This is a genomic window from Micromonospora sp. NPDC005215, from assembly GCF_040607915.1.
GTDB lineage: Bacteria > Actinomycetota > Actinomycetes > Mycobacteriales > Micromonosporaceae > Micromonospora.
Genome location: NZ_JBEXHQ010000028.1, coordinates 1 through 103,505, shown reverse-complemented (window position 1 = coordinate 103,505; position 103,505 = coordinate 1). Strand labels below are relative to the sequence as shown.

Here is a 103,505-nt window from a genome sequence, read left to right as displayed (position 1 = left end):
TGGGCAGCAGCCACGGCGCGAGCCACCCGCCGTCGTTACCGCCGAGGTCGGTCACTGTGAACTCCGAACCGGCCGGGGTGAAGTGGAACGAACCGCAGTTGTTGACCCCCACCGCGCCCACGTTGCGGGCGTCCACGTTGGCGAACGAGGCGGACCCGGCCGAGCGGGCGCTGACCACCGAGGTGCCGGTGCCGTCGACCCGGATGTCCCGGAACCGCACGTTGGAGATCGAGTAGAGGTCCTTCACCGGCCAGTCGCTGACCAGCATGATCGCGTTGTAGGTGCTGTCGAGGTACGCGTCGCCGGTCACCTCGATGGCCGCGTCGATGCTGCGGTCCAGGGCGAAGAACCAGATGGCGCCCAGCCCGATGTTCCAGTTCAACTCGTACGTGCCGGCGCGGGCGGTGGTGTTGTTGGTGATCCGCAGGTGCCCGGTGAAGGGCTCCGCGCCGAAGCGGGCCCCGACGTGGATGCCGCTGCCCTCGCGGACCGGGTCGGCGACGAGGTTGTGCGAGACGGTGGTGTCCGTCCCGCCGTAGATGGCGATGCCGTTGGCCAGTGTCGGTGACTGCACGGTGTTGTGGTCGAACGTGTTGCGCGCGTTCGCCGTCTTCTCCGACCACATCGCCAGACCGTCGTCGCCGGTGTTGCGGACGAAGTTGTGCGCCACGAGGGAGTCGGTCACGCCGGTGTGGAAGTTGAGCGCGTCGGCGATCTGGTCGACGACGATGTTGTTGGTGACCCGGACGTTGCGCATCGGCCCGTCGAACCACAGGCCGGCCTTGGTGTGACGCAGGTACAGGCCGTCGACTGTGGAGTCGCTCAGCGCCCCACCGATCGCGTTGACCTGGTCGGTGTCGATGCGCTCCCGGACGTCTCCCTCGATGGTGAAGCCGGAGAGGTGGACGTTGCGGCTGCCGCCGTCGGCGGCGTCCCGGCCGTAGAACCCGACGCCGGTGTGTACCGAGCCGTCCGGCGCGGGCGTGGGCAGGGCGACCTCACGGCCCTTGATGACGGTGTACCAGTTGCCGGCGCCCTCGATTGTCACGTCGTCGACGATGATGTGCCGGTTGACCTGGTAGGTGCCCGGCGGGAGGTAGACCTTGAGGTGGGCGCGCCGGGCGAAGGCGATGGCCCGGTCCAGCGCGTCGGCGGAGTCCCGCCGGCCGGTGGGGTCGGCCCCGAAGGCGAGCACGTTCGCCGCGAGCAGCCGGACCCGCGGCGGCGCGACCAGTTCGGAGTCGAGCAGGTCGATGACGGTCCAGGCGGCGGCGCTGCCGGTTGGCGCGGTCAGGCGGATCCGGTCACCGGCCCGGTAGGTGCGCCCGAGCAGCAGTCGCTGCTCGTCGTAGAAGTGGGTGGGCCGGAACGGCGTGCTGATGCTCGGGTACGGCGTGGTGGCCGCCGGCACGCACTGGCACTCGGTGATCCACCAGTCCGGGTGCAGCAGCCCGGCCTGCGGGTCGTTGGTGAACGGGTACTGGTTGTAGAGCCACGAGTACTGCGAGGTCAACGTCATGGTGCGCACGTGCTTGCCGTTGGCGTCGACGCGCAGCGGAGCGGTGATCCCGCCGCCCTGCGGCGCGTCCGGGATGCTGTAGCGCACGTTGATCCCGTTCGCCGCGCTGGGTAGGACGAACTCCACGTACTCACCGGGGGTGAGCCGGACCGCCCGGCGGCCGGAGGCCTCGGCGGGCAGTGTGTAGGCCGACCGGTCGGGGCCGATGATCTCGCCGTTGGTGCGCGCGTTCTCCGCCTCCTGTTCGACGAAGTCGACGTCGGCGCCGCGCCCGGCGACAAGTGCCGGGTCGAGGGCGGCGCGGGTGACCACCGGCCGCGTGCCGGCGGGCGCGGATGGACCGGCGACGGCCACTGTGGGCACGGCGACCAGCACGGCGAGCCCGGCCGCGAGCGCCACGGCGGTGCCGGCAGGTCGGCCGGGGCGTCCCCGGGCCGGCAGGATGCTGCGAATCATCGGTGACCCTCCTGGGTGGGTGGTGGTGGAGGTCCGCCCGGCGCATCCCCCGACGCCCGACATTGATCGTCATGATGCAGCACCGACCATCGCACTGCAAGACCACAATCGAAGAACGAAAATTGACGACCATAAGACTGCAAGAAATGAACGATTGGTGAGTTGAGGTGTCGCGCTCCACCTGCGCCCAGACCGCCCACGGCCGGCGTACCCTGGGCCGCGTGGATCAAGAAGACCGGATCGCCCTGTTCCTCGACTACGAGAACCTCGCGTTGGGGGCGCGCGATCACCGTGGCGGCGCGGACTTCGACTTCCGGCCGATCGCCGACGCGCTCGCCGAACGGGGTCGGGTGGTGGTCCGGCGCGCGTACGCCGACTGGTCCTACTTCGACGAGGACCGCCGGATGCTCACCAGGTCCCACGTCGAGCTGATCGAGATCCCGCAGCGGATGGGCGCGTCCCGCAAGAACGCCGCGGACATCAAGATGGCTGTCGACGCGATCGAGTTGGCGTTCGAGCGTGACTACATCTCCACGTTTGTGATCTGCAGCGGCGACAGCGACTTCACCCCTCTCGTGCACAAGCTTCGCGAGTTGAACAAGCGGGTCATCGGCGTCGGGGTCGAGGGGTCGACGTCGGCGCTGCTCCCGCCGGCGTGCGACGAGTTCCTCTACTACGACCGGCTGGAAGGTGTGGACATCCCGCCCACCCGCAGCCGGCGTGGTCGTCCGACCCGGCAGGCCGGCCCGGACCAGCGCCCGTCCGAGCCGGAGCTTGAGCGGGAACCGGAGCCGGAGGTGGGCCGTCGACCCGCCGGCGAGGAGCCCGGACGGGACGTGGACGCGCTCGCCGTGCTGGTCGCCCAGACGGTGGCCGGGTTGCAGGGCAGCGCCAACGGTGAGGTCACCGCGTCCCGGCTCAAGCGCACCCTGTTGCGCAAGGACCCCACGTTCAGCGAGTCCGACTACGGTTTCCGCACCTTCGGGGAGCTGCTGCGGCACCTCGCCGAGCAGACCGTGATCGAGCTGGCCGAGGGTCCCGCGAAGGGCGACCCCGAGGTCTCGCTGCCCGAGCACGGCGACCGGGAGGTGGCGTTCGGTCTGCTCCGTGGCGTGGTGGCGGAGCTCGGCAGTAGCGGCAACCCGGTGGCGCTGTCCGGGTTGAAGAACCAACTGCGGCGGGCCCGCCCCGACTTCAGCGAGAAGAAGCTCGGATACCGCAGCTTCCTGCAATTCTGCAAGGCCGCGGCCACCAGCGGCGCTGTCGACCTACGGTGGAGCCCCGAAGCTGACGACTACCTGCTGACCACTCAGGGCTGAGCGCCACGTCCGGTGCGCCCGGGTGGCGGTCCCGCCGCCGTTCACGCCCGGTGACATCCAGATCACGGCCGAGGGCGGCTCGCCGCACCCCAGCCCGCAGGCCAGCACGCGTTGGCCGGTCTGCTCAGCGGCAGGTGAGCGCACCCTGATTGGTCGCTCAGACGGGGAGGATCTGCCGTTGCGGGTCTTCCCCGTCATCGCATAGGCCGAAATGCGCCGGAATTACGGCTATCGCCCTGGTATACGCCTACCTGCGCCGTACCCCCGGCGCAAAATTTGCTATACGGTCGGCGAATGAAGGTCGAGGAGCATTGGTGGAACGGAGACACGACTCCGCGCGGGCGCCGGGACGTGTATATCCGTACTGACGGGCAGGGTTGGGAGGTCCGCGCCCAGATCGGTGGGGCGTCGGGTCGTGAGCGGGTGCAGCAGTGCCCAAGCCGGGCCTCGGCGGCCATTCTCGCCGACGCGTGGCGCGGCACGCACCCATCCTGGCGCGAGCTGAAGCAGCGCTGATCCGGCACCGGGCCGGGCCGGCAACGCTCCTGGGCTCCGCCCGGTGCGCTCCCCGGCCGGCCCGGCGCTCGGCTCTTCTCTTCAACGACGCGCAGTTCGCAGCTCACCGCTTCTGAAGCATGATCGAAGCGACGTCTGCCATCAGCGCCAGTGCCCAATCTAGCTGTGGGCAGTCGTTGCGACCTCGACACTCGAAGCAGCCGCCTGCTCGCCGGGGCCTGTCGAGAGCCCGAGTCCAATGCGAATTCAGCACCCGTTCCGCGGCGAACAATTCGGTCGCCGCGGACACGGGCTCATCGATCGGCATCGTCGATCCCCTTTCGCAGACACGATCAGGCCCGCCTAGGGTCGACGTCCGCCGCCCCTAGGCGGGGTGGCACTGGTCTTGAAGACCTGTGGTCAGCGTGATCCGATGGAAGGTGCCGAACGAAGGAACCTTCACATGCCCATACCCACTGGCGGATATCGCGAGGTGGCCGAGGATCTCGCCGCCCGGATCAAGAGCGGGGAGTACGTAGCAGGAGAGCGTCTGCCCACCTACAACGAACTCGCGGACCTCTACGACGTCAGCGTGACCACGGTCCAGAGAGCGATCATCGTTCTCCAGACGCGTGGCCTGGTGGTGGGTCTTCAGGGTCGTGGTCTGTGGGTCGCCGAAGACGTCCGGCTCGACCCATGATCAGGTGATGAGAAGTAGGTGTCACCGGGCTGATTCAGCTACTTTTCATCACTTGATCATGGGTTGGCGGCAGGCTGCGGTGTCTCCGCCCGCAGGTCGGGTACACGAACGTCCGCCGGTCGTGCCCGAGGAGGTCGCCCCATGTCGCAGGGTCCCGACGAGGAGAACCCCAGGCTCGACGAGGATGTTCGCGAGGCCGAGCGTCGACTCGCCAACCTCGACCACACCTCGGACGACGCGCTCACCGACGACGACGCCCGCGTGCCCGACGACGCCCTCTCGGAGCAGAACCCCGACTAATACGGCAGGCAGTGGGAGGCGAGCCGGCGTGCGTCTGCTACGTCTGCGCCCAAGATCCGAGCAACTTCCCGGATGTTGCTGCCTCCGACATGCGGGAGACACCAACAACCCTGATGTTGCGCGGATCTTGGCGGCGACGGGGCGGCGGGGCGACGGGGCGACGGGTGGTCAGACGGTCGGGACCGGCAGCACCACACCCTCAGCCGCCGACAGGTGCGCCAGCTCGATCAACTCGACAGTGGCGACCGAGTCCCGGGGGTCCACCGGCATCGGCGTGCCGTCGCGCAGCGCCGTCGCCACCTGCGCGTAGAAGCTCTGGTACGCGCCCGGCTCGGTCGGCACCGCCCGCAGGTCACCATCCACGCCGAGCATGCCGTACCGCTCCGGCGGGACCTCGCCCCAACCCGGCTGGTCCGGTCGGCCGCCGTCGTGCAGCGCTGCCTCCTGCACGTCGAGGCCGTACGTCGTGTAGCCGGCCCGGTCGCCCAGCACCCGCAGCCGGGGCCCGAGCTGCGCGGTCAGCGCGCCCATCCACAGGTGCGAGCGCACCCCGTTGGCGTGGGTCAACGCCACGAAGGCGTCGTCGTCGACAGCCGCACCCGCGCGGCGGCGGTCCACCTCCGCGTAGACGCGGTCGACCCGGCCGAACAGTTGCACCGCCTGGTCGACCAGGTGGGCGCCGAGGTCGAAGAGCGCCCCGCCGGCCTCCTCGGGACCGGCAAGCTCCCGCCAGCCCAGCTTGATCGTCGGACGGAACCGCTCGAACCGGGACTCGAAGCGCAGCACCCGCCCCAACTCGCCCTGCTCCACCAGCCGGCGGGCGGTCAGGAAGTCGCCGTCCCAGCGCCGGTTCTGGAAGACCGTCAGCGGCACCCCACGCTCGGTCGCCTCGTCGATCAGGGCGCGGCCCTCCGCGGCGGTCGGGGAGAGGGGCTTGTCGACGACGACCGGCAGCCCGGCGGCCAGCGCCGCCCGGGCCATCGGCACGTGCTGCCGGTTCGGCGTCGCCACCACGACCAGGTCCAACGCATCCGGCGTACGCCACAGCTCGTCGGCGTCGTCGACCAGGCGGGCGTCCGGGAAGTGCTGCCGGGCCTGCTCGCGCCGCTGCGGATCGCGTGTCACTATCGCGTCGAGCCGCAGCCCGGGAGTCGCGGCGATCAGCGGTGCGTGGAACACCCGACCCGCCAGCCCATACCCCAGCAGACCGACCCGCAACGCCTCCGCCATGCCGTACCCCCGTCTCGCCGGCCCGCGCTCCTCGGTGGCGGCGGTACCGCTTGTCGAATCTACGCCCCGACCTCGGCCCGGCCCGGGTCAGCCCGCCGGGTCGCTGCGCAGGTAGGTGAGCACCGCGAGCACCCGCCGGTTGGTGTCGTCGCTCGGCGGCAGGTCGAGCTTCAGCAGGATGTTGCCGACGTGCTTACCCACCGCCGCCTCGCTGACGTGCAGTCGCCCGGCGATCGACGCGTTCGACCGGCCCTCGGCCAGCAGCGCCAGCACCTCGCGTTCCCGGGCGGAGAGCGCGGCGAGCGGATCGCGCGGGCGGTGCAGCAGCTGCCGCACCACGTCCGGGTCGATGGCGGTGCCGCCCGCCGTGACCCGGCGCAGCGTGTCGACGAACTCGGTGACCTCAGCCACCCGGTCCTTGAGCAGGTAGCCGACCCGCTGACCGTCGCCGCTGTCCAGCAGCGCCGCCGCGTACCCGGTCTGTACGTACTGGCTGAGCACCACCACCGGCAGGTAGGGTCGCTCGGCGCGTAACGCGACGGCCGCCCGGAGCCCGTCGTCGCGGCGGCCCGGCGGCATCCGGATGTCGGTGAGCACCAGGTCCGGTTCGTGCTCGCGGGCCGCGCCCAGCAACTCGGGCGCGGAGCCGACGGCGGCGCACACAGTGAACTCGAAGCGGGTCAGCAGCGCGACCAGGCCCTCCCGCAGCAGCACCTCGTCCTCCGCGAGGACCACTCGGGTCACCGACGACACGGCAGCTCCACCCGGACCAGGGTAGGCCCGCCGGGCGGGCTGGACAGCAGCAGCCGGCCGTCCACGGCGGCGATCCGGTCGGCGAGTCCGGTCAGGCCGGTGCCCCGGGTGGGGTCGGCACCGCCACGGCCGTCGTCGGCCACCTCGACGACGAGGTCCCCGCCGGCCCGGCTGAGGCGTACCTCGGCGTGGGTCGCCCCGGCGTGCCGGGCGACGTTGCCCAGTGCCTCGGACACCACGAAGTAGGCGGTGGTCTCGACGATCTCCGGCAACTCGCCGTCGAGGTCGGCGTGCACGGTGACCGGAATGGTGGCGGCGTCCGCCAGCTCGCTCGCGGCACCGGCCAGACCGAGGTCGGTGAGGCTCTGCGGACGAATGCCGTGCACCAACTGCCGCAACATCACCATCAGGCCCCGCGCCTGGTCGTGTGCGACCGCGAGGGGCCGGGCGGCCGGGGAGTCCTCGGGTACGTCCAACCGGGCCAGGCCCAGCTGAAGGGTGAGGCTTGTCAGTCGCGGCTGCGCGCCGTCGTGCAGGTCCCGTTCGATCCGGCGCCGTTCCGCCTCGTACGCGCCGACCAGCCGGGTGCGCGACCTGGCGACCTCGCGCAGCGCCGCCGTGTCGACGGGCCAGGCCAGTGCCCACCGGGCCACGGCGGCCTGGGTGGCGGCGAGCAGACCGGCCGCGTAGCAGAAGACCGGCAGCAGCAGCACCGCCACTATCGCGTACGGGATGGCCTCGCCGGTGCTCTCGATCGGGCGCCAGATGACGACCGGCTCGGCGTCCCCGGCCAACCACGGGCTGGTGATCATCCCGACGTCGAGCAGCACCAGCAGCAGGAAGACCCAGTACGCGACCGGCGCGAACCCGCCCAGCCAGAACAGGTACGCCACCTCGCGCCAGGTCGCGGCGCTGCGGTAGCGGGCGACAAGCCCCGGCCACGGTGCGGCGGGCAACGGGCGGTTGTCCACCAGCCCGAGCCGCCACCGCTCGATGACGGCCACCGGGTAGCTCACGATCGGCGCCAATGCCAGCAGGGTGAGGCTGCCGACCGCCAGGAAGAGCACGAGCGCGACGCCCGGCGGCCGGCCGTGCAGCAGCAGCCCGTTGGCGGCGGCCAGCAGCGGTGCGCCGATGACGAGCAGCCCGACGGCGAGCAGGCCCGCGATCGGCACGGTGCTGATCAGGTAGGCCAGCGCCCGCCAGGGCCACGCGGAGATCAGCCAGTCGCGGCGACGCAGCGCCGTGGCCAGCCGAGGAGGGAGTTGCGAGGTCATGCCGCTGACGCTAATCGCGGGCGACCGGCCGCCCCAGCCGTCCAGATCCACTTTCCGAGGTAGGTCCAGCACTACCGGCCGACCGCGTGTGCGGGCTCCGGAAACGGGAAGAACGCGGCGCACGTGACCTGTCCGGGTGGCGGCTGGAGAGATATGGATGCCAGAACCTTCGTGATTGTCGGCGGTACCAGCGGGCTCGGCCTCGCGGTGGCCCAGCTGCTGGTCGACGAGCACCAAGTCGTGGTGTTCGGCAACGTGCCGTCCGAGGTCGACGCGACGGCCGACGAGCTGGGGTGCGACGGCACGGTCTGCGACATCGCCTCCTATGAGCAGGTCCGTGAGGGGTTCGCCGAGGTGGTGGAGCGCTACGGCACGATCGACGGGGTGGCGGCCTGCGCCTCGATGTGGGCGGGAGGTGAGCTGGCGGACCTGTCCGTGGAGCAGGTCCGCCGAGCTGTGGAGATCAACGTGCTGGGTATCACGTACCTGCTGCGCGAGGTGGTGGGGCACCTGCACCGGCAGGGCCACGGGAATGTCGTGTACATCGGCGCGATGGCGCTGGCGGCCCCCCGACCGGGCATCCCCGTCTACCGGGCCACCAAGAGCTACGGCAGCAGCCTCGTCGACTCGCTGGCCGAGGCGCAGCACAGCAACCGGGTCAAGGTGATGCAGCTGCACCCCGGGCCGATGCCGACGCGGTTGCAGGAACGGGTGGGTGCCGAGTTCCTGGACGAGGTGTACGCCATGCCGGAACAGGTCGCCACCGAGGTCGTCCGACTGCTGCTGCTCAAACCCGACGATCTCTACGTGTCCGGTGAGCGCGTGCTGCGCGCGGACGGGCGGTGGTGACGGCGGGAGCCGGACCCGACGACCGTCCGGCGTCGGCCTGGGCGCCGCTTCGGATCGCGGTCTACCGCAACCTGTGGTTGGCCCTGCTCGCCGCCAACATCGGCACCTGGATGCAGACGGTCGGCGCGCAGTGGTTGCTGATCCACCATTCCAACGCGTCCACTCTCGTCGCGCTTGTCCAGACCGCCAGCCTGCTGCCGGTGCTGCTGCTGGCGTTGCCCGCCGGGGTGCTGGCCGACAACTTCGACCGCCGGCACCTGCTGATCGCCGTGCAGCTGTTCCTGGTGGCGGTGGCGGTGGCGCTGACACTGCTCACCCACACCAACCGGATGCCTCCGGCGCTGCTGCTCACCCTCACCTTCGCGTTCGGGGTCGGGCAGGCGCTCACCCTGCCGGCCTGGGCGGCGGTGATACCGGAACTGGTGCCATCCGGCCAGCTACGGTCGGCGTCCGCGCTCGGCTCGATAAGCGTGAACGTGGCACGGGCGGTCGGGCCGGCGGTGGCCGGTGTGCTGATCGCCCGCACCGGCGTCGCCCCGGTCTTCGGCCTCAACGCCGTCGCGTTCGGGATCTTCGCCTACGCGTTGTGGCGCTGGCGACCCGGCAACGCCCGCGCCGTCGAGGTGCCCGAGCGGTTCGCCGCCGCCCTGCGCGCCGGCAGCCGGTACGTCCGTCACTCGCCGACAGTGCGCCGCCTGTTGCGTCGTGCACTTGTCTTCGTGGTCCCGGCCAGCGCGCTGTGGGCGTTGCTGCCGTTGGTGGCTGCCCGGCGGCTGGGGTTGGGCTCCGGCGGGTACGGGCTGCTGCTGGCCGCTCTCGGCGTGGGCGCCATCGCCGGCGGTGTGCTGCTGGCCGTGATCCGCACCCGGCTGTCGGCCAACCAGCTCCTGCTGATCGCCGGAGGGCTGTTCACCGTGGCGTTGACAGTGGTCGGCACCGTGCGGGTGGTGCCCCTGGTGCTCCTCGCCCTGCTGCCCGCCGGGATGGCCTGGGTGACGGTGCTGGCCAACGTCAACGCCGAGATGCAGCTCTTCCTGCCCACCTGGGTACGGGCCCGGGGGCTGGCCGTCTACCAGGTGTGTTTCGCCGGCGGGCAGGCGGTCGGCGCGCTGGTCTGGGGGCTGGTGGCCGACATGGCCGGGCTGGTCCTCGCCTACCTCGCGGCGGCGGCGCTGATGCTTGTCGGCACCGCGACCAGTCGGATCTGGCCGTTACCGGACCTGCGGTCGGTCAACCGTGAGCCGGCGGCCTACTGGCCGCAACTGCACCTGGCGCACGAGCCGGACCCGGGGGTGGGGCCGGTGCTGGTGACGGTGCAGTACACCGTTCGTCCGGAGCGGGTCCGGTCGTTCCTCGCCGCGATGGACCTGGTGCGCGGCGCGCGGCAGCGGACCGGTGCGATGCGTTGGGGCCTGTTCCGGCCGGCCGAGACGACGGACCGGTTCGTCGAGGTGTATCTGGTGCCGTCCTGGGACGAACACCTGCGCCAGCATGGCGGTCGGTTGACCGGCGAGGATCGCGCGGCCGAGGAACGGGCCCGGGAGTTGACCGACGACGAACCGGAGGTGCGGCACCTCGTGCCCGCCGCCGCCGGCCCGACGTTGTCCGACGACCGCGAAAAGCTCTGACCTTGGCCCCGGTGACCCCGCGCACGGGCGGCGTACGGCGTACGGTCGCGTTGTTAGGATGACCGGACCATGGCGAGCGAACGCAAGGCGACCGCGGACCCGGCCCGCAGCCTGGCCATCCTCTGGCGCACCAGGGAACCGACAAGCCGCAGCGCCGGCCCGGGGCTCAGCGTCGACCGGATCGTCCGGACCGCTATCGACATCGCCGACACCGAGGGCCTCGACGCGCTGACCATGCGCCGGGTCGGTGAGGCGTTGGGCGTCGGCACGATGAGCGTCTACACCTACGTGCCGGGCAAGGCCGAACTCGTCGCCGTCATGATCGACACCGCGTACGGGGAGATGCCGCGCCCCACCGTCGAGGGAGACTGGCGGATCCGGCTGGAGCGGGTCGCCCGCGACAATCTCGCGCTCTACCAGCGGCACCGGTGGATGCTGCGGGCCGAGACCACCCGACCCGTGCTCGGCCCCCACCTGGTGGCCAAGTACGACAGCGAGCTGAACACGGTCGCCGACATCGGGCTCACCGACGTCGAGATGGACGCGGTGCTCACGCTCGTCCTCGGGCACGTGAGGAGTTCCGCCCGCGCCGAGTCCGAGGTCGTCGACCTGGAGCGGGAGACCGGCATGACCGACGGTCAGTGGTGGCAGTCGCACGCGCCCTGGCTGGAGACGTTCCTGACGGCCGGGACCTACCCGACCGCCGCCCGGGTCGGCACCGCTGCCGGCCAGGAGCACGGCGCCGCCTTCGGCCCGGAGTACGCCTTCGAGTTCGGCCTGCAACGCGTCCTCGACGGGATCTCGGTGGTGGTCGCCGAACGGGCCACCGCCGGCTAGCGCTGCCGGGACCCGGCCGGACCGGGCACCCCACCCACCGCGTCCCGGGCCAACCGGGCGAGCGCGCGCGCCGACGGGCTGCCCGGCTCGGCGTGGTAGACGACAAGCGACTGGGTCGTGCCGGCGATCGTGAGCTTCTCGTACCGCAACTCCAGCTCGCCCACCCGGGGATGACGGAACACCCGCACCCCGCCACCGGCGCGGGGGACCACGTCGTGCCGGGCCCACAACCGCCGGAACCGTTCACTGCCGGCGGACAACTCCTCGACAAGTTCGAGAAGCCGGGGGTCGTCGACCTCGGCGCCCACCTGCGCGCGCAGGCCGGCCACCGCGTTGGCCGCGACCGCCTCCGACGCGGGGTAGAGCGACGGCACTGCCGGGTCCAGGAAGACCGCGCGCAGCAGGTTCACGCCGACCGCGTAGATCGGCGCCAGCGCGGTCGCCACCGGGTTGGCGAAGAGGACGTCCAGGTGCCGGCCGTGCACCAGGGCGGGGGTCTCCGTCCACGAGCCGACCAACTGTCGGATGCCCACCGGTACGCGTTCCGGCCGCCGCGCCGGGCGGCGGGTCGACGCCTGCTCGCCGAGTCGGCGCAGGTGCGTCGTGGCCGCCGCGTCCAGCCGCAACGCCCGGGCCAGCGCGTCGAGCACCTGCGTCGACGGGTGCCGGTCACGTCCCTGCTCCAGCCGCAGGTAGTAGTCGGCGCTGATGCCGGCCAACAGCGCCAACTCCTCGCGCCGCAGGCCGGGCACCCGCCGACGGCCGTGCGCGGGCAGCCCGACGTCGCCCGGCGTGATCAGCTCGCGCCGGGCACGCAGGTACTCGCCGAGCGGACCGGCAGTGCGCACCAACCCATCGTAGGAGCGGCCATCGGCCGCCCATCCTGGTCCTGCCACTACCAGGAAAACCAGGAACCCGGCTAACCCCGGCCGGTGGGGTGACAGTTTGGGGCGTAAGCGCCACCGAGAGTTGGGACAAGGATGAGCGAGCGAATCACGACCCCGTTCGGTTTCACCTCGACCGCGGACGAGGTCCTCGCCGGAGTCGACCTGACCGGCAAACGGGCCGTCATCACCGGAGGCGCCGCCGGCATCGGCGTCGAGACCGCCCGCTCGCTGGCCGCCGCCGGCGCCGAGGTCGTGCTCGCGGTACGTCGGGTCAGCGCCGGCGAGCAGGCCGCTGCCGACATCGGCGCGGGCCGGGTCAGCGTCCGCGAGCTGGACCTGGCCAACCAGGATTCGGTACGCCGGTTCGTCGCCGGCTGGGACCAGCCGCTGCACATGCTTGTCAACAACGCCGGGATCATGGCGCTGCCCGAGCTGGAGCGGACCGCCGAGGGCTGGGAGATGCAGTTCGCCACCAACTTCATGGGGCACTACTCGTTGACCGTCGGCCTGCACGACGCGCTCGTCGCCGCCGGTGGCGCCCGGGTGGTGTCGGTCAGCTCCAGTGGCAACCTCTTCTCCCCGGTGATCTTCGACGACCTGCACTTCGCGTTCCGGCCGTACGACCCGCTGCTGGCCTACGGGCAGTCCAAGAGCGCCGAGGCCCTGCTCGCCGTCGAGGTGACCCGCCGCTGGTCCGGCGAGGGCATCTACGCCAACGCGCTCAACCCGGGTGCGATCGCCACCGGCCTGCAGAAGCACACCGGCGGGCTGCGTACGCCCAGGGAGCGGCAGAAGACCCCGCAGCAGGGGGCCGCGACCTCGGTGCTGCTCGCCGCGTCCCCGCTGCTCGACGGCGTCGGCGGTCGCTACTTCGAGGACTGCGCCGAGGCACCGGTCGTCACCGAGCGACCCGCCGACTACAGCGGTGTGGCGGCGTACGCGATCGATCCGGGCAACGCGCAGCGACTCTGGGACGTGGCGGCGGACCTGGTCGCGACCGGCGCCCCGACGTCGGGGCGCACGCCATGAGGGCGCGCCGACGGGTGGCGCCGCCCGCCGTGGGAAGCGGCCGGGCCTGGCGGAACCGACCCGAAGCCGGCCGGGCGGGTGGTACGACTGGGGCGGCAGGTGACGTCGGGGAAGGGGGGCGATGGCGAGCGGGCTCCCCGGGCGGCTGCTCCAGCGGCGGGAGAACCCCCGCCGGACGTCGTTCCTGGAGCTCTTCTTCGACCTGGCCTTCATCTTCGCGCTGACCCGGCTGTCCCGGACGCTGCTGAACGACCACAGCGCCAACGGCGCCTTCCAGGTGCTGGTGATGCTGGCGGCGCTGTGGTGGGTGTGGTTTGTGACCGCCTGGTCGGCGGACTGGTTCGACCCGCGTGCCCCGTTGATCGTCGTACTCCTGCTCTGGGTGATGTTCGGCGGCCTGCTGATGGCCGCCGCCGTGCCCACCGCGTTCGACTCGCACGCCGGGTTGTTCGCCGTCGCCTACGTGGCCATCCACCTCGGTCGAGCTGCGCTGCTGATCCCGGCGCTGCGGGGGCACCCGCTGCAACTGCGGAGCCTGCGGGTGGCGATCTGGTTCTCGATCTCCGGCGTGCTGTGGGTGGTCGGGGCGGTAGTCGCCCCGGCCCGGGAGGCGTTCTGGGCGCTCGCCATCGTGCTGGAGTACGCCCTCGCCCGGCTGCGCTGGCCGTTTCCGCGGCTCGGGCGCAGCTCCTGGCCGGACCTTCAGGTGAACGGTGAGCACCTCTCCGAGCGCTACCAGCAGATCTTCATCATCGCGCTGGGCGAGCTGATCCTGGTCTCCGGCGTCGCGTACGGAGACTCCGGCATGGACCGGGAGAGCACAGTGGCCTTCGCCCTGGCGTTCGTGACAGCGGTGGCCCTCGCCCGGCTCTACCTGGTGCCCGCCGGCACGCGACTGGGCGCCAGCATCGTGGCGGCCGGCCCGCCCGGCAGCAAACTGGCGCTCCTGGCCGGCTACCTGCACGTCGTCATGATCGCCGGAGTCCTGGCCACCACCGTCGGCATGGAGCTGACCATCGGCGATCCGGGAGAACGCGATCCGGGCTGGCTGGCCGTGGGCGTCGTCGGCCCGGCGCTGTTCCTGACCGCCCGGATCCTGCTCTCGGCGATGGTCGACACCAGCCTGCCCTGGGCGCGCCTGGTCGGTGTGCCGGCCATCGTCGTGTTCGGGTGGGCGACCCAGAAACTCCCGCAACTGGCCAACAGTGCCGTCGTCGCCGGCGTGTTGCTGCTGATCGTCGTGGTCGACGCGATGCCCGGACTGTGGCGGCAGTCCCGCCCGGCCGGGGGGAGCGATGCGCCCGATCTGCGACGGCACGGGTAACCGCCCCGATGCCGGAGAGGCCACCCAGGCACGGCGACCAACCGCGACGCGACGACGTGGTGGAGTTGCGGGTGCACGGCGTGTCGGGGGCGCAACCCTCGGTCGTGCTGGGCGAGGCGAGGGTGCGGCAGGTCGCGGGCGACGACAGTGGGGGCTTCCACCGCCGCGCCGGGTCCGACGGCACCGACCGGGACGGGCTGACGCTGGAGGCGTACCGCTGGGGTGACCTGCCCTCGGGCACTGTGGCTCGGACGCTCTCCATGGTCTTCCTGCTGCCGTTCATGCTCAGCAACCTGGCGGTGTGGATGCGGCCCGCCGGCCGCGCCGCCGCCGGGGTCACCGTCCTGTGCCGCCTCCTCGCGCTCAACCTCACAGTGGTGTACGTGGTGTCCATCGCCGGGGTCGCCCTCGACCTGCTCGCCTGGCGATGTCTCGGCGCGGCCCGCTGCCGGGCGCCCTTCGACACGCTTGCCGGTTTCGACGGCCGACACGTCGGGCAGCGGCTGGCCGTGCTGGCGCTGCTGCCGATCGCCGCGGTCGCGCTCCTGCGGGTGCTCGGAACCCGCCGGTCCCGTCCGGCCGGCAACCCACTGTGGGCGGTGGAGCCGCTTGTGGAGCGGCTGCGGGCGATCCACGTCGCCGCCGCGCTCGCGGTACTCGATCTCCTGTTGCTGGCGGCCCGTCGCGCCGGCGGCGCGACGCCCGCGACGACGCTGCTTCTGACGCTCAGCGCGGCGATCCTGCTGGCCTGCGTCGGCCTGCTCGCCGCGCCGGGGCTGATCGACAGTGCGGCGACCGTGCGGATGTCGACCTGGACCGCCCGCGCGGCGGGCCTGGTGGCGGCCGGGCTGACTGTGGCGACCCTGGTCGCCGTGGCGACCGACGAGCGGGGCTGGCCGTCGTCGGCCGCGCTCCCGGGCTACGGCGCGATCACGGGCGGGGCGCTGCTCGGCCAGATGGTGCTGCTGGTGCTGCTCTGCGGGCTGGTGCTGTGGCACCCCGGTCGTGCGAACGGTCGGTCCGCGCTGCGGCGAGGACTGGGCGCGACGGTCATCGCGGCCATCGCGGTCGGTCTGTCCGGTGCGCTCTCGGCCGGCCTCGTCTATCAGACGGGCGTTCTGCTCGGCGGCTATCGCGGTGACGGTGAGCCGCCGCTGCCGTACCGCTGGACGATCCTGGCGGCGTTCCTGCACGTGGTCGCGGCGGTGCTGGTGTGCGGCGCGTTGACCGTCCTGTCGCGGCGTCGCCGCCGGCGTGCGGCGGCGGACATCACCGCCAGCGACTTTCCCGCGCCGCCGCCGGAGGCGACCGGGCGGCTGCGGGAGGTCACCAGGGCCGTGGCCCGGGCGCGGTTCACCGAGTGGCTGGGCCTGCTGGCCACCGCGTACGCGGCGCTCGCGGTGATCGGGCTGGCCACGAGTCTGCTCGGGCAGTTCGGGCGCGAACCGGACGAGGTGGCGCGGCAGGTTCTCGGGCTGCCGGTCGGGTTCGTCGGGATGGCACTCACGGGGGGCACCTACGTCGTCGTCGCCGTGGTCCTCGTCCTGCTGTCCGGTGGGGTGTTCGCCTACCGGACGTCATGGTTCCGCCGGCACGTCGGGATCCTGTGGGACCTGGGCACCTTCTGGCCCCGGGCCGCCCACCCGTTCGCGCCCCCGAGCTACGCCGACCGCGCGGTGCCGGAGCTGGCCGACCGGATCACCCAACTGGCCGAGCGGCATGCCGGGGTGGTGCTGTGCGGGCACAGCCACGGCTCGGCGTTGCTGGCCCTCGCGGTGCTGCGGCTGCCTCCGCGAACACGTCAACGGGTCGCGCTGCTCACTTACGGCTCCCCGCTGGACCGGCTCTACGCCCGGCTCTTCCCGGCGTACCTTAACGAGAACGTGCTGCGCGAGGTGGGGGAGCGGGTCGGCTGGCGGTGGCTCAACCTCTGGCGCGACACGGACCCGGTCGGCGGTTGGATCTTCGCCGCGCACCGGCCCGGCGATCCGCCGCCGGACGCCGCCGACCCGGCCGGGCGGGTCGACCGCAGGCTGCGCGACCCTCGGGACCTGCTGCCGTCACCGGGGGAGCGTCGACCGCCACCGCTGCGCGGGCACCGCCCGGACGAGACCGAACCCGAGTTCCGGGCGGCGCTGCGGGAACTCGCCGGCCGACTCCGCCTCCCGGACGGCGGATGAGCCGCCGGCGATACCCGTCACTGTTCCTCGGCCAGCCGCTCGGACTCCGCGACCACCGAGCGGATCCTGCGCAGGGTGGCGTCGGGGGCGTGCACGGCGGCACGCCACCGGTCGAGGGTCCGGGTCAGCACCCGGACGACGAACTGCAACTGGTTGACCTGCTCGCGCAGCAGCGTCAACTCCGACCGTGCGCTCACCGCCTCGCTCTCCAACTCGGTGATCCGCATCTGTAGGGGTTGCACGAGGGTCAGGGCGGCCTCGGTGAGCGTGTCGGCGGCGTCGGCCTTGAACTTGCCCCGCTGGGACACGACGGTGGCGATGGCGGCCAGGCCGGTCGTACCGCCGAGCACGCCGAGCAGACTGAGCAGCATCTGCACCCAGTGCGGCGCCTCGGGTGTCGATACCGACATCACGTGACGCCTCCCACGACCTGTCGGTGAGTCGCGCACTGATGGCCGTAGGCCAGGCAGCGCAGGTCGGCGACGATCTGGGCGACCCGCCAGAAGGACCCCAGTGGCACCGCGCTGATCAACGACGCCGCGACGACGCCCTGCCGGCCCGCCACCGCCACCAGCGCCACCGCGTACATGCCGGTGATGGTGCCGAGCACCAGCACGGACGCGAACTCGATGCCGAGGCCGGTGGAGAGCCGACCGGGCCACAGGATGCCCAGCAGCCCGCCCACGCCGACGGCGATCAGGGCTACCTCCCAGCCGAGCTGGATGGGTTCCGGCATGGCCAGTTGGACCGACGGTGGTCGGACGTCGAGCGTGAGCAGCAGGACCCCACAGATGGGGGTCGTGATCAGCGCGGCCACCTCGAACGGTTGGTGCTTCGCGCGGTTCCGCAGATGCCCCACAGCGACTCCTTGGTCGATGATCGTGCTCACCGGTCCGCCACCGGGGCCGGTGCCGTGGGGTGGATCGCGATCGCGGAGCGGTCCGTGCGGCGAAGCCCGAGGGCGACGGTGCGGGAGAACGATCGATGGGCGACTCGCCGCCGTTGGCTGCCGATATCTGCCTGTCTATCACCGCCGACCGGTTCGCGTCCACCTGTGCGAAGTCGCATTTTCGCAGGTCAGGGGCATATTCGGCGACGTGCGGGACGCCGAGGGCGCGCAGCGGCGGCGCCCGCGCGACCTCGGCGCGCACAGTGTCGGAAGTATTACCGCAGGCGACCGGCGCTCAGCGGCGGCCGATCACCGCCGCAGCAGGGCGCGCAGCGCCCCGACCACCACCGCGGGCGCTTCCTCGGCCATGAAGTGCCCGCAGGTGACCGTCTGGTGGTCGAGGTCGGGGGCCCAGGCCCGCCACACCCCGGCCGCGTCGTAGCCGAGCGCCGCACCCCAGTCCTGCTGGAGCACTGTCACCGGCATCCGCAGCCGGTTGCCCGCCGCGCGGTCGGCGGTGTCGTGGGTGACGTCGATGCCGGCGGACGCCCGGTAGTCGGCGACGATCGAGGCGACCGCGGTGCGGGACGCGCGCAGGTAGGTGGCGCGCACCTCGGCCGGCAGCGCACCCGGGTCGCGGGTCCAGACGTCCAGGAAGTGGCCGAAGAACGCGTCCGGGCTGGCGCCGATCAGCTCCTCGGGCAGGCCCGGCGGCTGCGCCATCAGGTACAGGTGGAAGGCGACAGCGGCGCTGGCGCCGTGCAGCACGTCCCACATGTCCAGGGTGGGCAGCACGTCGAGCAGGGCGAGCCGGCTGATCGCCGCCGGGTGGTCGAGGCCGGCACGGAACGCGACAAGGGCGCCCCGGTCGTGCCCGGCCAGGGCGAAGCGCTCATGACCGAGCGCGCCGGCCAGTGCCACCACGTCGGCGGCCATGGTCCGCTTGGCGTACCCGGTGCCGTCGGCGTCCACCGGCTTGTCGCTGTCGCCGTAGCCGCGCAGGTCGGGGCAGATGACAGTATGGTCGGCGGCCAGGTCGGCCGCGACGTGCCGCCACATGAGGTGGGTCTGCGGGAAGCCGTGCAACAGCACGATCGGCGGCCCGGAGCCGCCCACGGCGGCGGCGAGCGTCACACCGTCGGCGACGGTGACGCGCTGGTAGTCGAATCCGTTGATCCTCGGCTCCACGGGGAACCTTCCTGGTGAGCAGGGCCGGCTCGGGCGGTGACCCGTCGCCGTCGTACGGTGTCGAGCCTGCCCCGAGGTGATCAGCGGACGGTCAGCGTCGGATCAGTGCGGGCCGGCACAGCCGCCTAGATTGGTGCCATGACCAGGCAGCCGACGCCACCGGTGGAGGTGACGTTCGGCGTACTCGGGCCGGTGACCGCCGCCACCGGGGGCGGCCCGGTCCCGCTGCGGGGGCACCGGCAGCGCCTGGTGCTGGCCCGGTTGTTGATCGCCCACGGCCGGGTGGTGCCGGTGGATCGCCTCGTCGACGACCTGTGGGAGGTCCCGCCGGACGGCGCGGTGGGCGCGATCCGGACCTTCGTCGCCGACCTGCGCCGGGCGCTGGAGCCCGACCGGCCGCCCCGGCAGCCACCCCGCCTCCTGGTCACCGAACCCTCGGGGTACGCGCTGCGCACCGCCCCGGACGCGGTGGACGCCGCACGTTTCGAGGCGGCCGTCGGCGAGGCGGGACGACTGCTGACTGCCGAACTGCCCGCACCGGCGCTGGCCGCGCTGGACACGGCGCTCGGGCTCTGGCGCGGACCCGCGTACGCGGACTGCGCGGGCGCGTTCTGGGCCGTCGCGGAGATCAACCGGCTGGACGAGCTGCGGATGCTCGCCGTCGAACGGCGGGCCGAGGCGCTGCTCGCGCTGGGTCGGCCGGACGAGGCCGCCGCCGACCTGCCCGCCCACCTCGCCGGCCATCCGCTGCGGGAGGACGCCTGGCGGCTGCTCGCGTTGGCCCGCTACCGCGCCGGCCGGCAGGGCGAGGCGTTGGCCGCGCTGCGCGACGCCCGCGACGCCGTGGTGTCCGCGCTGGGGGTGGACCCGGGGCCCGAGCTGCGGCGACTGGAGGCCGACATCCTGGCCCAGGCGGCTCACCTCACCCGCACCCCCGCGGTGGCCGTCGCGGCCGGACCCGTTCGAGGTGGCCTGTCGGGATCGGCGCCGGGGCGACCGTTGGTTGGCCGCGATGCGGAGCTGGTCCGGCTCCAGCGGGCCGCCGACGCGACCGCCCAGCGCCGCCGACCCACCCTGGCGCTCCTCAGCGGCGAGCCGGGCGCTGGGAAGAGCGCCCTGGCCGAGACGTTGGCCCGGCGGCTCGCCGCCGAGGGCTGGGCCACGGCGTGGGGACGCAGCCCGGAGTACGAGGGCGCACCGCCGGCCTGGCCGTGGACACAGGTCACCGAGGCGCTGGCCGGGTCGAAGGACGAGGGCGCCGGACCGGACGGGGTCGGCGAGGCCGACGGCTCGGTCGACCCGGCCGGGACGCGGTTCCGCCGCCAGCGTGCCGTGGCGTCGCTGGTCTCGGCGGTCGCCGACCGAGGACCGGTGCTGCTGGTCCTCGACGACCTGCACCGCGCCGACGCTGACACCCTGGACCTGTTGACCGCACTGCTCGTCGGCCCGCAGCCGGCCACCGGGCCGGTGCTGGTCCTCGGCACCTACCGGGCCACCGAGATCAGCCCGGAGTTGACCGCCGTCCTGGCCCGCGTCGCCGGGCTGGAGCCGGTGCGCGAATATCTCGCCGGCCTGTCCGCGTCGGCGACCGGTGAGTTGGCCCGCGCCGTCGTCGGGGCGGACCTGGACCCGGCCACCGTCCAGTTGATCCAGCACCGTAGCGGCGGCAACCCGTTCTTCGTCCGCGAGCTGGCCCAGTTGTACGCGGGCGAGGGCGAGACGGCCCTGGCCACGGTGCCACCCGGGGTGCGCGACGTGATCCGGCACCGGTTGGCGCAGTTGCCCGCGTCGGCCCGTACCGTGCTGCGGCAGGCCGCCGTGCTCGGCCGGGACCTCGACCCGGAGGTGCTCAGCGCGCTGGCCGGTGACCCGACGGCAGCGCTGGACGCCGTGGACCTTTCCCTGCAGGCCGGGTTCCTCAGCGAGCGGGAGGCCGACGGGCGGCTGCGTTTCACCCACATCCTGGTCCGCGACACGCTCTACGCCGACCTGTCCGCGCCGCGCCGCGCCGCCTGGCACGCGGCCGTCGCCGAGGTGCTGCGGCAACGGGAACCCGTCGAGCCTGCCGCGCTCGCGTACCACCTGCTCCGCGCCGGTGGGCCGGTCGCTGCCGGTCGCGCGGCGGCGTACGCCCGCACTGCCGCCGAGCGGGCCGAACGCGACGGTAACCCGCACGAGGCAGCCCGCCTGTGGGGGCAGGCGATCGAGGCGTACGACCGCGCCGGTGGGGTCGCGCACCGCGAGCGGTTGACCGCGCTGCTCGGCCTGGGGCGCGCGCTGGCCGTGACCGGCCGGCTGGCGGAGGCGCGGCGGCAGCGGGCCGAGACGATCGCCGCCGCCGAGTCCGGCGGCGACGCCCTGTTGATCGAGGAGGTGCTGGCGGGCTTCGACGTGCCTGCCATCTGGACGCGCAACGACGACGACCTGCTCTCCGGGTACATCGTCCGCGCCGCCGAACACGCGCTGACCGCTCTCGGCTCGACCGCCTCGGCGCGGCGCAGCCGGCTGCTGAGCACCCTCGCGTTGGAGTTGCGCGGCTCCACCACAGCTCGTGGCCGCCGTGCGGCGGACGAGGCCGAGACGATCGCCCGGACCGTCGGCGACCCAGGGCTGCTGGCCTTCGCGCTCAACGCTCGCTTCATGCACGCCTTCGACCGGGTCGGCCAGGCCGGTGAGCGGGCCCGGATCGGCGCCGAACTGGTCGACCTGGCCGCCCGGCACCAACTGGTGACCTTCGAGGTGCTGGGCCACCTCATCCTGGTCCAGGCCGGCTGCGCGCTGGCCGACCGGCCCGCTGCCGACGCGCACGCCCGCGCCGCCGACCGCCTCGCCGAACGGTACGAACTGCCGTTGGTCGGCGTCTTCACCCGGTGGTACGCCGCGCTGCGGCTGGCGCTGGACGGCGAGTCGGCCGCGGCGGCGGACGCGTACCGGTCGGCCGCCGACCGACTGCCCGCCGACAGCATGCCGGGCCTGACCCGCGGGCTCCTCCCGCTCGCCCTGCTCGGCCTGCGACTGGCCGACGCGGTGAGCGACCCCCCGCAGGCAGGTGACGCCTGGCTGGTCCCCGGGCGGCGACCGATTCCCGGGCCGGACGACGAGGACTGGGCGCGGCTGGACTGGGGCCCGCACGAGCCCTGGGTCCAGCCCCTGCTGCTCGCTGCCGCCGACGACCGCAGGGCCACCCGAGCCGCGCTACGGTCGCTGCCAGACGGGCCGCACGACCTGCTGCGGGAGGTGCGGCTGTGCCTCACCGCTCGGGCGGCGCTGGCCATCGGTGACCGGCCCACAATGGAACGCCTCGCCGCCGCGCTCCGCCCGGCCGCCGCCGAACTGGCTGCCGGCAGCGGAGTGGTCACCGTCGGCCCGGTGGCTGGGCACCTCGCCGACCTGGCCGCCGCTCTGGGCCGCGACGAGGAAGCCGCCGGCCACCGCCGTACCGCCCGCGCCCTTACCGCACGCGTCCGCGCCGACGACCCAACCTCAGCGCTCAGGTTGCACAGCCATGCCTATGGCAACGACCTTCAATAGGTTGCGATGCGCCGTACCGTTAGCAGGCCGAAGCAGCCGCTACCCCGCCTCCATCGCTCACCGGCCGGCCCGCAACTCACCAAGAACCTGTAAGGCCTGCGCCCGGACCTGGACCGGACAGCCCCAGTAGTCGTAGATTCCACCGCGACCGCTGTTCTGGCCACAGATGACGAATACGCCGGTGCCCAACCGACGCTTGAACTCGGTAGCCAGCCAGCCGACGAACCCGCTGTTGTCCATCTCCGGCGGGAAGTGAAACGAGAACACGGCGAAGCGCTCACCGCCTAGCGGGCCAGCTGGCGCCAACCAGGACCACCCGTCTTCGTCGCGCACCGCGGCCAGCACATCGGCCGTCAGGGCTGGTGGCTGAGCAAGCGGCGTTTCAAAGAACGACCACTCGCCGTCGAAGATGACGAGGTCTGCGGCCGCGATGACGTGTCGCAGCCGCCGCTCGGTCTCGTCAGGGGACTCCTGGCTGATACTGACCACGCGATGATCCTGCTTGATGGCGTGCATTAGCGCAGTCACGCCCGACACACCGCCGCCGGCCTACCGGCCCACCGACTCCGCGCCGTGAAGATCATCGCGGACCGCGCGAACCTTGAACGACAAGCTCAGGCCGGTACGCGTCGAGTGACGCGCTCCTTACGCCCGGGGTTGCTGACCGCCACGGGGGCCGGGGCGACGCGCAGCCGGGCTTTGATCACGTACAGCTCACGCTTGGCCGTGGCCATCCCTCGCGCGTCGAGGACGTACCCCGCAACCCACACCCACCCGTTGTAGGGGTCGGCCTCGCCGATGGACGCCACCCGCATCATCAGCGCCCGGTCCCCCGTGAACTGCACCGAGCAGTCCGGGCCAATGAACACGACGTCTCCGGCCTTCACGGCAACCAACCGATGAACCTGCGTCGGAGCACGTCCGGGGGTGCCCAGCTCATGTCCTGTCCGGCAGAGATCAGGCACAGGCTCAGGTAGTAGGCGAGGTGCACCGGATCCTGTTCCCCCAGCAACTCCGCGCGGCGTGTGACACAGGGCCAGGGCCTCTCGCACGTCTCGCACAGCCAGAGCGGCAGGACCGGTGCGTGTTCCGTCATCGGCTTTCGCCCGGCCAGTGACCCCGGTTGATCGGGATCCTGTGTCTGGTCCGGCACGGAAGCTCGTTCCCGCACTTGCAGACGTTGCGCCACCTGACCCACGACCACACCGGCTTGTGCCTGCGGGCAAGGGTCATGGCTACTGCCGCTAGATATTCGTTGAAGCTCACCATCGGCACATCTCCAACCTACGTTACTGGGTACGCTGGGTATACCGACGATACCCCGTGTCGCCTGAAGAATCCCCCTGCGTGTTCTCTGGAATGCAGGGAGGACGACCGATGGCTGAGCCGCTGTATCAACAGATCGCAGACGACATCACGAGACAGATCGAGTCGGGCGTGTTGAAGCCCGGCGACAAGCTGCCCAGCACATCACAACTCTGCGCGCTGTACGAAGTGAGTGAGACAGTCATCCGGTTCGTCATGATCCAACTCAAGGCCCGGGGCTTGGTGTATGGCCAGCCAGGCCGCGGGGTTTATGTCACGGCACGTGGCTAGCGCCGACTACTGAATACACCCGTCAGCTGATCAGGGCGCACGGCGGAGCCATGAGCCGTGCAGGGAAGCTGCCTGTTGGCCAGGTCCGTCCGGGTCGCGTCATCGGTCCAGTCAAGGTGGCACAGCAGCCGTAGACCCAACGGCAGCCGGGACAACCAACGTCCCCGTAGCTCATCTCTTCCAGCTCACGCTTCCTTCCGGTGCCCATCTCCGTGCCACACGACCCGTCCGCCGCGCTCGGGCTCCCCGGCGACTTGCCGGAACGTGCCGAACCGGCAACCGGGGTGCGGTCAGATGTAACCACCGGCGCGCAACGATCGAGGGGGTACGCGTGGAGGTGCTCGTCCTGATCGTGGTGCTGGGCGTCACCGTCCTGGTCGGCACCACCCTCGGCGGTCGGTACCGGGTCGCCCCGCCGGTGCTGCTCATCGCGTTCGGGGTGCTGCTCGGGTTCACGCCGCCGCTGTCCGAGGTGACTCTGGAACCGGACCTGGTGCTGCTGATCTTCCTGCCGGCGATCCTGTACCGGGAGAGCCTCACCATCAGCCTGCGGGAGATCCGGGCCAACCTGCCGGTGATCGGGCTGCTCGCCGTGGTGCTGGTGGTGCTCACCATGGTGGCGGTGTCGTTCACCGCGCAGGCGTTCGGCGTGAATTCCGCCGCCGCCTGGGTGCTCGGCGCGGTCCTCGCGCCGACCGACGCCGCCGCGGTCACCGGGCTCGCCAAAAAGCTGCCCCGCAAGCTCCTCACCACGCTGCACGCGGAGAGCCTGATCAACGACGGGACCGCCCTGGTGGTTTTCGCGGTGGCCGTGGGTCTACTCACGGGGAGCGCGAAGCCGGGCGTGCTGGGCGTGAGTGAGGAGTTCGTCGGCGCCAGCGTCGGCGGCGTACTCTCCGGTCTGCTGGTCGGGGCCGTCGTGGTGCTGATCCGCAAGCGGCTCGACGATCCGCTACGCGAGGGCGCGCTGAGTGTGCTGACACCGTTCGGCGCGTTCCTGCTCGCCGACTCGGTGCACGCCAGCGGCGTGCTGGCGGTGGTGGTCGCCGGGCTGGTGCTGGCCTACGCCGGCCCACGGGTGATCCGCGCCCGGTCCCGGGTGCTGGCGTACGCATTCTGGGACCTGACCACGTTCCTGATCAACGGCGGGCTGTTCGTCCTGCTCGGCACGCAGATTCCCCGGGCGGTGCGGGGCATCACCAGCACCTCCCCGCAACGGGCGCTGGTGATCGTCCTGATGGTCACCCTGGTCGTCGTGTCCACCCGGTTGCTCTTCATCCTCCTCACCGCGCAGTCGGCGCGGCTGCGGCGTCGCCGGATGGTGGACGACGGCGGAAGTCCGTCCGGCTGGCGGGTGGGGACCGTGGGCGGCTGGTCCGGTTTCCGGGGCGCGGTGTCGCTCGCCGCCGCGCTGGCCGTTCCGACGATGACGGTCGCCGGTCGACCGGTGGAGGAACGTGACCTGATCATCTTCGTCACCGCGTTGGTGATCGTGCTGATCATGCTCGTTCAGGGCACCACCCTGCCGCTTGTGGTGCGCTGGGCGGGACTGGTCGGCGACCCCGAACGCGTCGACGAGACCAGGCACGCCCAGCGGCGCGCCACCGAGGTGGGACTGGCCGCCCTACCGCAGGTCGCCGCCGAGGTCGGTGCCCGGGAGGAGGCGGTGCGCCGGTTGCAGGCCGAGTACCAACGACACCTGGCGGACGTCAACGAGATCGGGGGGAACACCGCCGAGGAACGTCGCCTGGAACATCGACTGCGCCTCGGGGTCCTCGCGCACAAGCGGCGGGAGATCACCCGGCTGCGCGACAACCGGGAGATCGACGACCTGGTTCTGCAGGAACTCCAGGCCGCGCTGGACAACGAGGAGATCCGGTTGCTGGGGCGCCAGCCCAACGACTGATCGGCCGCCTCGGCTCAGGTGTGCGCGCACATGGGGCGAGGAACCGGCGTGGCCCGGATGCTCCGCCCGTGGGTCTGTCTAGTCCCACCACGTCACATGGATCACCCATCGCCTGGACGAGTAATTCCTGACCCTGGCTGGGCGGTGGGCGCAGCCGGCGGCCGGCGGCCGGCGGTGACAGTCGGTCACCTCCGTGGGGGCGGATGCGGTAGTGAGCGGTATACCTCAGAGTCATATTTATCCTCTGAGGTATAGCGCTCAACAACACATCGACATGGTGGGCGGCCACAGCAGATGGAAAGCGCCCTTCGCCGTAACCCCAGCCCCAGCCTTGGGTTAGGACTTGCTCGCCTAGCAGCTTCGCAGGACGCGCTCTATGTCCGCACCCGCCTGGACGACCAGGGCGTCGGCGCGAAACTCGTCGGGAAGGTGGTGCCGCTGCCCTTCGTGCGCCAGCAAGGTGGGGCAGCTAGGTGGAAGCACGACAGCATCAGCATGCCTGACGTACTCGACGAGCAGGTCGAGAGTGGCACCGGCGGAGAAATGGCTGATCATGAGACTGTCGATCGTGCCGCCGGCAAGGGCGGCGTAGACGTCTGCTGTGCCGCCGTCATCGGCGCTGATGTGCCAGTAGCTGTGTTGGGGTTCCCGACGGTCGACGCGAGGTTCGAAGACGGCCAGGAACGCCTCACCCGCCATCGGCGCCGCATCGCCCTGCTCGAACCGTTGGACGAACATGTCGTAGCTCATTCGAGGAAGCTAGCGCCTCGGCCAGAACGATCATGTCGAGCATCTGGTGGGACGCAGGTCAGCCGGCGTGCACGTGCGGCCGGCGACACGGGTCGGGTTCCTGGCGGCGCAGGATCTCCCGGGTGACCGAGGCGATCGCGCCCTGCCCGAACGCCAGGTAGCGCAGGAAGTTGCGGGCCGGGCCGCCCTCGCTCCACTCGAAGTAGATGTGCGGCCGCCGCCCCGTCCGGTCGCGGATCTCCAGCAGCAGGACGGCGAGCGCGTTGGGCACCGAGGCACTGGTCAGACTGAGCACCGCGAAGCTGTCGTCGGCCATGGTGCCGCGCACCAGCAGTTCGGTCTCGAAGTCCGACGGGTCGGTGACGTGCACCTCGACGAAGATCACGTCGCTGTCGTCGGGGAAGTCGTTGTCCGCCATGGTCTGCGCCAACTTGGCGCGGTACTCGGCCTCGTCCCGGTGGTCGGGTTCGTGCGCGATGAGGCGGATCCGCCGCCCGGAGCGCTCGTCGATCATTCGGGCCGCGACCGGGTCCAGCTCGACCCGGTTGACCCGCAGCTCGTAGGCCCGCGACACCCGGGACAGCAGCGAGACCACGATGATCCCACCGATGAAACAGGCCGCGATCTTGACGCCGTCGGGGCGTTCCACCACGTTCGCCAGGGTCGTGTAGACGAAGGCCACCGCGATGACTCCGAACGCGATGGTGCGACCGCGCTGACGCCGCCGGACCGCCGCGAGCGTCACCGCCGTCGCCGCCGATGTGATCAACACCAGCACACCGGTGGCGTACGCGCCGCCCTGCGCGTCCACGCTGGCCTTGAAGACGACAGTGATCAGGAAGGCCACCGTGGTGAAGACCAGCACCAGCGGCCGGACGGCCCGCGCCCAGGCCGGTGCCATGCCGTAGCGGGGCAGGTAGCGGGGGACGAGGTTGAGCAGACCGGCCATCGCCGACGCTCCCGCGAACCAGAGGATCCCGATGGTGGACAGGTCGTAGATGGTGCCGAACACCTCCCCGAGGTGCTCGTGCGCCAGGTAGGCCAGCGCCCGGCCGTTCGCCGGCCCGCCCGGCCGGAAGTCCTGCGCCGGGATCAGGATGGTGGTCGTCACGCTGCTGGTGATCAGGAAGACGCTCATGATCACCGCGGCGGTGGTGAGCAGTCGGCGCGTGCCGCGGATTCGGCCCAGCGGTCGAGCCTCCGAGTCCTGCGGGTCGCCCCGTACGCTCGGCATCACGGCCACCCCGGTCTCGAAGCCGGACAGGCCCAACGCCAGTTTCGGGAAGACCAGCAGCGACAGCCCGACCACCAGCCAGGGATCGCCGTGCCCGGTGGTCAGCGCGGTGGTCCAGTCCTCGACCGCGCTCGGGTGCGTCACCACCCGCCACAGCGCGTCGACCACCACCACCGCGTTCAGCGCCAGGTAGGCCGCCACCAGGACGACGGCGATCCCGATGGCCTCGGTGAAACCCTTGAGGAACACCGCGCCCAGCAGCGACACGAGCAGCAGGGTGACCAGCACCTCGTGCCCCTTGAACCCGTCCGGCCAGAACGGGTTCTCGTCGATGTGCGCTGTCGCGTCGGCGGCCGACAGGGTGATGGTGATGATGAAGTCGGTCGCCGCAAAACCGAGCAGCACCAGCACCAGCAACTTGCCCGGCCAGTAGCTCAGCAGGCGTACCAGCATCGCGATGGAACCCTCACCGTGCGGGCTCTCCACCGCCACCCGCCGATAGACCGGCAGCGCGCCCAGCAGCGTCACCAGCACCAGCACCAGCGTCGCCACCGGCGACAGCGCCCCGGCGGCCAGCGCCGCGATGCCCGGTTGGTAGCCCAGAGTGGAGAAGTAGTCGACGCCGGTCAGGCACATCACCTTCCACCACGGATGGTGCCGGTGCTCCGGCGGATGCCCGCCCGGCCCGGGGCGCTGCGAGGCCTGCTCCGAGCCGGCGTCGAGCAGCCACCCCCGCAGCCGGCCGCCGCGCCTGTCGACCTCCATCGGCGCGTCCCCCGTCATTCGCCCATGGTCACCGTGAGTATCCGCCCGCTGGGCCGCGCCCGTCCCCGGGTGCCCGAAACCCACCCGGCGACGGGCGGGTTTCGGGCCGCGGACACGGGGGATGCAGCGCCCCCGGGTCGGCGGGAGCGCAGCCGGGGGCGGACGGCGCCGGGGAGGGGACAGGGCATGGTCGGTGGCCGCCGCTTCCGCCCTGGTGGTGGCTTCGGTCGCCAACTGGACGAGTACGAGACCACGGCTGACGCGCCGCCGTCGACGGTGTCGCCCGAGCCGCCCACCGGCGGCCTGGTGGACAGCGCGGTCTACGTCCGGGGGCACCGCTTCGCCTCGCCGTCCGGGCTCGCCGAGACGTTCCGCTGCCTGCAGGAGCAGGACGGCGCGATGGCCTGGATCGGGTTGTACCGGCCCGACATCGAGCAGATCACCTCGCTGGCCCGGGAGTTCCGACTGCACGACCTGGCGGTCGAGGACGCGATCAACGCCCACCAGCGACCCAAGCTGGAGCGGTACGGGCACACCCTGTTCGTGGTGCTGCGCGCCGCCAGCTACGACGACGTGCGCGAGGAGGTCGAGTTCTCCGAGCTGCACCTGTTCATCGGGCCGGGCTTCGTGATCACCGTTCGGCACGGTGAGGTCCCGGATCTGGCCGCGGTGCGGCGGCGGATGGAGACCGACGCGCCGATGCTCGCCCGGGGCCCGGAGGCGATCCTCTACGCGATCCTCGACCAGGTCGTCGACGGGTACGCGCCGGTGGTGGCCGGGCTGGAGAACGACATCGACGAGATCGAGACCCAGGTGTTCGGCGGTGACCCGAACGCCAGCCGGCGCATCTACGGCCTCAGCCGCGAGGTCATCCAGTTCCAGCGGGCCGCCCGCCCACTGCTCACCGTGCTCAACGCACTGGCCGACGGGGCCAGCAGTGCCGGCACCGACGAGGAACTGCGCCGCTACCTGCGGGACGTGACCGACCACCTGATCCAGGTGGTGGAGCGGGTGGACGGTTTCCGGCACCTGTTGCAGAACATCCTCACCGTCAACGCCACCCTCGTCTCGCAGCAGCAGAACGAGGAGATGCGCAGCCTCACCGCGGCCAGCTACGCGCAGAACGAGGAGCTGAAGAAAGTTTCGTCGTGGGCGGCGATCCTGTTCGCTCCCACGCTCATCGGCACCGTGTACGGAATGAACTTCGTCCACATGCCGGAGTTGAACTGGCGCTTCGGCTACCTGTTCGCGTTGCTGCTGATGCTGCTGGTCTGCGGCACCCTCTACATGATCTTCAAGCGGCGCGGCTGGCTGTGAACCACCCCGGCCGGGATCACTCGATGCCGCGCAGGATGTGCCGTTCGTCCTCGACGTCGTCGTCGCCGGCGGCGATCCGACCGAGCAGGACGGCGGCGGCCCAGATCGTCAGAGGCGTCGCCGCCCCGGTCATGCCGCCGCCGGTCCGGTCGTCCCGGGTCTGGCTCCGCTCCGCACGCGCTGGCCTGCGCTGAGCCTGCATGGGCCCCGCCTCTCCTCGTCGAAGCCGCCGCGGGCGGCGCGGCGTGAGCCCGCGCCACCGGCCGGGCGGACCGCGCTCGGCAGGACGACATCTACGTCGAACCATCCCACGTCAGGCCCCATTACCACCGCTTCTTTTCGGTTTCCCGACTGTCGCCCGCCAAACCGGACATTTTCTCCGGGGTCAGCGACCGGGGTTTGGGCGCCCGTCTCGGCGGTACCTGACGGAAACCGACCAGGAGGCGTGCCCAGTGAACGTGAGTGATCTGCTGACCGAGACGTACGACCGGCTACCCGACCTCGTCCGCGCCGCGGTGGAGGGCCTCAGCCCGGAGCAACTGCGCCACGAAACCGCACCGGGCCACAACTCGATCGGCTGGCTGGTCTGGCACCTCACCCGGGTCCAGGACCATCACGTCGCCGACGTGCTCGACGCCCAGCAGATCTGGGTGAGTGGCGACTGGGCGGACCGGTTCGGCCTCACCGCCGACCCCGACAACACGGGCTACGGGCACTCGCCCGCCCAGGTGGCGACGGTGCGGCCGGAGAGCGCGCAGGCTTTGATCGACTACTACGGGGCGGTCGCGTCGCGTACCGGAAAGTTCCTGGCCGGCCTGCGTCCGGCGGACCTGGACCGCGTCGTCGACGAGGGGTGGGACCCGCCGGTCACCCTCGGCGTCCGGCTGGTCAGTGTCGCCGAGGACGACCTGCAACACGTGGGCCAGGCCGCCTACGTGCGCGGGCTGCTCGAAACCGGCTGACCGTCGGGCCGACATCGGCGCTCCCGGCACCTCACCCCTTTCGGGTGAACCGGCCTCACCCGGGCACGGGTGATCCTGCGGAGAACCGTGGGGGAGGGGACCTGATGGGCGCGAGGGCAGAGCAGTACCTGCGACAGTTGGACGCCGGTCGCCTCCCCAACCTGCCGGAGACCACAGCGGGCACGCTGCGGCTGGACGCGCGCAGCGACGGTTGCACCGAGCACTGGTATCTGACCGTCCGCGACCAGCACGTCCAGGTGACCCGGTCGGCTGACGACGCCGATCTGGTGGTCCGCGCGGATCGCCGGGTGTTCGACCGGATGGTCACCGGTGAGCTGCATCCCGGCGCGGCGATGCTGCGCAACGAGCTGACCATGCAGGGCGACATGCACCTGCTGATGGTGCTGCGGCGAATCTTCGCGGGGCCGGCCGGCGCCCGCCATCCTCGGGAGCTGGGTCGGGCCGCCCTGGCGGGCCGGAGCGCAACTGCCGCTCGGGAGGGTCAGTCGTGAAGCAGGAACTGCTGCACGTGATCGCCGGCAACGTGTTCGCGATAAGCGACGCCCAGGGCGACATCGAGGCCGACGCGCAGACCCCGGTCGGTCTCTTCGCGTACGACACCCGTTTCCTGTCGCACTGGGTGCTCAAGATCGACGGCGAACGGATCAACGCGCTGTCCCGTGACGACATGACCTACTTCGAGACCCGGTTCTTCCTGGTCCCCGGCGCGGCGAGCCACTACGTCGACGCCGACGTGTCGATCACCCGGCACCGCTCGATCCACGACTGTCTGCACGAGAAGATCACACTGCTCAACCACTCCGCAGAGCCGGCCGAGTTCACCGTACGAGTGGAGATGGGCAGCGACTTCACCGACATCGCCGAGATCGGACACCTCCGTCAGCGGGTCGTCGAGGTCACCCCGGACTCGGCCAACCGCCAGCTCGTGCTGCGCTACCAGCGGGAGCGGTTCGTCCGCCAGACCACCGTGCGGAGCACCGTTCCGGTCGAGGTGGACGAGGAGGGAATGACGTTCCGGATTCGGGTCGCCTCGGAGGGCAAGTGGGAGACCGACCTGCACATCGCCATGACCATGGGCGGCGAAGGAGGCCAGGACGTACGCGACTCCCTGGAGTCGCACCAGCGGGCCGTGCGGGTGGGGATGCGCGAGGACCTGGCGAACTGGATGGACCAGGCCCCGACGCTGACCGCCGAACGCGACGGACTGGAGGAGATGTACCGGGGCGCCCTGGCCGACCTGGCGGCACTGCGGTACAAGCCGTGGTCGTCCCCCGACCGGGTGCCGATCGCAGGTCTGCCGTGGTCGATGTGGTTGTGCGGACGGCACAGCCTCATCACCTGCCTGCAGACGATGGCGTTCACCCCCGAGCTGGCCCCCGCGACGCTGCGGATGCTGGCGTTCATGCAGGGCGCTCAGCTCGACGACGACCTGGACGAGGAGCCAGGAAAGATCCTGGCCCACCTCCGCTACGGCGAGTCCGGAGCGTTCGGCGACCGGGCGGACGCGTTGTACTACGGCTCGGCGGACACCACCCCGCTCTTCGTGGTTCTGCTCGACGAGTACGAGCGCTGGTCCGGTGACGCGGACCTGGTGCGCGAGCTGCGCCACCCGGCCCGCATGGCGTTGGACTGGATCGACGAGTACGGCGACCTGACCGGGGACGGTTACGTGCGCTACCAACGCCGCAACGAGCGCAACGGCGCGATCAACCAGTGTTGGAAGGACACGCCGGACGCGATCACCAGTGCGCGCGGCCAGCAACCGGCCTTTCCCCGTGCCACCTGTGAGTTGCAGGGCTACGCGTACGACGCGAAGAGGCGCGGCGCCCGGCTGGCCCGGGAGTTCTGGGGCGACCCCGTGTACGCCGACCGGCTGGAGCGGGAGGCCGCGGCGCTCAAGGAGCGCTTCAACCGGGACTTCTGGCTGCCACACCAGGAGTACTACGCGTTGGCGCTCGACCCGTACGGCGAGCCGGTCGACGCGCTGGCGTCCAACATGGGGCACCTGCTGTGGAGCGGGATCGTCACTGACGACCGCGCCGGAGCCGTCGCCGAGCACCTGGTCGGGTCGCGGTTGTTCGGCGGTTGGGGGGTGCGTACCTTCGCCACCGGGCAGCGCCCGTACAACCCGATGGGCTCACATCTGGGCGCGGTGTGGCCGGCGGACAACGCCCTGATCGCCGCCGGGCTGCGCCGCTACCGCTTCGACGCGCAGGCGGCCACGATCGCGGCCGGCATCTTCGACCTGGCGCAGACCCTCGGTGGGGCCGTGCCGGAGATGATTGCCGGCCACGATCGCCGTCTGACGAAGTATCCCGTCCAGTTGCCGGCGGCCGCTCGCCCGCAGGCGTGGTCGTCGGGGGCGCTGCTGATGCTGCTGGGCACCATGCTGGGGCTGCGACCCACCGGCGACAACCTGCTGGTCAACCCGGCAGTGCCCGAGGGATTCGGTCGACTGGAACTGCTCGACATCCCGGGTCGGTGGGGTCGCTCCGACGCCTACGCCAGGGACCGGACCACGGCGCACCGACCCGGCCCACGCCTGCGTTGAGCGGCTGAGGAACGGCGCGGTCAGCCCATCGTCTTCGCGCCGTCGATCGACTCCCGCAGAATGTCGGCGTGCCCGGCGTGCTGGGACGTCTCGGCGATCAGGTGCAGCAACACCCGGCGGACCGTCCAACTCGCCCCCGGCTCGAACCAGGGCGCCTGCGGCAGCGGGTGCGCCGAATCCAGGTCGAGAGTGGCGATGAGCGCGTCGGTCTGGTCGGCCACCTCCTGGAACCGCTCGACCAGACCGGTGAGGGTCTCGCCCGGCGCCATCCGGAACTGACCGACCCAGTCGATCTCCTCGCGCTGCATCGCCTCCGCTCCGCCCACCGCGAAGAGCATCCACCGGTGCTCGACGCCGGCCACGTGCTTGACCAGGCCGCCGAGGCTCAGCTCGCTGGCCGTGGAGCGGGTGGCCGCCTGCTCGTCGGTGAGCCCGTCCACCGTCTGCAGGAGGAAACCCCGGTGCCGGCGAAGCGTCTGCAGTAGGTCGGCCCGCTCACCGGTGAGCTGCTCCGTGCTTGTCATGCCGCCACCCTTCATCGATGTCCACTCGGTGCCACCCTAGGACGACGCACCGACACTCTCGGTGTCGGACACGACGTGCGACAAACGAGTCCCCAGCGGTTGCCGATCCGCGTCCGTGGCGGTCCACTGAATGACATGGGTGTGATTAAGGTGGGCACGTCGTCCTGGGCCGACCAGTCGTTGCTGCGCTCCGGGTGGTATCCACGCTCGGCCAACACGCCGGCCCGCCGGCTCGGCTTCTACGCCAGCCGGTTCCCGCTGGTCGAGGTGGACACGTCCTACTACGCGGTTCCCGTCCCGGAGACCACGCTGGGCTGGGTCGACGCCACACCGGACGACTTCACCTTCGACATCAAGGCGTTCAGTCTCTTCACCGGTCATCCGACGCCGGTCGCCGCGCTACCCCGGGACCTGCGGCCGGCCGGCGGCCCGAGCCGGATCCGCCGCCGTGACCTGCCGCCGGAGGCGTACGACGAGTTGTGGACCCGGTTCCGCGCGGCCCTCGACCCGATCGCGGCGGCCGGCAAGCTGGGTGCGGTGCTGTTGCAGTTCCCACCATGGCTGGTACGAAGTGCCGCGGCCGAACGCCGGATCGTCGAGCTGGCGCAGCGCTGCCGGCCGTGGCGGGTCGGGGTGGAGCTGCGGCACGGCTCCTGGTTCGACGGTCCGGCCGCGTCGGAGACGCTGGACCTGCTGCGCGCGCACGACCTGTCCATGGTCTGCGTCGACATGCCACAGGGGCACCCGTCGTCGGTGCCCCCGATCCTGACCATGACGGCGGAGCCGGCGATCGTCCGGTTCCACGGTCACAGCGACGCCTGGGGCGAGGGCGACAAGCAGGACAAGTTCCGGTACGCGTACGCCGAGGACGAGCTTCGGCACTGGGCCGGCCTGTTGGCCGAGCTGGCCACCGAGGCCGACGACCTGCACGTGCTGTTCAACAACTGCTGTGCCGGGCAGGCCCAGCGCGACGCCACCCGGCTGGCGCAACTGCTCGCCGAGATGATGATCGCCGATCGGACGGTGCCGGCCGCGTCGACCGGCTGACCGTCCGTGGTGGTATCAGGACCGCCGTCCCCGGCTGCGTAGGGCGTCCTGGGTCGACTCGCCGATGTCCGCGTCGTCGGGAAAGCTCCGGCCGCTGGGTGCCGGGTCCGGTGGGGCGCCCGGTCCGGCCATCGTCGTGCGGGTCGGCTCGACCGAGCCGAAGCCGTGTCGTCCCGCCGGGTCCGAACGGCTCGCCGGGGCGCCCGCGCGCCGTTCGCCACGCCGTCCTTCGGGCACCGCGGTCTCCTCGCTGCCCTCGTCCATCGGCGAGTCCTCGTCCGCGCCCCAGGGCGCGTCGGCGTCGAAGCCGTCGCCGGTGCCCCACGGCTTGGTCGCCTCCGGCTCCTGCCGGTCGTTGTCGCCACTGCGTCCCTTGTGCGCCGTCATGGCCACCCCGCTCGTCGGTCCGCCGCTACCGGCGGACGATGTGCCGTGTCCTCGGGCCGGGACTGCCCGCCCGAGCGCGTCGCACGACAGGTCACCGGCACGCCGCTGCGTGCACGGGTCCCGTCGTCGCGCCGGTGCGCGCGCAGGGCCGGCCGGCGCCCCGCCGTCGAGAGGGCGGCGGGACGCCGGCCGGCTCGGCGTTCAGCGTCCGGCCATCGCCATCGGCCGCTTGCTGTTGCTCATGCCGGCCATCTTGATCATGCTCTTCGAGACGCTCTTCATGCCGCTGCCCCGGCCGAGAATCCCCTTGAACACCTGGCCGGGCTTCTGCTGCTCACTCATGTACGCGGTGACCACGACCAGGGTCCCGGTCAGCGCCGGGATGGCCCACTGGAGCAGCTTCATCTGCCGCTGCGAGGAGGCCACGCTGGCCGGGGTCTGGTGGTTCGGCTCGGTGGTTCCGCTGACCGGTGAGGCGCCGGCCTTCTCCAGGCGCATGCCGATCAACCGGCTGTAGCCGGTCACGGCGAGCGCGCCGATCGTCAACGCCGTCTTGATGGCGCTGGTCCGGCCGACCCCGGACTGAGCTGCCACGCGTGGGCTCTCGGTCACCAGTTCGCCGACCGCGCCGGCCAGGTGCGCGCCGATGGCGGCGGCGTTGACCGGGGTCCATTTGGACCATCCCGCCGACGCGACCGAGAGTCGCTGGGTCGAGTCGCTGATCTTCGCGGCTGCGCCGTTGACGCCGAAGGCACCCATGAGGGAGCCGCCGAACCAGGCCGCGAGGCCCAGATCGTGCATCGAGCGCAGTGCGGTATGCCGTTCGGACATGTGATCCCCTTCCGCCGTGTTGGGCGCTGCGGCTTACCCGCCGCCCGGGCGGCTAACCCCGTCGCTCGGCGGCTGATCCGCGCCGCACCGGTACGACCGGGACGTGCGGGTTTCGACGGGACCCGTCGCCGCCGGCAGGAGTCGTCCGCGCGGTGGCGGGTAGATCCCGAGCGACGCTGACGGAGAGGGGAACGGGATGTCGCAGCCGGACGAGAGTCGGGAGAAGACCCCCAAGACCGACGCGGTGCTCATGCACCCGGACAACGACCCACACCGGAACACCGCTGAGGTCGCGCCACGCAAGGAGCACGCGGAGATCCAGGTCGAGCGCGACGGCGAGCTGGTGCCGCTGGACCAGGACGAGTGAGCCGCCCGGACGGTCCGGCGCGGCTCAGCGGGGCGGCAGGTCGCCGGCGAAACCGGCGATCCGCCGCGCCAGCGGAGTGCTCGCGCGGACCCAGGTGAAGTGGTCCAGAGCCGCGCCGGCCTGCGCCGCCGTGTAGCGCTCGCGGGTGAGCGGGGCGGCGACGAGCTTCGCGCAGAGGTCGTCCATGGCCTCGTGCGGGGTGTACTGGTCGTCGTCCACACTGACCGCCAGCACCGGTGTGCGCACCGCGCGTACCGCCGCCTCGGTGTCCGTGCCGTTCAGCAGGGGAAAACGGCCGGTCCGCGCGGTGTACGCCCAGTCGCGGATCACGCCGCGCGCCTGCCGGCCGCCGAAGCCCCAGCCCGGCCAGACCCCGAGCACTGCCGCGGTGGCGGCGATCCCCTGGGTGTACGGCAGCAGGCCGACGCCGCGCAGGCCCGGATAGCTTCGCCAGTACGGGATGCCGACCGCGATCAGCGCCAACGCGTCCACCTCGTCGGCGCCGTGCAGGGCGAGGTGCAGCAGCGCGGCCTGACCACCGAGCGAGTGCCCGACCAGCAGCCGGTTACGCCCGTCCAGCCGGGGCTTGAGCGCGGCCAGCACGGCGCCGACGTCGTCGGCCAACTCGGCGTAGCCGTAGCGGTCGTCCCGACTCGGCGTCGGGGTGCTCGCCCCGTTTCCGCGCAGGTCGGCGACGACCACGGCCAGCCCGGCGGCGCGTAGCTCGGCCGCGAAGGGGCGGTAGTAGCGGGCCCGCACACCCATCGCGGGCCAGATCACGACCACCGGCGCACCCGTCGTGCCGGCCGGCTCCGGGTAGACCTGCACACCCAACCGAGCGCCGTCGACGTCGACGAACTCCTGCGCGTACCCCGGGTCTCCGTCCACCGGCCCAGCCTACGGCCCCGGCGTTACCGGCGGGTAGCCGACGGTGCTCGGACGCGACGGAGGGCCCCGCCGTGGCGGAGCCCTCCGGGTGGCGACGCGGTCAGGAGACGGAGATCGTCCCGTTGCCGGCGCGGACGCAGGCCACCGACCGGGCGCTGGTGGAGGCCGCCCCGCTCAGGCACTGGCCGAGCACCTGGTGCCCGGTGGCGTTCGGGTGCCACGACTCCTGGCAGGTCTGGAAGTAGCTGACGCAGGTGTTGGCGATCCGCTGGATGGCGATCTTGTCCTTGCCGGCGAGGCTGGTGACGAAGGTGCCGCTCGCGCCGTCCTGAAGCCGGATCGGAGTGGCCAGCGCGCCCGTCGGGCTGCTCGTCTGCTCGCAGAGCCGGGCGCCGTTGAAGGCCTGCTGCACGTTCAGGTACACCAGGTCGTCGGCGGGGAACTCGGCGGCCAGGGTGTCCCGGGTGGACTTCACGATGGCGCCCAGGCCCTGCGAGAAGCGGTGGCCCGGCGCCAGGCTGGCCCGGTGGATGGGGCAGCCCGCCGCGTACCGCTCGGCACCGAGGTCACGGAACTTGTCCCGGGTGTCGTCCCGGCTGTCCTCCTCGTGGAACTGCGGGTTCAGGTCCAGCGGCAGCGGGTTCGTGTAGTCCTGGAACACCACCCGGTGCTGCCCGTCCGGGTCGATCTGGTCCAGTGTGGTCAGCACCTGGCGGACGGCGGCGGTGGTCTCCGCTGTCGCGGCGCTGAGCTGCGCGGCGGTGGCCAGGTCGGCGTCGCTGCACGGCTTCTGCTCGACCGGGCCGTTCAGGTACGCCCAGAACTCCCACCAGCCGGTCCACGCGTCGGCGATGAACCGGTTGGCGCACTTCTCCGCCACGCTGCCGAAGGTGAACGAGCTGTTGTTGGAACCCAGGCCGATCAGCACCAGGTCGATGTCCTGGGTCTGCGCGACGGCGCGGAGCTGGTCGAGCTGCGCGGCCACGGTACGACCGTTTGTCCGCGCCTGCGAGGCGTTGGCGATGTCGTGCGGCTGGCCACCGGAGCAGGCCAGGTTGAACCGGTTCTGGATGCCCGGCAGGCTGGCCTGGTTGAGCGAGGCGTTGGCCGACCGGTGGCAGAAGTACGCGTTGTTGTTCGCGGCCGTCCAGCCGGGGAAGCCCTGGGCGACGCCGTTGACGTCGACCACCGGGGTGTACGCCCCGGCGCCCTCGCCGCTGATGAAGCTGTCCCCGAGTGCCACCGCGGCGGTGGGCAGCGCGGCGGAGGCGGGTGCGGGCAGCGCGACGGCGGTCGACAGCGCGGCCATGGCGATCGTTAGTCCCGCGGCGAGCGCGGTACGGCGGAACCTGGGCATGGGGCCCCCATCCATCGAAAGATGAAAGATTCTCTGAGAGCGCGATCAGATCACCCCTCAGCAACGGGCGTCAATGGCCCGTAACAGAATCGTTCGATGAAAGACATGCACGCGTAGGCGTACCGTGCACCTCGCCGAGGCGGACCCGCTCTCCCGGATGACAGTGGTCGTCGACCACGCCAACCTTCGCCGGGTGGCGCGCGGAGCTACCTGCCGCTCGGGCCGCCGCCGCGCTTCAGCGCGGCAGCGCCGACGACGTTCAGACCGACACCCCAGAGCAGCAGTACGCACAACCACTGCGCCCACCGCAGCCCGGTCATGTCCCCCGAGAGCAGGTTGCGGACACTGCCGAACGGGGTGAGCCACGGCTGCGCCGGACGGAGGGCGTCCACGGCGCCCAGCAACCCGAACAGGCCCAACGGCAGGACGATGGTGGCGAGGAACGCGACCACTGTCGACCGCAGCAGCAGCCCCAGCCCGGTGCCGACCAGGCCGGCGACGACCTGCACCAGCACGCTGCCCACCGCGACCGTGCCGGCGTGCCGCCCCGGCTCGTCGGCGACCTCGGCCGGGGTGAACGCCAGCGTCGCCGCGCAGATCAGCACCCCGACGACACCGATGACCACGGCCGGCAACCCCACCGCGAGGACGCTGGGCAGGACCCGGGCGGAGCCGGGCGCCCGGCGCAGGTCACGCACCAGCAGGATGCCGAAGAGCGGCGTCACGACCGACATCAGGCTCTGGACCGTCTCCGAGAGCGCGGCGAACGTCCGGTCGGCGGGAGCCGCCGCCGCCACCAGCGCCACCGCGCACAGCACACCCGCCAGCAGGGTGCCCACGAGCAGCCACCGCCGGGCACGGGTGCCGAGGGAGCGTCGCAGGGCGTCGCGTGTCGTCTCGTCCATCCCGGTCTGCTCCCGACGAATGCCCTCGACCTGCCGCGATCATGAGAGCGTACCGACGGCGGTGCCGGTGCGTGGTCCCGTGATCACTGATGGGCTGTTTGTTGGCTCACGTCCGGGGGCTCACGCGCGGCGGGTCGCGCGGGCCCTCCGACAGTTGTCCTAGCCTCGGGCTAGGCTCGCTGCGGCGCGCCACGCCGGCTGATGTCGCCGGTGACCGGCTGCACACCGCCGAGACCGGGGAGTACGACCAGTTGACCGCAGAGCCTGACACCCTGTACGGGGCCGATGACCTCACTCACCTTGAGGGGCTGGACGCTGTCCGCAAGCGGCCCGGCATGTACATCGGTTCCACCGACAGCCGTGGCGTGGGTCACCTCGTCAACGAGATCCTCGACAACTCCACCGACGAGGGTGTCGCCGGTCACGCCAGCACCGTCGAGGTGATCCTGCACGCCGACGGCTCGGTGCAGGTCGACGACGACGGCCGGGGCATCCCCACCGACGTGCACGCCAAATCCGGCATCTCCGGCGTCGAACTGGTGCTCACCCGCCTGCACGCCGGCGGCAAGTTCGGCGGCTCCGGCTACAAGACCTCCGGCGGCCTGCACGGCGTCGGCGCCTCGGCCGTCAACGCGCTGTCCCACCGGTTCGACGTGACAGTCCGCCGGGCCGGCAAGGTGCACGCGATGTCCTTCCGGCACGGCGTCCCGGGCCTCTTCGACGGCGAAGGGCCGACCGCGCCCTTCACCGCAGGCCCCGGGCTCCAGGTCATCGGCGCGATGAAACGCGGGCAGCGCACCGGCACCTCGATCCGCTGGTGGCACGACGCCCGCTACTTCGAGACCGGCGCCGCACTTGACGTCGACGCGGTCCGCACCAAGCTGCGCAACACCGCCTTCCTGGTTCCCGGCGTGACCTACCTGCTGCGTGACCTGACCGGCGAGGCGCCCGCCGAGGAGCGGTTCCACTACCCCAACGGGCTCAGCGACATGGTGGAGTTCCTCGCCCCGGCCGGCGACCGGCCGGTCTCCGGCACCCTGCTCGTCAACGGGGAGGGGACCTACCGGGAGAACGCCGCCGACGCCAACGGTGTCATGCAGTCCAACGTGCAACGGCGTGCCGAGGTCGAGGTGGCGTTCCGGTGGGGCACCGGCTACGAGCGCACCGTCGAGTGCTTCACCAACACCATCCGCAACGCGCACGGCGGCACCCACCGCAAGGGCTTCGAGCGGGCTCTCGTCCGCGCCCTCGCCGACGCGATCCGCAACACCCGCGGTCTGCTCAAGGCCAAGGAGGAACCGCCCACTCTGGACGACGTCCTGGAGGGGATGACCGCGGTGGTGCACGTGCGGATCCCCGAGCCGCAGTTCACCTCGCAGACCAAGGACGAGCTCTCCACCCCCGGCATCACGAAGGTGCTCCAGGGCCTGGTCGACGCGCACGTCAAGGCCTGGATAGAGGACCGGCGCACCAAGGCCGAGGCGCGTACCGTCCTCCAGAAGATCGTCGACGCGGCCCGGGTGCGGCTCACCCAGAAGCAGCAGAAGGACGCCGCCCGGCGCAAGACCGCCCTGGAGGGCGCGTCCATGCCGCCGAAGCTTGTCGACTGCCGCGCGACAGGCGTCGACCGCAGCGAGCTGTTCATCGTGGAGGGCGACAGCGCCCTCGGCTGCTTCACCGGGGAAACGAGGGTCGCGTTGGCCTCCGGGGAGAGTCGATCCTTCGCCGACCTGGCCGCCGACTGGCAGCGAGGGGTCAGCCACTTCGGATACACCACCAACAAGGCGGGCCGCGTGGTGGTCGCCCCGCTCGTTGAACCTCGGCTCACCAAGTCCGATGCGCCGCTGGTGCGAGTGACGCTTGACAGCGGTGAATCCGTGCGGTGCACTCCCGATCACCAGTTCCGGCTGCGCGACGGCTCCTACCGCCGAGCCGATGCCCTGGCACCGGGCGACTCCCTGATGCCCCTCTACCGGCGACTGTCCAGCAAGGCCGAGGGGCACAATTTCCAGGGCTACGAGCAGGTCTGGATGAACGACCGGGACGAGTGGGTCTACACCCACTACGTCGCCGACGGGTGGAATCTGCGCCAGGGCAGGGACAGCGCGGCACTAGCCGCCGCCTACAACGCCGAACGGATGCGCACCGCCCGCACCGGGCTCCGGTTCGACCGACTTCTGGCGCTCTATGACGGTGACTACGGCCGGCTTCGGGACGCCGCGTCATTCGTCAATCATCGCGTTGTGTCAGTGGAGGCGTTGAACGAGACGGCCGACGTGTACGACCTGACCGTGGACGGGTACCACAATTTCGCCCTTGAGGCTGGCGTGTTCGTCCACAACAGCGCACGGGTCGCGCGGACCTCGGAATACCAGGCGTTGCTGCCGATCCGGGGCAAGATCCTCAACGTGCAGAAGGCCAACCTCCAGCAGGTTCTGGACAATGCCGAGTGCGCCGCGATCGTCCAGGTTCTCGGGGCCGGCTCGGGACGTACGTTCGACCTTGCGTCGCTGCGCTACGGCCGAGTGCTGATCATGGCCGACGCCGACGTGGACGGCGCCCACATCCGTACGCTGCTGATCACCCTCTTCGCCCGGTACATGCGCCCGTTGATCGAGGCCGGTCGGCTCTATGCCGCAATGCCGCCCCTCCACAAGATCACCACCAAGGGGCGCAACCCGCAGACCGTCTACACCTACACGCAGGCCGAGATGGAGACGACGGTCCGCAAACTGGAAAAGGCCGGCAAGCAGATCGTCACGCCCATCCCACGATTCAAGGGTCTCGGTGAGATGGACGCCGACGAGTTGTGGGACACCACGATGAACCCGGCCACCCGGGCCGTCCGACGGATCACCCTCGACGACGTCGACGCCGCCGAACGCATCCTCGAACTGCTGATGGGCGAGAAGGTCGAGCCGCGCCGCAACTGGTTGATCGACTCGGCCGACCGGGTCGACCGAGACGCGATCGACGCATGAGCGAGCGACAGCGAGCGAATTTTCGATACAGCGCCATGGTGCCTCATGCCGTTGCGCAGCGAAGCGAAGCAACGGCATGAGCGCCCGTTCCGTTCCAGTGGAGAGCTGAGTCATGGCACGCCGTAAGGAAAACAAGGTCGATCTCTCCTCGTTCGACCAGGCCGGCGCGCGGGTCTTCGACAACCCGCTGGTCACCGAGGTTTCCGACTCCTACCTGGAGTACGCGTTCTCGGTCATCCACTCCCGCGCCCTGCCCGACGCCCGCGACGGCCTCAAGCCCGTACACCGGCGCATCCTCTGGTCGATGTACGAGCAGGGCTACCGGCCGGATCGCGGGCACGTGAAGTCTGCCCGAATTGTCGGGGATGCGATGGGAAAGTACCATCCGCACGGCGACACGGCGATCTATGACGCGATGGTCCGCCTCGCGCAGGACTTCTCGCTCAACGTGCCGCTCATCGACGGACATGGCAATTTTGGATCTCCAGACGATGGCCCGGCTGCCTCGCGTTACACCGAAGCGCGGATGTCCCGTGAGGCCATGCTGCTCGTCGGTGAGCTGGGCGAGGACACCGTCGATGTCGAGCCCAACTACGACGGGTCGCTGACCCAGCCGACAGTGCTGCCGGCGGCCTTCCCCAACCTGCTTGTCAACGGCGCGTCCGGGATCGCGGTCGGGATGGCCACCAACATGATCCCGCACAACCTCGCCGAGGTCGTCTCCGCGGCCCGCTGGCTGATCAACCACCCGGACGCCACCCTGGACAAGCTCATGGAGTTCGTCCCCGGCCCCGACCTGCCCACCGGCGGGGTGCTGCTCGGTCTGGACGAGGTGCGTCGGGCGTACGAGACCGGGCGCGGTGTGGTGCGGATGCGCGGCAAGGTGGAGATCGGGCCGATCGAGGGCAGCCGTGGCCGCCAGGCGATCACCGTGGTCGAGCTGCCCTACGGCGTCGGCGCGGAGAAGGTCATCGCGGCGATCACCAACGAGGTCACCAAGACCAAGCGGCTGACCGGCATCGCCGACGTCAAGGACCTCACCGACCGGGAGAGCGGCACCCGACTCGTCGTCGAGTGCAAGGTCGGGGTCAACCCGCAGGCGTTGCTCGCCGACCTCTACCGGCTGACCCCGCTGGAGCAGTCGTTCGGCGTCAACAACCTGGTCCTGGTCGACGGGCAGCCGCGCACGCTGGGGCTCAAGGCGCTGCTGGAGGTCTTCCTGGCACACCGGTACGAGGTGGTCACCCGACGTACCTCGTACCGTCGGCGTAAGCGTCAGGAACGGCTGCACCTGGTCGACGGTCTGCTGATCGCCCTGCTGGACATCGACGAGGTGGTCCGGCTGATCCGGGGCAGCGACGACGCGCAGGCCGCGAAGGACGGGCTGATGAGCCGGTTCGGTCTGTCCGACATCCAGGCCACCTACATCCTGGACACTCCGCTGCGCCGGCTGACCAAGTTCGACCGGATCGAGCTGGAGGCCGAGCAGGAGAGGCTGCGCGCCGAGATCGCCGAATTGAGCAAGATCCTCGACGACGAGCGGGTGCTCAAGAAGCTGGTCTCCGACGAGTTGGCGGCCGTGGTCAAGCAGTTCGGCACCGAGCGGCGCACGACGCTTGTCGACGGGGACCTCAAGGAGGTGTTGGCCGCGTCCGCTCCGGCCGGCCCGCTGGAGGTCGCCGACGACCCGTGCCAGGTGATCCTCTCCGCGACCGGGTTGGTCGCGCGGACCGCGGCCGAGTCGGAGGAGAGCGCCGAGGGTCGTCGGCGCAACGGCCGGGTCAAGCACGACACGGTACGCGCCATCGTGCACTCCACGGCCCGTGGTCGGGTGCTGTTGCTGACAAGCGCTGGTCGGGCCTTCAAGGTCGACGTCCTGCCGCTGCCGGTGTTGCCGGAGCAGGCGGGCACTGTGTCGCTGCGGGGCGGTATGTCCGCGGCTGAGTTGGTGCCGTTGGCGGCGGGGGAGACCGTCGTCGGCCTGGCCCCGTTGGGCGGGCAGGCGGAGGGGGCGCCGGGGCTGGCGTTGGGCACCCGGCAGGGCGTGGTGAAGATCTGCGCGCCGGAGTGGCCGGTGCGCTCCGACGAGTTCGAGGTGATCGGCCTGCGGGACGGTGACGAGGTGGTTGGTGCCACTTGGTTGGCCGATGGCACCGAGTCGCTCACGTTCGTCACGTCGGAGGCGTCGCTGTTGCGCTTCCCCGTCGGGCTGGTTCGTCCGCAGGGCCTCAAGGGTGGCGGGATGGCCGGCATCAACCTGCCGGCCGGGGCGCGGGTGGCGTTCTTCGGCGCGGTCCGCACCGACGACCCGGGGCATGGCGAGCCGATGGTGGTCACCTCCACCGGGGCGACGGTCAAGGTGACGCCGTTCAGGGCGTACCCGGCGAAGGGCCGGGCGACCGGCGGCGTGCGTGCCCACCGCTTCCTCAAGGGTGAGACGGACGTTGTCGTCGCCTGGGTGGGTCCGCGTCCGGTCGGCGCGACCGGCACCGGTGATCCGGTGGAGTTGCCGGCGGCGGATCCCCGCCGCGACGGTTCGGGCTTCGCGGTGATGCTCGGCCCAACAGTGGTAGGGCACGTGATCGAACGCGACTAGGGCGTGTGCTTGTTGCGGATTGATCCGGTCGCCGAGGTGTTTCGGATCGCTCCTCAGCTGATCCGCCAGGGTCGGAGCTTCTCGGGGTTTCGCACCGCCCAGATGTGCCTGATCCGGTCGCTCGCGATCTCGAACGCGAACACTGTCGCGATGGTGCCGTCCTGCTGCGCTAACAAGCCGGGCAGACCGTTGACCAGGCACTCCAGGAACGTCGTGCGGTCGCCGGACACACGCGCGATCTCGGCGTAGGCACGTGCGATCTGCTCACCGCCCACGATCGGGTGCAGGTGGGTGACAGCCAGCCCGCCGCCGTCGGCGGTCGCGGTGGCGTCGGGGTCGAGCAGGCTGACCAGGGCACCGATGTCCTTGGCCTCCCACGCTGTTCTGAACTGCCTGACGATGCTGGCCTGCCCGGCACTGGGGCCTGCCGGGGCCTGCGCAGTGCGGATGCGACGGCGGGCGGACGTGGCCAGTTGGCGGCACGCCGCCGGTGTGCGGCCAACGATCTCGGCGACCTCGCCGAAGGGGTAGCGGAAGACGTCGTGCAGGACGAACGCGACGCGCTCGGCCGGGGTCATCGAATCGAGGACGACCAGGAAGGCCATCGTCACCGACTCGTCGAGGGTGACCCGATCAGCCGGGTCGATCCCGCCGACGCCGGAGCGGCCGGTGATCCACTCCGTGGGCTCGGGCAACGGTTCCGGGATCCAGTCGCCCACGTACGTCTCCCGCCTGGCCCTCGCCGAGCCGAGCAGGTTCAGGCAGATGCGGCTGCCAACCGTCACCAGCCAGGCGCCCGGCGACTCGATGGCCTGCTGCTCCCGTGCGGACATGGCGTACCAGCGGGCGTAGGTCTCCTGCACGACGTCCTCGGCGTCGGCAAGGGATCCGAGGAGTCGATAGGCGAGGTTGATCAGCTGGCGCCGCTCACTCATGATCGCGTTGAGGCCCGGATCACTCTGATCGTCGCCGGGCTCGGCTCTGGTGGTCATGGTCTGGCCGTCTCCCTCGCTCGCTTCTGTGCTTTCACCCGTTACGACAAGACAGCGCACCGGAAGGTGAGGTCGACGCGCCCCCTCACATTCCGAAGGGCTGCCCTGTCGTAACGGTGAGGACGACGACAAGACGAAGAGGGGACTCCGATGAACGAATTCCAGGCCATCGCGGACCGTGTCGAGATCGAGGCACTGCGCGGCGAATTCACCGACGCGGCAATGATGCGCGACCGACCCCGCCTGGCGTCGCTGTTCACACCGGACGGTGCCCTGTGCATGCCCAACATCCCTGTCGAGCTGGTCGGCCGCGAGGCGATCCGTGCCGGGGGCGAGCGGCTGCAGAGCCAGTGGGACTTCTTCGTACAGACCACACACCCCGGCACGATCCTGCTCGACGGCGACACCGCGACTGGCCGCGCCTACCTCCAGGAACTCGCGCGCACCCTCGACGGACGCCAGGGTCTGAACTACGCCGTCTACCACGACCGCTACCAGCGCACCGTGGAGGGCTGGAAGTTCGCCGAGCGGGTGTACGAGGTCAGGTACCTCGACACCTCCCCGCTGGCGGGCACGGCGCCCCGCGCGGCGCAGGGCTCCGGGACCAACCCGGCAGACGCCACGGTCACCCCGGCCCCGGCCGCATCCTTCGCCGACCCGGCATCGGCCGAACGACTGGAGCGGGTGGCCGCCGCGCTGCGTGCCAACGGCTTCGCCGCCGAGATCCTCGACGACGCCACGGCCGCGCGCGCCCGCATCAAGGACCTGGTCCCCGAGGGCGTCAGCGTGCTCACCGGGGCCAGCGAGACCCTCCGGCTGTCCGGCATCGACGAGGACATCAACGCCGGCGGCCGGTACGACGCCATCAGGCCGCGCGTCCTGGCCATCGACCGTGCCACCGGAGCCGACGAGATCCGAAGGCTGCTCGCCAGCCCGGAATTCGTCGTCAACAGCGTCGCCGCGGTAACCGAGACCGGCTCGCTCGTTCTTGCCTCGGGCAGCGGCAGCCAACTCCCTGCCAACGCGGGCGGCGCTACCCACGCGGTCTGGATCGTCGGCGCGCAGAAGGTGGTGCCTGACCTGAGCACGGCGCTGCGCCGCGTCGAGGAGCACGCCCTCCCGCTGGAGAACGCCCGCGCGCAGGCGGTGTACGGGGTGCCCAGCGCCGTCAACCACGTGCTCATCCTCAACGCGGAACCTCGCCCGGGGCGCGGCACCGTGCTGCTTCTCCGAGAGGCCATCGGATATTGACCCGGCCCAGGGTCCGTTGACCAACGAGCCCTTCGGGTGGGGCCAGGTCAGGCCACGCCGGCCGGGCGGAACTGGACGCTCACGCGGGGGCCCACCGGGCGGGCGGTCTTCGGGATGGCGTGCTCCCAGGTGCGTTGGCAGGAGCCGCCCATGACGATCAGGTCGCCGTGGCCCACCGGGAAGCGCAGGCTGTCACCGCCGCCGCCGCGAGGGCGCAGCAGCAGCGGTCGGGGTGCGCCGAAGGAGACGATCGCGACGATCGTGTCGGTGTGCGCCGAGCGGCCGATGGTGTCGCCGTGCCAGGCCACGCTGTCCCGGCCGGACCGGTAGAGGCACATGCCGGCGGTGACGAACGGCTCGCCCAGCTCGGGGGCGTAGTGCCGGGTCAGCTCCGCCCGTGCCGTGGTGAGCACGGGGTGCGGCAGGTGCCGGTCGGCGTCGTACCAGCAGAGCAGGCGGGGCACGTCGACCTCGCTGTCGTACATGGTGCGCCGCTCGGCCCGCCAGGGGACCTCGGTGAGCAGGGTGTCGAGGACGGCGTCGGAGCCGTGCACCCAGCCGGGGAGGTGGTCGACCCAGGCGCCCCGGCTGAGCTGGTGGCGGCGGATCCGGCCGGGCAGCGGCCCCAGGGTCGGCCCGGCGTCGGCCAGGTCGAGCATCGACGGCTGATAGGCGGCCCGCGTCATGCGCCCACCCTAGCAGCGCTTTCGTACACCCGTGCCAACGGTCGGGTCAGCTCGGGTGGACGGCCTCCAGCACCGCGTCCACGACCCGGGCCCGGCCCTGCCCGTCGACCGTCGACCAGGCCTTCGCGGCGAGCGTCGCGCGCCGCTGCGGTGAGCTGAGCAGCCCGAGCAGGGTCCGCGCCGCCGCCGCGCGGGTTGCTCGTCCGGCAACGCCGGCGGCGGTCAGCTCCGGCAACTCGCCGAGACCGGCGGCGAGGCCGTGCCGCACCACCCGGGCGTACGACTCACGTTGGTTGTCGACAACGCACACCAGCGCGGCGGGTGCGCCCAGGCAGCAGAGTTCCCAGGTGGACGTGCCGGCGGCGCTGACCACCAGGTCGGCTTCGGTGATCAGTGCCGGCAGCGCGCCGGTGGGTGGCACCGGCCGGATGATCTGCCCGCGGCCGGGGGCGATGTCCTCCACCTCGGCCTCGATCTCGGGTCGGCCGACGATGACAGTGAGGTCCATCGGATGGCCGGTGGCCACCAGCACCCGGGTCAGTACCGGTGCCGCACCCACCGCGTCGGTGCCGCCGAAGAAGGCAAGCACCCGGGGTCGGCTGACCGTCGTGGCGGGCGGGGGCGCCGGCGGCCGGGCGGTGATCACGGCGTCGCGCAGCAGGGCGTACCCGCTTCCGGCCAGCAGCCGACCGGGCAGCCCCGGCAGCTCCGCGCCGAAGTTCTGGTCGAGGTAGAGGTCGGCGACCTGGCCCCGGCTGTCCCCGTCGATCACGGCGAGGGTGAACACGCCGGCGGCGCGTAGGGCGTCCGCCCCGGCCGGGTCCAGCTCGTAGGAGTCGAGGACCAGCACGTCCAGGTGGTGTCGGCGGGCTGCCTCGACCAGCTCGGCCGGCGAGTCCGGGCCCGGGTGCAGGGGGATGCCCCGGGTGGACAGCTCCGCGGTGGCCCAGGGGAGTCGTTCGACGGTGCCGAACACCGCGACGTGGGCGCCCCGGGCGAGGAACTCCTCGGCGAGTGCCAGGCAGCGGACGAGGTGGCCGACGCCCCGCCGTGGGCTGGCGTCGCAGCGCAACCCGACCCGCAAAGTGCTCAGCACTCCTCCAGCTGCTTCTGTCGGACGTCGGCGTTGAGCGCGCGCAGGTGGGGTTGCCCGTGCAGCCACTCGGCGAGCGTGGCCAGCGGCACGCTGACGTCCCCGAAGTGGTCGACGACCGCGTTGACCAGCGCCCAGTCCCGCTCGGTGTCGAGGGTCAGGCGCAGCGCCGACCGGTCCGGGGTGAGCGTCACCCCGAGCACCCGGAACAGCTCCGGATGGGTGTACGCGTACGAGGTCACGTGCACCCGGTGATGCTCGGTGGCGAGCCGGCCCAGGGTGCGCAGCGTCGCCGCTGCGATGATCTCGACGTCCAGCCCGCGGGGCAGGGTGCGGGCGATCGAGGTGCTCGCGTAGTCGAGCCCGGGGACCGCCCGGTACACCGACGCGACCAGGGCGATGATCTCCGGGTCGAGCAGCGGGCAGTCGGCGGTGAACCGCATGACCGCGTCCCCCGGGTGCGCCGCGAGCGCACCCACGAATCGGCCCAGCACGTCGTCGACCGGCCCGCGGTGGCACGCCACGCCCAGCCGCGCGCACTCGGCCACCACCGCGTCGTCGACCGCGTCCGTGCTGGTCGCGACCACCAGGTCGGCCAGGACGCCGCTGTCGCGGGCGGCGCGTACCACCCGGCCCAGCACGGAACGCCCGGCGAGCGGGCGGAGCACCTTGCCGGGCAGCCGGGACGAACCCATCCGGGCCTGCACGATGCCGACGATCCGGAAACCCGAGCCGTTCGTCGGGGTCGGCCCGGCTGCCGGTACGCCGGTCACTGCTGCTCCTCCTTCGGGGTGAGCGCGGCGGTGGCCCGGCGCTTGGCGGCGCGGGCGCCCCGCTTGGCCAGCCGGGCGGGGGTGATGGCGAGCCGGCCCACCCGGTAGCTGAGCGATCCGCTGAGCAGGCCGATCGTCGTCTCGGCCCGACGCAGTGCCCGTTCCCGTGAGGTGAGCAGCTCCTCGGTCCAGGCGGTCAGTGCCGCCAACCGGGCCAGCTCCTCGCGTTGGCGCAGCCACGCCTCGTGCAGCTGTTGGTAGCTGCGCGCGCCGACCGGCGGGTCGGTCGGCGCGACGGCGTGCAGTTCGGTGGCGAGGGTGAGCCTGCCGTCGGGGTCCAGCCCGTGCAGCGCCGCGGCGATGGCCGCCTCGGCCTCCACCGCCTCGCTGACCGTCGCGCGGTCCAGGTCGTGGCCGGCGAGGCCGCCGAGCACCACGGTCAGACCGGCAACGTCGAGGGTGGACGACCACGGGTGGGCGTACCCCCCGGTGAGCAGGCCCGCCGCGAAACGCCACAACCCGCGGGCCAGCACCACGTCGGCGGGCAGCGGGTCGGTGGCCCGCCAGCTCGGGTCGAGCACCGCGTACCGCTCGCCCTCGACAACCACGTTGTCGGTGCCGGCCAGCGCCGCCGCGCCGGCGATCCGGCCGTCGGTGTCGGCCTGGTCGGCGAGCCAGCCCGCGTACCCGTGCAGCAGCGTGCGCAGGGTGGCCAGGTCGCGGCGCAGGGCCGCGTCGAGCAGCAGGGTACGCAGCAGCCGGCCGGACGGCACCGGCCCGGACAGCGCGCCCGCGTCCCGGTACGCGGCCTCGCGGCTGGCGAACGGCGCGGCGGCCGGCACGTCCGTGCCGGTGGCCGCGATGCGCCCCCAACGCCACCCCGACGGGCCGTGCAGCACCTCCAGCACGCCGATCCCGGGCCGCCCGGTCTGCACCAGCGCCACCGGCAGATCGTTGTCGACGGCCGGTGCCGTGGGGTCCGCCGGGTCGGCGGGCCGGTGGGCGAGCACCAGCCAACCCGGCGCGAGGTCCGCGGCGCGGCCGGCGTGCAGCGCGTCCACCGCCAGCCGGGACGGGTCCTGGAGCACTGTGTCGCTTGTGAAACCGCCGGCGCACGCGCCGTGCAGCACCGCGTCGAAGAGGCCGGAGCCCGCGTCCCGGTCGAGGTGGTCGGCGTCGAGCAGCGCCGTCGGGGTGCCGGCGTCGGGGTACGCGGCCCAGCACGCGCCCGGCCGCAGCCCCGCCCCGGTGAGCCGCTCGCGGAGCTGGTCCCGGTTGGCCGGGTGGGTTCGATCGAGGACCCCGCCGATCGTCCACGCGGAATCCTCCCGGCCGGCGTACCAGGGGGTGGTGGCGACGAGTCGGTGCAGGCCGAGCGGGTTGTCCACGCGCAGCACCAGCGCGCCACCCGGTCGCACCGCGGCGACCAGTCGCGCCAGCACGCCGTCCCAACCGAGGCGGGTGCCCTCCACCGACTCCACCGGGTCCAGCCCGGCCGCGGCGATCACCACGTCGTACGTCTCGTCGTCGGGCAACCCGGCCGGACCACCCACCACCAGGTGGGCGGCTCGCTGGGCGAGCGCGACCGCGTCCGGGTGGCTGCGCAGCAGGCAGGTCACCTCGGCGTGCCCGAGCTGGTCGAGCAGGGCCGGGTCGTGTGGCCCGGCCACCAGCACCCGGGCGCCGGGCGGCACGAGCCGGGCGGCCAGCGCGGCGAGCGGTCCACCGTCGGCCAGGCGCTGCTGCGGCAGGTCCGACCAGGCCAGCATCTCGCCGCCCGGCAGGGTGATCCGGCCGGCGGGTGCCGTCTCAGTCGTCACTGTGGTCCTCTTCCTCCTGGAGGTTCGCCCAACCGAGCAGCTCCCGCAGCTCTGCCGGCGTGCAGCGGTGGTCGGTGCCCAGCTCGGCGCGGGCGATCTCGACAGCGGTGGGCAGGTCGACCTCGGTGCCGTGCAGCTGCGGCCACTGCCGCCGGATGCGGGCCGTCCCGCCGAACGTCGGGTCCTCGTTGGACAGGATCATCGGGTCGCCGTAGACCGCCGGTTCGCACCCGGCCGCGATGCCGTAGAAGATCGCACTGGTCAGCCGGTTGGATGCTACCCGGCGGTGCCGACGCAGCTCGGTCAGCTGCTTGTCGAGGAACTCCGGGTCGGTGTCCTTCCACCAGTGTCCCCGGTAGCCGTGGCAGATCACCCGGAAGCCGGCGCGCTCGTAGAGCCGGCGGACGCTGCGCATCCGGTACTCGTGCCAGTAGAGGCAGACGGTGACCGGGCCGGGCTCGGTGTCCTGGATCAGCGCGATCAACGTCCGGTGGTCGCCCTTGACGTGCTGGCCCTCCCAGCCGTGGAACGGATACCAGATGGTGCCCTCCCGCTCCTCGGCCGGCGGCTCTTCGGGGCGCAGGGCCAGCAGGTAGCTGAACGGCGCGCCGATGACCACCACGTTGCGCCGCCCCACCGACCACGCCCGCCGGCGGGTCTGCTCCGACCAGAGCAGGCTTGGGGCGCGCTCGGCGTACGGGTGACCGGGCGCCAGGCCGTCGCCGATGTTCCAGCCGTGCTGCACGTACCCGTTGATCCGTGGTGGGTGCCGGTCGCCGAGACCGGCGTAGCGGGCCAGCACGTGGGCGTGGCCGTAGAAGTGGTTGGCGTGGTGCATCAGGTTCCCATCAGGCGGCGGAACGCACCGAGCCGACCCGCAGGGCCGCGGTCAGCGCGTCGATGACGCGATCCTGCTCGGCGTCGCTGAGTCCCGGGTAGAGCGGCAGTGACAGCTGCTGGGAGTAGAACGACTCGGCCACCGGGCACGACCCGCGCCGGTAACCGAGGTCGGCGAAGGCCGGGTGCCAGTGCACCGGGAGGTAGTTGACCTGGACGCCGACGCCGGCGGCGCGCATCCGGTCGTACACCTCGCGGCGACGCCCGTCGAGCACCCGGATCGGGTAGAGGTGCCACGCCGGGTCGGCCCACGACCTGCGGACCGGCCGGAGTACGCCGTCCAGGTCGGCCAGTGCCTCGTCGTAGCGGGCGACCAGGGCGGCGCGTCGGGCTTTGAACTCGCCGAGCCGGCGCAGTTGGCTGCGGCCCAGGGCGCAGAGCACGTCGGGCAGGCGGTAGTTCAGCCCGAACTCGTGCACCTCCTGGTGCCAGCCGCCCTCGTCGCCGAAGCGCAGCTCATCGCGTTCGCGGACCATCCCGACGCCACGGAAGCGGCGGGCCCGCCCGAGGATCCGCGGGTCCAGCGCGGCGACGGCCCCTCCCTCGGCGGTGGTCAGGTTCTTGGTGGGGAAGAACGAGAACGTGGTCAGGTCGGCGAGTGAGCCGACCGGCCGACCGTGGTACGTCCCGCCGATCGAGTGCGCCGCGTCGGCGAGGAGCAACGCGTCGCTGCCCGCGACCGACCTGCGCAGCACGTCGTAGTCGGCGGGGTGGCCGGCGTAGTCGACAGCGGCCACGACCTTCGTCCGCGCGGTGACCGCGGCGGCGGCCGCGGCCGGGTCCAGGCAGAACGTCTCGTCGTCGACGTCGGCGAACACGATCTTCGCGCCGAGGGCGACAGCGCTGCTGGCGGTCGCCACGAACGTCATCGGCGGGACGACCACCTCGTCGCCCGGTCCCACGCCGGCCGCCGCGTACGCCACGTGCAGCGCCGCGGTGCCGTTGGAGACGCTGGCGACGCCGACCCCGCCGGTCCAGGCCGCGAGGTCGGCCTCGAAGGCGTCGACCTGCGGGCCGGTGGTGAGCCAGTCGCCGCGCAGCACACCGGCCACAGCGGCGATGTCGTCCTCGGTGATCGAGTGCCGGCCGTACGGGAGCATCCCCGTCATGCGGTGAGGCCGAGCATGTCGCGCAGCTGCTCGACGGTGAGCCACTCGTCGTTGGTGTCCGACTGGTAGGCGAAGCCGTCCGGCACCGGGTCGCAGTCGACCGGCGGCTGGTAGCCCCACGTGGCGATGGTCGGCTGGACGATGAACCGGCCGTCGGCGCGCAGCGTCCGGCGGCTGTCGTCGGGCGCGATCATCTCCTCGTGCAGTTTCTCGCCCGGCCGGATCCCGATCTCGTGGGTGGTGGCGTCCGGGGCCACGGCCTCGACCAGGTCCAGGATGCGCATGCTCGGGATGCGGGGCACGAACAACTCGCCACCCTGCATCTGGTCGAACGAGTCCATGACGAACTGCACGGCCTGGTCGAGGGTGATCCAGAACCGGGTCATCCGCTTGTCGGTGATCGGCAGGCTCTTGCCCTCGGCGGCCAACCGGCGGAACAGCGGGACGACCGAGCCGCGGCTACCCACCACGTTGCCGTAGCGCACCACGGCGAACCGGGTCGGGTGCTGGGCGGCGTAGTGGTTGGCCGAGACGAACAGCTTGTCCCCGACCAGCTTCGTCGCGCCGTACAGGTTGATCGGGCTGGACGCCTTGTCGGTGGAGAGCGCGATGACCTTCTTGACGCCGGCCTCGATCGCGGCGTCGACGACGTGCTGCGAGCCGGTGATGTTGGTGGCGATGTACTCGGAGGGGTTGTACTCCGCGGTGTCCACCTGCTTGAGCGCGGCGGCGTGCACCACGTGGTCCACCCCGTGCATGGCCCGGGTGAGGCGGTGCCGGTCCCGGATGTCGCCGATGAACCAGCGCAGCCGCGGGTCGTCGCCGAGTTGCTGGCGCAGCTCGTACTGCTTGAGTTCGTCGCGGGAGAACACGACCACGCGGGCGGGGTCGGCCTCGGTGAGGATGTGCCGGAGGAAGGTCCTGCCGAAGGAACCCGTTCCCCCGGTGATCAGAATGGACGATCCATTCAACTCACTCAATTTGGTGCTCCCGTGATCGTTGATGAACGGGCGGCCCTCGGCCGGCCGACCGGGGTGAGACGCTAACCATGGCGGGTTAACTCCCCGACGCTCGCGGGTTAACCGCGCCCTCTGCTCCCGTGAATGCCGAGCACCGCGCAGGCAAACACTTCCGGCCCCGCCGTAACGGGCCTGACCTGGTCGGATCGGGCCGCTACAGTGACCGCGCGAGTGACCCGGCAGCCCTGTCCGCGGCCGGTTCCGCGTTCACCCGACATCCGCATCGGCTCGGTGCGAGCGGGTCACCCCACGCGTCACCGGCGGGCCGACGCGCCCGGCCGGTCCACGCGGGACCGGTCCGGCCGGCAGTTCTGGAGGCGTTGATGGCATCCGGTAGCGACGTGATCGAACGGCCGGCGGTGCTGGCGCGGACGCCGGACTCCACAGCCGCGCGGCGCTGGCTGGTGCCGCTGCTGCTTGTCGTCGGTTGGGTGCTCAGCGTCGCCTGGCGGATGTGGCTGTCCCGGCACATCGTGCTGCCGATCGCGCACACCGACGAGGACAGCTACCTGAACACCGCCCGCGCGCTGGCCGGCGGACCGGGCGGGTTCAGCAGTGAGAACGACCTGCTGCGCCGGGTCGGCTACCCGATGCTGATTTCGCCGGCGTTCCTCGGGGACCGGGATTTCAGCGACAGCTACCGGATCGTCCAGCTGATCAACGCGATGGCGAACTCGACGCTGTTGCCGCTGGCGTACCTGCTCGGTCGCCGCCTGCTCCGGCTGCGCCGGTCGTACGCGCTGCTCGGCGCGGTAGCGGCGGCGACCCTGCCGGCCACCGCCTTCTACGCGGGCATCGCCATGATCGACACGGTGATGGCCCCGCTGGTCGTCGCCTGGCTGCTGGCCGTGCACCGCTGGATCGAACGACCCGGCCCGCGCGCCGCCGCCACCGTCGGCCTGCTGGTCGGCGGGTTCCACCTGCTGCACTCGCGTGGCCTGGTGATCGTGGCGGTGCACGCCGGGTTGGTCCTGCTGCTGTTCGTCCGCCGCCGGATCAGCCCGCCCGCGGTGCTCGCGGCGCTGCTGCCGGTGCTCGCCATGGCGCTCGTCAACGCCGCCGTCATCCGCTACCTCGGCGACCGGGTCTACCTGCTCGGCAGCACCCCCGGCGGCGGCACGGTCGAGGCGGTCGCCTCCGTCCAGGGTGTGGTCCGCGTCGGCGCGGGCGTCGCCACCCAGCTCTGGTACCTCGTGGTGATCACGTTCGGGATGGCGGGAGTGGCCTGGGCCGCCGCCGTGCGCGAACTGTGGCGTCCACGCCACGGCGACGCCGCCCGCTGGACGATGGGCGTGGCGCTGGTGGTGACGGTCGGGGTGGCCGGCGGGGCGTCGGTGATCCTGGCCGGCATCACCGGCAAGCCGCTGGACGCGATCTACGGCCGCTACGTGCAGATGCTGGCGCCGTTCTGGCTGCTGGTCGGGCTCGGGGTGCTGTTCACCGCCGGCCACCGGGTGGTGCTGCGCCGGGCGGCCGTCGCGGTCGCCCTGCTGGTCGGCGGCGGCGCCCTGATCGCCGTCCGACTCGCGTACGTGGCCAGCCAGGGCCACCGGTTGCGCTACGGCGGTTTCAGCGCGCCGGACCTGGTGGCGTTGACCGGGGGCTGGCGGGAGATGCGCCCGGTGCTCGGGTCACTTGTCGGGATCGGCGGCTGCCTGCTGCTCGTCGCCGCCGCGCTGCTGCCCCGACTGCGGTTGCCGATGCTCGGCCTGCTCGTCGTGGCCAACCTCGTGACCATGCAGGTGATCGAGCACCGCATCGTGCGGCCGGCCGTCGCGAGCACCGCCCCGACGCCCCGGGTGGCCGACGTCGGCGTACGCCCCGGCGAGCGGGTCTGGGCCTCCACCGGGGTGCACTACGTCCTGCGGTTCAACCTGAGCCACCAGGTGACCTGGACCGACGTCCGGTGGTTCGGCGAGCAGCCGCCGGCCGCCGCGCAGGTGGTGTTCGCCCGCTGGGCGCCCGGCCAGCCGGACGACTGGGACGGCGCCGCGTACGGCTTCGTCCGGCTCGGCGGCAACCCGGTGCAGCACTGGGCCGCCTGGCGGCGGGCCTGACACCGCTTTTCGTGAACGGCGGATGTCCACCGGGAACACCACCGGTTAATGATTCAGGTCCATTCCCCGAATGGGTACGACAATCAGCGCTGGCGGCGGTCCACCCGAGCCAGGGAAATCGGGATGACGGTGATTTCCCGACCGTCGGACAGCTCCTGCCTCGGGGTGCCCTCGACGAATCGGAAACGCCGGTTCATCTGTCGTACGACGGTATTGTGACCGAGCACCTCACCGTCGAGCCGGTCCAGGTGCAGCCCGTCGAACGCGTACTCGACGGCCTCCCGCATGACGCCCAGCCAGGCGGGCAGCGTCTCGCCCCGCCCGGCCAGCCCGTCGGCGTCGAGATAGAAGCCCCACGCCCCGGTACGAGGGCCGTCGAACCGCAGGTCGAAGAAGGTGACCACGCCGCAGGGCTGGTCGTCGCGGACGTACACCAGAACCCGCCGGGACGGATCGTCGCGGACCGCCGACCACCACCGGGCGTGCTCGCCGGCGGTGATTTCGTGGCTGTTCTTGCTGACCTGACGGTTGGTTTCCTGATTACGCCAGGACAACATCAGGTGAACGTCGTCCGCCGTCGCTTCGCGCAGCACGTGCGTCTCGCTTTCCTAGCTGTTCACGTCCGGTCCGGGCACCTTACCCGGGCCCACCGGGAAAGCAGATATGCATTCGTTGGGTTGTAGACTGCGCCGCATGAACGAATTGAGTCGCGCGCAGATCCGCGACCTCATGGCTCAGGTGCTGAAGAACCAGGACAAGGAGCTGCCCGCGGACGACGCGGCGCAGTTGCGGGAGATCGGGTTCCGGTCGCTCGACTTCTCCGAGTTGGCCCTGCGGGTGGAGGACGAGACGGGGGAGGAGCTCAACTTCGACGCCCCCGGCCTGCGCCGCATCGCCACCGTCGGAGACGTCCTCGACTTCCTCGTCGAGCTTCAGCACCAGTGACCGTCGCGACGGCGCGCGACCGCACACCCGCACCCCGGGAGCCGGCGGGCGCCGACAACCGGATCGTCGTCGGTGGCACCGCGCTGACCTGGCGGGCACTGCCGACGCCGACGCTGCCCAACCCGGCCGCGGTGCTCGCCCACCGCGCCGTGCACGCGCTCACCGCCGCTCGGCAGCACGCCGTGCACGGCACCGAGCTGCTGCTCAGCACCGCGAGTCGGGTCGACGCCGCGATGCGGACGGAGTTGCTGGCGGCCGGGTTCACCGTCAGCGTCCTCGACGACGACGGAACGCATCCGAGCGTGCCGGCCCGACCCCGATCCGCCGAGCCCGGCCGGCTGTGGCTGCTGACCTCGGGCTCGACGGGGCGTCCCAAGCGGGTCGGGCACACCCTCGACACGCTGACCACCGTGCGGGCCGGGCAGCCCGACCGGACCTGGCTCTGCCCGTACGCGCCCGGCACGTACGCCTGGTGGCAGGTGGTCACCCTGTCGCTGACCCAGCCCGGCCAGCACCTCGTGGTGGTCGAGCCCGACGAGCTGGACGACTGGCCCACAATCGCTGCCGCGTACGGGGTCGACGCCGCCTCCGGCACACCGACCTTCTGGCGACGCACCCTCTACCGCGACGCCGCCGCGCTGGCCCGGGTGCCGCTGCGCCAGATCACCCTCGGCGGTGAGCCGGTGGACCAGGCGATCCTGGACCAGCTCCGGGAGGTGTTCCCCACGGCCCGGATCTCCTGGATCTACGCCTCGTCGGAGGTGGGGGCGTCCATTGTGGTGCACGACGGGCGGGCCGGCTTCCCGGTCGACTGGCTGGACCGGGAAACCCCGGGCCGACCGACGCTCTCCGTGCGCGACGACGAGCTGGTGGTCACCTCCCCGCACCACGGTGCCGGGCTGTCCGGCCCGATCCGCACCGGGGACCGGGCGCAGGTGCTCGACGACCGGGTGCTGATCACCGGCCGCCTCGACTCCGACGAGATCAACGTCGGCGGCAGCAAGGTCTCCGCCGGGGTGGTCCGCGGTGTGCTGGCCGGGCATCCGGCGGTGGCCTGGGCCCGGGTGACCGGCCGCCGTGCCCCGGTGCTCGGCCGGATGGTGGTCGCCGAGGTGGTCCTCACCCCCACCGACCCGTCCGACCGCGCCGTGCCCGACGAGGCCGCGCTGGTCCGCTGGTGCGCCGACCGGCTTCCCGAGCACGCGGTGCCCCGCCGGATCCGCGTGCTGACCGAGATTCCCGTCAAGGAGACCCTGAAGAGCGATGTCTGATCCCGCCGTCACCCCGCTCGTTCCGCCCAGCACCGTGATCCTCGTCTCCGGCGGTTCCCGGGGGCTGGGCCTGGCCATCGTCACCGACCTGCTCGACGCGGGCGTACGGGTGGCGGCGTTCGCCCGCACCGTCACGCCGGAGTTGGCGAAGCTCGCCGCCGAGCACCCCGACCGGGTACACGTCGGCTCGGTGGACGTCACCGACCTGCGGGCCGCGCAGAGCTTCGTCCGCGAGGTGGAGCAACGCCTCGGCCCGATCGACGGCATCGTCAACAACGCCGCCGTCGGGCAGGACTCGCTGCACGTGCACACCGCCACCGACGACATCGCCCGGATCATCGAGACCAACCTGACCGCCCCGTTGCAGCTGACCCGGCTGGTGGTCCGCCGGATGCTCGGCAAGGGCATGCGCGGGCGGATCGTCAACATCACCTCGATCTGCGGGCAGCGCGGTTTCCCGGGTCTGGTCGCGTACTCGGCCACCAAGGGCGGCATGGACGCCGCCACCCGCTCGCTCGCCCGGGAGTTGGGCGGCCGGATGCTTGTCAACTCGGTCGCTCCCGGCTTCTTCGCCTCGGAGATGTCCGCAGTGCTCGGCCCGACCCAGCTCGAGCAGATCGTGCGCCGCACGCCGACCGGTCACCTGACCGAGCCGGCGGAGGTCACGCCGGTGGTCCGGATGCTGCTGCGGGAGCACACAAACATCAACGGCCAGGTGATCGTGGTGGACGGTGCCGCGTCCATCTGACCCGGCCCGGCTGGTCCGGCCCCGCCCGGTGCCGGTGCTGCTCGCCGCCGCCGAGCAGCACCTGCGGATCGGCGTACCCGCGGACCTGACCGACGCGGTGACCCGCAGTCACCTCGACGACGGACGCTGCGTCGGCTGGTACGGACCCCGGACGCCCGGGTGGCGGGTGGCCATCGACGCGGAACGCGCGGACGCCCCGGTGCCCACGGCGTTGGCCCGCCGGTTCGGGGTGGCGGACTTCTGGGCGCGGTGGACCCGCGCCGAGTGCTGTTGCAAGCTGGCCGACGTGCCGGTGGCGGCCTGGTGGCGGCTCCACGGCCTGAGTACGCCGGCCGACGGATCAGCGCTCTGGCGAACCCTGCGGGTGGCCGACCTGGTGGTCACCGTCGGCGTCGCCCCCGCGCCTGGCGGTGTCTCCGCCCCTGGCGGTGTTTTCGCGCCCGGCGGTGTTTTCGCACCCGGCGTCGTGCCGGCGCAGCGGACGGGCCGTGTCTGGGCGCGGCTCGGTGTCCTCGACAACCTGTAGAGCTGCCCCACAGTTGGGGCAGCCGCGCACCGTCGGAACGCGGAGCCGGCGGTGTGCCGCGACAGGAGCACCGGCCCCTGCCCAACCTCGTGCCGGGTAATCACAGGTTGTTGGCGCCGCTGTCAGGGCGTTGGAGATCGGCTCCTTGGTCGCCGGTCTGTTGTGGTTCGTTGCGATCCTCGCGGCCGAGGGCTGCAACGGCAGGTACGCAGCGGCCCTCAACCAGCTCATCCTGCGCTACACGTGTCTGGTCGTTGGCCCATACGTCGGTATGCAGCGGTCTCGGCGGCCTGCTCAGATGGCGTGAATTGCGACTGAAGCATCGGCCACAGTTCGTCGAATGTCTATGTTCGAATGGCTGTGGGGTGACCTCAGCGGAGTTCGCCCTTCGTCAGTCGGTGCCCCGCGGATAGCTGTCGTGTGTCGGGCGCCGCGAGGGTTGCGAGCTTGTAGGCGTGGACACGGGGAGGTCCGGCGCGGTGGCTGAGTTTCCGGCGCATGTGTTCAAGATGGATGGTGATCCGTCGGCGATTCGGTCGTCGGCGGGGCGGTGGGAGGGTTTTGGTTCGGCGGCGTCGCAGGCGGCGGCGCAGATTACGGGTTTGGACACGAGTCAGTTCGTGGGTCCGGAGGGGGATTTGTTCCGGGAGGGGCTGAGTGCCCAGATGCCGGGGCATTTGCGGGTGACGGGTGATGCGTTTGGTCGGGTGTCGGCGGGGTTGGTGGCGTTTGCGGGGTCGTTGTCGTCGTTGCAGGATCGGATGCGTCCGTTGGCGCAGCGTGCGCCGGGTTTGTGGGCGGCGTTGCAGGCCGCGCGGGGGCGGTCCGATCGGGCGGCGCAGGCGGATGAGCGTCATGAGCAGGAGGTGGCCGATCGGCCGGTGCAGGAGGCTGCGGCGGCGGAGCCGGACCCGTACCGCTCGGATGCCGGGGCGGCGGGTGCGGCGTTGTCGCAGGCCCAGCGGGACTGGGATGAGTGTGTGGCGCAGGCGGGGGTGTTGCGGGGTGAGTTGGCCACGGCGGTGCGTGATTGCGTGCGGGTGGTCAGTGACGCCAGGGGTTTGCGGTTCAAGGAGAATCCGAAGTGGTGGGATCTGAAGGGTCAGTTCACCAACTTCGTGCGGGACAATCAGGAGTTGTTGGCGCAGCTGTCGGGCGCGTTGAAGATCGTTTCTTTGGTCGCGGGGTTGTTGTCGTTCATTCCGATCCTCGCGCCGATCATGGGGCCGATCGCGATCGCCGCTGGTGCGGCGGCTCTGCTGATCGATGCCTCGCTGTATGCGGCGACGGGTAAGGGCAGTCTGACCAGTCTGTTGATCGATACGGTGTTGACGGTTGTGCCTATCGGGCGGCTCGCGGCGCTCGGCAGGCCGGTCTTGGCCTTGGCCAAGCGGGGGTTGCCGGCTTTGGCTCGGGGGTTGACGAAGGCGCGGGCGGCGCTGCCGAGTTTGCCGCGGCCGAGCATTCCGCTGGGGTTGCGTAAGTGTGCGGGTGATCCGATCGACGTGGCCAGCGGTGAGGTGGTGCTCGCTCAGACCGACGCCGCGTTGCCGGGCCTGCTGCCGCTGGTGCTGAGCCGTAGTTATGTGTCGTCGTACCGGGTGGGCCGGTGGTTTGGGCCGTCCTGGGCGTCCACCCTCGATCAGCGGATCGAGGTCGACGACGAGGGGGTCTGTTTCGTCGCCGAGGACGGCATGGTCCTTACCTACCCGACGCCCGTGAGCGGCGAAGCCCATACCTTGCCGGCGACGGGTCCCCGCTGGCCGCTCACGTCGACGGATGACGGATACCGGGTCGAGCAGCCCGAGACCGGCCTGGCGCTGCACTTCCAGGCGGTGCCGGACCAGCCCGAGCCGGCGGGCGAGGGCGATCCCGTCCAGGTGTTGCCGCTGGTTGCCGTCAGTGACCGTAACGGTCATCGGATTGATCTGGACTGGTCCGACGGGGTGGTTACCGAGATTCGGCACAGTGGTGGGTATCGGATCGCGGTGGACACGCTGCATGGTCAGGTGGCGGCGTTGAGCCTGTTGGACGCGGAGCCCTGCGGTGACGCCCGGACGCTGGTGCGGTTCGGCTATGACGAGGGTGGTCGCCTCGCCGAGGTGATCAACGCGTCGGGTCGTGCGTTGCGGTTCGCCTATGACGGCGAGGGTCGGTTGGTCCGCTGGTTGGACCGTAACGAGCAGGAGTACCGCTACAGCTACGACGAGCAGGGCCGCTGTGTGGCCGCGACCGGTTCCGGCGGATACCTGTCCGCGCGGTTGTACTACGACCCGGCCGCGCGGAAGACCGCGGTGGGCGACTCGCTCGGCCACACCACCATCTACGAGCTGACCGAACGCGGTCAGACGCAACGGGTTACCGACCCGATGGGCCATGCCACGGCCTTCACCTGGGACCGGTTCGATCGGAAGCTGTCCGAGACCGATGCTCTCGGGCGGATCACTCGTTGGTCCTACGATGACGACGGCAATCTGGTCGAGGTCACCCGCCCGGACGGCAGCCGGGCGACGGCCGCGTACAACGAGCTGCGTAAGCCGGTCGTGGTCACCGACGTCGATGGTGCACTCTGGCGGCGCGAGTACGACGAGCGCGGCAACCTGACCGTGATCACCGACCCGATCGGCGCGGCCACCCACTACCGCTACGACGCGGTCGGCCACCTCGTGCAGGTGACCGACGCCCTCGGCAACACCCTGCTGGTGACCACCGACCCGGCCGGGCTGATCAGCCAGCTCACCGAGCCCACCGGCGCGGTGACGACCTACCGGCGGGACTCGGCCGGACGCGTTGCCGAGGTGATCGACCCGCTCGGCAGCACCACCCATCTGGGCTGGACCGTCGAGGGGCGGATCGCCTGGCGACGTACCCCGGACGGGGCGAGCGAGGAGTGGACCTACGACCCGGAAGGCAACCTGGTCACCCACACCGACCAGACCGGGGCAACGACCGAGTTCGAGATCGGGCCCTTCGACCTGCCGGTGGCGCGCACGGGGCCAGACGGTTCCCGGCTCGCCTTCGCCTATGACGGCGAACTGCGCCTCACCACTGTCACCAACCCGCAAGGGCTCGTCTGGCGCTACGACTACGACCCTGCCGGGCGACTCGTCGCCGAAACCGACTTCAACGGCGGGATCCAGACCTACACGTACGACCCCGCCGGCCAGCTCGTGGCCCGCACCAACGGTGCCGGGCAGACCATCGAGCTGGACCACGACCAGCTCGGCAACGTCGTGGAGAAGCGCAGCGCCGAGGGGACCACCACCTTCGGGTACGACCTGGCCGGTCGGCTGCTGCACGCCACCTCACCCGAGGTCGAGCTCCGCTTCGACCGCGACCCGCGTGGTCAGGTGCTCGCCGAGATCCGCGACGGTCAGACCGTCACCTCGTCTTACGACGCGCTCGGCCGCCGGTTGCGCCGACGCACCCCGACAGGGGTCGACAGCTCCTGGGAGTACGACGCCGGCCACCGTCCCCTGGCCCTGCACACCGCAGGCACCACGGTCAGCTTCACCCACGACACGGCCGGCCGGGAGACCCAGCGGAAGGTCGGCAGGCTCGCCCTGACCCAGAGCTGGGACGCCAATCACCGGCTGCTTTCCCAGATCGTCACCGCGAGTCCGGTGGGGCCGGCAGCAGCGCCGGATCTGGTCGCGCACCGGGCGTACCAGTATCGTGCCGACGGCTACCTGACCAACATCGCCGACCACCTCACCGGTGAGCGCCGGCTGGAGCTGGACCGGGCTGGTCGGGTCACCGCCGTGCGCGCCGCGGACTGGACCGAGCGGTACGCCTACGACGGGGCCGGTAACGTGGCCAGCGCCGCGTGGCCCGGTTCTGATGGTGACGGCGCGGCTCGGGGCGAGCGTGAGTACACCGGCACGCTGATCCGCCGTGCTGGCACCGTGCGCTACGAACATGACGCCGCTGGCCGGGTCACGCTGCGGCAGCGCAAGGAGCGCTCGACCAAGCCGTCGACCTGGCGCTACACCTGGGACAGCGAGGACCGGCTGGTCGCCGTCACCACTCCGGACGGCACCCGCTGGCGCTACCGGTACGACGCGCTCGGCCGGCGGGTCGCCAAGCAACGCCTCGACGCCGACGGTGGCGTGGTCGAGCAGGTCGACTTCGCGTGGGACGGCCCACACCTGATCGAGCAAACCCACCGCGGGCCATCCGGCGACAGGACCAGCACCTGGGAGTACGCCCCCGGCACCTTCACCCCGATCGCCCAGACCGACGGTGTAGCCGTCCAGGACGAGGTGGACCGCCGTTTCTACGCGATCGTGACCGACCTGGTCGGCACACCCACCGAACTGGTCAGCCCGGACGGCGACGTCGCCTGGCACCAGCGCACCACCATCTGGGGCTCCCCGACCCACGTCAGTGCCACGGGCACGGACTGTCCGCTGCGCTTTCCCGGCCAGATCCACGACCCGGAAACCGGCGCCTCCTACAACCACCACCGCTACTACGACCCGGCTACCGGCCGATACCAGTCCCCTGACCCGCTCGGACTCGTTCCGGCCGCGAATCCCTATGCCTATGTCGACAATCCCACTGATCTCATCGACCCATTCGGTCTCGCACCGTGCGTCCCGTCCGGCCAGGCCGGCCGGAATGGTGCACTGAAGCAGGCGAAGCGTGATCTGGGTATTCCGCGATCGCAACATCCGGACGCGGTCAATCGAGTGCCGATGACGGACAAGTGGGGTAGGCGGATTCTGGACGAGAACAACCGGCCGATCATCACCCGCGAATACGTCTACACCAGGCCGGACGGCAGTAAGGTGGTCATCCAGGACCACGCTGCTGGTCATCAATTCGAGGGTGGGGTCGGCAACCAGGGGCCACATTTCAACGTCCGGCCACCGGAGAACACGAGAACGGGACACGTTCCGGGAACCACGGACCACTATCCTTTTGTGAGGTAGCGCCAGTGCCCACTTGGTTGGATCTAGTTCACGACCCGCGCGGTGTCCGCGCCATCTACGGGGCGAATGATTCGCCTTCGCTGGAGAAGATCCTGTTACACGAGGTTGTGCTCCAGCGGGACGGCCCGTCGGCAGTCCTGCGATTCGACCTCCTAGAGTTCCCGCCGAGTGCGCCGAAAAAATGGCGTGCCCAAGGCTTCAACGTCGTGCAGATCAGCCTGATGATGATCGGCGTCAAGGATCTCTCCCTGACGGGCTGGAACCACCGCGGTTGGGCCAGCATGGAGTTGGTTGCACAGGATGAATCTCTGATGCTGGGCGTCCTGTGGGGGTCGGTCCGTATCCAGATACAGGCGGACGCAGCGGCCGTGACATCGATATCGGCTTACGCCGGCGACCTGTCCCTCGAATAATCCGCGGGAACATTGCCAATCGGATCGCCGGGCATGTTTCGGGTGCTGTTGCGTGCTCGTCTCGCCGACGCGACGCAGGGGCCTCCGGCACGGTCATGAGGTGCGCGCCGTGCGGTGGTTGGGGTCAGTCAGGCTGACCCGGCCAGCCACACCGTCAGATCAGGTCCCAGCTCAGCGGAGTGCCGCGCGGGACGTCGGTGGCGAAGGTGCGGCCCAGCACCCGGTCGATCTCCACGGGCGGCAGCCCGCCGGCCGGTCGGATCGACCGGACATTGTGGCTTGTCACCTGGTCACCGGCGCGCACGTCCTCGACCACAAAGAGCGAACGGCGGAACCGCAGCCCCTCCCGCTCGGCCGGGGTCGGGCCGATCGCGGTGCCACCCAATGCCGCGTACGCCCGGCCGGACTCGGCGACCAGCGCCGTCAGCTCCGCCGGGTTCAGCGAGAAGTCCGAGTCCACGCCGCCGTCGGCCCGGTCCAGGGTGACGTGCTTCTCGATGAAACAGGCACCGAGCGCCACCGAGGCGACCGCCACCCCGATGCCGGGCGTGTGGTCGGAGAGCCCCACCGGCACGTCGAACGCGCCCGCCAGCACCGGCAGCCGGCGCAGGTTGCTGTCGGCCGGCGGCGCCGGGTAGGACGCGGTGCAGGCCAGCAGGACGATGCCCGCCGCGCCGCCGGCACGGGCGGTGCGCACCGCGGCGTCGATCTCGGCGACCGTCGCCATCCCCGTGGAGATCACCATCGGCTTGCCGGTGCTGGCCACGAGCCGGATCAGCGGCAGGTCGACCAGCTCCGAAGAAGCGATCTTGTACGCCGGCGCGTCCAGCGACTCCAACAGCTGCACGGCGGTCGCGTCGAACGGTGACGAGAAGACGGTCAGCCCACGCTCGCGGGCCCGCTCGAAGATCGGGGCGTGCCACTCGTACGGGGTGTGCGCCCGCTCGTAGAGGCGGTACAGGTTCTCCCCACCCCACAACTCGTGCCCGCTGGAAATCCGGAACGCCGGGGTGTCGACGTCGATCGTGATCGTGTCCGGCCGGTACGTCTGGAGCTTCAGCGCGTGCGCCCCGCTCTCGGCCACCGCGTCGACGATGGCCAGCGCCCGGTGCAGATCACCGTTGTGGTTGCCGGACATCTCGGCCACCACGAACGGTCGCTCCCCGGCACCGACCAGGTGCGGTCCAATCTTGATTGTCGCCGTCATTCCGACCCCTGCTCCGGTATGCCCGCACCCGCGTGCGGTGGTGCTGTTGTCGTCGTCCACCCGGCGGGCGGACGACCTGAAAAAACAGTGCGCCGGGAGTCGATCCGGCTCCCGGCGTGGTGTGCGGTGAGCACGGTCACGGCAGCCGGCCCCCGGCCAACGCGCCGCCCCGCATCGTCGAGACGTCCGCCCCTCGACCCGGGTCCTCGTCGGCGTTCGCCGGACCGCCTGCGGCGCCGACGCCACCCGCCGGGGCGCTGCGGCGCAGGCGACCGGCGACCCGGTGCGCCTGGCGCAGCGCCGAGTACGCCAGCCAGTCACCACGCCCGACGAGGCGGTGCTTGAGCCCGGTCACCCCGACGGGCAGCGGGTAGCCGCCGGTGGGCAGGTACCGGCGGTAGTGCTCGGCGGCCCGGTGGAAGAAGTCCCGCCGCAGGTGCGGGTGCAGCCGGTCGTCGTTGCCCACCACCACCAGGTAGTGGCTGATCATCAGCTGGAACAGTTCGGCCTGCAACCGCTCGTCCGGGTGCCTGCGGGCGACCCAGTCCAGCAGGCGCTCGTACTGGGCGAAGGCGTCGAAGTGTCGGCCACTGCGGGTGGAGGTGATCGCACCGTGCCGGCCCTGCCGGTACAGGTAGCAGACCCGGTTCAGCACTGAGATCTTCTCCGCGCCGATCAGCAGCGGATGGCTGAACGGGATGTCCTCGTACCAGCCGGGGAAGAACCGCAGCTCCAACTGGTCCAGGAAGTCCCGGCGGACCACCTTGTTCCAGGCGGTGTGCTGCACCCGCAGCAGCTGCGGCTGGTCGTCCAGGCGGGTCACGCCGGCAATTCCACGCAGCAGGTAACTGCTCGCGTCGACCTCCCGCCGGCCGTCCTCGTGCACCCGCAGGTGGTCCAGCATCAGCACGTCGGGCTGGTGCTGGCGCAGCCGGTCCAGCACCGCCGGGATCGTGCCCGGCGGCACCCAGTCGTCGCTGTCGATGAACCAGACGTACCGGCCGGCGGCCACGTCGAGCCCGGCGTTGCGGGCCAGGCCCAGGCCCACATTGCTGCTCAGGTGCACGACGCGGACCCGGTCGTGGCCGGCGGCGTACGAGCGGAGCATGTCGCCGCAGCCGTCCGGGGAGGCGTCGTCGACGGCGATCAACTCGACCGCGTCCACCTCGCCGGCCGGGATGTCGGCCCGGATCGACTCGAGGCACTGGTACAGGTACGCCTCGACGCCGTACACGGGCACGACGATGCTCAGCAGCGGTGCGTGCGTCGGCTCATTGACCACGCCCGCCACCTTCGACGACCCGGGTGGCCGGCCCCGGAACCGCACGTGGCCGCCGATGGTGGAGTCGCTGAACTCCCGCCCAGCGGAAGGTTAACGCCGGCCGGCGGTCGCCTTCCCCAACCCCGGGGACGGCGGGCCCGCGACGGGTGGGACACGTCCGGTTCACCCGGGAGTGACCCGGTAGGGTGCCCCGGGTGCGGCCCTGCCGGGTCGTCGCGGGCGTCGCCGTCGCGCCGTCCACGCCGCGCCGAGGAGGATACGAACGTGCTGGTGACCCTGCCAAGCCTCGGTATCCCCGCATGACGAGCACCGCCGCGGCGTCAACTGTCCGGCCCGCCCCCGCACCGCCCCGGCTGCCCTCGCTGACCGGGCTGCGCTGGATCGCCGCGCTGCTGGTCTTCGGGTTCCACGCGGGCACCATGCGGATCATCGCCGAGCCGGACTACAAGGCCGTGGTCGACAAGCTGTTCAGCCTCGGCCTGTCCGGGGTGCAGTTCTTCTTCATCCTCAGCGGGTTCGTGCTGGTCTGGTCGGCCCGGACGGGCGACTCCCGGCGCACCTTCTGGCGGCGACGGGTTGCCAAGATCTACCCCAACCACCTGGTGTTGTGGGGGGCGACGTTGCTTGTCGCCTGGTGGTTCGCCGACCCGGTCCTGCCGGCCGCCGCGCTGGAGAACCTGCTGTTGTTGCAGGCCTGGGACCCCCGGCCGGGCTGGTTCTACAGCATCAACACGGTGAGCTGGTCGCTCTCCTGCGAGTTCTTCTTCTACCTCTGCCTGCCGCTGGTGCTGCCGCTGCTGCGCCGGGCCCGGCCGAAGCTGCTCTGGGCGCTGATCGCCGCCATGCCACTGCTGATCCTCGCGCTCTGGCCGGCCCAGCACCTGGTGCCGGAGGTGAGCCGGTGGTGGTTCACCCAGGTCTTCCCGCCGGTCCGGTCGCTGGAGTTCTGGTTGGGCGCGGTCGCGGCCGAGTTGATGCGCCGGGATCTCTGGCGCGGCCCCGGGCTGACCTGGGCCAGCGTCATCTTCGTGGGCATCTGGGCGGCAGCCGCGCAGTGGATTCCCGCCGAGCTGTGGACCACGCTGCTCGCGGTCGCGTACCTGCTGGTGATCACCGCCGCCGCCGACGCGGACGTGCGGGACCGGCGCTCGCCGTGGCGGTCCCGGCCGCTGGTCTGGCTCGGCGAGGTCTCCTTCGCCTTCTACCTGGTCCACGTGCTGGTGATGACGAGCGTGCTGCGCTTCAGCGGCGACTGGGGGACCGGCTTCGAGGGGTGGCGCGGCCCGGCCGTGGTGCTCGGTTTCCTGCTGGTGACCCTGCTCCTCGCCGGGCTGCTGCATCGCTACGTCGAAACCCCGATGATGCGCCGCCTCGCGCCGCGCCGTCCGGCCCGATCGGCGTCCGTCCCCGGACAACGTACGGCCGGAACCCGGGCCACCGGCAACACCACCCCGGAGACCGGCGGCGCCGGGACCCGAACCGAGACCGGCGGGCCCGACCAGCCCGGCAGCCGATCAACGTACGCGGACACGCGCTGACACCGTCCACCCTGGTCAACGGGGTCGGCGCGGCGCGCGCCGACACGCCCGTGGTCGATGCGCCCGGGTCGGCACGACGGTAGCGTGGGGACGTGCTTCCGGTCGCGCTCACCTGTCCGCTGTGGTGGGTGGCGCGCTGGGCGACCCGGGTGCTGACCAGCCTCGCCGTCGTCGCGGCCCTGGCGCTCGGCGCCGGCCCAACGTCGGCCGCCGTGCCAACGTCGACCCCGACCGCCGCGCCAAGCTTGAGCGCCGCGTCGACCCTGAGCGCCGCGTCGAGTGCGGTTGCCGCCGAGGAGGCACTCCCAGCCTGGTCGGTCGACGCGCAACCGGCGCTCCCCGACGGCCAGGGCGCCATCGCGACCGGCGTGCTGCCGGCGCGCGCGGCCGGGTCCGACCGGCTGCCCCTCGTCGACGGCCCCCGCAGCCGGGCACCCCGAGGTCCACCCGGGCGCTGAGCCACCGGGACAAGCGTCCCGTCGCCGCGCCCTGTCGACCCACCAGCTCCGCACCCCGCCGATCCGTGGCCCGCCGTGGCCAGGTGGCCGGTGGGGCTCCCCGTCGCTCTGCTTTCTCCGCGAGGTGTCGACCATGGAGACCGCCGTCTTCTACCAGTTCGTAACCGAGGTACCGCAGGCCGCTGCCATCTGGTCGGCTCTGCTCCTGCTGGCGCTTGGCGTACTCGCCGTGCTGGTCGCCCGGCCCGAACGGGACCGGCCCACCGGCGACCCGTCCCCGGCCGTACCGACCGCGCGCGAGGTGGCCGCCGCCGAGATCGTCGACCTGCGCCGGTACGCCGAGGAGGTGGCTGTCGCCGCAGCCGGCGCGGCCAGGACGGCCCAACGGCGACGCGATGCCTGGCTGATCAGTCAGGAAGCGGTGGAACGCGCCTGGGCGCGGTACGACGAGGCGGACACCGCCGCACGCCGTTTCGCGGGGTCCGGGGCGCTGCCCACCCCGGACACCCCCCGCACCCCCGCCGAGTACGCCGCCCGGGAGCGCTACCTGCACCGCGCGGCGACGGCGGCGTACTGGCGGGGCGACCTGACCATGGCGCAGCTCAGCGACGTGTTCGGGCACCGGCGCGGCTGGGATCCCCGGCGGCACCCGGTCGAGCAGGAAGCGCTGCTCAGCCGGTCGATCCGGGACGCGAGACGGGTCGACCACCAGGCCGCCGCCGCCGCGGAGCGGGCCGCCTGGAGGGCTGCGGAACTGTCCGCCGAGTCGGCGCGCATCCTTGCCGGCGAGGCGTGGGCGGCAGCGGCCCGGCTGCGGCCGAGCCGGGCGCCGGCCCGCCGGCTGGTGCGCGGGGCGGCCCGTCCCGCCGTCGTGGCACGCTGGCGCCCCGCCCGTGCGGGTTGACTCCGATCCGTTATGTGAGCCCGGTCACCGCATTCCAGAATCGGGCGTCCGGCACGTTCGGCTCGATTCTTCCCGGAATTGTGACCCCACTGTCGGCGACCTGTCCGGTTGTCGCCCACAGGCGTCACCGTAACCGCTTGTCCCATCGAGTCACATCATCGGCAGAACGCGCAGAAATTGCCGCGCCGATTCGGGTTTACGCAGGTGAACCTGGCTTGGCAGGGTGTGAACGGGCCAGTAGTGTCGTCCCGTCCGGTGCGGTAACCGATCGCAAGAGGCGACGCCGCGCCGACCCGCTCAATCGTGATGAACGAACCGGGGACCCATCAGCAAGTCCGGGGTGAATCCGCGAGCCACGGCCCGCGGTAGGGCGATCTTCCCGCCCGAATCCGTCAGCTAACCCGGTAGGCGGTGTCGGAAGGAGTTCCATCCTCGTGCAGCACCTCTCCACCCCTCGGCTGTTCCCTCGCCTCCACGGCGCAGCGGTGCCCCCGCTCATCCGTCCAGTGACGGTGAGCTGACCCCCCGGGTCATCGCCTAACCGCCCGGTCACGCCGGGCGTTTCCCTGAGCGGTTCACCATCCGCGGACCATCGTCCGCGCGCTGGCGCCTGCCCGGATACCGGTCCGGCCCCGGTGTGCCGCTCTCCCCCCGATCCGTGGAGGACCCCGTGAAGCACACACTGCAGCGTCAGCTCCGCCGCATGGCGACCGAGCGCCCGTACCAGATCATCGCCGCCTCCACCGCGGCCCTCGTGATCGCCGCCACCACCGGCACCCTGCTCACCACCGCCGACGACGCGCCGGCCGGCCAGCGCACCGCGACCACTGTCGCCGAGATGCGCAGCGACGTCGCCGCCGCCAACGACGCGTCTCCCCTGGCCAGCGCCGCGCCGACCAGCGCCGCCCCGACCGCCGCCCCGGCCACCAGCGCCGCGGCGCCCGCCGCCAAGGCCAGCAGCAACCCGGACCTGACCCGCAAGCCGGAGCGGCCGAAGCCGCCGGCGACCAAGGTGCTCGACTACGAGTACGAGGCGCAGAACACCTACTACAACTGCGGTCCGGCGGCCACCCGCAACGCGCTCAGCGCCACCGGGATCGACCGTACGCAGGAGGAGCTCGGCGCCGAGCTGGGCACCACCGAGATGGGCACCAACTCGGCCGAGGACACCACCCGGGTGCTCAACGCCGAGGTGAAGGGCTCCCCGTACCGGACCCGGATGTTCGTCGGCGCGCCCAGCCGGGCGCAGATGGACCGCCTCCAGGCCGACGTCGTCAAGGCCATCACCGACGGCCGTGGCGTGGTCGCCAACGTCGTCGGAGACGCCACCGACACCGACGGCGGCGGGCACTCCTACGGCGGCGGGCACTACATCGCCGTCGTGGGTTACAAGGACAACGGCCGCACGGTGCGGATCGCCGACTCGGCGAACCCGGCCGACCCGTCGTACTGGATCACCACCATCGACCTGGCCAACTGGATCGCCAGCCGGGGCTACTCCGCCTGACCCAGGCGCGCTGGACCGCCACGGGCGCCGTCCCCCACGAGGGGCCGGCGCCCGTGGCGTCTTCCACGCCGGCCCCGGGTACGCCCCCGTCGACGACTCTCGTACCGGGCCGTGAACCGTGGGAGACTGCGGCCGTGGTGGATGAATCGGGTGGTCACGCCGGTCGAAGGCCGGTCCTGCTGCTGTTGCACGGGATGGGCGCGACAGGTGACGTCTGGTTGCCCTGGGCGCCGCATCTGGAACGACACTGGCCCGGGCGGTGGCTGGCACCGGACCTCGCCGGTCACGGCTGGGCGTCGCCACTGCCGTCGTACTCGTTCGCCGGCTTCGCCCAGCGAATCGCGCAGGCCCTCGCCCCCGACGACCGGCTCGTCGTGCTCGGGCACTCGCTGGGTGGCGTGGTCGGCCTCGCGTTGGCCGCGCGCGACGCCGGGATGCCGGTGGACGCGGTGGTCGGGTTGGGCATCAAGGCGCTCTGGTCACCCACCGAGCTGGAGCGCGCAGCCGAGCTCGCCGCCCGCCCGGTGAGCTGGTTCGCCAGCCGCACCGAGGCGGCCCGTCGCTACCTGCGCGTCTCCGGGCTGACCGGCCTGCTCCCGCCGGACCATCCGGTGGTGGACGCCGGCCTTCGTCAGGTCGACGGCCGCTGGCGTCTGGCCATGGACCCGACCGCGTTCGCCGTCGGCGAGCCCGACCTGGCCGCGCTGCTCGCGGCCACCGACGTGCCGGTGGTGCTGGCGCGCGGCGAGCACGACCCGATGGTCACCGACGAACAGCTCAAGGAGTACGGCGTACCGGTCGCCACGCTGCCCGGTCTCGGGCACAACGCGCACGTGGAGGACCCGGCGGCGGTGCTGGCCCTGCTCGACCCGTACCGCTGAGCTTTGTGTAGCGCGTTCGGGGCAGGAATATCGGTCGTACCACGGCCTCGTCGCCGCGCTTGGCCCGGCTGGCCTGACGGTGGCCCGTACCGATCCCGATGGCGCCCGCCGCGGGGTGAACGTCGACCTGACGCTGCCACCGTCGCCGGCCCAGCCCTGGCGCGGGCTGTGGTCGGCGGTCGGAGGTGACCGTCGGTCACCTCCGTGGGGGCGGATGCGGTAGTGAGCGGTATACCTCTGAGTCATATCTATACCTCTGCGGTATATCGCTCACCAGCACATCGAGATGGCGGGCAGCCCCTGGCGTGGGCCGACAGCCGGGTCAGGCCAGGGGGGAGAGCTGCGGAGCGCGCTCGGCCGCAGGGTCCTCCGTCGCCGCCAACTCCCGGCGGGCGGCGGTCAGGAACCCCTCGGCGTACGACTCGGCGGGGAAGTCGCCCAGGTAGCGGCGGCGGGTGGCCCAGCGCTCCGCGGCCAGCGGGTCGGTGTCCAGCAGCCCGGTCAACACCTCGTCCACGTTGGACAGGTCCCGCCGCAGCACGTAACCCGACGCGGCCAGCGGGAACCGCTCGGCGAACCGGTCGCCCTCGTCGCCCATGTCGGTCACCGCGTACGGCTTGCTGGAGTAGAGGTAGTCCGAGATCACCCCGGACACGTCGGAGACCAGCGCGTCCGACCGGTTCACGCACTCGGTCAGGCTCAGCTCGCGGGCGGTGGCACCGACGACGTGCTGGCGTCCGCTGCGGGCCCGATCGGCGACGAGCAACTCGGTCAGTCGGCCCAGTTGGCGGGCCGAGGCCGGGTTCTGTGTCGTGTACGGGTGCGCCCGCAGGATCACTGTCGCGCCGCGCTCCAGCAGTCGGCGCAGCAGACCCTCGGCCACCGGCAGCGAGCAGTAGTCGGCGTCGGCGTGATGCCCGGTCCACGTCGGGGTGTAGAGCACCGTCGGGTGCGCCAACCCCCGGGCCGGCTCGGGGCGTACCTCGATCGACTCGACCTGCGGGCGGCCGACCACCACGAACTTGTCCGCCGGGATCTGCACCCCGGCGCGGGCGTACCTGTCGATCGCGGCCGGGCCGGCCACGAAGATCCGGTCGAAGATCCCGGACACCGGGTTGGCGCTCGGCGCCTTGTCGCTGTCGCCGTGGTGCAACTGCACGTGGGTGAGCTGGGTGAAGCGGACGCAGTGGCTGTTCTTCGCCCCGTGGTTGACGTAGAACGCCGCCCGCAGGCTCGGCACCAGCGCCTCGTCCATCGTCCGCAGGGTGGGGCAGTAGACCACCGGCGCGTCGGTGGCCGCGGCGATCGGGGCCAGGAACTCCGGCTCGCGCAGCACGACCAGGAACGGCCGGCCGATCCGTTCCAAATACGGCAGCCACATGGTGACCTGGTATTCCGAGCCGGGCGGCGCGGAGAAGTAGAGCAGGAACTCCGGCTGGTGCCGGCGCAGCGCCCGAGCCACCGGCCCGCCACCGGCTCCCGGCCGGAACCGTCGCCGGGCCAGGTCCAGGGCGACCACGCCGGTGCCCGCGCCGACCAGCAGACTCGCGGCCAACGCCACGCCGGCCGGCAGGGTGAGCGCGGCGGCGAGCGCCAGGACGGCGAGCAGCCCGAGCAGGGCGGTGCCGAGCCGGTCGGCGATCAGCGGCGTCCAGGCGCGGACCGGCAGGTTGGCCGTGCGGATCTCCAGGTTGCCGGCGGTGCGCAGGGGCCCCACCAGCAGCACCAACCCCAGCAGGACCAGAGCGGTGGCGACCAGCGTGAGGTCGAGCCCGTCGTCCAGCCGCCGGGAGTAACCGACAAGGATCGCGGCGGCGATCAGCGTCGTCTCCGCGACGAGGTCGGCGTTGGGCCGGATCCGTTGCTCGGCGGCCGAGGCGGCCAGCGCGGCGGCGGCCAGCGCCAGCCCCCAGCCGGTGGCGCCGGTGAGCGCCAGCACGACAAAGGCCAGCACTGCCAATCCGGTGCTCAGGCACCGGGCGGCCAGCTTTCGGACCAGGTCGCCGCGCATGTTGCTCCGTTCGTGGTTCCGCCGCCGGTCGGTGTCAGTTCGTCGACGCCGCGCCGGCCGGTGCCGCGACCTGACTGGGCCCGGTCTGGGCCGGCACGCTCGGCGTGGGCCCGTCGCCCGGTGCCCGGCGTACGTCGATGACCTGGCCGGTCAGGTCGGAGATCAGCACGTCCAGTGACGACTGGGCGACGGCCTCGGCGGCGAGCAGGGTGTGCTCCGGCTCCTCGCCGAAGGCCCGCGTGCGCATCGGCGTGGCGGTCCGTTCCGGGTTGATGCAGTTGACGCGCACGCCGACGTCGGCCCACTCGTCGGCGAGCGCCTGGGTGAGGTTGACCAGGGCCGCCTTGGTGGCCGAGTAGAGCGCGTAGCGGGCCCGCCCCCGGGTGTAGGAGCTGGACGTGTAGAGCAGCAGTTGGCCCTTGGTCTGCTGGAGGTAGGGCAGCGCCTGACGGGCGATGGTCACCGGGCCGACGAAGTTGACCTGGAGCAGTCGGTCCATCGTCTCCTCGTCCATCTCGGCGAGGGCGCCCTTCTCCAGGATGCCGGCGGTGACCACCACGTGGTCGATCCGGCCGGTGGCCTCGAAGGCGGTCGTCAGCGCGGCCTCGACGTCGGCGGCCCGCTCCACGTGGGTGCCGGTGCTGGAACGGCTGAACGGGAAGACCTGGGCGCCGTAGCGCCGCGCCAGCTCGGTCAGCTCGTGGCCGATGCCGTAGCTGCCGCCGAACACCACGATGGTGCGGCCGGTCAGCTCCTCGCTGTAGCTGCGGTGGTCGGTCAGCCGGGGCGCCTGCGCCGCGGCGAGCTGGAAGAGCTTGTCCGCCAGGTGTACGTCGACCGGGTGGGTGACCTTGATGTTCTCGTCCGAGCCGTCGATCACCTTGATCGGGGTGCCGGGCAGGTAGCGCAGCACCACGCCGCAGTCGTCGGTGGCGGCGAAGTCCGTGTCGTCCTCGGCGATCCGGTACGCCTCCCGGATGGTGGGGGAGCGGAACGCCTGCGGGGTCTGCCCGCGGCGCAGCCGGGAGCGCACCGGGATGTCGGTGATGCAGTCGTTGTCGTCCACCTGGATGATCGTGTCCGCGGACGGGATGGCCACGTCCACGGCGTCGTAGGTCCACAGCGCGTTGACGCACTCGCGGACGATCCGCCCGCTGAGCAGTGGGCGTACCGCGTCGTGGAAGAGGATGTTGCAGTCCTGCGGGCCGACCGCGTCCAGGGCGATCCGGGTGGTGGCGTTGCGGGTGTCACCGCCCTCGATCACCTTGGTGACCTTGCGCAGACCGGCCTTCTCGACGATCTGCCGGGCGTCGTCGAGGTGACCGGTCGCCATCAGCACGATGATCTCGTCGATCTCCGGTGCCGCCTCGAAGACCGCCAGGGTGTGCTCGATGATCGGCTTGCCGGCGATCTTCAGCAGCTGCTTGGGGATGCCGAGGCCCAGCCGCGTCCCGGTGCCTCCGGCCAGAACCACGGCCACCGTCCGCGAGGGCCGCCACGGCGTCGGGGTCTCCGCTTCGGCGTCCGGGCCAGTGGTCTGGTCCTGCGTCATTGCCGGATCCTCACTCTCAGGGATGCGTTAACGGAAGGTTCCGCCCGAGCGGCGACGGAATGAACCTTAACGCGCGGACCGCGCCGCCCCAACGCGGGCGACGCGGTCCATGGCGCCGTGTCGATGCCGGCTGTTCGCCGGCGATCTACTTGCTGTTCGCGTACGCCTCGTAGGCCCGGATGACCTCGTCGGTGGGCCCGTCCATCCGCAGCACGCCCGATTCCAACCAGATCGTCCGCTCGCAGGTGTCCCGTACGGAGGAGAGCTGGTGGCTGACGAGGAACACCGTGCCCGCGCCCTCCCGCAGCTCCCGCACCCGCTGCTCGCTGCGCTTGCGGAAGCCCTTGTCACCGGTGGCGAGCGCCTCGTCGATGAGCAGCACGTCGTGCTTCTTCGCGGCGGCGATGGAGAACCGCAGCCGGGCCGCCATGCCGGAGGAGTACGTCCGCATCGGCAGGCTGGCGAAGTCGCCCCGCTCGTTGATCCCGGAGAATTCGATGATCCCGGCGGCCTGTTTGGCCACGTCGTCGGGGTCCATGCCCATGGCCAGGCAACCGAGGGTGACGTTGCGCTCGCCGGAGAGGTCGTTGAGCAGGGCGGCGTTCACGCCCAGCAGCGATGGTTGCCCCTGGGTGTGGATCGCGCCCCGGTTGACCGGCAGCAGGCCGGCGATGGCCCGCAGGATGGTGGATTTGCCGGAGCCGTTGCTGCCGATCAGCCCGATCGCCTCGCCCCGGTACGCGGTGAAGGAGACGCCCTTGACCGCGTGCACCTCCCGGATGTTCGGGGCGTTGGTGCGCCTGACCAGCCGGCGCAGCGCGGCCACCGGCGTGGTGCCACCGCCAGCGCCCTGGTGCACCCGGTAGATGATGTGCGCGTCGTCCACGACCACTGTCGGGATGCGCTCCTGCGTCGACGTCATCGTCGCGGTCGCCTCGGTGGGGGCCTCGAACTGCTCAACCACGGCCGTACTCCTGTTCGCCGCGCCAGAAGTAGATGAAACCGCCCAGGCCGGCGAGCAGTGCCCACCCGCCGCCGACCAGCCAGAGCTGGGCCAGCGACTCGTTGAGCAGCGGTGCTTCCTCCAGCAGGGTGTACCGCGCAAGCTCGATGTAGACGAGCAGCGGGTTGTACTGAACCAGCGTCGTCGCCCAGCTCGGCAGCCGCTCGAAGAGGCTGACGCTGTAGAGGACGCCGGAGCCGTACATCCAGGTGCGCATGATGAACGGCATGACCTGCTTCAGGTCGCTCGACTTGCTGCCCAACCGGGCCACCACGAGCACGACGCCGGCGTTGAACACCGCCTGGAGGAACAGGGCCGGCACCAGCAGCAGCCACTCCAGCGTGATCGGTTCCCCGGTGACCAGCACGATGCCGATCAGCACCACCATCGACGCCAGCAGTTGCTGGAACTGCGTCAACGTCGTGGACAGTGGCAGGCTGGCACGGGGAAAGTGCAGCGCCCGGATCAGCCCCAGGTTGCTGCTGATCGCCTGGGTGCCGGCCAGGACCGCGCTCTGGGTGAAGTTGAAGATGAACAGCCCGGTGGTGAGGTAGGCGATGTAGTTCGGCATGTCGTTCTGCGCCAGCACCACCCCGAAGATCAGGTAGTAGACCGCCGCGTTGGTCAGCGGGGTGAGCACCTGCCAGAGCTGGCCCAGCTTGGCGTTGCTGTACGAGGCGACCAGCTTGGCGTTGGCGTACGCGGCGATGAAGTGCCGGTAGGCCCACAATTGGCGGCTGTACTCGACGAGGGTCGGTCGCTCACCGGCGACCCGTAGCCCGTGCCGAGCGGCCAGCTGCGCCTGGGTCAGGCCCGTGTCGGGGTCGACCAGCGCGGTGGTGGCCATGGAAATGGCGCTCCGATCTTTCGTGCAGACGGGTGGCTCGCGACGATGGAATCCTAGTGGGAGATGTGCGCGGGGCGCCGCCTCGTCGCTGCGTGGACAGTAGTCCGAAACACGTCGGGACGCAACCGTATCGTCGTTGCGCTACCCTGGGCAGCGTGACCTGCGATAAGAGTCCCTGGTGACGACCGAGAAGAGGCGCGCCCCGGCCGGTGCGGCAGTGCTCCGTGGGGAGATCACCACGGCCATCCGGCGTGCGCTGATGCAGGAGCTCGCCGCGGTCGGCTACGGCCGGCTCTCCATCGAGGCGGTGGCGCGTCGCGCCGGTGTCAGCAAGACGGCGATCTACCGGCGCTGGAACTCCAAGCTCGACCTGGTGGTGGAGATCGTCGCCGCGGCGGCCCACGGCAAGCTGCCGGCCCTGGACACCGGCACCCTGCGCGGTGACCTCGCCCTGCTGTTCCAGGCGGTGGCACGGGCGCTGCGCCACCCGCTGGCGTCGCAGATCATCCCGGACCTGCTGGCCGAGGCGGCGCGCAACCCCAGCATCGACGCGACCCTGCGTCAGGTGCTGCACGCCCGTCAGCAGGAGATCGGCGGTCGCCTGGTCACCCGCGCCGTGCAGCGCGGCGAACTACCCGCCGACACCGACCCGGACGCGGCGATCGACCTCATCGTGGGCCCGCTCTACTGGCGGCTGGCCATCGCCCGCCTCCCGCTCACCGACAGCTACCTCGACAAACTTGTCGAATCAGTGGCCGCCGGGCTCGGCGCCGACAGCGCCCTGCCCCGTCCCCGAGCAGCCCCGATATCGGGTTGACCAACGTCCGACACTCCGTCGCCCGCAGCGGCGGTCGCCCTGTCCGATTCCGCTACGCTGCCCCCTGAAACCCAGCCAGCACCGCGCCGTAACCCCTCATCCGTCTGACGAGTAAGGACGACCGTGGCCAACGTCGACAGCATCGCCGTAGCGCCCGCCGACCCGGACCCGACACGACCCGCGCCGGCATCCCGTCCTTTCGGCCGTCGCGCGGCGATGTCCCGGGTACGCGCGCTGGTGGCCGTCGCCCCGGCGGTGCTCACCGATGGTGCCGTGCTCGCGTTCGCGCTCTTCACGGTGATCTACCACCTGGCCTTCCTGGGTGACCTGCGCCCGTCGGTGACCTTCCGGATCTGGCTGGTGGCCTGCGTGGTGCTCGCGGTCGTGGTCCTGCTGCGCGCCCGCCGCCGGTTCGTCGACTCCCCAGCCGTCACCGAGCGGGCGGCGTCGGTCGACAGCGCGTCGGCCGAGCCGGACGGCCCGCGGCCCGCCGTCGACCGCCGCCTGCTGATCGGGGTGCTGGTCGCCGCCGCCGTGGCCGCCGTCTCGGCCGGTGTCGCCGCCGGGGCCAAGGTCACCCCCTGGTGGTGGATTCCGGCGGTGGCCGGTCTGCTCGCGGCGATCGGCGGGATGCTGCTGGTGCGCCAGATCTGGCTGCGCGGCCCGGTGTCCACCAGTGCCGCCCCGGCACCCACCGCGGCCCAGTCGGTGTTCGCGCTCGTCGTCTCGGGCCTGGTCGGCATCTCCTCGTTCTTCATGGCCCGCAACACCCCGGACGACGTCTACTACGTCGGCAAGTCGGTGTGGATCGCCGAGCGCGACCTGATCCCGATCAACGACTTCCTGTTCTCCGAGAACGTGCTGCCGGCAATGGGCTCGCAGCCGCCGATCCCGTCGATCGAGGTCTTCGACGGCGCGTTCGCCAACGTCGTCGGCATCCACGCCAGCTCGGCCCTCTGGTACGTGCTGCTGCCGATCATGGGGGTGCTCGCGGCGCTGGCGCTCTGGCGGCTGACGCACCGGTGGGCTCCGCGCCGTCCGGTGCTCGCCTTCGCCGTTGCGCTCGCGTACCTGTACCTCGTCGCCGGCGGGGACGCCGCACTGGGTACGTTCCACCTCCTGCGGCTGCACGAGGGCAAGGGCATGTTCGTCTCGGCTGTCATCCCGCTGATGTGGCTCTACCTGACCGAATGGTTCGACACCCGGTCGCGGCGCAGCCTGTTGCTCATCGTGGCGCTCTCGATCACCGCGATCGGCCTCACCAACACCGCGGCGATCATCCTGCCGATGCTGGTCGGCGCCGCCGGCTTCGCCATGCTGCTGGTTGGCCGCTGGAAGGACGCCGTCATCGCGGCCGTCGCCGCCCTCGCGTACCCGATCGGCTCGCTTGTGGTCTCCCGTCTGCTGCTCGGCGGGATGACGGCGGCCGGCGCGGACGACGCCTTCTTCGACGCGGCGTACACCTACCGGCGGACCCTGCTGTTCGGGGTGGTGGGGGTGATCAGCGGCCTGGCGTTGTGGTGTGGCCCACTGCTCGCCCGTCGGCGTACGCCAGCGCTGCTCGCCGCCGGTGCCACGCTGGCGCTGAGCGTGATGTTCGTGCCCGGCGTGCTCGAGGTGATGAGCGCGTTGAGTGGGATCTCGGTGGTGCTGTGGCGCGTACCGTGGCTGCTCGCCCTGCCGACGCTGATCGGCCTGCTCAGCACCGTGCGCGTGCCGACGCCGAGACCGGCCCTGTACCGCACGGCGGCCGGCGGGATCGCGGTGCTGCTTGTCGCCTCGTTCGCGTTGTTCGCCACCCCGATGTGGTCGCCGAAGAGCTGGGTCGAGGTGCAGGAGCGCCCCACCTGGAAGCTTCCGCAGCAGCGTCAGGCGATCTCCTTCTGGATCAAGGGCCTGGATCGCCCGCAGGGCATGCTGCTCGCGCCGAAGACGATCATGCGGACGTTGCCGGTCGTCACCAGTGAGGTCCGGGTCGTCCTGCCCCGTGACTTCTACCTCGTCGAGTACGACCTCAACTCCCAGTTCGCCAAGGACCGGATGCTGCTGGCCGAGTTCGCCGACGGCACGACCAGCCCGTCGCCGACCGAGTTGACGCCGGCGCTGGACCGCCTGGGCGTCGGCACCATCTGCGTCTACAACGGCAACCACTACGCCCGCGACACCGCGCCGCAGCTCGGCTACCAGGAGTTCGCCACGCGCAAGGCGCCCGGGGCGATGACCTGCTTCGGGCGGGCCGACTGAGCGCTCCGCCCGTTGCCGAGCACCCGACGCCGGGGCGGGGTCGGGTGCGCCGGGCGCACGACTTCGACCGAAATGGTGCGGGATACCCGAGCGACACCGAGCTGTCCCTTCGCGTTAAGGTCGCTGTCATGCGCAGCCGGCTGCGGTTGACCCGCTGCGCTACGGGGGAGTGACGTCGGCCCATCACGGGCGCAGCCCGCAACGAAATCTTGTAGGGAGCGAACTCGTTTGTTCGGCACGTTGACAGGACGCCTCGGAGTGGCCGCCCACAGTGCGCTACTGGTACTGGCCTACCTGGTCATGCTCGTCGGTGGTGTATTCGGCTGGGTGGGCCTGTTCGCCATCGCCGGGCTCGCCGCCATCATCGGCGAGTTCGCCGTCGCCCGCTTCTCACCCCCGTCGCAGTTGCTGCTGGAGAAGGTGGGCCTGCACTGGTCGTACCGGCAGCTGACCCGGGACCTCGCGGCCGTGTTGCTGGTCGCCGCCGAGGTGCGGCTCAGCGGCGGTGAGCTGACCCTGCTGCTGGCGCTGCCGGCCGCGGTGTGGGTCGTTTCGGTTTTCGCCGGCGCGCTCTCCATCATGATCGAGCGTCGTAACCCACTCTCCGCCATGGTGCGCAACATCGAACTGGGTGAGCTGCGCTCCGCGCCCCAACTGCCGGCCTGGGTGGCGGCGGTGGCCGGGGACCGGATGCCCCTGCTCAACCTGCTGCTGGTGCCGGCCGCCGTGGCCGCGGCGGTGCAGCACGACCCGACGCCGTTCTTCGCCGCCGCCGCGGTGGCGGTCGTGGCGACCGGTCTGGTGGGCGCCATCACCGCGCTGACCTGGCTGCGCGGCCGGGGCCGGAGCACGGGGGAGGGCCCGCTGCTGCCCGCCGTGCAGCGTTGGCTGGACAGCTACCGGCCCGAGGTGGCGCTCTACTTCGCCGGGCCGGCCAAGGACGTCTACCAGGCCAACATGTGGCTCGCCCCGACCGAGGCGCTCCAGCAGCGCGCGGTGGTGCTGCTACGCAGCCGGGACGCCTTCCTGGAGTTGGCCGACACCCGGCTGCCGGTGATCTGCGTACCGACCGGGGTCGACTTCATGAACCTCGATCTGCGCAGCATCCGTGCGGCGCTCTACGCCGCGAACGTCGGCGCGAACATCCACATGCTGCGCGACCCGGGCACCAAGCACGTCTTCGTCGGGCACGGTGACAGCGACAAGCAGGCAAGCGTCAACCCGTACAGCAAGGTGTACGACGAGGTCTGGGTCGCCGGCCTGGCCGGCCGGGAGCGCTACGCCCGCGCCGGTGTCGGGGTTCTCGACTCGGACATCGTCGAGATCGGCCGCCCGCAGCTCGCCGGGGTGCACACCTTCGGCGCCGAGTCGGTGGACCGGCCGTTCACAGTGCTCTACGCCCCCACCTGGGAGGGCTGGCTCGACGACGACCCGTACCACACCTCGCTGGTGCTGATGGGCGAGCGGATCGTCAAGGGGCTGCTCGCCACGACGCCCCGGCTGCGTCTGATCTACAAGCCGCACCCGCTCACCGGGTCGCGGTCCGGGGCGGCCAGGGCGGTGCACGACCGGGTCGTGGCGGCCATCCGCGCCGCCGGCGGTGACCCGAACGCGTCCTCCCTGGACGGCACCGCGCACCTGGTGGTCACCGGCCGTACGCCAGCGCTGTTCGACTGCTTCAACCAGACCGACCTGCTGATCAGCGACGTGTCCAGTGTGGTCTCCGACTTCGTGCAGAGTCAGCGACCGTACGTGGTGGCCAACCCGTCCGGCCTGTCGGAGGACGACTTCCGCCGGGAGTACCCGACGGCTCGGGCCGCGTACCTGCTCTCCAAGGACTGCGGTGAGCTGGAGAAGATCGTGGCGCTGACCCGGGCCGGCGACGACCCGATGACCGAGGCTCGCCGGGAGCTGAAGACCTACCTGCTCGGCCCGGCCGAGGCGAACCCGATGGACCGGTTCCAGGAGGAGATCGCCCGCCTCTGCCGCTGAGCGGCACGTACCGCGCCGCGCGCCCGGCCCGACACCGTTCGGGCCGGGCGCGACCGGGTCAGCCCAGCAGGGCGGCCACCGCGTCGGCGGCCGGAGTGTCCGCCGGCAACGCCTGCGCCGCGACGACCGCCGTGACCGGCAGCGGGCCGTACACGTGCGGAAAGAGTTGCCCGCCGCGCGACGGCTCCCACCGCAGCGCGTCACCCAGCCGTTCCTCCGCCACGCTGAGCACTGTCAGCCCGGTCGCGCCGGCGAAGTGCCGGCGGGCCGTCTCGACCACCTGGTCGGCGCCGGAGAGGTGGATGAAGCCGTCCTGCCGGTCCACGGCGGAGCCGGGAAAGGCACCCGCGGCGAGGGCGTCGTCCCACTCCGTGCTCGACAGCAGTTTGTAGATCATCACGGCAGCCTACGGGTGCGTCCGCCGCTTTTCGCCGGTACCGCCGCGCCCGTCGCCCCGGGCCGGGCATGCTCAGGTCAAGGGCCGCGGAGGGATGGGCGATGCAGAGCTACGACGACGACTGGACCGACAGTCAGCGCGCGCTGTACGACGAGTGCTACCGGGCTGGCGGCGAGTGGGCCGAAGACCCGGACACTCCGTCCGACGACGTGCAGCACGTGATCAACCTGGCCGAGGCGGACGACGACGCCTTCAACGACGCCGAGATCGACTACCCGCCCCTTGTCGACGCGGTCACCCAGGCCAGCGGGGTCACCGTCACCAGCGTGCCGGCCAGCCACGAGGACCCGGGTTTCCGTGGCTTCACCGACGGCGTCCGGGACGCCACCGCCGACGACGTCTTCGGTCTGTAGCCGGATCCGACGCGACACGCGGCTTTCCGCCGGGCGCGCGCTTCTGCCACCATTCGCAGAACAGCGCTGCGACGGACGGGGGCACGGGTGCGGATCCTGCTGGTGGAGGACGACCGCCGGGTGGCCGCCGCGCTCTCCTCCGCCCTCAGCCGCCGGGGCTACGAGGTCGAGCACGCCGCCACCGTCGCCGCCGCGCTCTCCGCCGCCCCGTGCGACCTGGTGCTGCTCGACCTGACCCTGCCCGACGGGGACGGCACCGACCTGTGCCGGGAGCTGCGCCGGCGCAGCAGCCAGCTCGGCATCATCGCGGTGACCGCGCGGGGTGAGGAACGCGACCGGGTGCTGGGCCTGCGTCTCGGCGCGGACGACTACGTCGTCAAGCCGTTCTCGATGGTGGAGTTGCAGGCCCGGATCGAGGCGGTGCTGCGCCGGGCCGCGAACGCCGCACCGGAGCGGCACCTCATCCAGGCCGGTTCGGTGCACATCGACGTGGGCGCGCGAACGGTGACCGTGGACGGCCGTGCCGTCACGTTGACCCGCAAGGAGTTCGACGTGCTGCTCTCGCTGGCCCGCCAACCGGGGGTGGCGGTGCCCCGCGATCGCATCCTGCTGGACGCCTGGGGCACCACCTGGGCCGACCGGCACACCGTCGAGGTGCACGTCGGGTCCCTGCGCGGCAAACTCGGTGACGCTCGCCTGGTGGAGACCGTCCGTGGCGTCGGCTACCGGCTGCGCGACGCGTGAGGGGCTGACGTGCGTCGTCGACTGGTGATCAGCTATCTGCTGCTGATGGTGCTCGTCCTCATCGCGTTGGAGACGCCGCTGGCGGTCACCATGGCCAGCCGCGAAACCGAACAGGTCCGGGCCGACCGGCTCGCCGACGCGACCCGGTTCGCCTCGCTGGCCGGGCCCGCGCTGCGCGACGGTGGGCCGGGTCCGATCGAGTCGGAGCTGACCAGCTACGACAACCTGTACGGGATCGGTGCCGCGATCGTCGACCGGGACCGGAGCACACCTGTCGCGTCGCCGAGGTGGCGGCCCACCCCGGGGACCGCGTCGGTGCTGGACATCGCGCTGTCCGGGCAGCAGACCAGCGCCCCCGAGTTGGTCTGGCCGTGGACGACCGGCCCGGTGGTGGTGGCGGTGCCGATCAACGACGGCGGTGAGGTGCTCGGCGCGGTGGTGATCGTGACCCCGGCCGACCCGATCCGCCGGGCGGTCGCCGCGTGGTGGTTGCTGCTCGCCCTGGCCGGCCTGCTCGCCGTGCTGGCCTGCGTGCTCACCGCGTTCGGGCTGGCCGGTTGGGTGCTGCGCCCGGTCACCGAACTGGACGCGGTCACCCACGAGATCGCCGAGGGCGACCGGGGCGCGCGGGTGCAGCACCGCCTCGGCCCGCCGGAGCTACGCCGCCTCGCGGCCAGCTTCAACCACATGGCCGACGTGGTCTCCGACGTGATGGACCGGCAGCGCGCCTTCGTCGCGCACGCCAGCCACCAGCTGCGCAACCCGCTCACCGCGCTGCGGCTCCGGGTGGAGGAGCTGGGCCCCAGCCTCACCGACCCGGAGGGCCGATCGGAGCACCGGCTGGCCCTGGAGGAGACCGACCGGCTGGCGTTGGTGCTCGACGCGCTGCTGACCCTCGCCCGCGCCGAACGGGAGGAGAACGAGCGGGTCACAGTGGACGCCGCCGCGGTGGCCGCGTCCCGGGTGGCCGCGTGGGCGCCGCTGGCCCGGCACCGTTCGGTCGCGTTGCGGCTGACCAGCACCGACGCCCCGGCGTACGCACAGACCGTGCCGACCGCCGTCGACCAGGCACTGGACGCGCTGATCGACAACGCGGTGAAGTTCAGCGGGGCCGGCGGGGCGGTGACGGTGTCAGTGGCCCGCCGCGACAACGGGGTGGCCCTGGAGGTGCGCGACTCCGGTCCGGGCATGACCGGGAGTCAGCTCGGCCAGGCGACCGAGCGGTTCTGGCGGGCGCCGGACGCGCAGAACGTGGATGGCGCGGGGCTCGGCCTGACCATCGCCGCCGTGCTTGTGGACGCGTCCGACGGGCGGCTCACCATGCGCCCGGGGGAGTCGCGCGGGCTGGTCGCGGCGCTGTGGTTCCCCGCGCCGGACCCGGACCCGTCGACGGAGCCCGTGGACGGCGAGCTGGCCACGACCTGCGGCCCACCGTGACGCGGTAGGGCCGCCGTCAGGGTTTGTCCGCCCGGTACCAGGCGGCGGCGCCGGGGTGCAGCGGCAGCGGCGCGGTCGCGATCGCCGAGCGGGGGCTCATCCGCCCCGCCGCGGGATGCGCGGCGGCCAGCTCGGCCCGCCGATCCATCAGCAGCCGGGTCACCTCCCGGACCAACGGCTCCGGCAGGTCGGCTCGGACGATCAGATAGTTCGGGTCGGCCACCGTGGTCACCGCGTCCACCCCGTAGACCGAGCGGGGAATATCCCGGGAGACGTACACCTGGCCGTAGCGCGCACGCAGCTGCTCGGTCCATTCGCTGAGGTCCACGATCCGGGTGGCGCTGCGCCGGGCCAGGTCCGCGATGCCCCGCACCGGCAACCCGCCGGAGAAGAAGAACGCGTCGATCTGCCCGGAGCCCAACGCCGCCACCGAGTCGTCCAGTCCGAGCCGCGCGCGGCGTACCTGGTCGCCACCGAGGTTGGCCACCTCCAGCAGTCGGGTCGCGGTGATCTCGGTGCCCGATCCGGGTGCGCCGACGGAGACTCGCCGGCCCCGCAGGTCGTCGAGCGTGCGAACCGGGCCGCCGCCCGTGGTGACCAGGTGCAGCTGGTCGTCGTACACCCGGGCGATCGCCTTGACCGCAGGGCTCGCCGCGGTGCTGGTGGGCAGCACGTCGGCCTGGGTGAAACCCAGCTCGGCCGCGCCGGACCCGACCAGTTGGACGTTCTCGGCCGAGGCGGCGGTGATCACCACGCTGGCGTGGACGTCGGGCAGCTCCCGGTTGAGGATGGCCGCCAGCGACTGCCCGAACGCGTAGTAGACGGCGGTGGGACTGCCGGTGGCGATCCGGATCGACGTCTGCTCGGCCGGGGCGTCCTGGCAACCGGCGGCGCTCAGGGTCGCGGTCAGCAGCACCGTCAACAGGGCCGCCGTCCCCGTGCGCTGACGCCGGGGCCGGCTGGAGGAGGTACGTCTCACGCGGTGCACTGTGCGCCGTCGGACCGGTGCGCGCAAGCGCCGTGCCGAGCGGGTGTGCCGAGCGGGTGTGGCCCGGGCGCCGATCAGCAGGCCGGGCGGGCCGGGCGGGCCGGCTCCACCGCCGCGTTGCTGAGGATCCGCGCCCGGTCCGGGCCATCGGCCACGCTGACCAGGAAACAGCCGGTGCCCGCTCGCAGCCGAGCCGGAACGTCGAGCACGGCGGCGCTCCGAATCAGCACCGCGGCCAACTCCCGGTCGGCGAGCCGCACGCCGAGGATGTGCCGGCGGACATGTCGCCCGGCGGCCAGCAGCGCCGAACGCCAGGCCGCCGCCGCCAGTCGGGTCACCAACCGCCGGCGTGCCGGCGAGGTGCCGAGGAGCGGCCCATTGAGCAGCGCACGCCGCCCCTGCCACCAACCCGCGTCCAACATCCGGGCGTACGCGCCCTGCTGCTCCTGGGGCACCCAGAGCCGGTGCAGCTCGTAGCGGCGGCGCAGGCCCCCGACGGCGACCTCGTGCGTGACCGGAATATCCAACCGGGCGAGCAACTGCCGCATCCGCTGCGCGGCGTCCTCCCGATTGAACTCCACCCCCGGTACGTGCGCCGGGCTCGGCCGGGCGGCGGTCGGCGGCGGCGTGCAGCGCAGCAGGCAGGCGGCCTCGAACGCGTCGCCCAGCGTCAGCCAGTCCAGCGGGGGCGGCGGCGCCGACGAGCGCGGCCGGTCGAGCACTGCGGGTTCGCGGGTCAACGAAGGCTCCCTCGTCGGAGTCTGGGTTCCCCTACCGTGGCCCCTGCTTCGCCATTACGGAACTCCTCCGGCCCAGCCTTGAGCAAATCTTGCGGCTGCTCCCACCGCTACAGGTCGGTGACCACCAGGTCCACCTGCCGCACCCGGCCGGGGGCGGTGGCCTGCTCCTCGACTGTGTGCTTCAACTCCCGCAGCGTGCCGAGCAGCTCCGCCGCCGAGCGCGGTCGGGCGCCGGCGACGAGCAGGTCACGGACCAGCCGGCCCTTTGTCGCCTTGTTGAAGTGGCTGACCACCGAGCGGACCGGCACGCCGTCGACCTCCCGCTCGTGCAGCACCCGCACGCTGACGGTCCGTTCGGCCAACTCCCCCCGCGGCGTCCAGGTGGCCGCGTACGCCCCAGAACGCAGGTCCAGCACCGGGCCCCGGCCGGCGGCGGCGTCCAACGCCGGCGTCAGCTCCCGGCGCCAGTACGCCGACAACGCCCCGACGCCCGGCAGGCGAGCACCGATCGGGCAGCGGTACGGGGGGATCCGGTCGGCCAGCCGGACCGCGCCCCACAGCCCGGAGCTGATCAGGATCGAACGGCGGGCCGCCCGCTGCGCCGCGACCGGCAACGAGGTCAGCTCCAGCGCCTCGTAGAGCACCCCGGTGTAGAGCCGTTCGGCCGGGGCGGTGGCCGCCTCCCGCAGCCGGGCGTTGCGGCGCAGCTCGCCCCGCTGGCCCTCGCTGAGGCCGAGCGCCGCGAGCGCCGTCGCCTGGTCCGGCCCGGCGCTCAGCGCTACCAGCGCGTCCAACACCCGCTCCCGGGCCGGGTTCAGCTCGGGCAGCGAGAGCCGGTCCGGGGCCCAGCGCCGTCCGGTGCCGGCGTCGGCCTTGCCCTCCGAGGGCGGCAGCAGGATGAGCATCGGGTCTCCTCGACGGGCGGGACGGCGGCCTGGCCAGCGTACGACCCGCCCTCAGCGCCAGGGCCGCACCGGGGTCTCGGGGTGGTACACGCGATAGCCGCCGACCTCCCGTACCGGAGCGGCGTCGGCCCGGTCGGCGAGCAGTCGGCGCAACCGCCGATCCATCGGGGAGTCGACCTCCACCACATAGCCCGGTCGTGGGGCCCTCCCGACCTGCCGCCAGTACGGGCGGTAGCGGTTCTGCCCGGGGGACAGGTTGCCGTCGAGCACTCCGCAGACCACCGTCTCGTCCGTGTTGAAGATCAGTCGGTTGCAGGTCCAGTAGTCCCCGTACACCTCGTGCGGGCCGTCGGCGCGCAGCGTGGCGGCCAACTCCCGGGCCTGGCGCTCCTCGGTCCGCGACGCCGCGGCGCCGGTGGCCGCGAAGAGCACGGTGACCACCAGCGTGGTCGCGGTCAGGGCGACCAGCACGGCGGTGGACAGCGCCCCGGTGAGCCGGCCCAGCGCGCCGACCGTGCCCCGCCAGCCGGCCACCGCCGCCACCCAGAGCGGCCAGAGCACCGCCGGCAGCGACAGTTGCAGCACCGACAGGTAGCGGGCGTTGTCCAGTGGGCTGGTCGCGGCGAGCGGACTGCGAACGTACGACAACAGGGTCAACGCGGCACCGGCGACCAGCGCGAGCTGCACGACCGGCCCGACCCGCTCCCCGCGTGCGCCGGCGGCGCGGCGGTACGCGAGCACCGCGAGCACCGCGCCGACCACCAGCAGCACCGGGTACAACACCCCCAACCACTGTTGCCAGCGTCCGCAGCCGTCCACCGGGCAGAGTCCGTGCGCCAGCGGCACCCCCTCCAGCAGGCCGCCCCGGACCCGCTCGGACCACGGCGGCAGCGGCCCCGCCTTCGTGCTGACCTCCCGGAACACGGTCAGCGAGTCCTCACCCGGCCCGGCCCGCAGGTTGTCGAGGACCATCGGCGCGACCCCGACCACGACGCCCACCACCAGCAGCAGGCCGGACCAGCCGAGAAGTTCGCGCCGCAGCGCCCACACCAGCGCCAGCCCGGCCACCGCCAGATACGGCAGGATGAGCCAGTCCGACCAGGCGGCCAGCCCGACGAGCAGGCCGAAGAACGCGACGGCGAGCCGCCGACGGCGCACCGTGCCGGCCGCCAACCCCACCGTGATCAGCAGCATCAGCAGCACCGCCGGCTTCACCTCCGGCCGCCCCCCGACGACGGTGAGCTGGTCACGGACCACCCGCTCGCCGCCGAGCGCGAGCAGGCCCACGACGAAGGTGGCGAACCAGGGTGCGCAGAGCCGGCGGGTCAGCCGGTAGATCAGGTAGAGGAACAGCGCGTACAGCGCGAGCATCGGCAACCGCAGCACCGGCCAGCTCGGCCCGGCCACCGCCACCAGGGGCGCCGCCAGGTACGACTCCAACATCCCCATGTAGTGCTGGCCGTAGAGGAAGACCGGGCGTTCCCGGCCCTGCCCGATGTGCAGCGCGGCGAGGCCGAAGGTCGCCTCGTCGCTGTTCGACACCGGCACCGTGTACAGCGTCAGGACCAGCCGATACCCGATGCCGGCCAGCCCGAACAGCAGCGCGACGAGCGCCGGCCGGTCGAGTCGCGGACGCCGTCGCCCACGGTGCTGCACTGGTTGTGACACGACCACGCCCCCGTCGTCGTCCCGACGGAGTGTTTCACGTTTCGCGGGGCCGCCGAGGTCGATCGGCGCACCCCGGTCGGCTCGCGTGGCCGCGGCTGTGAACGTGTGGCAGGGTTGGCGCGTGCCACCCACTCCCGCCGGCCAGCTGGCCGTTCCGCACCTGCACCGGGCTGCGCGGATCGAGGACGCCGTGCACCAGCTCGTCCAGCGCCGGCTGCGGCGCACCGGCTGGCGGGTCAACATCGTCGCGTACACCGGTTATGGCGCCCCGGGTTGGGTGCGGGTGATGTGCCGGGTGTTGCTGGGCCGACCGGACACCCGGCAGCGGGGCCGGCTCGACAAGGTCCGCGGCTGGCGCAGCTTCACCACCCTGCCCAACAAGCACGTCACAGTGACCATCGAGGCCGGCGGGGTCCGGCACGAGACGCAGGCCGACCGCAGCGGCTTCGTCGACACCCTGGTCGAGGCCGACCTGCCACCCGGTTGGGGCACTGTTCGCCTCAGCGTCCCGGACGCCGAGCCGGTCGACGCGCCGGTGCGCATCCTCGACCCGGACGTCAAATTCGGCATCATCTCCGACATCGACGACACGGTGATGGTCACCGCGCTGCCCCGGCCGCTGCTCGCCGCGTGGAACACGTTCGTGCTCGACGAGCACGCGCGCAACGCAGTGCCCGGCATGGCCGTGCTCTACGAGCGGCTTGTCACCGCGCACCCCGGCGCGCCGGTCTTCTACCTCTCCACCGGCGCGTGGAACGTGGCGCCCACCCTGACCCGCTTCCTGTCCCGACACCTCTACCCGGCCGGGCCGCTGCTGCTCACCGACTGGGGGCCGACCGCCGACCGCTGGTTCCGCAGCGGCATGGAACACAAGCGGGTCACTCTGGCCCGGCTGGCCCGGGAGTTCCCCGAGGTGCGCTGGCTGCTGGTCGGCGACGACGGCCAGCACGACCAGGAGATCTACCGGGAGTTCGCCGCCGCCCACCCGGAGAACGTCGCCGGGGTGGCGATCCGCCGGCTGTCCCCGACGCAGTCCGTGCTGGCCGGCACCCTGCCCGCACCGGCCGGACGCCCGTCGTCGGGGCCGGTGGGGCAGAAGTGGCTCTCCGCGCCGGACGGCGCCGGCCTGTGGCAACTGCTGCGCGACGCCAACCTGGTCTGACCGCCGCTGCGCCCCCGCCGCGCCCCCGCCGCGCCCCGCCGCGCCCCGCGCGCTCCCCCAAGATCCGCGCAACATCAGGGTTGTTGGTGCCTCCCGCACGCCGGAGGCAGCAACATCCGGGAAGTTGCTCGGATCTTTGGGGGTACGCGACGCCCGAACAACGAGGAGGGGAGTGGTCGATGAAATCCGCTATTTCGTTGCCGGGCTCGGCAGGATGACGAGTAACGCGCATTCTCTCCCAATCGACGTGCAGCTCGACGTGGACGGAACGCTCAGCGATCTGAGTGAGGTCGCGTACGGGTGGTTGGAAGGGTTGTCAGCGCGCCTACTGCCGAACGCGCGGCAGGCGCTGACAACCCTCCCCGCCCGGGCGTCGAAGGGGCCGGGGGAGCCGGGCGCGATGTTCGGCGTGCTCACAGTGTCTCGTGGCGGGGTCACCGCTCCGATAAAGACGACCGAGCGCAACTGCTCGGCCTCGGGCTTCGCCTGGCTGCGCAGGGAGCTGGCCGACCTCCCCGCTATGGCGACGCTGCAGATCGGCACCGTCGACGAGATGGGGCACCGCGGGCGACGCCACCTGGTTCTCAGCCTCCGTCATCATCCGGTCTCGCCGGGGTGGCTGAGACTGTCGATGCTGGAGAGCGACAGGCGGCTCGACGGGTCCACCGACAGCATGGCCGTCCAGCGCATGTGGTTGGCGGCGCTGCGCTCGTGCGCCCAGAAGTGGAATCCTGGGTTCGGCCACATCTCCTACAGCTACGGGACCGGTGCCACCGCTCTGGAGGACTGCCTGCCGCCGCAGCACTGTCCGCCACAGCAACGCGAGCCCGAGCACACGGTCAACGACTGCCGCCGTCTGCTGCGGGGTTACTCATGGCTGACGATCGTGCCGGCGGAACTGGCCGGCAAGCTCGGCGGTTCGAACGCGTTGGCTGCGTCGGCCGCCTTCAGCCGTGTGGACGAACTCGGCGATGGCGCGCTCTGGCTCCAGGCGACCGAGCGGTTCGAGGAATACCACGGTGATGCTGTCGCGAAGGTCTTCGACGCCCTCGCTCCGGCGCTGCGGCCCGGTCTGCCGGTCCAGAGGCTCAGAGCCGCGGGTCAACCCCCACACCTACTGGTGTTCGAAGACGCTGCTGACCGTGCCGGGGTAGCTGGGCTCGTCCCCCCGGCTCGGCAGGCAACTCAGACCGACCGCACCTTGATCAAGTGATGGAAAGTAGGTCAGAAACGGCGCTGACACCTACTTTTCATCACTTGATCAAGGTGGGTGGGCCGGTCAGCCCCGGCGGAGCCAGACGGCGCCGAGCGGCGGGACCTGGAGGGCCGCCGAGGCGACCATTCCGTGCCACGGCACGTTCTCGGCGCGCACCTCGCCCAGGTTGCCCACCCCCGACCCGCCGTAGTGGTGCGCGTCGGTGTTGAGCACCTCGGTCCACGTCCCGCCGGCCGGCAGGCCGATCCGGTAGTCGCGCAGCGGCAGGGACGAGAAGTTCGCCACGCACACCAGGGTCGAGCCGTCCGGGGCGATCCGGACGAACGACACGGTGTTGTTGGCGACGTCGTCGCCGGCGATCCAGCGGAACCCGGCCGGTTCGGTGTCCTGTGCCCAGAGCGCCGGGGTGTCCCGGTAGACCCGGTTGAGGTCGGCGACGAGGCGCTGCACCCCGGCGCGGGCCGGGTCGTGCAGCAGGTACCAGTCGAGGCCGCGCTCCTCGCTCCACTCCCGGTCGTCGGCCAACTCGGAGCCCATGAAGAGCAACTGCTTGCCGGGGTGCGCCCACATGTACGCCAGCAGCGCCCGGACGTTCGCCAACCGCTGCCAGGTGTCGCCGGGCATCTTGCCGGCCAGGGAGCCCTTGCCGTGCACCACCTCGTCGTGGCTGATCGGCAGCACGTAGTTCTCGCTCCACGCGTACGCCAGGGAGAAGGTGAGCTGGTGGTGGTGGTGCTGGCGGTAGATCGGGTCCTTCGAGGTGTAGAGCAGGGTGTCGTGCATCCAGCCCATGTTCCACTTGAAGCCGAAGCCCAGCCCGCCCTCGGCCGTCGACCGGGTCACGCCCGGCCAGGCGGTGGACTCCTCGGCGATCATGACGACCCCGGCGTGGTGCTTGTAGACTGTCGCGTTCACCTCCTGCATGAGCGCGATGGCCTCCAGGTTCTCCCGACCGCCGTACTGGTTCGGGGCCCACTGCCCGTGCTCCCGGGAGTAGTCCAGGTAGAGCATCGAGGCGACGGCGTCCACCCGCAGCCCGTCGACGTGGAACTGGTCGCACCAGTAGAGCGCGTTGGCGACCAGGAAGTTGCGGACCTCGTTGCGGCCGAAGTCGAAGACGTACGTGCCCCAGTCGGGGTGCTCGCCCCGGCGCGGGTCGGGGTGCTCGTAGAGCGGGGTGCCGTCGAAGCGGGCCAGTGCCCACTCGTCCTTGGGAAAGTGCGCGGGCACCCAGTCCAGGATCACGCCGATGCCGGCGGCGTGCAGCCGGTCGACCAGGTGCCGGAAGTCGTCCGGGTCACCGAAGCGGGAGGTCGGCGCGTAGTAGCCGGTCACCTGATAGCCCCAGGAACCGCCGAACGGGTGTTCCATCACCGGCAGGAACTCCACGTGCGTGAAGCCCAGCTCGGTGACGTACGCGGTGAGCTGGTCGGCCAGCTCGCGATAGCCCAGCCCGGGTCGCCACGAACCGAGGTGCACCTCGTAGACGCTCATCGGCTCCTGGTGCGGCTGCCGCTCGGCCCGTCGGGCCAGCCAGTCCGCGTCGTTCCACAGGTACGTCGAGTGGTGCACCACCGAGGCGGTGGCCGGCGGCACCTCCGCGTACGCGGCCAGGGGATCGGCCTTGTCCCGCCACTGCCCGTCGGCGCCCAGCACCCGGTACTTGTAGCGGGCGCCGACCCGGGCATTGGGGACGAACAGTTCCCACACGCCGCTGGAGCCGAGCGAGCGCATCGGCCAGCCGTCGTCCGCTCCCCAGCCGGTGAAGTCGCCGACCACCCGCACCCCGCACGCGTTGGGTGCCCACACGCTGAACGCGACGCCCTCGTCGAAGACCCGGGCGCCCAGCGCATCCCACAGCCGCTCGTGCCGGCCCTCCCGGATCAGGTGCAGGTCCAGCTCACCGAGGGTTGGTGGATAGCGGTACGGGTCGTCGTGGGTGGTGCCGTCGACCTCCACCCGGTAGTCGAGCACGCTGCCGTCGACCTGGGTCTCGAAGACGCCCCCGTCGTGCACCCGCTTCATGGGATGCCGCTCGTCGCCGACGAGCAGCACCACGTCACCGGCGCCCCGGCGCATCGTGCGGATCGTCGTCGAGGAGTCGGCGGGGTGCGCGCCGAGCAGCGCGTGCGGGTCGTGCGTCACGCCGGTGATCAGCTGGTCCATCGGGCGTCCTTCGGGGCGGCGTCGGTCGGGGTGGTGTCGGTGCGGGCGGCGTCGCTCGGTGCTCCGGTGGGCCTGCGGGACGCGGGCGTGCGGGAGCCGGACCGGCGGGGCGGGGTCGGGACGGGGGCGGACCGGCGGGGCGGGGTCGGCGCGGGCGGGGTCGGGGCGGGCGCGGTCGGCGCGGTGCCGCCGGAGAGGTCGTCGGGGACGTCCGCGACGGTCAGGTCCGCCGCGACGGTCGTGGCGGGCACCGGTGCGGCGGGCGGGGTCGGGCGGCGCACGGTCAAGACGTGCGCCGGTTGCAGGTACGGGTCGAGCCGCACCGCGTTGCGCTGACCCCAGTCGTAGCTGGTGCCGGTCAGCTCGTCGTGCACTGTGAACCGCTCGTGCCAGTCGAAACCGAGCGCCGGCATGTCGAGGGTGGTGTTGCCCCACTGCACCTCGCGCGAGTCGAACGAGCAGATCACGATGACCGTGTTGCCGGTCTCCGGATCGTGCTTGGACCAGCAGAGCAGCGCCGGATTGTCGATCTCGTGGAAGCGCAGGTTGCGAAGCTGGTGCAGGGCCGGGTTGTCCCGGCGTACCCGGTTGAGGGTGGTCAGGAACGGCGCCAGCGAGCGGCCCTGCGCCTCGGCGCCGGCCCAGTCGCGGGGGCGCAGCTGGTACTTCTCGTTGTCCAGGTATTCCTCCGCCCCCGGCCGGGCCACGTGCTCGAACAGCTCGAAACCGGCGTACAGGCCCCAGGAGGGGGAGAGCAGCGCGGCCAGCACCGCCCGGATCTTGAACATCGGCGGGCCGCCGTGCTGCAACGACTCGTGCAGGATATCGGGCGTGTTCGGCCAGAAGTTCGGCCGCATGTAGTCGGCCGACTCGACAAGCTCCTCGCAGTACTCCCGCATCTGGGCGGCCGTCGTGCGCCAGGTGAAATAGGTGTACGACTGCGTGAAACCGATCTTGCCGAGGCCGTGCATGATGGCCGGGCGGGTGAACGCCTCGGCCAGGAACAGCACGTCCGGGTCGACAGTCTTCACCTCGGCGATCAGCCAGTGCCAGAAGTCGAACGGCTTGGTGTGCGGGTTGTCCACCCGGAAGATCCGGACGCCCTCGCCCACCCAGTGCAGCACCACCCGCAGCACCTCGGCCCGGATGCCCTCCGGGTCGTTGTCGAAGTTGACCGGGTAGATGTCCTGGTACTTCTTCGGCGGGTTCTCCGCGTACGCGATGCTGCCGTCGGCCCGGGTGGTGAACCACTCCGGGTGCTCGGTGACCCACGGGTGGTCCGGCGCGCACTGCAACGCCAGGTCCATCGCCACCTCCAGGCCCTGCGCCGCCGCCGCCTCGATGAAGGCGCGGAAGTCCGCCGGCGTACCCAGGTCGGTGTGGATCGTGTCGTGGCCGCCCTCGGCGGCGCCGATCGCCCAGGGCGAGCCCACGTCGGTCGGCCCGGCGGTGAGCGCGTTGTTGGGGCCCTTGCGGTTGACCCGGCCGATCGGGTGGATCGGCGGCAGGTAGAGCACGTCGAAGCCCATCGCGGCCACGCCCGGCAGCCGTTCGGTGGCGGTGGCGAAGGTGCCGGACCGGCTCTGCGTCGCCCCCTCGGAGCGGGGGAAGAACTCGTACCAGGCCGAGTAGAGGGCCCGCTTGCGGTCCACCCAGATCGAGTACGTGTCACCGGCGGTGACCAGCTCCCGCACCGGGTGCTCCCAGAGCAGGTCGGCCAGCGCCAGTGCCGGACCGACCCGCTGCGGCAGCGGCAGGTCGGTCTCGACAAGCGCGGTGAGCGCGTCGGCGACCCGGGGCCGGTCGGCGGTCGGGACGAGGTCCCGGGCGGCGGCGAGCACCCGCGCGCCCTCGGCCAGGTCGTTGGCCAGATCCTCCGGACCCTGCCCGGCGGCGATCTTCTTCGTCACCGCGTTCTGCCAGGTCAGGTACGGGTCCTGGAACGCCTCCACGGAGAACGTCCACTCGCCGACCGTGTTCGGCGCGATGGTGGCGTGCCAGCGGTCCTGGCCGGGCTCGCCGGGGCGCATCCGGGTGAACGGGCGTTGCTCGCCGTCCGGGCCGCTCCACACCACGTTGCAGCCCAGCGCGTCGTGCCCCTCCCGGTAGGCGCGCGCCGACACCGGAACCGGTTCGTCGACCACCGCCTTGGCCGGGTACCGCCCGCACGAGACGACGGGGGAGACGTCTTCGATCGGGAACCGTCCAGTCACCCCGCCAACCTACTGCGCGAGATCCGTTCGCGCGCGGCCAAGCACGTCGGTCAGTCCCGCCCCCCGGATCGCGCGTCAAGATCCGCGCACTCCTGTCAAGATCCGCACACTTTCGGGGAAACTGCTGCCTCGACGGGCCTTGAGGCAGCACTTTCCCCGAAGTTGTGCGGATCTTCGCGGTCGGCCGGCCTTGTAGGGCATTCCCGGGGGGCGCTTACGCCGGACGACTGACCGTCGTTCCCGTCGTCTGACCGTCCGTCGTCTGACCGTCCGCTACCAGGCCGCCCCGTGAAGATCCACTCGCTTTCCGTGAAACTGCGGTGTTGATGCGACCTGGATGCAGCGGTTTCCTGGAAGTCGTGTGGATCTAGGCCGCGCGAGCGGCCCGGACGGGGTCAGGCGGGCGGTTCCGCGGCCACGAACGACCCCTTGCCCTGCCGGGTGAGGATCCAGCCTCGTTCCTCGAGGATCCGCAGGGCGTAACGCACCGGCCAGGCGCTCGATTCGTACTGCTCGCGCATCTCGGCGATCGACGGCAGTTTGTCGCCGGGCTGGAGTGTGCCCGCCCGGATCGACGCCGCGACGTCAGCGATGATCTGCTCGTACAGCGGTGCTTGCGGCATGGTGGCGCCACCTCTCGTCAGCGCACCGATCTTCGCACTGTGGGTGACTCACCGTGCATGCTCTGTTGACTGTGCAGGCAGTGCCTTCTAAGTTGGTGACAGCAGGGGTTCTCTCGTCAGCAGCGGGGTCCTCCGGTCAGGGGCGGGGTGATTCCACGTGTCACCCCGCCCCTGACCTGCTTCATCATCATCGCGTTCTCCCTTCGCCGCGAGGAGGCACAGTTGGACGAGCGTTTGCCTGATGGGCCGTTGCCGCCCGCGCATCCCGTTCCCGGTGCCCGGCCTCCGCAGCCGGACGGAGATCGGGTGCCCTGTCCGCCGATCCCGGAGCGGGCGTCGCTCACCCGGCAGCAGTACGCCTACGGACTCGTGATCGCTGTGGTCGTACTCGTGCTGCTTGTGGTTGGGGTTTTGCGGTGAGCGCGACGGGCCGGCGGTGAACGAGCTGCCGGTGGGTCGCCGCGTCGCGCAGTGGCGGGTGCGGCGGAACATGACGCAGCAGCAGTTCGCCGACCGGCTTGGCAAGTCGAAGAGTTGGGTGGACAAGGTCGAGCGTGGGGTACGCCGGTTGGAACGCGTGTCGAATCTCCAGGAGATCGCCGCGACGCTCCGCATCGATGTGCAGGTCCTGCTGGCGACCCGGCCCGTGCGGCCGACTCCGGTCGCCGCAGGGGTGGAGGGGATCCGGATGGCGCTGGCCCGGTACCACCGGGAAAGCTCGACCGGGCCACCGGTCGTCGACGACTTACAGGCCCGGCTGAACCACGCCGAGCAGGGTTATCGGCACGCCCGGTACCCGATGCTGCTCGCGTCGCTGCCCGGCCTGCTCGACGCCGTCCGAGAAGCGCGGGCAATTCGGCCCGGCGCGACGGACTCGCTGCTCGTGTCGGTGTACGCGCTCATCGCTCTGGTGCTGGTGAAAGTCGACCAGGGGGAGTTGGCCTGGCTGGCCGCCGACCGTGGGATGACCATCGCCCTGGCGATCGACGATCCCCAACTGGTGGCCGTCGCCACCGTGTCACTGAGTCATGCCCTGCGGTCCCGTGGTCGACAGCGGTCCGCCCTGGACGCCGCACTCGCCGCCGCCGCACGCCTCGGCGGGCACAAGGTCGGCGGTGGGTCCTCCGCCCACCCGGCGCTTCGCGGGACGCTGCTTCTTCAGGCCGCCCTCGCCGCAGCCGGTGGGGGTGACGAACGGGCTGCCCGCCAGTCGCTCGACCAGGCCGAGCAGATCGCGCGAGACCTCGGGCCGGACGGTGACGGAGGTGGCAGCCGATCCAGCGACGGCGGCGGTTCCGGTGGTGCGGGCTTTGGTGGTGCCGGCTCTGGTGGTGCCGGCTCTGGTGGTGAGGTCTTCGGTCTTGGGGGCTTCGGTCCGGCGGCGGTTGAGGCGGCCTGGGTGGTGGCTGACGCGGCCCTTGGTGACATCAACACGGCGACGGCACGGCACGAGCGGCTGGTGGCCGGCGACGAGTGGCGGTGGCTGCCACCTGAGCACCGTGCCGCGTACCTTCTCGACGTGGCCCGCGTGTATGTCCTGGCGGGCGACATGCACCGCGCGGGCCGGGCGGTCCTCGACGCGGAACGCACCGCCAACAGTGAGGTGTACGACCGGCCGACGGTGCGGAAGCTGGTCGCTGCGGTGTGGCGGTCCGTCGATGCTCCGGCCGACTTGGCCCAGCTCGCCGCCACCCTCCACGTCACGTGACGCATGTCCCCGGGATCGGGGTGCCCCGCTCACACCCGGCAGCGGGCAGCGGTGTCGTTGGCTAACTGCTGTCCCTGTTATCTCCGTAGGTGGTAGTGGTTGCGGCGGGGGACCTGTGCGGGGTCGAGCCAGGCGGGTGGGATGAACTCGGGGTGCCCGTCGCCGCCGAGCTGCACGACCCAGTCGCCGTGGTGAAGGTGTCGGTGGTGGTGGCCGCAGAGCAGCACCGCGTTGGCCAGGCTGGTCGGACCGCCGTCGGCCCAGTGCCGGATGTGGTGGGCGTCGCACCAGCGGGGTGGGCGGTCGCAGCCGGGGAAGGCGCAGCCACGATCGCGCAGCACCAGGGCGCGGCGGAGCGGTCCGGTGACGAGGCGGCGTTGCCGGCCGACGTCGAGCGGTTGGCCGGCACCGCCGAGGACAGCGGGCAGGACGGCGGCGTCGCAGGCGACTCGACGCACGGCCTCCGGGGTGAGCTGCAGGCCGGTGTCGAGAGCGCCGGTGCCCAACTGCCGCGTCAACCCGTCGTAGCTGGTGGTGACGACGACCTGGGCGAGGTCGCCGCCGGTCTCCGGTAGGTCACCGGTGCGCAGGGCCAGCCGGCACACGTCGGCGAGGGCGTCGTGGCGGCGCTGGCCTGGGCTGCGGGTGTCGTCGGGGCCGGTGGGCGTGGTCAGCGGGTCGATGGCGGCGCGGAACGCGGCTGCGGCTTCGGTGTCGAGGATGCCGGTGAGGCGCAGTCGGCCGTCGGGCTGCTCGCTGACGGTGACGTGCCGGTCGCGGGCGGCGCGCGACTCCGATGCCCGTAGCGCCGCCTCGGCGGCGGCGTCCGCGACGTCCGGGGCGACGTGGTCGAGGATCCGGGTGCCGAGCCTGCGCAGCAGTGTGGCATCGAACTGCGCTGCCCAGCCGACGAGGACACCGACGGCCTTGTCGGCGGCTTCGGCGCCGGCCGTGGCGTGGACGGTCTCGACCGTGCCGGCGATGACCCGCACCTGCTCCGCGTCGACCGCCCCACCGGCCAACGCGTCCTGGACGGCAGCCGGGGCGGCGTCGAGTGTCGCGGCCAGCTCGACCAGGCGCCGGGCGGCCCCGACCCCGAGCCGCAACCGGTCACGCAGCCACACCACTGTCGAGGACGCGCCCTGCGCCGTCGCGGTGCCTCGACCGTCCAGCTCGCGGACGAGGCTCAGCTTGACCGCGGCCAAGCGCTGCTCCAGGCGGTGCGTGGCATCCAACGCCGTCATGAGGTCGTGCTCGGCGGCGGCCCAGGCGGGCGTGTCGAAGCAGACCGCCACCGCGGCCTCCGCCTGCTCCAACGCATCGATCACGGACAAACACTAGAACAGGTGTACGACACTTTCGGTCGCCGTGATGGACGGGCCGGAGCGATCACCGCGCCACCGCACGCGCCGAGGTGGCGTAGCCTCCCGCCGTGATCAAACGGGTGAGAGTCGCGGTTGTCGGTGTCGGCAACAACACGTCGGCACTGGTGCAGGGGCTTGCTCTCTACCGCCGGAGCGGCAGCCTGGTCGGAATCCGCCGGCCGATGATCGACGGGCTCGGGGTGGGCGACATCGACGTCGTGGCGGCATTCGCCACCTCCGCGGAGAAGGTCGGTCGGGACCTGACCGAGGCGATCTTCGTAGCGCCAAACAACTTTCCCCGGCTCGACTGCGACCTACCCCGAGCAGGTGTGCCCGTCACGAAGGGCCTTGTCGACGCGAGCGGGGTGCCGCGGGTGGCGGCGGCGCTGGCCGGAGCAGAGGTGCTGCTCTACTCGGCGCCGAGCGGCCGGCCGGAGACCGCCCGGGCGTACGCCGAGGCAGCCCACGCGGCGGGTGTCGCCTTCATCAACACCACGGCCGACCCCGTCGCCCGCGATCCGCACGTGATGAGCAGGTTCGAGGCGGCCGGTCTGCCACTGCTCGGCGATGACCTGGCCAGCCAGTTCGGCACCTCGGTGCTGCACAACGCGCTGCTGCGGTTGCTTCAGGAGCGGGGCCTCACGCTGGTCAGCTCCTACCAGGTCAACCTCGGCGGCACCGAGGACTTCCGCAACCTGGTCGACAACCCCAACACCAAGAAGCAGTCCAAGCTCAACGCCCTGTCGACGGCCGACAGGGCTGCGGCTGACAAGGTCGAGGTGGCCCCGCTCGGCTACCTGCCGCACCTCCGATCACAGAAGGTGGCGCACCTCAACATCGAGGCGCAGGGCTGGGGTGAGACAGCGGTGAGCCTGGACGTGAAGCTGACGGTGCATGATCCCAGCGGTGCTGCCGGGGTCAACATCGACCTCGTCCGCATCGCGGCCAGCGCGCTCCGCGACGGGCGTGGTGGTCATTCTGCCGAGGCGACATCGTTGCTCAAGTCGCCGCCGGGAACGGCGGTCTGAGGCCGGCGGTGAGCAGGCGCCCGATCCGCGCGTACTCGGCGGCCATCTCCGGGGTGGCGAGGACGTCGTCAAGGTCGGCCGAGACCTGGAAGTCGACCTCCTCGACGGAGCGGATGGCCAGCTCGTAAAGCTCCCCGCGCTGGTCCTCCTCCAGGTAGGTGGTCCAGTGTTCGAGCGCGGTGATGACCGTCAGGAGACCCTGATCCAGGTCACCGTCGGCGAGGATGCCCTCGTCGATCCGTACCAGCTGAGCGCGAAGCTCCGTCGCGTCGGCCGTCCGGACGTTCTCGCGGGCAGTGGTGAGCGCCGCCCACCCGTCCTCGGTCAGCTCGTCGTCGGCGGCGGTGTCGAGCAGTTCCTCCCGGACCAGCCGGGTGACTGTCTCCAGGCCGAAGACGCGCAGGTCGTCCTCGTTCGCCCCGACGACCAACCGGAGGATCGCCGCTTCGAGTTCGTCGTACCGCATGGTCGCCCGCCGCCCTCAGCCCGCGTCGCGGCCCGTGCCGAGACCCGCGTCGCGGCCCGTGCCGAGACCCGCGTCGCGGCCCGTGCCGAGACCCGCGTCGCGGCCCGTGCCGAG

At 71.6% G+C, this 103,505-nt stretch carries 88 protein-coding genes, 2 pseudogenes and 1 riboswitch; of the genes and pseudogenes, 45 read left to right on the top strand and 45 right to left on the bottom strand.

Features of this window, described 5'->3' with window-relative positions; translation table 11 throughout:
• Positions 1-1,975: glycosyl hydrolase family 28-related protein (locus ABZU25_RS21405; RefSeq protein ID WP_355031112.1), on the bottom strand; the 1,975-nt coding region annotated here is incomplete at its 3' end.
• Between the two features lie 221 nt (positions 1,976-2,196).
• Between ABZU25_RS21405 and ABZU25_RS21400 the strand changes: the two genes are divergently transcribed.
• The 4 genes from ABZU25_RS21400 to ABZU25_RS21385 all read left to right on the top strand — a co-directional run bounded on the left by ABZU25_RS21400 (position 2,197) and on the right by ABZU25_RS21385 (position 4,789).
• On the top strand, positions 2,197-3,294 hold the full coding sequence (locus ABZU25_RS21400; RefSeq protein WP_355031111.1) for a PIN domain-containing protein: 1,098 nt from the start codon (positions 2,197-2,199) through the stop codon (positions 3,292-3,294).
• A 294-nt stretch (positions 3,295-3,588) separates the two neighbouring features.
• On the top strand, positions 3,589-3,810 hold the full coding sequence (locus tag ABZU25_RS21395) for a hypothetical protein (RefSeq protein WP_030335934.1): 222 nt from the start codon (positions 3,589-3,591) through the stop codon (positions 3,808-3,810).
• A gap of 442 nt (positions 3,811-4,252) precedes the next feature.
• Positions 4,253-4,489, top strand: a complete 237-nt coding sequence (locus tag ABZU25_RS21390) for a winged helix-turn-helix domain-containing protein (RefSeq protein WP_355031110.1) — start codon at positions 4,253-4,255, stop codon at positions 4,487-4,489.
• A 141-nt stretch (positions 4,490-4,630) separates the two neighbouring features.
• Positions 4,631-4,789 (top strand): hypothetical protein, encoded by a 159-nt coding sequence (locus ABZU25_RS21385; RefSeq protein WP_355031109.1) that lies wholly within the window; start codon positions 4,631-4,633, stop codon positions 4,787-4,789.
• 168 nt (positions 4,790-4,957) lie between these two features.
• Here ABZU25_RS21385 and ABZU25_RS21380 read toward each other — a convergent pair whose 3' ends face one another.
• The 3 genes from ABZU25_RS21380 to ABZU25_RS21370 all read right to left on the bottom strand — a co-directional run bounded on the left by ABZU25_RS21380 (position 4,958) and on the right by ABZU25_RS21370 (position 8,049).
• Positions 4,958-6,019, bottom strand: coding sequence for a Gfo/Idh/MocA family oxidoreductase (locus ABZU25_RS21380; RefSeq protein ID WP_355031108.1), 1,062 nt, complete (start codon positions 6,017-6,019; stop codon positions 4,958-4,960).
• Between the two features lie 87 nt (positions 6,020-6,106).
• Positions 6,107-6,772, bottom strand: a complete 666-nt coding sequence (locus tag ABZU25_RS21375) for a response regulator transcription factor (RefSeq protein ID WP_355031107.1) — start codon at positions 6,770-6,772, stop codon at positions 6,107-6,109.
• Positions 6,760-8,049 carry a histidine kinase gene (locus tag ABZU25_RS21370; protein WP_355031106.1) on the bottom strand — a complete coding sequence of 430 codons (1,290 nt, stop codon included), beginning with the start codon at positions 8,047-8,049 and terminating at the stop codon, positions 6,760-6,762. The genes ABZU25_RS21375 and ABZU25_RS21370 overlap by 13 nt, the downstream gene beginning before the upstream one ends.
• A gap of 153 nt (positions 8,050-8,202) precedes the next feature.
• Between ABZU25_RS21370 and ABZU25_RS21365 the strand changes: the two genes are divergently transcribed.
• The 3 genes from ABZU25_RS21365 (at position 8,203) to ABZU25_RS21355 (ending at position 11,363) form a co-directional block, all read left to right on the top strand.
• Positions 8,203-8,898 carry an SDR family oxidoreductase gene (locus ABZU25_RS21365; RefSeq protein WP_355031105.1) on the top strand — a complete coding sequence of 232 codons (696 nt, stop codon included), beginning with the start codon at positions 8,203-8,205 and terminating at the stop codon, positions 8,896-8,898.
• Entirely contained in the window at positions 8,892-10,526 is a 1,635-nt protein-coding gene (locus tag ABZU25_RS21360) for an MFS transporter (protein WP_355031104.1), read from the top strand. The genes ABZU25_RS21365 and ABZU25_RS21360 overlap by 7 nt, the downstream gene beginning before the upstream one ends.
• Positions 10,527-10,595: 69 nt before the next feature.
• Entirely contained in the window at positions 10,596-11,363 is a 768-nt protein-coding gene (locus ABZU25_RS21355) for a TetR/AcrR family transcriptional regulator (protein WP_355031103.1), read from the top strand.
• On the opposite strand, the gene ABZU25_RS21350 is transcribed toward ABZU25_RS21355, so the two are convergent.
• Complete coding sequence (locus ABZU25_RS21350; protein ID WP_355031102.1) at positions 11,360-12,211, bottom strand: helix-turn-helix domain-containing protein; 852 nt, start codon at positions 12,209-12,211, stop codon at positions 11,360-11,362. The genes ABZU25_RS21355 and ABZU25_RS21350 overlap by 4 nt on opposite strands.
• A 132-nt stretch (positions 12,212-12,343) precedes the next feature.
• Between ABZU25_RS21350 and ABZU25_RS21345 the strand changes: the two genes are divergently transcribed.
• From ABZU25_RS21345 to ABZU25_RS21335, 3 genes are all read left to right on the top strand, one after another.
• Positions 12,344-13,279 carry an SDR family NAD(P)-dependent oxidoreductase gene (locus ABZU25_RS21345; RefSeq protein WP_355031101.1) on the top strand — a complete coding sequence of 312 codons (936 nt, stop codon included), beginning with the start codon at positions 12,344-12,346 and terminating at the stop codon, positions 13,277-13,279.
• Between the two features lie 121 nt (positions 13,280-13,400).
• The gene (locus ABZU25_RS21340) at positions 13,401-14,603 is read left to right on the top strand and encodes a low temperature requirement protein A (RefSeq protein ID WP_355031100.1); all 1,203 of its coding nucleotides are present in this window, start codon (positions 13,401-13,403) and stop codon (positions 14,601-14,603) included.
• Between the two features lie 8 nt (positions 14,604-14,611).
• Positions 14,612-16,783, top strand: a complete 2,172-nt coding sequence (locus ABZU25_RS21335) for a hypothetical protein (protein WP_355031099.1) — start codon at positions 14,612-14,614, stop codon at positions 16,781-16,783.
• A gap of 17 nt (positions 16,784-16,800) precedes the next feature.
• Here ABZU25_RS21335 and ABZU25_RS21330 read toward each other — a convergent pair whose 3' ends face one another.
• The 3 genes from ABZU25_RS21330 to ABZU25_RS21320 all read right to left on the bottom strand — a co-directional run bounded on the left by ABZU25_RS21330 (position 16,801) and on the right by ABZU25_RS21320 (position 18,860).
• Positions 16,801-17,193, bottom strand: coding sequence for a hypothetical protein (locus ABZU25_RS21330; protein ID WP_355031098.1), 393 nt, complete (start codon positions 17,191-17,193; stop codon positions 16,801-16,803).
• Positions 17,193-17,642, bottom strand: a complete 450-nt coding sequence (locus ABZU25_RS21325) for a hypothetical protein (RefSeq protein WP_355031097.1) — start codon at positions 17,640-17,642, stop codon at positions 17,193-17,195. Before ABZU25_RS21325 ends, ABZU25_RS21330 begins: the two co-directional genes overlap by 1 nt.
• Positions 17,643-17,981: 339 nt before the next feature.
• The gene (locus tag ABZU25_RS21320; RefSeq protein ID WP_355031096.1) at positions 17,982-18,860 is read right to left on the bottom strand and encodes an alpha/beta hydrolase; all 879 of its coding nucleotides are present in this window, start codon (positions 18,858-18,860) and stop codon (positions 17,982-17,984) included.
• Positions 18,861-18,998: 138 nt separating this feature from the next.
• Between ABZU25_RS21320 and ABZU25_RS21315 the strand changes: the two genes are divergently transcribed.
• Positions 18,999-22,391, top strand: a complete 3,393-nt coding sequence (locus ABZU25_RS21315) for a BTAD domain-containing putative transcriptional regulator (protein ID WP_355031095.1) — start codon at positions 18,999-19,001, stop codon at positions 22,389-22,391.
• A gap of 57 nt (positions 22,392-22,448) precedes the next feature.
• Here ABZU25_RS21315 and ABZU25_RS21310 read toward each other — a convergent pair whose 3' ends face one another.
• The 3 genes from ABZU25_RS21310 to ABZU25_RS21300 form a co-directional block, all read right to left on the bottom strand.
• A complete protein-coding gene (locus ABZU25_RS21310) occupies positions 22,449-22,919 on the bottom strand; it encodes a DUF6196 family protein (protein WP_355031094.1) in 471 nt (156 codons plus the stop codon).
• 86 nt (positions 22,920-23,005) lie between these two features.
• On the bottom strand, positions 23,006-23,278 hold the full coding sequence (locus tag ABZU25_RS21305; RefSeq protein ID WP_355031093.1) for a hypothetical protein: 273 nt from the start codon (positions 23,276-23,278) through the stop codon (positions 23,006-23,008).
• Complete coding sequence (locus tag ABZU25_RS21300) at positions 23,275-23,487, bottom strand: hypothetical protein (protein ID WP_355031092.1); 213 nt, start codon at positions 23,485-23,487, stop codon at positions 23,275-23,277. The genes ABZU25_RS21305 and ABZU25_RS21300 overlap by 4 nt, the downstream gene beginning before the upstream one ends.
• Positions 23,488-23,768: 281 nt before the next feature.
• On the opposite strand from ABZU25_RS21300, the gene ABZU25_RS21295 reads away from it, so the two are divergent.
• Positions 23,769-23,987: a winged helix-turn-helix domain-containing protein gene (locus ABZU25_RS21295; protein WP_355031091.1), complete on the top strand. Its 219-nt coding sequence runs from the start codon at positions 23,769-23,771 to the stop codon at positions 23,985-23,987.
• 331 nt (positions 23,988-24,318) lie between these two features.
• Positions 24,319-25,893, top strand: a complete 1,575-nt coding sequence (locus tag ABZU25_RS21290) for a Na+/H+ antiporter (RefSeq protein ID WP_355031090.1) — start codon at positions 24,319-24,321, stop codon at positions 25,891-25,893.
• Positions 25,894-26,244: 351 nt separating this feature from the next.
• Here the strand turns inward: ABZU25_RS21290 and ABZU25_RS21285 are convergent, their stop codons facing one another.
• Both ABZU25_RS21285 and ABZU25_RS21280 read right to left on the bottom strand, forming a co-directional pair.
• The gene (locus ABZU25_RS21285) at positions 26,245-26,643 is read right to left on the bottom strand and encodes a hypothetical protein (RefSeq protein WP_355031089.1); all 399 of its coding nucleotides are present in this window, start codon (positions 26,641-26,643) and stop codon (positions 26,245-26,247) included.
• A gap of 58 nt (positions 26,644-26,701) precedes the next feature.
• Complete coding sequence (locus tag ABZU25_RS21280; protein WP_355031088.1) at positions 26,702-28,660, bottom strand: amino acid transporter; 1,959 nt, start codon at positions 28,658-28,660, stop codon at positions 26,702-26,704.
• A gap of 168 nt (positions 28,661-28,828) precedes the next feature.
• Here ABZU25_RS21280 and corA point away from each other — a divergent pair, with 168 nt between their 5' ends.
• Entirely contained in the window at positions 28,829-29,959 is a 1,131-nt protein-coding gene (gene corA / locus ABZU25_RS21275; protein ID WP_355031087.1) for a magnesium/cobalt transporter CorA, read from the top strand.
• A gap of 16 nt (positions 29,960-29,975) precedes the next feature.
• Here corA and ABZU25_RS21270 read toward each other — a convergent pair whose 3' ends face one another.
• Entirely contained in the window at positions 29,976-30,161 is a 186-nt protein-coding gene (locus ABZU25_RS21270; protein ID WP_355031086.1) for a hypothetical protein, read from the bottom strand.
• Positions 30,162-30,411: 250 nt separating this feature from the next.
• Here ABZU25_RS21270 and ABZU25_RS21265 point away from each other — a divergent pair, with 250 nt between their 5' ends.
• The 3 genes from ABZU25_RS21265 to ABZU25_RS21255 all read left to right on the top strand — a co-directional run bounded on the left by ABZU25_RS21265 (position 30,412) and on the right by ABZU25_RS21255 (position 33,493).
• Positions 30,412-30,921, top strand: coding sequence for a DUF664 domain-containing protein (locus tag ABZU25_RS21265; protein ID WP_355031085.1), 510 nt, complete (start codon positions 30,412-30,414; stop codon positions 30,919-30,921).
• Between the two features lie 104 nt (positions 30,922-31,025).
• Positions 31,026-31,433: an SCP2 sterol-binding domain-containing protein gene (locus ABZU25_RS21260; protein WP_355031084.1), complete on the top strand. Its 408-nt coding sequence runs from the start codon at positions 31,026-31,028 to the stop codon at positions 31,431-31,433.
• Positions 31,430-33,493 (top strand): glycogen debranching N-terminal domain-containing protein, encoded by a 2,064-nt coding sequence (locus ABZU25_RS21255; RefSeq protein WP_355031083.1) that lies wholly within the window; start codon positions 31,430-31,432, stop codon positions 33,491-33,493. Before ABZU25_RS21260 ends, ABZU25_RS21255 begins: the two co-directional genes overlap by 4 nt.
• Positions 33,494-33,513: 20 nt before the next feature.
• On the opposite strand, the gene ABZU25_RS21250 is transcribed toward ABZU25_RS21255, so the two are convergent.
• The gene (locus tag ABZU25_RS21250) at positions 33,514-34,017 is read right to left on the bottom strand and encodes a DinB family protein (protein ID WP_355031082.1); all 504 of its coding nucleotides are present in this window, start codon (positions 34,015-34,017) and stop codon (positions 33,514-33,516) included.
• A 135-nt stretch (positions 34,018-34,152) separates the two neighbouring features.
• On the opposite strand from ABZU25_RS21250, the gene ABZU25_RS21245 reads away from it, so the two are divergent.
• Positions 34,153-35,064, top strand: coding sequence for a DUF72 domain-containing protein (locus ABZU25_RS21245; protein ID WP_355031081.1), 912 nt, complete (start codon positions 34,153-34,155; stop codon positions 35,062-35,064).
• Positions 35,065-35,079: 15 nt separating this feature from the next.
• On the opposite strand, the gene ABZU25_RS21240 is transcribed toward ABZU25_RS21245, so the two are convergent.
• Positions 35,080-35,451: a hypothetical protein gene (locus tag ABZU25_RS21240; protein WP_355031080.1), complete on the bottom strand. Its 372-nt coding sequence runs from the start codon at positions 35,449-35,451 to the stop codon at positions 35,080-35,082.
• A gap of 201 nt (positions 35,452-35,652) precedes the next feature.
• Positions 35,653-36,282, bottom strand: coding sequence for a hypothetical protein (locus tag ABZU25_RS21235; protein WP_355031079.1), 630 nt, complete (start codon positions 36,280-36,282; stop codon positions 35,653-35,655).
• A gap of 196 nt (positions 36,283-36,478) precedes the next feature.
• Between ABZU25_RS21235 and ABZU25_RS21230 the strand changes: the two genes are divergently transcribed.
• On the top strand, positions 36,479-36,649 hold the full coding sequence (locus ABZU25_RS21230; protein ID WP_158629581.1) for a hypothetical protein: 171 nt from the start codon (positions 36,479-36,481) through the stop codon (positions 36,647-36,649).
• 24 nt (positions 36,650-36,673) lie between these two features.
• Here ABZU25_RS21230 and ABZU25_RS21225 read toward each other — a convergent pair whose 3' ends face one another.
• The 3 genes from ABZU25_RS21225 to ABZU25_RS21215 form a co-directional block, all read right to left on the bottom strand.
• Complete coding sequence (locus tag ABZU25_RS21225) at positions 36,674-37,537, bottom strand: alpha/beta fold hydrolase (RefSeq protein WP_355031078.1); 864 nt, start codon at positions 37,535-37,537, stop codon at positions 36,674-36,676.
• Positions 37,538-37,637: 100 nt separating this feature from the next.
• Positions 37,638-38,894 (bottom strand): hypothetical protein, encoded by a 1,257-nt coding sequence (locus tag ABZU25_RS21220; protein WP_355031077.1) that lies wholly within the window; start codon positions 38,892-38,894, stop codon positions 37,638-37,640.
• Between the two features lie 206 nt (positions 38,895-39,100).
• Positions 39,101-39,799 (bottom strand): hypothetical protein, encoded by a 699-nt coding sequence (locus tag ABZU25_RS21215; RefSeq protein ID WP_355031076.1) that lies wholly within the window; start codon positions 39,797-39,799, stop codon positions 39,101-39,103.
• Positions 39,800-39,878: 79 nt separating this feature from the next.
• Between ABZU25_RS21215 and ABZU25_RS21210 the strand changes: the two are divergent.
• The 3 genes and pseudogenes from ABZU25_RS21210 to ABZU25_RS21200 all read left to right on the top strand — a co-directional run.
• Positions 39,879-42,135 (top strand): annotated as a pseudogene (locus tag ABZU25_RS21210) (ATP-binding protein); the annotation flags it as partial.
• Positions 42,136-42,141: 6 nt separating this feature from the next.
• A pseudogene (locus tag ABZU25_RS21205) lies at positions 42,142-42,780 on the top strand (toprim domain-containing protein); the annotation flags it as partial.
• 112 nt (positions 42,781-42,892) lie between these two features.
• Entirely contained in the window at positions 42,893-45,376 is a 2,484-nt protein-coding gene (locus ABZU25_RS21200) for a DNA topoisomerase IV subunit A (RefSeq protein ID WP_355031075.1), read from the top strand.
• Positions 45,377-45,429: 53 nt separating this feature from the next.
• On the opposite strand, the gene sigJ is transcribed toward ABZU25_RS21200, so the two are convergent.
• On the bottom strand, positions 45,430-46,368 hold the full coding sequence (gene sigJ / locus ABZU25_RS21195; RefSeq protein WP_355031074.1) for an RNA polymerase sigma factor SigJ: 939 nt from the start codon (positions 46,366-46,368) through the stop codon (positions 45,430-45,432).
• Positions 46,369-46,518: 150 nt separating this feature from the next.
• Here sigJ and ABZU25_RS21190 point away from each other — a divergent pair, with 150 nt between their 5' ends.
• Positions 46,519-47,619 (top strand): LUD domain-containing protein, encoded by a 1,101-nt coding sequence (locus ABZU25_RS21190; RefSeq protein WP_355031073.1) that lies wholly within the window; start codon positions 46,519-46,521, stop codon positions 47,617-47,619.
• A gap of 47 nt (positions 47,620-47,666) precedes the next feature.
• Here the strand turns inward: ABZU25_RS21190 and ABZU25_RS21185 are convergent, their stop codons facing one another.
• Genes ABZU25_RS21185 through pseB form a run of 7 tightly spaced genes read right to left on the bottom strand, consistent with a single transcriptional unit; the run spans position 47,667 to position 54,977 of the window.
• Positions 47,667-48,305: an alpha-ketoglutarate-dependent dioxygenase AlkB gene (locus tag ABZU25_RS21185; protein ID WP_355031072.1), complete on the bottom strand. Its 639-nt coding sequence runs from the start codon at positions 48,303-48,305 to the stop codon at positions 47,667-47,669.
• 46 nt (positions 48,306-48,351) lie between these two features.
• The gene (locus ABZU25_RS21180; protein ID WP_355031115.1) at positions 48,352-49,398 is read right to left on the bottom strand and encodes a spore coat protein; all 1,047 of its coding nucleotides are present in this window, start codon (positions 49,396-49,398) and stop codon (positions 48,352-48,354) included.
• Positions 49,395-50,171, bottom strand: coding sequence for a glycosyltransferase family protein (locus ABZU25_RS21175; RefSeq protein WP_355031071.1), 777 nt, complete (start codon positions 50,169-50,171; stop codon positions 49,395-49,397). The genes ABZU25_RS21180 and ABZU25_RS21175 overlap by 4 nt, the downstream gene beginning before the upstream one ends.
• Complete coding sequence (locus tag ABZU25_RS21170; RefSeq protein WP_355031070.1) at positions 50,168-51,991, bottom strand: class I SAM-dependent methyltransferase; 1,824 nt, start codon at positions 51,989-51,991, stop codon at positions 50,168-50,170. The genes ABZU25_RS21175 and ABZU25_RS21170 overlap by 4 nt, the downstream gene beginning before the upstream one ends.
• Positions 51,981-52,829 (bottom strand): hypothetical protein, encoded by an 849-nt coding sequence (locus ABZU25_RS21165; RefSeq protein WP_355031069.1) that lies wholly within the window; start codon positions 52,827-52,829, stop codon positions 51,981-51,983. The genes ABZU25_RS21170 and ABZU25_RS21165 overlap by 11 nt, the downstream gene beginning before the upstream one ends.
• A 10-nt stretch (positions 52,830-52,839) precedes the next feature.
• A complete protein-coding gene (locus ABZU25_RS21160) occupies positions 52,840-53,997 on the bottom strand; it encodes an aminotransferase class I/II-fold pyridoxal phosphate-dependent enzyme (protein ID WP_355031068.1) in 1,158 nt (385 codons plus the stop codon).
• On the bottom strand, positions 53,994-54,977 hold the full coding sequence (pseB, locus tag ABZU25_RS21155) for a UDP-N-acetylglucosamine 4,6-dehydratase (inverting) (RefSeq protein ID WP_110561940.1): 984 nt from the start codon (positions 54,975-54,977) through the stop codon (positions 53,994-53,996). The genes ABZU25_RS21160 and pseB overlap by 4 nt, the downstream gene beginning before the upstream one ends.
• Positions 54,978-55,339: 362 nt before the next feature.
• On the opposite strand from pseB, the gene ABZU25_RS21150 reads away from it, so the two are divergent.
• Positions 55,340-57,073 carry a glycosyltransferase family 39 protein gene (locus tag ABZU25_RS21150; RefSeq protein ID WP_355031067.1) on the top strand — a complete coding sequence of 578 codons (1,734 nt, stop codon included), beginning with the start codon at positions 55,340-55,342 and terminating at the stop codon, positions 57,071-57,073.
• Positions 57,074-57,156: 83 nt separating this feature from the next.
• On the opposite strand, the gene ABZU25_RS21145 is transcribed toward ABZU25_RS21150, so the two are convergent.
• The gene (locus ABZU25_RS21145; RefSeq protein ID WP_355031066.1) at positions 57,157-57,666 is read right to left on the bottom strand and encodes a GNAT family N-acetyltransferase; all 510 of its coding nucleotides are present in this window, start codon (positions 57,664-57,666) and stop codon (positions 57,157-57,159) included.
• A gap of 100 nt (positions 57,667-57,766) precedes the next feature.
• On the opposite strand from ABZU25_RS21145, the gene ABZU25_RS21140 reads away from it, so the two are divergent.
• The 6 genes from ABZU25_RS21140 (at position 57,767) to ABZU25_RS21115 (ending at position 65,910) form a co-directional block, all read left to right on the top strand.
• Positions 57,767-58,018, top strand: a complete 252-nt coding sequence (locus tag ABZU25_RS21140) for an acyl carrier protein (protein WP_091401397.1) — start codon at positions 57,767-57,769, stop codon at positions 58,016-58,018.
• Entirely contained in the window at positions 58,015-59,289 is a 1,275-nt protein-coding gene (locus ABZU25_RS21135) for an AMP-binding protein (protein ID WP_355031065.1), read from the top strand. The genes ABZU25_RS21140 and ABZU25_RS21135 overlap by 4 nt, the downstream gene beginning before the upstream one ends.
• Positions 59,282-60,037, top strand: a complete 756-nt coding sequence (locus ABZU25_RS21130; protein WP_355031064.1) for an SDR family NAD(P)-dependent oxidoreductase — start codon at positions 59,282-59,284, stop codon at positions 60,035-60,037. Before ABZU25_RS21135 ends, ABZU25_RS21130 begins: the two co-directional genes overlap by 8 nt.
• Positions 60,021-60,563 (top strand): hypothetical protein, encoded by a 543-nt coding sequence (locus ABZU25_RS21125; protein ID WP_355031063.1) that lies wholly within the window; start codon positions 60,021-60,023, stop codon positions 60,561-60,563. The genes ABZU25_RS21130 and ABZU25_RS21125 overlap by 17 nt, the downstream gene beginning before the upstream one ends.
• Positions 60,564-61,333: 770 nt before the next feature.
• Positions 61,334-65,497 carry an HNH/endonuclease VII fold putative polymorphic toxin gene (locus tag ABZU25_RS21120; RefSeq protein ID WP_355031062.1) on the top strand — a complete coding sequence of 1,388 codons (4,164 nt, stop codon included), beginning with the start codon at positions 61,334-61,336 and terminating at the stop codon, positions 65,495-65,497.
• A gap of 5 nt (positions 65,498-65,502) precedes the next feature.
• The gene (locus ABZU25_RS21115) at positions 65,503-65,910 is read left to right on the top strand and encodes an Imm50 family immunity protein (protein ID WP_355031061.1); all 408 of its coding nucleotides are present in this window, start codon (positions 65,503-65,505) and stop codon (positions 65,908-65,910) included.
• Positions 65,911-66,064: 154 nt separating this feature from the next.
• Here ABZU25_RS21115 and pseI read toward each other — a convergent pair whose 3' ends face one another.
• Positions 66,065-67,117: a pseudaminic acid synthase gene (pseI, locus tag ABZU25_RS21110; RefSeq protein WP_355031060.1), complete on the bottom strand. Its 1,053-nt coding sequence runs from the start codon at positions 67,115-67,117 to the stop codon at positions 66,065-66,067.
• Between the two features lie 136 nt (positions 67,118-67,253).
• Positions 67,254-68,399 (bottom strand): glycosyltransferase, encoded by a 1,146-nt coding sequence (locus tag ABZU25_RS21105; protein WP_355031059.1) that lies wholly within the window; start codon positions 68,397-68,399, stop codon positions 67,254-67,256.
• 299 nt (positions 68,400-68,698) lie between these two features.
• Here ABZU25_RS21105 and ABZU25_RS21100 point away from each other — a divergent pair, with 299 nt between their 5' ends.
• The 5 genes from ABZU25_RS21100 to ABZU25_RS21080 all read left to right on the top strand — a co-directional run bounded on the left by ABZU25_RS21100 (position 68,699) and on the right by ABZU25_RS21080 (position 73,687).
• Positions 68,699-69,937: an acyltransferase gene (locus ABZU25_RS21100; protein ID WP_355031058.1), complete on the top strand. Its 1,239-nt coding sequence runs from the start codon at positions 68,699-68,701 to the stop codon at positions 69,935-69,937.
• A 92-nt stretch (positions 69,938-70,029) separates the two neighbouring features.
• Positions 70,030-70,395, top strand: coding sequence for a hypothetical protein (locus ABZU25_RS21095; RefSeq protein ID WP_355031057.1), 366 nt, complete (start codon positions 70,030-70,032; stop codon positions 70,393-70,395).
• A gap of 133 nt (positions 70,396-70,528) precedes the next feature.
• On the top strand, positions 70,529-71,299 hold the full coding sequence (locus tag ABZU25_RS21090) for a hypothetical protein (RefSeq protein ID WP_355031056.1): 771 nt from the start codon (positions 70,529-70,531) through the stop codon (positions 71,297-71,299).
• 284 nt (positions 71,300-71,583) lie between these two features.
• A riboswitch (cyclic di-AMP (ydaO/yuaA leader) is annotated at positions 71,584-71,725 on the top strand.
• A 232-nt stretch (positions 71,726-71,957) separates the two neighbouring features.
• Positions 71,958-72,806, top strand: coding sequence for a C39 family peptidase (locus tag ABZU25_RS21085; protein ID WP_355031055.1), 849 nt, complete (start codon positions 71,958-71,960; stop codon positions 72,804-72,806).
• A gap of 134 nt (positions 72,807-72,940) precedes the next feature.
• Positions 72,941-73,687, top strand: coding sequence for an alpha/beta fold hydrolase (locus tag ABZU25_RS21080; RefSeq protein ID WP_355031054.1), 747 nt, complete (start codon positions 72,941-72,943; stop codon positions 73,685-73,687).
• A gap of 322 nt (positions 73,688-74,009) precedes the next feature.
• Here ABZU25_RS21080 and ABZU25_RS21075 read toward each other — a convergent pair whose 3' ends face one another.
• From ABZU25_RS21075 to ABZU25_RS21060, 4 genes are all read right to left on the bottom strand, one after another.
• Positions 74,010-75,698, bottom strand: coding sequence for a CDP-glycerol glycerophosphotransferase family protein (locus tag ABZU25_RS21075; RefSeq protein ID WP_355031053.1), 1,689 nt, complete (start codon positions 75,696-75,698; stop codon positions 74,010-74,012).
• Between the two features lie 34 nt (positions 75,699-75,732).
• On the bottom strand, positions 75,733-77,250 hold the full coding sequence (locus ABZU25_RS21070) for a bifunctional cytidylyltransferase/SDR family oxidoreductase (protein WP_355031052.1): 1,518 nt from the start codon (positions 77,248-77,250) through the stop codon (positions 75,733-75,735).
• A gap of 145 nt (positions 77,251-77,395) precedes the next feature.
• Entirely contained in the window at positions 77,396-78,172 is a 777-nt protein-coding gene (locus tag ABZU25_RS21065; protein ID WP_355031114.1) for an ABC transporter ATP-binding protein, read from the bottom strand.
• A 34-nt stretch (positions 78,173-78,206) separates the two neighbouring features.
• Positions 78,207-79,100, bottom strand: coding sequence for an ABC transporter permease (locus ABZU25_RS21060; RefSeq protein ID WP_355031051.1), 894 nt, complete (start codon positions 79,098-79,100; stop codon positions 78,207-78,209).
• A 217-nt stretch (positions 79,101-79,317) separates the two neighbouring features.
• On the opposite strand from ABZU25_RS21060, the gene ABZU25_RS21055 reads away from it, so the two are divergent.
• The 3 genes from ABZU25_RS21055 (at position 79,318) to ABZU25_RS21045 (ending at position 84,153) form a co-directional block, all read left to right on the top strand.
• Positions 79,318-79,917 carry a TetR/AcrR family transcriptional regulator gene (locus tag ABZU25_RS21055; RefSeq protein WP_355031113.1) on the top strand — a complete coding sequence of 200 codons (600 nt, stop codon included), beginning with the start codon at positions 79,318-79,320 and terminating at the stop codon, positions 79,915-79,917.
• A 123-nt stretch (positions 79,918-80,040) separates the two neighbouring features.
• Entirely contained in the window at positions 80,041-82,161 is a 2,121-nt protein-coding gene (locus ABZU25_RS21050; protein WP_355031050.1) for a DUF6077 domain-containing protein, read from the top strand.
• 228 nt (positions 82,162-82,389) lie between these two features.
• Positions 82,390-84,153 carry a CDP-glycerol glycerophosphotransferase family protein gene (locus ABZU25_RS21045; RefSeq protein ID WP_355031049.1) on the top strand — a complete coding sequence of 588 codons (1,764 nt, stop codon included), beginning with the start codon at positions 82,390-82,392 and terminating at the stop codon, positions 84,151-84,153.
• A 58-nt stretch (positions 84,154-84,211) separates the two neighbouring features.
• Here the strand turns inward: ABZU25_RS21045 and ABZU25_RS21040 are convergent, their stop codons facing one another.
• Complete coding sequence (locus tag ABZU25_RS21040; RefSeq protein ID WP_355031048.1) at positions 84,212-84,550, bottom strand: DUF952 domain-containing protein; 339 nt, start codon at positions 84,548-84,550, stop codon at positions 84,212-84,214.
• Positions 84,551-84,651: 101 nt separating this feature from the next.
• Between ABZU25_RS21040 and ABZU25_RS21035 the strand changes: the two genes are divergently transcribed.
• The 3 genes from ABZU25_RS21035 to ABZU25_RS21025 all read left to right on the top strand — a co-directional run bounded on the left by ABZU25_RS21035 (position 84,652) and on the right by ABZU25_RS21025 (position 87,144).
• Positions 84,652-84,963 carry a hypothetical protein gene (locus tag ABZU25_RS21035; protein ID WP_355031047.1) on the top strand — a complete coding sequence of 104 codons (312 nt, stop codon included), beginning with the start codon at positions 84,652-84,654 and terminating at the stop codon, positions 84,961-84,963.
• A gap of 87 nt (positions 84,964-85,050) precedes the next feature.
• Complete coding sequence (locus ABZU25_RS21030; RefSeq protein WP_355031046.1) at positions 85,051-85,707, top strand: response regulator transcription factor; 657 nt, start codon at positions 85,051-85,053, stop codon at positions 85,705-85,707.
• Between the two features lie 9 nt (positions 85,708-85,716).
• The gene (locus ABZU25_RS21025) at positions 85,717-87,144 is read left to right on the top strand and encodes a HAMP domain-containing sensor histidine kinase (RefSeq protein ID WP_355031045.1); all 1,428 of its coding nucleotides are present in this window, start codon (positions 85,717-85,719) and stop codon (positions 87,142-87,144) included.
• A 16-nt stretch (positions 87,145-87,160) separates the two neighbouring features.
• Here the strand turns inward: ABZU25_RS21025 and ABZU25_RS21020 are convergent, their stop codons facing one another.
• The 4 genes from ABZU25_RS21020 to ABZU25_RS21005 form a co-directional block, all read right to left on the bottom strand.
• Positions 87,161-88,123: a TAXI family TRAP transporter solute-binding subunit gene (locus ABZU25_RS21020; RefSeq protein WP_355031044.1), complete on the bottom strand. Its 963-nt coding sequence runs from the start codon at positions 88,121-88,123 to the stop codon at positions 87,161-87,163.
• Between the two features lie 83 nt (positions 88,124-88,206).
• A complete protein-coding gene (locus ABZU25_RS21015) occupies positions 88,207-88,872 on the bottom strand; it encodes a hypothetical protein (RefSeq protein ID WP_355031043.1) in 666 nt (221 codons plus the stop codon).
• Between the two features lie 107 nt (positions 88,873-88,979).
• A complete protein-coding gene (gene yaaA / locus ABZU25_RS21010) occupies positions 88,980-89,777 on the bottom strand; it encodes a peroxide stress protein YaaA (protein WP_355031042.1) in 798 nt (265 codons plus the stop codon).
• Between the two features lie 51 nt (positions 89,778-89,828).
• The gene (locus ABZU25_RS21005) at positions 89,829-91,445 is read right to left on the bottom strand and encodes a hypothetical protein (protein WP_355031041.1); all 1,617 of its coding nucleotides are present in this window, start codon (positions 91,443-91,445) and stop codon (positions 89,829-89,831) included.
• A gap of 121 nt (positions 91,446-91,566) precedes the next feature.
• Between ABZU25_RS21005 and ABZU25_RS21000 the strand changes: the two genes are divergently transcribed.
• Both ABZU25_RS21000 and ABZU25_RS20995 read left to right on the top strand, forming a co-directional pair.
• On the top strand, positions 91,567-92,607 hold the full coding sequence (locus ABZU25_RS21000; RefSeq protein ID WP_355031040.1) for a phosphatase domain-containing protein: 1,041 nt from the start codon (positions 91,567-91,569) through the stop codon (positions 92,605-92,607).
• 172 nt (positions 92,608-92,779) lie between these two features.
• Complete coding sequence (locus ABZU25_RS20995; protein ID WP_355031039.1) at positions 92,780-93,820, top strand: hypothetical protein; 1,041 nt, start codon at positions 92,780-92,782, stop codon at positions 93,818-93,820.
• A 66-nt stretch (positions 93,821-93,886) separates the two neighbouring features.
• Here ABZU25_RS20995 and glgB read toward each other — a convergent pair whose 3' ends face one another.
• The 3 genes from glgB to ABZU25_RS20980 form a co-directional block, all read right to left on the bottom strand.
• Entirely contained in the window at positions 93,887-95,989 is a 2,103-nt protein-coding gene (gene glgB / locus ABZU25_RS20990) for a 1,4-alpha-glucan branching protein GlgB (RefSeq protein ID WP_355031038.1), read from the bottom strand.
• Positions 95,977-98,202 (bottom strand): maltotransferase domain-containing protein, encoded by a 2,226-nt coding sequence (locus ABZU25_RS20985; RefSeq protein ID WP_355031037.1) that lies wholly within the window; start codon positions 98,200-98,202, stop codon positions 95,977-95,979. The genes glgB and ABZU25_RS20985 overlap by 13 nt, the downstream gene beginning before the upstream one ends.
• 395 nt (positions 98,203-98,597) lie before the next feature.
• The gene (locus ABZU25_RS20980) at positions 98,598-98,825 is read right to left on the bottom strand and encodes a winged helix-turn-helix domain-containing protein (RefSeq protein WP_355031036.1); all 228 of its coding nucleotides are present in this window, start codon (positions 98,823-98,825) and stop codon (positions 98,598-98,600) included.
• 436 nt (positions 98,826-99,261) lie between these two features.
• Here ABZU25_RS20980 and ABZU25_RS20975 point away from each other — a divergent pair, with 436 nt between their 5' ends.
• Entirely contained in the window at positions 99,262-100,533 is a 1,272-nt protein-coding gene (locus ABZU25_RS20975) for a helix-turn-helix domain-containing protein (RefSeq protein WP_355031035.1), read from the top strand.
• Between the two features lie 77 nt (positions 100,534-100,610).
• Here ABZU25_RS20975 and ABZU25_RS20970 read toward each other — a convergent pair whose 3' ends face one another.
• A complete protein-coding gene (locus ABZU25_RS20970) occupies positions 100,611-101,861 on the bottom strand; it encodes a DUF222 domain-containing protein (protein ID WP_355031034.1) in 1,251 nt (416 codons plus the stop codon).
• Between the two features lie 104 nt (positions 101,862-101,965).
• Here ABZU25_RS20970 and ABZU25_RS20965 point away from each other — a divergent pair, with 104 nt between their 5' ends.
• Complete coding sequence (locus tag ABZU25_RS20965; protein WP_355031033.1) at positions 101,966-102,925, top strand: inositol-3-phosphate synthase; 960 nt, start codon at positions 101,966-101,968, stop codon at positions 102,923-102,925.
• Here ABZU25_RS20965 and ABZU25_RS20960 read toward each other — a convergent pair.
• On the bottom strand, positions 102,897-103,391 hold the full coding sequence (locus ABZU25_RS20960) for a hypothetical protein (protein ID WP_355031032.1): 495 nt from the start codon (positions 103,389-103,391) through the stop codon (positions 102,897-102,899). The two genes, ABZU25_RS20965 and ABZU25_RS20960, sit on opposite strands and share 29 nt — an antisense overlap.
• Positions 103,392-103,505 lie beyond the last annotated feature (114 nt).

Excerpts from the sequence above, each read along its gene's own strand:
- ABZU25_RS21395 (WP_030335934.1), top strand. The coding sequence starts at position 3,589 with ATGAAGGTCGAGGAGCATTGGTGGAACGGAGACACGACTCCGCGCGGG.
- ABZU25_RS21390 (WP_355031110.1), top strand. The coding sequence starts at position 4,253 with ATGCCCATACCCACTGGCGGATATCGCGAGGTGGCCGAGGATCTCGCC.
- ABZU25_RS21385 (WP_355031109.1), top strand. The coding sequence starts at position 4,631 with ATGTCGCAGGGTCCCGACGAGGAGAACCCCAGGCTCGACGAGGATGTT.
- ABZU25_RS21380 (WP_355031108.1), bottom strand. The coding sequence starts at position 6,019 with ATGGCGGAGGCGTTGCGGGTCGGTCTGCTGGGGTATGGGCTGGCGGGT.
- ABZU25_RS21370 (WP_355031106.1), bottom strand. The coding sequence starts at position 8,049 with ATGACCTCGCAACTCCCTCCTCGGCTGGCCACGGCGCTGCGTCGCCGC.
- ABZU25_RS21365 (WP_355031105.1), top strand. The coding sequence starts at position 8,203 with ATGGATGCCAGAACCTTCGTGATTGTCGGCGGTACCAGCGGGCTCGGC.
- ABZU25_RS21355 (WP_355031103.1), top strand. The coding sequence starts at position 10,596 with ATGGCGAGCGAACGCAAGGCGACCGCGGACCCGGCCCGCAGCCTGGCC.
- ABZU25_RS21345 (WP_355031101.1), top strand. The coding sequence starts at position 12,344 with ATGAGCGAGCGAATCACGACCCCGTTCGGTTTCACCTCGACCGCGGAC.
- ABZU25_RS21340 (WP_355031100.1), top strand. The coding sequence starts at position 13,401 with ATGGCGAGCGGGCTCCCCGGGCGGCTGCTCCAGCGGCGGGAGAACCCC.
- ABZU25_RS21335 (WP_355031099.1), top strand. The coding sequence starts at position 14,612 with ATGCCGGAGAGGCCACCCAGGCACGGCGACCAACCGCGACGCGACGAC.
- ABZU25_RS21330 (WP_355031098.1), bottom strand. The coding sequence starts at position 17,193 with ATGTCGGTATCGACACCCGAGGCGCCGCACTGGGTGCAGATGCTGCTC.
- ABZU25_RS21315 (WP_355031095.1), top strand. The coding sequence starts at position 18,999 with ATGACCAGGCAGCCGACGCCACCGGTGGAGGTGACGTTCGGCGTACTC.
- ABZU25_RS21300 (WP_355031092.1), bottom strand. The coding sequence starts at position 23,487 with ATGACGGAACACGCACCGGTCCTGCCGCTCTGGCTGTGCGAGACGTGC.
- ABZU25_RS21295 (WP_355031091.1), top strand. The coding sequence starts at position 23,769 with ATGGCTGAGCCGCTGTATCAACAGATCGCAGACGACATCACGAGACAG.
- ABZU25_RS21285 (WP_355031089.1), bottom strand. The coding sequence starts at position 26,643 with ATGAGCTACGACATGTTCGTCCAACGGTTCGAGCAGGGCGATGCGGCG.
- ABZU25_RS21280 (WP_355031088.1), bottom strand. The coding sequence starts at position 28,660 with ATGACGGGGGACGCGCCGATGGAGGTCGACAGGCGCGGCGGCCGGCTG.
- corA (WP_355031087.1), top strand. The coding sequence starts at position 28,829 with ATGGTCGGTGGCCGCCGCTTCCGCCCTGGTGGTGGCTTCGGTCGCCAA.
- ABZU25_RS21270 (WP_355031086.1), bottom strand. The coding sequence starts at position 30,161 with ATGCAGGCTCAGCGCAGGCCAGCGCGTGCGGAGCGGAGCCAGACCCGG.
- ABZU25_RS21260 (WP_355031084.1), top strand. The coding sequence starts at position 31,026 with ATGGGCGCGAGGGCAGAGCAGTACCTGCGACAGTTGGACGCCGGTCGC.
- ABZU25_RS21250 (WP_355031082.1), bottom strand. The coding sequence starts at position 34,017 with ATGACAAGCACGGAGCAGCTCACCGGTGAGCGGGCCGACCTACTGCAG.
- ABZU25_RS21245 (WP_355031081.1), top strand. The coding sequence starts at position 34,153 with ATGGGTGTGATTAAGGTGGGCACGTCGTCCTGGGCCGACCAGTCGTTG.
- ABZU25_RS21240 (WP_355031080.1), bottom strand. The coding sequence starts at position 35,451 with ATGACGGCGCACAAGGGACGCAGTGGCGACAACGACCGGCAGGAGCCG.
- ABZU25_RS21235 (WP_355031079.1), bottom strand. The coding sequence starts at position 36,282 with ATGTCCGAACGGCATACCGCACTGCGCTCGATGCACGATCTGGGCCTC.
- ABZU25_RS21230 (WP_158629581.1), top strand. The coding sequence starts at position 36,479 with ATGTCGCAGCCGGACGAGAGTCGGGAGAAGACCCCCAAGACCGACGCG.
- ABZU25_RS21220 (WP_355031077.1), bottom strand. The coding sequence starts at position 38,894 with ATGCCCAGGTTCCGCCGTACCGCGCTCGCCGCGGGACTAACGATCGCC.
- ABZU25_RS21215 (WP_355031076.1), bottom strand. The coding sequence starts at position 39,799 with ATGGACGAGACGACACGCGACGCCCTGCGACGCTCCCTCGGCACCCGT.
- ABZU25_RS21200 (WP_355031075.1), top strand. The coding sequence starts at position 42,893 with ATGGCACGCCGTAAGGAAAACAAGGTCGATCTCTCCTCGTTCGACCAG.
- sigJ (WP_355031074.1), bottom strand. The coding sequence starts at position 46,368 with ATGACCACCAGAGCCGAGCCCGGCGACGATCAGAGTGATCCGGGCCTC.
- ABZU25_RS21190 (WP_355031073.1), top strand. The coding sequence starts at position 46,519 with ATGAACGAATTCCAGGCCATCGCGGACCGTGTCGAGATCGAGGCACTG.
- ABZU25_RS21185 (WP_355031072.1), bottom strand. The coding sequence starts at position 48,305 with ATGACGCGGGCCGCCTATCAGCCGTCGATGCTCGACCTGGCCGACGCC.
- ABZU25_RS21165 (WP_355031069.1), bottom strand. The coding sequence starts at position 52,829 with ATGCACCACGCCAACCACTTCTACGGCCACGCCCACGTGCTGGCCCGC.
- ABZU25_RS21160 (WP_355031068.1), bottom strand. The coding sequence starts at position 53,997 with ATGACGGGGATGCTCCCGTACGGCCGGCACTCGATCACCGAGGACGAC.
- ABZU25_RS21150 (WP_355031067.1), top strand. The coding sequence starts at position 55,340 with ATGGCATCCGGTAGCGACGTGATCGAACGGCCGGCGGTGCTGGCGCGG.
- ABZU25_RS21140 (WP_091401397.1), top strand. The coding sequence starts at position 57,767 with ATGAACGAATTGAGTCGCGCGCAGATCCGCGACCTCATGGCTCAGGTG.
- ABZU25_RS21130 (WP_355031064.1), top strand. The coding sequence starts at position 59,282 with ATGTCTGATCCCGCCGTCACCCCGCTCGTTCCGCCCAGCACCGTGATC.
- pseI (WP_355031060.1), bottom strand. The coding sequence starts at position 67,117 with ATGACGGCGACAATCAAGATTGGACCGCACCTGGTCGGTGCCGGGGAG.
- ABZU25_RS21100 (WP_355031058.1), top strand. The coding sequence starts at position 68,699 with ATGACGAGCACCGCCGCGGCGTCAACTGTCCGGCCCGCCCCCGCACCG.
- ABZU25_RS21090 (WP_355031056.1), top strand. The coding sequence starts at position 70,529 with ATGGAGACCGCCGTCTTCTACCAGTTCGTAACCGAGGTACCGCAGGCC.
- ABZU25_RS21075 (WP_355031053.1), bottom strand. The coding sequence starts at position 75,698 with ATGCGCGGCGACCTGGTCCGAAAGCTGGCCGCCCGGTGCCTGAGCACC.
- ABZU25_RS21070 (WP_355031052.1), bottom strand. The coding sequence starts at position 77,250 with ATGACGCAGGACCAGACCACTGGCCCGGACGCCGAAGCGGAGACCCCG.
- ABZU25_RS21065 (WP_355031114.1), bottom strand. The coding sequence starts at position 78,172 with ATGACGTCGACGCAGGAGCGCATCCCGACAGTGGTCGTGGACGACGCG.
- ABZU25_RS21060 (WP_355031051.1), bottom strand. The coding sequence starts at position 79,100 with ATGGCCACCACCGCGCTGGTCGACCCCGACACGGGCCTGACCCAGGCG.
- ABZU25_RS21040 (WP_355031048.1), bottom strand. The coding sequence starts at position 84,550 with ATGATCTACAAACTGCTGTCGAGCACGGAGTGGGACGACGCCCTCGCC.
- ABZU25_RS21035 (WP_355031047.1), top strand. The coding sequence starts at position 84,652 with ATGCAGAGCTACGACGACGACTGGACCGACAGTCAGCGCGCGCTGTAC.
- yaaA (WP_355031042.1), bottom strand. The coding sequence starts at position 89,777 with ATGCTCATCCTGCTGCCGCCCTCGGAGGGCAAGGCCGACGCCGGCACC.
- glgB (WP_355031038.1), bottom strand. The coding sequence starts at position 95,989 with ATGGACCAGCTGATCACCGGCGTGACGCACGACCCGCACGCGCTGCTC.
- ABZU25_RS20980 (WP_355031036.1), bottom strand. The coding sequence starts at position 98,825 with ATGCCGCAAGCACCGCTGTACGAGCAGATCATCGCTGACGTCGCGGCG.
- ABZU25_RS20960 (WP_355031032.1), bottom strand. The coding sequence starts at position 103,391 with ATGCGGTACGACGAACTCGAAGCGGCGATCCTCCGGTTGGTCGTCGGG.